This window comes from Frondihabitans sp. GW821-FHT04F02 (genome assembly GCF_059420045.1).
On sequence record NZ_JBWKSZ010000001.1, the window covers coordinates 56412 to 166915 of the forward strand.

Below are 110504 nucleotides of genomic sequence, written 5' to 3' on the forward strand. Positions count from 1 at the left end.
GCGGGCGGCGGCAGTGTCCTCGCCCTGCTGGCGTCGCCGCTGCGGGGCGACCTGTTCCGCGCCGTCATCTCGCACTCGGGCGCCGCTGGAGACCTCTCCGCCGACGCGGCCGAGCCGATCGCCCGGGCCTACGCCGACTCGCTCGGCATCGCGCCGACCCTCGAGGCGTGGAGCACCATCCCCGAAGAGCGCATCACCGCCACCGAGCGCGACTTCAACCACGTCGGAGACACCGTCCTCGAAGCCGACGAACCGCCGGTCTCGGCGGCCGATCTCGTCGCCGGGCTCGCCGACGGCAGCACCTCGGGTCGCACCGGCCTGGCCTGGGCACCGGTGATCGACGGCGAGGTCCTCGCCGGGCCCATGGACGCAGGACTCGCGCAGAACGCCGCCGTGCCTCTGCTGCTCGGCGCCACCCGCAACGAGTTCTCGGCCCCGGGCGGGCGCGTCGACGTCGCCGACGTGCGCCGCGACCTCGAGGCCGCCGGGGTCTCCGACGGGGCGATCCGCGCCTTCGAGGCCGAGGTCGCGCGCGTCGGGTCCGACCGCGCCGAGAGCCAGCTCGTGACGTCGGCGCTGTTCCGCACGGCCGTGCCGCGCATTGCCACCGCCCGCCAGACCGCCGACCCCGCCGCGCGCACCTGGGCCTACGACTTCGCCGGCCGCCGCTTCGAGGCCGACCCCAGCGGCCACTGCTCCGACATCCCCTTCGCCTGGGACCTCCTCGACGCCGAGGGTGTGCCCGTCGTGCTCGGCGACACGCCCTCGCAGGCGCTCGCCGACCGCATGCACGCCGACTGGGTCGGCTTCATCGCCGACGGCACCTCGCCGTGGAGCCCCGCCACCGCCGACCGCCTGCCGACGCGCAGCTACGTCAACGAGGGGCACGTCGACTCCGACGAGGTGTACGCCTTCGAGCAGGGGCTGTTCGCCGCCGCGCGTCGGGCCTGAGGCCCCGCACGCTCGTCCCCGCCCCGGCCCCGCACCACGATCGGGACTCCGCACCACGACTTCTCGCGGTGCCGGGTCCCGATCGTGGTGCCGCCCCGCCCCCTAGGCGCGCGGGTAGCTCACGTACGCGAACGCCGAGCCGTCGGGTGCCCAGCTGTTGACGTTGATGGTGCCCTGGCCGCCGTTGAACGTCTCGACGACTCGGCCGGCCGCCCAGTCGGCGTCCGTGACGAGCACGAGCCGCACCTCCTTGTCGGCGGGGTGCCCCTCGGTGCCGCCCGGGAACGAAATGTACACCGCGTCCTCGCCGACCGGAGCCACGTGCGGAAACCAGTTGACCCGCTCGTCGAACGTGAGCTGCGTGAGCTCCCTGCCGTCGGGGCGGATCCGCGCGATCTGCGCCTGACCGCGCGAGAACTGCTCGGTGTTCAGGTAGATCCACTCCCCGTCGGGGCTGTACTCGGAGCCGTCGGCGGGCCCCGGGTCGGTGGTGACGGCCCGGTCGCCCGATCCGTCGAGCCCGACCTCGTGCACGCGCACGTCGCCCCAGCCGTCGAGGCTCACGCGCACGTAGGCGAGGGTCTGCCCGTCGGGCGAGACCCCGTGCAAGAAGTGCAGGGCATCCGTGTCGAGGGTGACCCGCCGAGCCGGGCCGCCGGCGAGCGGGGCCTGGTAGATGTGGAAGTCGTTCGCCGACACGAACACCGAGTCGTCGACGGGCGAGAGCACGTGGTCGTTGTTGAGGCCGGGCACCCCGGTGATCTCGATGGGCGCAGGAACGGACGACCCGTCGGCGGGCAGCTCGTACAGGCCGCCCTCCGCGTTCACGATCAGCCGGCCGTCGCGTGTCCAGTTCGGTGCCTCGTACAGGGTGTCGGCGCTCTCGTGCACGAGCCGCGACGTTCCGGCCGCGACATCGAACACCCGGATCTCGCAGCGCTGGCCGGGCAGCAGCCGGCGGGGCTCGAGGGCGGCGGGGTCGATGTCGCCGATCACGGCGTCGTGGCCGACCACCGTGTCGTCATCGGTCACAGTGCGACCGCCGCGACGTCGACGGGCTCGAAGTCGAGCTCCTGGAACGCCGCCACCTCGGTCACCCAGCGCGTCTGCACGAAGTTCTGGTGATCGGGGTGCGAGTCGTAGGCGGCGTAGGCGGCCTGGTCGGCGAACCACATCGTGAAGTGCCAAGTCAGGTCGCTCTTGGCGTTCACCTGGCGGGAGATGCCGAAGTCGGTCACCCCGGCGATGGTCGGCAGGATCGACGCGGCGGTGGCGAGGAAGTCCTTCTCCTCGGCGCTGCCGGCCGGGTGGACGAGGGCGAACGAGACGGTGTGCTGGATCATGACGCGCTTTCTGTAGGGGAGGACGAAGTCGAGGCGAGGTACGCGGCGATGGAGGAGGTGACCAGGTCATGGTCCTCCTCGGAGGTGAGTCCCGAGGCGGTGACGGCGCCGACGACTCCGCTGCCACGCAGCCGGATCGGAAAGGATCCGCCGGTCAGCGCGTAGTCGTACGGATCGAGCCAGCCGAACGCGGCGAGGTCGACGCCGTCTAAGCGGGCGGCCACCAGGGCGCTCGACGCCTCGAAGCGCTGCACGACGGCGGCTTTCTTGCGGATCCAGTCCTGCTGGTCGACGGTCGTGCCGGGCAGCGAGGCGCGGAAGAGCACGTGGTCGCCGCGGCGGACGTCGACGGCGACGGCGAGGTCGTCGGCGATCGCTCGCTCGGTGATCAGCGTGCCGAGGCGCCACGCGTCGACGAGGTCGAAGGTGTCGAAGACGAGCTCGTCCTCCTGAAGCTGCAGATGATCGGTCATGGGTGCCTTTCGGGTGGTGGGGCGTCTGTCAGAGGACTTCGAAGGGTGGGGGTCATGGAACACTGAGGACCATGCCCAATCCGCTGCCCACGATGCGCGACGTCGCCGACCACGTCGGCGTGTCGCGCCAGCTCGTGTCGCTCGTGCTCCGCGGTGTGCCCGGCCCGAGCGCCGAGTCGCGTAAGCGCATCCTGGCCGCCGCCGACGAGCTCGGCTACCGTCCGAACGCCTCGGCGCGCCTGCTGCGGCAGAGCCGCACGGGCCTGATCGGCGTGCTGTTCCAGATGCGGAACGCCTTCGAGGTGCGCTTCGTCGAGCGCCTGTTCGTGCGCGCCGCCGAGCAGGGCTTCGGCCTCGTGCTCGGCCCGGAGACCGCGGAGCGCGGCACCGAAGACGTGGTCGCCGAGCTGATGAGCCAGCGCGTCGAGGCGCTCGTCGCCTTCAACCCCGACCCGGCGTCGCCGGCGCTGCAGGACGCCGCGGTGCGCGTGCCGGTCGTCTGGCTGGGTGAGAGCGCACGGCTCGACGGCGTCGACAACGTGCGGGCCGACGAGGAGCGCGGGCTCGAGCTGATCGTGGAGCACCTGGTGTCGCTCGGCCACCGCGACATCGTCTACGCGGGCGGGCTCGGCGGCTTCGTCGGCGAGCAGCGCGCCGCGGCCTACCGGGCGGCGATGGCCGAGGCGGGGCTCTCCGGGCAGGCGGAGGTGCTCCCGGCGGGCTTCGACGAAGAGAGCGGTGCGGCGGCGGCCCGCGAGTTCCTGCGCCGCGAGACTCGGCCGACAGCCCTGGTCTGCTGCAGCGACCACTGCGCTGCGGGAGCGCTGGCGGTCCTGGCTCTGGCCGGCGTGGATGTCCCCGGCGACGTCTCGGTCACGGGTTTCGACGACAGCTATGTCTCGGCGCTCAGCTACCACGACATGACCAGCCTGCGGCAGGACATCGAGGCGACGGTCGAGGCGACCGTGGCCGCGGTCGTGGCTCGGCTCGAGGCGGACGACGCCGCGGAGGTCCTCGCCGGCCCGGTCCGCACTCCGGCGGCGCTGGTCGTCAGGGGCTCGACGGGGCCGGTCTCAGTCACGCGCCCACTTTAGCGCGTGCCAACGCTTGTGCGGCCACTCACTTGGTCGATGCTTGGCTCGTGCTAAAAACGTTGCTACGGTGTGAGCCGCGGCGCCGTCCTGAGCGCCGGCCCCGTTACCGAGAGGTCTTGCATGCTGCCCTCGTCGTTCCCCGACGCCGACGTCTTCGCCCCGGGTCGAGGTGAGCCGGCCCTTCGCTGGGGGGTGATCGGCCCAGGGTGGATCGCCGGCGAGTTCGTCGGGGCCGTGCACCGCCACACGCCGCAGCGCTTCACCGCTGTCGCCTCGCGGTCGGCTGAGCGGGCCGCCGCATTCGCCGCCGCGCACGGCATCAACGCCCCGCTCGACTCGGCTGAGGCTCTCGTCGCCTGCGACGACGTCGACGTCGTCTACATCGCGTCGCCGCAGAGCGAGCACCTCGCGCAGGGCCTTCTGGCGATCATGGCGGGCAAGCACGTGCTGATCGAGAAGCCGCTGGCGACGACGGCCGAAGACGCCGCGCAGCTCGCCGACGCCGCCCGTCGCGCCGGCGTGATGCTGATGGAGGCAATGTGGACGCGCTATCTGCCGCAGACCTCGGTGCTGCAGAGGCTCGTCGCCGACGGCGTGCTCGGCGATCTGCGCTCGGTCGCGGCCGACCACGGCCAGGCGATCCCCGTCGACCCGAACCACCGCCTCTACCGGCCCGAGCTGGGCGGGGGAGCGCTGCTCGATCTCGGCATCTACCCCGTGCAGTTCGCATCGATGCTCCTGGGCATGCCGACGGGCGTCACCGCGGTCGGCGGAATGACGTCGACGGGAGTGGATGCGTACTCGTCGCTCATCCTCACTTACCCGGGCATCGCGCAGGCCACCCTGACGACGTCGATGCTCACCCGCACCCCGACCACTGCGATGGTCGCCGGCTCCGACGCGCGAGTCGAGTTCGACTCGTTTTTCTACACGCCGCAGGCCTTCCGCCTCTCGGGCAACGAGCCGTTCGCGCCCGCCCTCGAGTGGACCGACCCGACGGGCCTCACGCTCTTCGACGCCCTCTCGTACGAGGCGACGGCGCTCGCCCGCTACGTCGGCGAGGGGCGCACCGAGTCGCCGCTGCACACGCTCGACGAGACCGTGGCGATCCTCGCCACGATCGACGACGCGGTGCGCCAGCTCCGAGCCGGGTAGTCGTGTCGGCCCGGCGGCGGGATCCGCGGCTCCACGGCACCGGGCATCCGGAGACGTCGGGCGTCGACATCTCGAGCGTGCGCTTCTGGTCGCAGGGCTTCGACGAGCGCGACGCCGCCTTCGAACAGCTGCGCAGCACAGCTCCGGTGTCGTGGCACCCGCCGCTCGAGACGCCGGGCTACCCGCGGTCGAAGCACGGCGAGGCAGGGTTCTGGGCGGTCACGACCGCGGCCGACATCGTGCGCATCAGCCGCGACCACGAGACCTTCAGCTCGGCGACAGGACAGGTGTCGGTGCGTCCGGAGCCCTTCCGCATCGCCGACAACATGCTCGTGATGGATCCGCCCGACCACTCCGCCTACCGCCGCATCGTGAGCCCGTTCTTCACCCCGCGAGCTGTCGAGCGCCTGCGCGGCCAGATCGACCGGCGGGCCAAGCAGATCGTGGCCCGCGCCGCCGTCCACGACGAGTTCGACTTCGTGCGAGAGGTGTCGTCACAGCTGCCGCTCCTGACGATCGCCGACCTGCTGGGGGTGCCGCCGAGCGAGACGGCGGCGTTCGTGCGGGCCGCCGACACCTACGTCGGGTCATCCCTGGCGCAGGAACTCCCTCCCGGCCTCACCCTCGAGCAGTTCTTCCGCCGCGAGGTCGACTACCTTCGTGCCCTGGTCGCCGCCCTGGCCGCCCATCGCCGGGTGAACCCCGCCGACGACCTCCTGACGGCCCTCGTGTCGGCGGAGGTCGACGACCGTCCCCTCTCCGACGACCAGATCCTGTCGACGGCGCTCCTGCTGGTGGTGGCCGGCGACGACACGACGAAGCAGGCCACGTCTCTCGCCGTGATCGCTCTCGACGAGCACCCCGTCGAGCGCGCGTGGCTGCACGCCGACTTCGCGCCGCGGATCGACGGCGCCCTCGACGAGCTGCTGCGCTACGCCTCCCCGGTCATCTCGTTCGCGCGCACGGCGACGCGTGACGTCCGCCTCGGCGGGGGTGGCGACGATCTCAGCCAGGCGGGCGATGCCGAGGCCGGCGGCGTCACCGTCGCTGCCGGCGACAAGGTAGCGCTGTTCTACTGCTCCGGCAACCGCGACGCCACCGTCTTCGGCGATCCGGGGCGCCTCGACCTCGCCCGCGACGCCCGCCAGCACGTCGCGTTCGGCGGAGGGGGCGTGCACTTCTGTCTCGGCAGCGTCGTGGCCCGCGCACAGCTTGCGGCGGTGCTCCGCGAGGTGCACCAGCGGATGCCTGGGCTCAGCGTCGGGCCGGCGACCTACGCGCCGGGCGAGTTCGTGCACGCCGTCGAGGCGCTGCCCGTGCGCGTCCGCTGAGCGCGGCCGTCGGCGGGCCCCGCCCGCCCCGCCCGCCCCGCCCGCCCCGCCCGCCGACCCGGCGGTGAGGGGTCGCTCGTTGCTCGGGCGGCGGGGGCGCGACGACAACGAGCGACCCCTCACCGGCCGGTTGCGGCGCCAGCGCGGAGGCAGGGCGGCGTGCGGTTGGATGAGTGCATGAGCGACGACGACGAGATGACCTTCACGGCGAGCGGCATGAGCGAAGGTGTCGAGTTGGGTGGGCTGCAGGACCCGACGCGCGTCAGCGTCCACCTGACCGGCTTCACCTACGGGGCCGAGAAGGGCTGGGAGTGGTTCGAAGCCGCGACCGAGCGACACGTCGCGGTGGTCCGGGCCTACGCGAGGATTCTTCGGGAGGCCGGCGGCGACGTGACGCAGAAGCGCGTGCAGCTCGCGGCCAACGCGCTGCACCAGTCCATCGGGGCCTTGCCGATCGGCCACACGGCCTACGCCGGAGTCGGCTTCCCGAGCGCGAGCAACGACGAGGTGGACGACGTCGACATCGCCGACATCGAGGCCATGCCGGCGCCGCCGGTCACGGAGGCTCGCGCGCCGCACCCCTACCTGGCGACGGCGGTGTCGGGCACCCGAATGCAGCGGCTGGAACTGGCCGGCGCCGACGACCTTCCCCTCGAGGTCGAGCTCGTCCTCGCGAAAGACCCGGACGAGTCGGTCCGCGACTCCTTCCTGGGGCGGACGCGCAGTCGCACCGCCCTGGAGCTGATGGAGCGCGACGAGCCGAGCGAGGACGTCCGGCGGCAGTTCCCGGATCAGCCGAACGCGAGTGTCGATCTCAAGCTCGACGCCAAGCTCGGCGAGCTGGCGCCGCGGATCATCGACAGCACGGCCGCGGGCGTGGGTGCGCCCGAGTCGGCACGCGCCTTCGCCCTCGCCGAGTGGAACGAGTTCCGCGACGAGGCTGATCAGATGACGCTGCGCGAGGCGTTCGCCAAGGGCGGCTGGGTCGTCTGACGCGTGCCTCGCCGGCGGGGTCGGTGCCGGCGTGGGTGGCGCAGTTCCTGCGCCCGGGGGTCGCGAGATGGCCCTCGCCGTCGCTTCGCGCCCGCCGACCCGACGCAGAGGGCCATCTCGAGGCCGGACCGGCTGGCGTCAGGAGCCGTCGCGGAAGTCGGACGGCGGCGTCGACGAGTAGGCGATCTCGTCGAACGTCGCCACGCACGTCGGGCCCATCGGCGCCTGCGACATGAAGCCGACCGACACCGGGCCGTCGAAGTCGAGGCGGAAGACGCGGACGAAGTGCCACTGCACGCCGTCGCCCGACGAGTGGAACGCCCACCCCGGGCCGGAACGCGTGACGCGCAGGTAGACGTGGTCGGCGTCGACGAGGGTGGAGTTGCAGTCGTCCGAGTAGAGGTTGGTGACGACGGAGACGACCATCGGCTGCCCCTGCGGAGAGAACTCGAAGCAGAGCTTGGCCCAGTGGTCGGCGTCTCCCCAGATGGCGAGGACGCCTGCGTCGAACGTGGTGCGCGGAGGCTCGACGCGCACGCGGGCGCTGAGCGAGAAGTCCTCGGTCGGGGTGAAGCCGAGGGAGGAGGACGCGTGCTGCTGCGGGCCGCCGAACGCGTCGTTGGTCCAGTCGGTGCCGGCTGCGGCGGTGAGCACGAGCGCGTCCGGGGTCGGCTGCTCGACGCCGGCGGGAGCGCCGCTCCAGTGCAGCGGGGGGAGAGGGGCGATGACGACGGTGTCCATGCGTCCAGCCTAGGCCGCGGGTTCATCGGCGCGCAGGCGTCACGCCGCGACGGTGAGGGGTCGCTCGTTGCTCGAGTGGCGGGGGCGCGACGACAACGAGCGACTCTTCACCGGCCGGGTCGGGGTTGGGCTGAGGCTGCGCCGGGCGCAGGGGCGCCGGGGGCCAAGCGGAGCTGGCCCTGGTGCAGGAGCTCGCGCAGGGTCGGCACCCGGCGGAACCAGGCGGAGAGGCTCCAGGCCAGGTTGGCGGCGAAGTAGGCGAACGCGACGCCGAAGACGACGACGTCGGTGCGATCCTGCGCCGGGTCAGCCAGGTGGAACGCGAACTGTGCGGCCCAGAGCGCGAACAGCACGCCCGATGACCAGAGCGCCGACTTCGCCGAGTCGATGCGTCCGGCGATTCCAGACAGGGTGGCGCCGAGCGGCACGTCGGACGGAAGCCGCCCCGACCTGGCCCACCGGTCGATCTGCTCGACCGACTCGCGGCCGCCCGCCCGCCGCCACGAGAGGAGAGTCGCGACGACCACGACAGCCCCGACGACGACGGCGCCAACCGCGATGACGGCGGGGTGCGGCCACGACAGGTGGACGCCGTAGGCAGCCACCGACGCCCCGATCAGGACGCCCAGCAGCATCGTCAGGGCGGCAAGCCGCACCCGCGCGTCGAGAAGGAGATCGCGCTTCGGCGTCGGCGGCGGGTTCACCGTCTCAGGCTAGGCGCGCGAGCACGCGGAGGCCACCTACCGCCGCTCGACGACGGTGAGGCGGAACTCCGACGAGTCGTTCTCGATGGGCGCCGAGGTCCAGGGGTCTTCGAGGTGGCCGTCGTCGTCGTCATCGAAGCCGCAGAGAGCCGTGCCACTCGGAAGGCGCAGGATCGGGCTCTCGGACCCGTCCGCGTGCACGATGCTGATCGCCGTGACGCGTCCGCGCACCTTCGTCGTGGTCCGCGTGATGTGGTGCGACTCGACGAGCTGCGCGATGTCGCCCGCGCCCTGCGACCGGATGCAGTCGAGCTCGACCCTGTCGCCGCGCTCGTACGCGCGGCCGCAGCACTCGTGCTCCCACCCGCCGATCTCGACAACGCGCTCCATCGCCCCACCCTAGAGCCCCCGCACCAGGGCGGTGAGGAGTCGCTCGTTGCTCGCCGGCGGCACCTGCGCCGACAACGAGCGACCCCTCAGCGGCCGGATGTGAGGGCTTGCTCGTAGACGGACACCACGGCGGCGACGGGCTGGGCGACGCTGGCGCGCGCCGCCGTCATCGCGGCGCTCGCGTCGGCGAGGAGCGCGGGCGTCGTACGCAGACGCCGCACCACGTCTGCCAGCCCGGCCGCGTCGGGCGTCGGCGCCGGGAACCCGCCGCCGCCGGGCACGACCTCGGCCAGGTCGGGGTCGCAGAAGAGCACCGGCAGTCCGGTCGCGATCGCCTCGAGCATCACCATCGGCTGATTGTCGAAGTCGACGGAGCTGGAGACGAGCAGGTGCGCCGAGCGCATGGCGCTCAGGACCTCGGAGTGGGCGACCGCGCCATGGAGCGTGACCGGCGCGCCCACCGCTGCGCGCGCGACTGCACTGCGGGCGACTCCATCGCCGTACACGTCGACGACGACTCCGTCAGGAAAGCCGCGCGCCGCCTCGACCAACACCTCAGGACGCTTCTCGGGCGACAGCCGCCCCACCCAGACGATCCTGAGATCCTGACCGGGGGTGAGCGTCCTTACGACCGGCGTCCCGACCTGAGCCAGTACCGACTCCTCGAGCCCGTTCGACAGGACGGTGATCGGCGTCTCGACGCCCTGATCGACGAGCTTCCGGGCGAAGTGCGCCGACGGCACGATGACGTGGGCGGCGGCACGCGACTGCGCGAGCATCAGCTTCCACATGCGCCGAGCGACGGCGGTGGCGGTGTAGGCGGCGTCGCCCGACACGCGGAGTCCGGCGTGACTGACCTGACGGGCGTGGAGGGCGGCGAGCAGCACCGTCGTGACGGCGGGCACCGGCAGGACGTTGGCCGTGTAGACGTCGATGCGGCCGTGCATGGTGTGGACGACGGGGAGGGCGAGTTCCTGCGCCGCCCGAATCGCACCGAGCGCAGCGAACATCTCGCTGTGCGTATGCACGACCTCGATACCGCGCCGCAGGAACTCCTGACGGAGCCTCTCGCGCACCTGACGCGGCGACCACGCGAAGGGGTAGCCGTCGGGGCGGAACACGCGCGACACCGGCAGGCCGACGACCGCGGGCCCGCCCGACGGGGCGACGGGTGCCGAGTCGACCGCTGCAGCCCCCGGCGCGAGCGGGCAGAACACCGTGACCTCGTGCCCGGCCGACGACAGCGCCTCGGCCAGAGCCTTCACGGCGGTCTGAACGCCCCCGAGAGTCGGCGGGTAGTAGTCGGTGACGAGGGCGATCCGCACAGAACGGAGTCTAGGCACAGCCCGCCTAGGATCGTCACATGGGGGAGAGGGTGCTTGTCACCGGCGCGAGCGGATTCCTGGGCGGGCATGTGGTGCAGGAACTCCGGGCGCACGGCTACGACGTCACAGCCGCCGGCCGGCGTGCGCCCGCGCTGCCCGCCGGCGGGCCGACGTTCGTGGGCGACCTCGACGATCTCGCGACGGCATCGATTCCGTGCGACGTCGTCGTGCACTGCGCCGCCCTGTCGTCGCCGTGGGGCCGTTGGTCGGAGTTCTTCCACGCCAATGTCGTCGGCACCGAGCGCGTCCTGAGCTTCGCGCAGCGGATGGGCGCTCGTCGCATCGTGCACATCTCGTCGCCCGGGATCTACGCCGCACCGCACGACCTCGTGAACCTGCGCGAGAGCGAGGTCGACGCCCGCCACCCGATGAACCACTACATCCGGTCGAAGCTGCAGGCGGAGGCGCTGCTTCAGGATTCCGTCGCGCGATCAGGCGGACCCGAGGTCGTCATCCTGAGACCGCGCGGCATCATCGGCCCGGGCGACCCGAGCCTGGTGCCGCGACTCCTGAGGGTGCACGAGCGCCTGGGCGTGCCGGTGATTCGCGGCGGACGCGGGCTCATCGACCTGACCGCGGTCGAGAACGTCGCGCTCGCGGTGCGGCTCGCCGCCCAGGCGCCGGGAATCGACGGCGAGGTGTTCAACATCACCAACGGCGATCCGCGCCCGTTCATCGAGCTGCTCGACCAGCTGCTCGGGGGCCTCGGCCTGCCGCTGAAGCACCCGGCGCTGCCTGCGCGGGGCGTCTATGCCCTGGCCGGAATCCTCGAGGCCGTCTGCGGCATGCTCCCGGGGCGTCCTGAACCGCCGGTCACGCGCTACACGGTCACGACGATCGCCCACTCGCAGACGCTCGACATCTCGAAGGCGCGCGAGCTGCTCGGGTATGCGCCGGCGGTGACGCTCGACCAGAGCCTAGCGAGCTATGCCAGCGCAGGAGCCGCCCGTGGGTAGCCTCGAGTACTTCGCGTGCGGCGAGACGACGCGCGGCATGCACCAGCTGCTCCGCGGTGCGCCGCGCGAGCGCCGCGTGTTCCCGGCCGGAGCATTCCTCTACACGTCGGGCGACCGCCGCGTGCTCTTCGACACCGGGTACGCGCCCGAGCCGTGGCGCGCCGGCCTCGCGGGCTCGATCTACCGGCGGCTGCTCCCGCCGCGCGTACCCGCGGGCGCGACCATCGGCGAGCAGCTCGATCCGTCGACGGTGACGCACGTCGTGCTCTCGCACCTGCATCCCGACCACGTGGGCGGGATTCAGGCATTCCCCGAAGCGCATGTGATCCTCACCGAAGGACTCCGCGACACGCTCAGGTCGTCGCACAACGGGTTGTCAGAGCTGCGTGCGGGCCTGCTGCGCGGACTCCTGCCCTCCTGGCTCGACGAGAGGGTGACGGTGGTCGGGAGTTCCTGCTTCGAGCCCTGGGCGCAGGAACTCCGCGCCGCCGACCTCTTCGGCGACGGGAGCTACCGCCTCGTCGACCTCCCCGGCCACTCGCGTGGCCACGTCGGGGCTCTCGTAGAAGGCAGGGTGCTGCTTGCGGCCGACGCTGCCTGGGGCCGCGAGATGCTCGGCCAGGAGCGCCGCATCAAGCCGGTGCCGCGAGCCGTCGCCCACTCCTTCGCCATCCAGACCGCCACCGCCCGGTCGCTGCTCGCCGTCGAGCGCACCGGCATCCGTCTGCTGTTCAGCCACGATCGGCACCCGAGCGGCGTCGACCTGCTGGCGCACGCCTGAGAACGAGATCCGAGGGGGATCATGAAGAACTGCACTATCGGCGGGTGGGGGACGTTCCGCCCGACCCAGAGCGTCACGTTCGGCACGCAGACGCGGTATCGGATTCCTGACGACATGTCGCAGCTCGACATGCTCGCGTCGGCGGCGGGGGACGCCATCAGGATGGCCGGCTTCGAGCCCGACGACATCGACTGCGTGATCGCGGCCTGCGCCGCGGGCATCCAGCCGATCCCGTGCACGGCGGCGCTCGTCATGGAGCGTGTCGCGCCGGGCGCCCGCGCCGCGGCGTTCGACGTCAACTCGACCTGCACGAGCTTCATCACGGCTGTCGATATCGCGTCGCGGTACCTGGTGGACGGCGAGTACGAGAGGATCCTGATCGTCTCGGGCGACGTCGGCTCGCGGTTTCTCGACCCGGCGCAGACCGAGAGCTACGAGCTGTTCTCGGACGCCGCCGCGGCCGTCGTGCTGACGCGGTCGGACGACTCGGCCGACGGACCCGGCGTCATCGCGAGCCTCCAGCAGACCTGGCCTGAGCACGCGCACGACACCGAGCTACGTGGCGGCCTCTCGCTGCACCCGGCTCAGGACTACGCCGACGGCGACCCGGCCGACTACGTCTTCACGATGCACGGACGCCGCGCGCTCATGGGGATGCTGACGGTGCTGCCCGGCTTCTTCGAGCGGTTCTTCGTCAAGGCCGGCCTCGGTCTCGACGACATCGACCTCGTCGTGCCGCACCAGGCCAGCGGCGCGATAGGCCTGGCCATGCGCCGCCTCGGGATGCCCGTCGGCTCGTACGTCGACAATGTGACCGAGTACGGGAACATGGTGTCGGCGTCGGTGCCCTACACGCTCGCGCGGTGCCTCGACGAGGGGCGGCTCGGGCGGGGCGATACGGTGCTGCTGTGCGGGACGGCGGCGGGGTTGACGGCGAACGCGCTGGTGCTGCGGTTGTGACGCGCGTGTGGGCCTCGCGTCTCGCGTCCTTAGTTGAGGACTCTGGGGGAGCGCGTCCTTAAGAAAGGACGATTTCGCCCCGCCTTTCCTTGTCAGCGCTGCACAACCCAGCGCCCATCCTCGCGAACACGCAGTCGATCCTTCCCAAAGGCCGCGCCCTCACGGCCGGACGAACAGCAGAAAAGCCCACACGACAGCCGTCCCCGCCCCGACCAACGCCGCCGACACCACGACGGCCGACACCACGGCGAGCACCGACATCGCGCCCGCGAGACCCGCGGCCTGTCGGGCGTCGTCCGGTGGGACGACGTCGGTAGTTCCTGCGCTGAACAGCTCGCGCATGGGGTCGTCGGCGGTCATGGGCGCGGCTGCTTTTTGCGCCAGAAGGGGTGACGAGCGTACTTGGCCGACGCTGGTCGGATGATCTCGTCGCCGTCGCTCACGAGGGCCACCGCGACGCCGTGCCTGGCGGCGAGCTGGAGGAAGAGCGCGCGGGCGGCCTCGGCCCGGCTCCACGAGAAGCTGGCGGAGACGAGGCTGCGGCCGATCGAGTAGTCGGTGGCGCGGTGCAGGAGGTCTTCGTCAGCGTCGAGCTCGTCGCTGCTCGGCGAGCCGGGGCCGTTGAGGGGCGGGTAGGTCTGGGTCAGCTCGGCCAGGAACGCCTGGAGGGCCGGCGTCGTGACGCTGGCGTCGTCGTACGAGCGCCCGTCGTCCGACTCGGACTCCTGCTCCCACCACGCGCCGAAGTCCGCGTCGGTCGTCGCATCGGGGTCGAACGCGAGGATGTCGTAGCTCATCGTGCGCCCTCTCTTCCGGTCGTGGCGTGCTGCCTCCACGCTAGGGGACCGAGCCGAGCGCGGAAGTCCCCGTTCGGGTCGGGCGCGGCGGGCCTCAGTCGAACTCGGCGGGCCTCGGTGTCGTGGCGTGGTCGAGGAAGTCGGCGATGTCGAGCACTTCCTGCATCTCATCCCGGGCCTGGGCTGTCGCGATGGAGGTGAGCGCGCCGTCGGAGTAGTCGACGACGCTCTCGTGCTCGGCATTCGACAGCGCCGCACGCAGATGCATTGCCGTCGTGTAGTCGAGGCGGACATCGAACGAGCGGTGCGGGTCGACCATGCAGAAATCGCCGAGGCGCAGGATCCGCAGCACCCGTGCAGCCCACCGGGCCCGGCGCTCACTCAGCCGCGAGGCGGAGATCTGCCAGTCGTGCCGACCCCACTCGTCGTCTCGAGCGGCGTTCCATTCACCTGTGATGCGCTCGGTGTCGACAGGCGAGACAGCGTCGCCGGCTGCGAAGGCGGTGACGGCTGCGGTCATCTGAGCGACGAGCTCTCGCGGCACGAGCGGGAGGCTCCACTCCACGCGGCGGTTCTGCTCGAGCACCTCGATGAGGCCGGGGGCGTGCGCACGCTGGATGGTGAGAATGTGAGAGGTGTCATCGTCGTGATCGAGCATGCCCGTGATCTGGGCGATGACATCGTCCCGCCCCGGTGCCCCGGCACCCCGCCACCGACCGAATTCGCGCTTCGGTTCCCGCGGGTGACGCGGATCGTTCGTGCGCACGACCGGGATCCGGAGCGCCGTCCACTCGAGTCCCGCGACCGTGATCGCGATCCGGCTGCCGTCGACGGCTTCGAGCTTCATGCCTCGATGATGGCGCATCGCCGGCTGTCCGCGTGGTTCCCTCACCCCGGCAGCTTGCGCTGCGGTGACCGGACGAGGCGGATCGTATCCTGATCGGGCAGCCCCGTCTTCTCTCGTACGTCCGAGATCCTGAGAAGCGGGCGCGCCTCCTAGAGTGGTGCTCCAAGCGGAGGAGCGCACCATGACGACATCGAGACGGCTCGGGGTAGCCGCGACGGTCATCCTGATCGTCGGCATCGCCCTCGCTGCCACCGGTCTCATCGCCAGCGCCCAGGACACTGGCGACGGCGCGAACATCGGCGCCGGCCTGCTGGTTGTCGCGGGTGCCGTGCTCGGGGTGGTCGGCCTGCTCGGTCTTCTCGTCCGGCTCGTCCTCTCGATGCGCCGGCCCGCTTCGCGCTAGGGCGCAGGAACTGCCCCACCGCCGTCCCCTACCCTGAACCCATGCGCCTCCGCCCCGCCCTCCTCGCCCTCGCAGCCGGTGCCCTCCTCGCCCTCGGCCTCACGGCGTGCTCCTCGAGCGCCGTCACGCAGCAGCCGGCCATCGCGAAGACGAAGCAGGTCACGGAGTACCCCGACGGTCGGCGCGGCACCCCCGTCGACTTCACCACCGACCTCGTCTCAGGAACGACGAAGACCGCGGCCGACTACCGGGGCAAGGTGCTCGTCGTGAACTTCTGGTACGCCTCGTGCCCGCCCTGCCGCGCCGAGGCGAAAGACCTTCAGTCGGTCAGTCAGGACACGAAGGCGAAGGCGACCTTCCTGGGCGTCAACGTCCGCGACGAGGTCGACACGATCACGGCCTACGACCGCACGTTCGGCGTCACCTACGACACGACGTCCGACGTCAGCCGCGCGGCCGTCCAGCTCGCCTTCGCCGGAACCCGCGGCCCCAACGCCACGCCCACCACGCTCGTCGTCGATCCGACCGGCCGGGTCAGCGCACGGATCCTCGGTGAGGCCGACCCGTCGACCCTGCGCGCGCTCATCAGGACGGCCGCCGAGTAGTCGTAGCCGACTCGTCATCAGGATCGCCTGCGGCGGCGGACCACTGGGCTCAGCCAAAGCGTTCCACGGATCTAATCTGTGGCACAACGGTGGTACAGTTGGCCATGCCGCCGATCCACTTTTCTCGCTCGTCTGAGAAGCACGGCATTCCTGAGGCCGACCAACGCCACGCGATCGCCAACCCGACCGTCGTCCAACTGGTCGAGCCCGACGTCCTCCTCATCATCGGTCACCCGCACGGGCAGACCGACCGATTGATTGAGATCCTCGTCCGGGCGCTTCCCTCGGGAGACAAGAACGTGTTCCATGCAATGGAGTTGGGGCCGAAGTTCCGGCCATTCCTAGAGGAGACGCAAGCATGATCGACAAGAACAGCGACGAAGACCTGGCCGACCCAACGATCCCGATCCCGACCTGGGAGAGCCGTCCGGGGCCGGTCACTGGTGACGAAGCCAAGGCGCTAGGACGAATGCTGCTCGACGACGCGGTTCCTGCCGACGACGTCATCACGCGCGCTCGCCGAGGCCCCGCCGCCCTTGGTGGATCGGGCGCTCAATCACCCGTCCTGCGCTTCCGGGTCGCAGAAGAAGAGCAGGCGGAGTTGCAAGAGCTAGCGCGAGTGACGCACCTCAATCAGAGCGCGCTCCTTCGCGAGGGGCTCCGCATGGTGCTCGCTCATTATCGCGACCCAGGCCTGGACTCGGGGAGCCCGGCCGTCCGGCTCGAGGCGACCGTCACGGTGCAGCTGTCGACGGCTGAGGTGAACGCGCTTCGCGCAGTCACGCAACGTGCCGACAATCTCGCCTCGTAAGGAGCAGTCGTAGCCGACTTGTTATCAGGACCGCCTGCCCGGCCACCTAGTCTCGGGGCATGGCGAAGCGACGTTTGCTCAGGCTGGGCGTCGGTCTCGCCGTAGCGGCCGCGGTCGTCGGGCTCCTGGTCTACGCCAACACGCGGCCACAGCAGGTGGCGCGGCTCGAGAGCGGGCAGAGGCAGATGCTGGCGGCGGTTCCCGAAGTTCCTGCGGCCGGAACCCGAGGGAGGACCAACCTCGAGATCCACGTGGTCGAGAAGGGTGGCAGGATCCCGGCCGACCTCGTGCCCGCGACTCTCGAGGCCACCGCGACGACGCCGAGCTCCATGGCGATCGGCGTGCGCTGGAGCTACGGCAACTGCGGCGTGCCGAACCGCGAGACCGACGTCTACCTCGACGAGACCCCCACGGAGGTGGTCGTCGACGTCTGGGACGACGTGCGACACGACCCGAGCATCCGCGCCTGCGGCGGGGTCGGCCTCGAGGGGAGCTGGACGCTCCACCTGAAATCGCCGCTCGGCTCGCGGCTCCTGAGGTATCACGAGGTGGTGCCGCCTCCGGCCTGATCTCCGACCCCGCGTCAGCCTCGCACCGCCGCCACGGCCTCGATCTCGACGAGCTGGTCGTCGTAGCCGAGCACCGTGACGCCGAGCAGCGTGCTGGGCACGTCGTGATCGCCGAAGGTCGTCCTGACGACCTCCCACGCGGTCCTGAGATCGGCGCGATCGGACGACGCGACCAGCACCCGCGTGCTGATGACGTCGTCGATCCCCGCGCCGGCCTCGCGGAGCGCGACGACCATGTTCTCCAGGCACTTCGCTGCCTGCCCGGCGAAGTCGCCGACACTCGCGGTCGAGCCGTCTGCGTTCAGCGGGCACGACCCGGCGAGGAAGACGAGCCGCGCGTCGGCCGGCGCGGTCGCGGCATACGCGTACTGCGCGACGCTCGACAGCTCGGCGGATCGGATCAGAGTGACGATCTTCGGCATGGCGCTCCCTTGCGAGGTCGGTGTGATGGGGGTGCAGTGAGGGGCCGTGCTGGTTGGCTCGCGACTCAGCTCGACCGCAGCGAGCGGATCACGGCGCCGGCGGCCACGCGGACGGCGATGACGACCACACCTGTGCACGCGAGCACCACCGCGACGACGACCGTGGTCCCAGCGAGTGACTGCAGCGGCGCGTAGCCGGCCTCGGTCGCGTGCGGCGTCTGGAACGGGACCGTCACGAGCACGACCGCCGCGACGATCAACGCGGCGCCGAGCCAGCTCAAGGCCCTCAGCGCAGGAACTGGCCCCAGCCCGTCATCAGCCCGAGCCTCGCGCGCTCGTGCCCCCTGCGCCTCGTACCCCTGGATCTGCTCCATCGTCGCTCCTTCCTCCCGTGAGAGTAGCGCCCTCGGTGCCGGGCGGGTGGGAGGCGCTCGGCGACCGAGTGGCCGGAGAGGGCCGGCGTGCAGTCCGCGCACGTTCTCAGTGATCCACCTCGCAGGACTGGAACCCTGAGGGCATGACGGAGGCGAACGAGAACACCGCTCCCATCCACAGCGCGCGATCGCTGGTCGTCGACTGGCTCGACCGGCCGAATCTCCGAGCGGCGCGTCTCGCGGACGAGCTGCAGTTCTCGATCGCCTGGTCGGAGCAGTCCCTTCCGCCGGGCGATCAGGAGCTGCAGGCCTCCGCGGCGGCCGGCGAAGGCGGTCTGTCGTGGCTGGGCGGTCCGGCGCTGGGAATCGCCGCCGAGGAGTGGCCCAGATGCCCTGATGGTATTCCGCTCGCCCACGTGGCCACGATCAACCTGTGGGCCGTGGACCAGTGCCTCGGTGTGGAGACACAAGCGGACTGGCCGAACGCGATCGGCGGACTGCCCGATCACGGGGTGCTGCAGGTGTTCCACGACCTGACTCAGACGCACGGCACGGACGCCGACGATCGGGCTAGGGGAGGGTGGAAAGTGCAGTGGATTCCCGACCCCGATTTCAGCGTGCTTGCGAATGGCCCCGCTGATCTCGAACTGCCCAGCGACGCGTGTCAGGCGTTTCACCTCTTCGCAACGTGGTCGATCCCAGCTGAGAGCGCCGCGGCGCGCGAATCGACGAAGGCGTTCACGGCCAACCAGAGGGCCCTGGAGGAATATCAGTGGATGTGGTCATGGCAGCGGACCATGATTCGCGGGAGCAGGCCCCTTCCGATCACTCACCTCTACGGCCACAGTCAGGCGGGCGGCCTCGAGGCGGTCGAGGCGATCCTGCCAGCGTGCCTGCCGCTGACGGAGCCTGGTGACCGGTACCGGCTCGTGCTCGACATCGAGAGCTGGACGACCCTCGAGGGCTGGTTCGGTGACGCGTGTCCGCTCGAGGTGTGGATGCGGCAGTCCGAACTCGATGCCCGTGATTTCGATTCCGCCTGGTGCATCGTTCGCGCGGATTGATGTCGGACTCCCGCTCGCAGCCGGGGCGCATGGATCGGTCCGGTACTGCACCTACGACTTAGTGTCGACATGCCCGATCGGATCGGCGCTGTCCCGGAATGCGGAGCGGGCAGCGGACCAGCTGCTCTCGTCGACTCGCAGAGCCGTCCGAAGGTATGCGGTGCTCATCCGCTGGATGACGGCGACCCGCTGCGGGTTCTCGTCGGTGGTCTCGGCCACTTCGTAGCCGACGATCCCACCGAGGGCGTGCTCAGCGCCGTGGAAAGTGAGGAGGTCGGTGGCGCCGGGGCTGTATGTGTAGGCGTCGGTGAACCAGTCGGGTCCGCGGCTGGACATCCTGGACTGGTCGTGATCGCCGGCGACAACGAGCGTGGGGCTGGTGAGCTCCTGGAACGAGGGTCGCATGAACGGGAAGTTCGCCTGAGCGAACGGATGCAGGTCATCGCCGCCGAGACCGGTTGCTGCGAACAGGATGCCCGCGGTGACGCGGCTGTCGGACATGTCCTCGCCGACGCGGCCGGCGTCGTCGACGATTCGCGCGCCGAGGAGCGACTGCGCTGTCTGCCCGCCCCAGGAGTGTCCGGTGGCGGCGACGCGGCTGCGGTCGATGCGACCGGCAAGCCCGGGGACGGCCGCCTCGAGGGTGTCGAGCTGGTCGAGGGTGCGGGTGAGATCCGCGATCCTCTCTCTCCAGATCGTCGGGAACACCGGGGAGTCGAACCCGAACCCGTTTCGGCGCGAGTCGAGGTGGGTGGGCTGGATCACGACGAACCCCTGCGATGCCCAGAACGCTGTGAGCGGTGCGTAGCCATCGAGGTTCCACCCATTGCCGTGCGAGAACACCACCACAGGGAGGTCTGTCCCGGTAGTCGGCGCCGACACGCGCACCTCCAACGGGACCGGTCGTCCGGGGGCAAACAGCCTGACGGGAGCGACGGAGACTACTGGAGTGCCGGTTCCGATAACGCCGTCCAGCGCATCGACGAGACTCGAGGTCATGGCTATTCCTCTCTACGGGTGCACTCTGCGATACTGCTTATCGGAGCGTCGTTCCGCAACGTTACGGAACAATGCTCCGAAATGCAAGGATGTGCGATCGACATAGGGAGGACGGGTCTATGGCTGAGACTGAGAGCGACCAGTCGCACCCTGCGCAGCCGCAAGTGGGCCGTCCGCGTCGAAGTCAGCAGGCACTTCTCGATGCGGCCGCAGCGGTCTTCGTCATCTCTGGCGTCGACGCGCCGGTGCGGGAGATAGCAGCGAGGGCCGGCGTTGGTGTGGGGACGATCTACCGTCACTTTCCGACGCGTCCGGAACTCGTCGTGGCGGTGTACCGGCACCAGGTCGAGGCGTGTGCCGAGGCCGGTCCACGGCTACTCGCGGAGAGCGCGACGCCCGAGGCGGCCCTGCGGGCATGGGTGGCACTGTTCGTGCAATTCCTCGTCACGAAACACGGCCTCGCCGACGCGCTCCACGGGGACAGCGCCGGTTCGGACGCGCTGCATACCTATTTCGTCAGCCGTCTCGTGCCGGTATGCGGTGACCTCCTCGAGGCAGCGCTCACGTCGGTTGACTTAGCTCCCTCGATCGATGCGTACAACGTGCTCAAAGGCATCGGCAACCTCTGCATCGGTGCCGCAAGCGACGCCCAGTACAAGGCCGGCGCCCTCGTGCAGCTACTCATCTCGGGCGTGCTCAGCCCATCTCGTGCCGCGACTGACATCTAGGGGCTGTCGCCCGGGTCGCGCTTATCGACGACTGGATCGAAACGGGGAGCCAGGCAATAGCGGCACACGGGTTAGTTCGAGAGTGCGGCGCGCAGCTTCTAGCTGTTGCTCCCGTCGACTGCTCGACAATGGGCATGTGCCGATTTCCGGACGCGCACGAATACGACCATCCCGAGAACGTCGCAACCGAGAAGAGCGGCGAATGCCACGTGCGCTGCGACCCACATGAGTCCACCATGCGGTAGCAACTGCGTAGGGTCGAAGCCACCTCGTGCCTCTGATCTGTCAACGGCCCACTCGTCAGCGTGCGACCAGAGAACGAAGAAGAGCAGGAAGGTCGCGTTCAGGGTGGCTGCAGCTGCTCCCAGCGCAATTGTGGTGGCCTTCGACGCTCGGGTCGGAACGGCCGAGGTAGGCGAGGCGATGATCGGCGCAGTCATGGTCACACGATAGGGGCCAGGCAACCTGGGCGGCGTCCGTCGGGAGAACGAAGAGAGTGGGCTCGCCGTGGCCGCCCTCGGGTGGTCTTCATTGGCCCCAGGGTCGCGAATCGCCCGGCCCGGGAGGGTTCATGACGAAGGATTCGGCGTCAGCTCGGTCCAGTGTGTAGGGATGGTTGTACCTGCCGAAGGTCCCGTTCTTGTCATAGGGGTCACGGGGCCGGACGATCGACGACCCACGTATGACAGCCAGGAGCACGTCGCGGTGATACAACTCGACCCCATCACCCGACATCACCATGACGCCTGCCGCTGTCACGTCAGCAACCCTGCTCGTCTTACCGCGGATCTGCACTTCGGAGGTCTTCTCGTTGGCAGCGAAAGGTCGGTACGTGTAAGCGAATCCGGCCCGCACGAGCAAACTGATGAGGAATCCCAGGAGCATTCCCGCTGGGAGGATGATCCACCACGGTGCATAGGGCGGGAGTGGGCCTGATTTGGTTACAAAGCCGCATACGGGGGTAGCGATGATCAGAATAGGCGTCAGCAATTCGAGGCGTTTCGCGTTTGCGGTGCGAAGCGCGTCATCGTCGAAGACGACCCAGTCTTCGGTGTTGACGCCATCGCGTTCCGATTTCATGGTCGGAAGATACCGCCGCAGTGGGAGGACGACTCAATCCTTATCTCGCCGTCGACGAAGAAGGAATCTCACGAATAGGGCAATTGCCAAAGCTGGAAGGACAACGATCAGGAAGAATCTGATCGTTTCCAGGACGTACTGGTTGTAGAGATAGTCGCCAGAGACGGACGCCAGCACCATTGCGACTCGCATGCGGCATTCTACCGCCGCCGAGGCTATGACTCCGAGTTACCGTGTCTCGGCACGGCTGCAGACGACTGCGACTCCCTGTCGTCGAGTCGTCACGCTTTCTTGAGCCACTCGACGAACGTGGGACCGACCGTCTCGACGTCACCGGCCGGGAGCAAAGCTCCGTCGCTGATCGCTCTCCACGTCGCACCCGGTAATGCCAGGGGAAGCCGCAGGGATTTGGTCGGCCGGACCCGTCTCACCATCTCACTCAAAGTCATCGACTCCGGGCCCGCGAGGTTGATGACGTCGCCGTGGCGGTGACCCACGGCGACGTCGGCAATGACCTGCGCGACGCCACTCAACGCAACGGGCTGGATGAGCATTCGTGGAACGAGCGCAACGGGCCCCGCGCCCATACGTTCGAGGGTCTGCTGCGCGAATTCAAACCACTGCGTCGTTCGAACAGTTGTGAGGTCCGCGCTCAATTCGTGCGCCAAATGCTCCTGGGCGGCCTTGCCGGCGAGGTACCCGTATCCCTGAACCTCAGGCAGCTCGCAATTCACGATCGACAAGAGCACGTGCTTAGCACCGACCAGTCGTGTGGCTTCCGAGATGGCGCGCGTGGACTTCGTGAAGAACTCGGTCGCCCTCTTCCGGCTCGTGGTGAACCGTCCGATGGCCTCCACGACGGCATCCGCGCCGTTGAGTCGGGAGGCTGCGTCGTCTCGGAGAACATCGAATCCTGTTGATCGCGACAGCAGCTCGACGGTCGCACCGCGCTCTACCAGTGCCCCCTGAATTGCCCTGCCCGAGATTCCTCCACCGATGACGATCGCTTTCACAGCATGCCTCCACAGTAACCAAAGCTCTACAGACGTAGAGACTCTAAGATTGTAGAGGGTGGGAGACGAGGAGCGATATGACGCGGCTAGACGACATCGGGGACGCCGGGGTGCGTCTGATCGCCCGCGGAGGTATCCGCGCGCTCACGCATCGTGCCGTCGACACAGAGGCAGAACTCCCTCCCGGTTCTACGACCTATTACGCCAAGACCCGCCGCGATCTCACGGCCCTCGTCGTCGACCGGCTCGCCGACTACACGCAGCAGGACCTCGATGGTCTCGTGGTGCCGCCGAGCCTCACGCCGGCGCAAGCGGCCGCAGTGGCCGTCGGCTTCCTCGAGCACCTGTCGTTGCGGGAAGATGCTCAGGCCGCGAGGTTCGCGCTCTTGTTCGAGCTGCGACACGACGATGAAATGCGTGCCGCTCTCACCGAGCAGGCCCCGGTGCGGCAGCTTCTGCTTCAAGCGGCAGAGGGCGTACTGCGAGCGTTGCACGTCCTTGACCCGTCTACTCATGCACGAGATCTCGTCGCCGTCGTCGATGCGCTTCTCATGTACGGCGCGGCGCGAGCAGCGACCTTTGACGCCACACGGATTCTCACTCTCTATCTCTCCGGGCTCCCTCGCCAGGCTCAGGACTTCGAGGGCAGTCGGGTACTTCTTTGACCGACCAAGGTTGGCGTTGGCCCAGAGCGCACACTAGGGGGTCGGCTATCGAGACTCCGAACTATGAGAGGCAAGTAGTACCGGTGTTCCCGGTGTACTGAAGCGCGTCAGAGTCGTCTAGCTTTAGCGGTTGCGGTGGAGCCTTCGAGACCGGTGAGCAGCATCAGGAGGCCTGCCTCGAAGGCTTGTTTGTGTGTTGGGGCAACGGGCTGCTCGACTGCGTCTGGCGAGGCCCCGTCCGCGTCGGGGTCTGCCTGTTGCTCGAGGGCGCTGCCAACAGTGAACCTGCTCGCAGCGAGCATCCCCGTGATTGCATCCTGCTCGGCCACGCCGGCCTCGATGAGGAACGCGAACTTCCGCAGGAGCCGTTCCCGGGAGGCGCCGTCGGGGACGGAGCCAGCGTGGAGGCGTGCCCCGTCGCGATGCGCCAGGAGGGCACCGCGGAAACTCCGGTAGTTCTCCAGGAACCACGACTTCCAGTCGTCGCCGACCTGCGGTAGCGGAAGCTCCTCGTGCCGCTCAAGCGCGGCCGCGGCCATGGCTGCCAGTAATTCCTGCTTGTTCTTGAAGTGCCAATACAGAGACGGCTGCTCTACCCCGAGTCGCCGAGCAACAGCACGGGTACTGACCCCATCCAGGCCCACGTCATCGAGCAGCGCCAACGCTTCCCGGACCACTGCCCCTCTATCGATCTTCGCCATGCTTGACAATCTATCACCGATAGGCGCATGCTTCGGGCACAGCAACTATCACCGATAGATTAATGGGAGCAATGTCATGGTCGCGGAGAAGAAGAAGTCATTGAGGGTCCTCATTGCAGGCGGTGGAGTCGCCGGTCCTGCACTGGCGTTCTGGTTGGCGCGAGCCGGTCATCGGGTCACGGTGGCGGAGCGGTACCCAGCGCTCCGGGCAACAGGAGCGCAGGTCGACCTGCGCGGGCAGGGCATCGAGGCGATCGTCGCGATGGGCCTGTTGGACGAGGTCCGGGCGCATCTCGTCACCGAGCCCGGTGTCGCATTCGTGAACGGAGCCGGACGACAGCTCGGAGCCATCATGGCGAACACCTCCGGTGAGGGAAAGCAGACCTTCACCTCCGAGTTCGAGATCATGCGCGGCGACCTCGTCCGTATCCTCCACGACGCCACGAAAGAGGACGTCGACTATCGCTTCGGGCTGACCGTCGACGGGTTCGACCTGGCACAGGACCAGGTCACCGCCCACTTCTCCAACGGCTCCGAGGAGACCTTCGATCTGCTCGTGGGAGCTGACGGTCAGGGATCCCGAATCCGACGAGCCATCCTTCCTGAGGGAGCGGACGTCTACTGGCGGACCGGTTTGCACATGGCGTATTGGTTCGTGCCTCGAATCGCCTCCGACAGCGACATGCGAGAGACCTACGCCGCGCCGGGTGGCCGGCAGATCATGCGGCGCAGCCACAACGCGGCCGAGACGCAGGCGTACTTCATCGTCCGCGACTCGTCGGCTCAGGCCTCGGCAATCCACCGCGCTCCGATCGCGGACCAGCAACGGCTCTGGAGTGACCGGTTCCGGAATGCCGGTTGGCAGACGCAGCGGTTCACCGACGGTATGGAAGAGGCACCGTTCTTTTACTCGCAGGAAGTGTTGCAGGTCCGCACCGGCACCTGGTCGAAGGGCCGCGTCGTCCTGCTCGGAGATGCCGCGCACTGCGCCTCGCCTTATAGCGGTATGGGCATCTCGGGCGGGCTTGTCGGGGCGTACGTCCTCGCTGGTGAGATCAACGCCACGCCCGACGACCTGGAGGGCGCCCTACGCCGGTATGACTTGACCCTTCGCCCCTTCGTTGATGAGATCCAGGCCGTGGTGAAACCTCGTCTGCTGGCGTTCGGGTTCCCGCGGCGGAGACTTGCTGTCGCTGCGCTCCAGGCGGCGTTCTCCGTGGCCTGCGCCCTCCGCATCCCCGAACGCGTCGCAGCACGAGCTACGACGGATCGAGGTGGCGCGTGGGCTCTTCCCCACTATAAGCAAGCATCGGCTGAATCATCGGCGCAACGGATTTCTGCAGACCGCGCCCGGTAGCTGATCGCCTCTCGTTCTTCGCGTCCCTTCCCGTCCCGGATGTCGTCGGTGCCGTTCGGGAGGCGCGGCGGGCGATGGGCGAGCTGGGCGCGGTCGGGGTTGTGCTCGAGTCGAACGCCCACGGCCAGTACTTGGGCGACCCTGCGCTCGAACCGCTCTGGGCGGAGCTCGACCAACGGCACGCCGTCGTCTTCGTGCATCCGACGTCTCCGGTCGGGTGGGAGAAGACGGCTCTGGGGCGTCCGCGTCCGATGCTGGAGTTCCTGTTCGACAGCACGCGCAGCATCGTCGACCTCGTATTCGCTGGAGTGTTGACGCGGTACCCGAATCTGCGCGTGATCGTGCCGCACTCCGGCGCGACCCTTCCGTTCCTGTCGGACCGTATCGCCCTGTTCCAGCAGCTATTCCGCGCGGCCAGCGATGCAATGCCCTGGTCGGAGGCGATGCGCCGGCTGTGGTTTGACACCGCGGGTACCCCGTTCCCGACCGACATCCCGGTCCTGGAGAAGGTCGCAGGATCCGAGCACATCGTCTACGGCAGCGACTCCTGCTGGACCCCGGCCGCCGGTGTCGACGCGCAGATCGCGACCATCGATGCAGCACCTGCCCCGGAGGGAGCCTCGAGCTGGCGGGAGCTCACCACCCGCAATGCCGGAGCCCTCCTTGGCCGCTGACCGTCATCCGGCCCGGAGCTCCTGTGCAGCGCGCAGGATCCAGGTGCGAAACTCCACGGCGAAGTGCTCGAGGTGCTGCTCGATCACGTCCGGGGCGCAGGTCGCCGGGAGCGTCACCGACAGCCGCGCAGTGAAGCCGTCCTCCTCTTCGTCGAACGCGTTGGCGATGGATCCGACGACAGTGCCGTCGGTGAGGAGCATGTGTGACCGACGACCCGCAGGTTTCCCCGCGGGGAGCTCCTGGTCGACGATGATACTGGCGTCGTAGGGCCGCATGAAGAATGAGCACACCCGGTCGTGCAGGGTCTCGACGATGTTGACGTTCGCACCGGGTTCAGCGTGGATCGAGTAGTGCTCGGGGTTTCCGGCAAGCATGACGTCCTCCCTCGCGAAGGCTCGGGCCAGCCATCTCGTGAACTCGTCGGCGGTGATGCCGTGGGCGCGGAGGGTGGTCGTGCCGGTCGCCTCCTCGCCGGCCGACCGGGACAGGTGATTACGCAGGAACGCGTCGCCGTCGGCGATCTCGTCGGCGAGGAGGTCAAGGATGCGGTCGCGGCCGAGCCTCTCCTTCAACAGGGCGAGTGCTCGGCGGGCGCCGAAGAGTTCGTAGCCGTCGATGGTCGAGTCACTGTCGTCACCCTCGAGACGGACGGTGGGGGTGCTGGATCCTGCGGTCATGGTCTCGGCCTTCACTTCTGGACGGGGAGCTGAAGGTAGGAGGCGTGCTCGCCGCCGGTGTGGATCACGTGCTGGCCGGAGTTCTGGCCGACGTACTCCCGGATGCCCGGCATCAAGGTGCCGAGAAGATTCTTCGAGCTGACGACGAACCGCAGCTGCTCCCCCGGGTGGAAGGCGAGGCCGACCGGTAGCAGGTCGATGTCCAGCTCGACGATCTCGCCCTCGCCGAGCTTTTCGATGCGGTCGAAGGTGTGCGCCGGCACGTCGTCGGTCGCGAGGTGCTCGTCGAGGTGACGGGCGGACGCGCGGAGGCGACCGTCCGAGCCCTTGTACCGCAGGATCGTGGCGCCGTGGTCGGTGAGATCGTGCGCCATCGCCGAGACATTCGGCACCGTGAATGCCTGCAGCGGTGTGCCCCAGCGGTCGAGCTTCTGCACGAGGACGAAGAGATCCATGTCGTCGGATCCGCGGGCCTCGACGAACAGGTGCGCCTTCGGGTAGCCGACCAGGGTCGTCTCCTCGTCGAACCAGGTCAGGAACGACACTGCGGACGGGTTGGAGTCGACCGCGTAGACCGCCTCGACCGCATCGGAGGAAGCGACGGCCGAGAGCGTGCGGGTGCGGCCGTCGAGGTAGAACCTCGTCGAGCTGACGTCGGCCGGCGGGAAGGACTCGGCCGGGACATTGACGCGGTCGCCGCCCTCGAGGTCGAGCACCGAGTACCGGACCGTCGGGGTCGTCTCCCACCCGTTGTGGATGCCCTTGAGGTAGTGGTCGAAGAAGCGGCGCAGGTCGTCGACGTTCTGCGCGTCGTAGTAGTCGGGCCACTCCTGGGAGTTGTGGATCCGCAGCCACTTATCCGCCGACGCCATGCGGCGCCAGGCACGAAACGTGCCCGCCGTGTGGAGGGTGTTCGAGTAGCTGGCGACCACGTAGGCCGGCACGGTGATCTTCTCGAAATCGGGGATCTTGTTCTCCCACAAGTCGTCCATCAGCGGGTGGGCCTCGACCTCCGAGAGAATGTCCTCCTTCCTGTTCGTGCCGAAGAAGCTGCCGTCCTGCAGCTGCTGCGCGAACCCGGTGTCGGGCATGCCGCCGCGCATCACGAGGTCGCGGTACACGTCGCTGACGCCCTCCCACGGGTTAATCGCGACGAGGTGCGGAGGCTGCTCGGCGGCAGTGAACCACTGCGACACGGCGAGGTACGAGGTGCCGCTCATGCCGACCTTGCCGTCGCACCACTCCTGCTCGGCCAGCCACTCGATCACGTCGTAGCAGTCGCGCCCCTCCTGGCGATCCCACAGCACGCTGTCGCCCTCAGAATCGACGACGCCGCGAACGTCGACGTTCGCGATCGCGTAGCCGCGCGCGCACCAATACGCAGGATCCGGCGCCTCGAACTTCTCCAGCCCAGAGACCTCGCTGTTGGCGATCCCCACCAAGCCGAAGACGCCCATCACGCTGACCGAGGTGCCCTGCGCCTTCCCATACGGGCTCCACGCCACGATCACCGGGAACGGCCCCTCGCCGGTGGGCCGAAAGACGTCGAGGTGCAGGGTGGTGCCGTCTCGCAACTGGACGGCGGTGTCCTTCTCGAAGACGACGTCGACCGGCAGCGGCTTGAACTGCGGTGCGATCCGGAAGCCGGCCTCGAGCGTCCGCGTGCCGGGCTCGAAGGGGGTCAGAATCCCGGTCCGGGGTGCGGGCAGCGGGGTGGACGGGACGTACATCCTCTGGTCGGTCATCAGGGCTCCTTCTTCTGGCGAGGCCGTCGTCGGACTCGTGCCGTGGAGAGCGTAAGACCAATTGCCGCAAAACTCAACAGTTGTTGAGATCAGCGGCTGGGGCGCCTATCCTGATGCCATGGCCATCTCGGCAACAGACCCCTCTGCATTGCGCGTCGGCCGTCGGCGCGGCCCGGTCAGCAGTCGTGACGACGTGTTGGCCGCGGCGCGGGCACGCTTCGCCCGAGACGGCTACACGGCGACGACGATCCGTGTCATCGCGACCGACGCAGGCGTCGACCCCTCGCAGGTCATGCAGTTCTTCGGCTCGAAAGATGACCTGTTCGCCGCCGTCATGGCGATCCCCGCCTCGGCGCTCACCCGCTTCGACACGGCGTTCGAAGCGCCCGAGGAGCACATCGGAGAGCACGTGGTCCGTGCCTACCTCGAAGCGTGGGAGGGTGCAGCTGCAGAATCGGAACCGCTCATGGCGATGCTTCGGGGCGCCGTCGTCAACGAGAACGCCAGCAGGCAGCTCCGCGACTTCATCCAGTCCCGCCTCGCCCACGGCATGAAGGGACGAGGGGACGACGCGCTCCTCCGCGCAGGCTTGGCCGCATCCATGTTGATCGGCGTCATACTGAGCCGCCGCATAATCGGCGTGCCCGCCCTCGTCCGAGCCGACACCGACACGCTCGTGCATACCGTCGGACCCGCGATCCAAGCCATCCTCGGACACGCGACACTCAAATGACGCCCGACCGCTTCGAGATGCCCATCGGGCATTCTCAACGCTCTTGAGGGCTGCGAGCCGGTTCCTGTCCACACGACCCAAGCCTTGGGAGAGTGGGGAGTTTCGGCCAGTCGCTCCCGTAAGCCCGTGAGACGTCTCGACAATCTATAGTTTTTCAAGACCCTGTGAGGCCACTTGAAAAACGAAGCGGCGTGTTCTGACGCTCGTTTCATCTCGATCCGCAGGCAAGGTGGATCGAGGGCGCCCGGATGCCAAAGCTAAGAGCGAACCGGTGGTTGCAGTTGTCCGCCCTTCACGGTTTATCTCAGCGTGTGGCAAATGTAGATTTCGGTGTTCCTTGGTCCTGAATGTCGACGATGTAATCTGTCGTGTGCCCATCGTTCGTCTTGCGCGGTTCGGTTCACCGCCCGATCTGGTCGAGTTCGGCGAGATCGCCCGGAGTCAGTGTCAAAGCGGCTCCCGCGACGTTCTCGCGTAGGTGTGCGACGGAGGAAGTGCCCGGAATCAGGAGGATGTTCGGCGACCGCTGAAGCAGCCAGGCCAAAGCGACGGCCATTGGAGTGGCGCCGACCCGTGTCGCGACAGTCGAGAGGGCCTCGGATTGAAGGGGGCTGAAGCCTCCGAGGGGGAAGAAAGGCACATAGGCGATGCCCTCGGCCGCGAGTTGGTCGATAAGGTCGTCATCTCCACGGACGGCGAGGTTGAACATGTTTTGAACGCTGACGATCGGCGCGATGGTTTGGACCTCGGCAACCTGCTCCGTGGTGGCGTTACTGATGCCGAGGTGTCGGATGAGCCCCTCCTGCTGTAGTTCCACCAGCGTCTCGAACGCCTGGCCCACTGATTCGGCCACTGGCCCCTGGGCATTGCCGACTCGCAAAATTCACGAGGTCGAGGGTGTCAACTCCGATCGCAGAGAGGTTCTCCCTGACTTGCTGCCGCAACTGTTCGGGTTCGCGGGCCGTGGGCCAGCCGCCCTGGGCGTCGCGGTTCGCGCCGACCTTGGTGACGATGTGGAGGGACTCGCTGTAGGGGTGGAGGGCTTCACGGATGATGTCGTTGGTGACACGTGGCCCGTAGGCGTCGCTGGTGTCGATGTGCGTGATGCCGAGCTGAACAGCTTCGCGAAGGACTGCATGGGCCGCACTTCGGTCGGCCGGGGGTCCCATGACCCAGGGGCCGGCGAGTTGCATGGCTCCGTAGCCGAACCGGGTGACTTCGAGGTTGCCGAGCTGCCAGGTGCCGCCGGGGAGCGTGGGGGCTGCTGTCGTCATGGTGGTGCCTTTCGGTGGAACGGGGTGGTGCCATGTGGCTCCGTGATTCATTCTTGGGAAGTAGCTTCCGCTTGGGAAGTACGCACCTTCAGGTGCCTTGATACCGCTAGGGAATGAGGAGTCGCGATGCCCACGATGACGGCAGCAGAGAGACGAGCCGAGAGCAAGGCGAAGTACAATGTTTTCCGGGCGGTGTGCCCGAGTCAGAAGCTTCTCGACCGGATCTCCGACAAATGGGTCACCCTTATTCTGACGGCATTGGGAAGCGGGCCGGAGTGCGCAGGGGAACCTGCACCCATGCGTTATTCCGAGCTAGCCCGAACACTCGCAGGGGTGAGTCCGAAGATGCTCACGCAGACCCTGCGCTCTCTCGAGAACGACGGCCTCTTGATTCGGACAGCCGAGCCGACTGTGCCGGTGACCGTCACCTACGAACTGACCGATCTCGGCCTCTCTCTGCAGGACGCCATTCGCGGCCTTAAACGATGGGCAGAGGAACACATGGACGAGGTCATCTCGAAGCGTGAAGCACACATCGCGAAGTGATCAAGCCTGGATGTGAACGTCGTTTCAAAGACGGGTCTTTTTCTGGGCCGGTCGAACTGGCCACATCTTTCCAGAATCCAGGACACTAGCCGGACTCCCATTAACAGGTCGGTCGGGAACTCAGGTCACGAGCAAGATTGCGACACCCAGCTTCCCCAAGGGGACGAGGCGTTTGTTGCCACGGCCTGCCAGGGCGACGTTGGTGACCGCATCACTAAGGTTCCATTTGGGGTCGAAAAGTCCGATCGGCACACGCATGTCCGTGGCGGGTTCGCCGTCGTTCTTCCATCGGACGATGATGACGACCCGCCGCCCGTCTGGATGGTGGAGCACGCGCGCCAGAACTCCGGGGCTCGTCGCGATGGGCGGTGGTCCTCCGAGTGTGTTGTGGGCGCTGAGGTCGAATTGCCGGCCGGAGGTGACGGCGAGCCGGGCTGCGTATTCGTCGTCGTCGTATCCGGCCCGTGCTTCGGGGTCATCCCAAGCGGTGCTCGGTGCCGCCTGGGTGCCACGGATCCGATAGGCGGAGATTCGGTCGGCGGGATCCCACTTGATTTTCGTGTCGGCGATCGTGGTGAAAGCAGACAGGTCGGGGACGGCCCGCAACGTGACTAGGAGTTCCTTCAGGGCATGGCCGAGCGGGGTGATTGTCCCGTCGTTGTCGATGGGAGCGTGTTCCCAGTTTTCCCGGTTGACGAGCATGTACAGGTTGAAACCGTGGTAGCCGAACGCCAGCGCTGACGTCCACCAGGCGATCATTTCCGTCACGGTGGGGTCGGGGTAGTCGACTGGTTCTCCGGGTGAGCGCCAAATTCCGGCTTGCATTTCCGGTGCCCAGCGAAGCGGCGTGCTCGTGGTTCTAACCTGGGCGGCTGCCAGGGCGAGGCCGGTGAGATCCTGCTCGTCCAAGGGTGGAATGAAGTAGTGGTCTTCGCCGACGACGGTGTCGGTGAGTGTCTCGGCAATTGTGGAACCATCTTGTGGCCAGCCCCGGACAGGGTGAGTGTTCAGGTTGATGCTCCCGGCCAGGTGTCCCGCCCCGGCACGCTCGAACGTCGCTTTGAGCCATTCCAGGTACTCGTCGACGTAGCGTCGTTGCCACTGGGCCCAGGTGATTTCCACCGGTGATGGTGCCGATGGTCCTGTGGTTCGGGGCTGCGGTGGGATGGCGTCGGGACCGGCGAACTCGCGCCAGGAGACTAGAGCGTCGGGGTGGTGGTCGAACCCGTACATGGTGTCTTGGAACCCGAGGGAGGGTTCGTTGTCGTATTGCGTGGCGACGATGGGGCCATTGGCGCCGGTGAACTCAGCGAGGTCCGACCAGACGTTGTGGATCCAGTCGCTGACGTGTTTGCGGTACGTGACGCTGGCATAGCTCGGCATGGGGTGCTTGAAAGGCGGGTTGTACCCGGACACGGGTTGACCCTGCCAGTCGAGGGCGATGATGCTGTCGTTCTCTAGAAGCCAGTCGGGGAACCCTCCACCGGGTTCTTCCGCGCAGATCCACGGGCCCGGTTTCAGGATGACCCGCAGGCCGATGTCACGGCACAGGCCGAGGAACCGGTGCACGTTTAGTTCGGGCCCGTGAACACCGGTCAGGTTGAACGAGCCCGGTGTCGGTTCGAGTCGTCGCCAGGAGAGATAGGTGGCGATGGTGCTGATGCCGATCTCTTTGACGGCGCGGAGTGCTGGTTCCCATGTGTCGGGGTTCATTCGCCAGAACTGTACTTCGCCGCTGACGGGCAACTCCCCGTCGAGGAACAGTGGGTGGCGGGTCATCCTTTGACGCCTCCGGCGAGGGCTCCGCCAAGGAGCCATTTCTGGATGAAGATGAACAGCACCAGGGACGGGATCAGAATGAGGACGCTCATGGCGGAGACGTCATTCATGTGGACCTGGAATGCAGAGCTGAGCTGGGATAGGCCCACGGGGAGGGTGCGTTTGTCGTCGGAACTGGTGAACGTCAGGGCGTAGATGAACTCTTCCCAGGCACCGATGAAGAGAAAGATCCCGGTGGCGATGACTCCTGGCCGTGCTGCCGGGAGGACGACGCTGAACAGGGACCGGAACCAACCGGCCCCGTCGATGCGGGCCGCTTCGTCAAGTTCTCGGGGGATCTCGTCGAACGAGGTCTTCATCAGCCACACCCCGAGAGGCGCCGACGCGGCAACCCCTGCAAGGACCAAAGCGGGCAGTGTGTCGTACAGGCCGATGTGGGAAATGAGCCAGAAGAGCGGGATGATCAGCAACACGCTGGGGAACATTTGGGTCATGATCAGTCCGATGAGCATGAACCGCTTGCCGCGAATGTCGAAACGGGACAGGGCGTACCCGCCGAGGATGCCGATGAGCAACCCGATGCCGACGGTGGCGACGGAGACAATGGCGGAGTTCAGGAACCAGAACCCGACGGCACCTCGAGAGAGGACGTATCCGTAGCTTTCCAGGGTGGGGTTTTGGGGGATGAGTGTCGGCGGGCTGCGGAAGATCTCCGTGTTGTTCTTGAACGACGACGACACCGTCCAGAGGACCGGGATGGCGGCGAAAAGTCCGATGATGACAGCGATGACTCGTGCGACGATCGTGCCTGGACGGACGGGAACCCGACGTCGCCGTGTCGTCGTGCTGGTCGACGTTGCGGTGGCGATGGTCGCGGATTGCGGGTTCGCCGGCTGCTGGAGGGTGGTGGTCATTTTAGGGCGTCTTTTCCAAGTGAACGGACGTAGATGAGTGATCCGGCGGCGACAATGACGAACAGGAAGACGGACAGGGCGGACGCGTAGCCGAAGTTGAAGTTCTGGAATGCGTTCTTGTAGACGAAGGTGGTGAGAATGTCACTGGCTCCGTCGGGGCCGCCTTGCGTCATCACGTAGATGAGTCCGAAGTTGTTAAAGGTCCAGATCAAGGACATCAGTGTGCTGAGGAGGATGATTGGGCGCAGCAACGGCAGCGTGATGAAGATGATGGTCTGTGCGGAGCGTGCACCGTCGACTTTCGCCGCTTCGTACACCTCGTCCGGGATGGATGCCATGCCGCTGAGCAGCATGACCATGATGAACGGGAATCCGCGCCAGATGTTTGTCGCCATCACGGCGCCGAGTGCGGTGTGCGGGTCACTGAGCCATGCGTGCTGCAGAGAACCCAGACCGATGTTCTTGAGGACATCGTTGATGAGACCCAATTGGGGTTGGTACAGCGACCGCCACGACATGGCTCCCACGATGATGGGTGTCGCCCAAGGGAGGACATAAAGGGAGCGGAGCCACGTCCAGGCCCGGCCTTGGAGGCTCTCCCGGACGAGTATCGCGGCAGCGAAGGCGATGACGAACTGCAAGATCACCGAACCGAATGTCCAAATCGCGCTCTGAAGGAGAACGGGAGCGAGAGCTTTATCTCCGCCGATCTCGAGGTAGTTCGAGATTCCGGTGAACGTCCAGCCGGTGTGTCTGCTCGGGTTGACGTCGAAGAACGATTCGATGACGACGAACACGATGGGGAACCCGATGACGACGGCGGAGGCGATCGTGATGGGGGCGAGCATGATGGCGGGCACGAACCGGTCGGGCCGCCGGCGGGGCCGGCGCACCTTTGCGGGCGCGCCGGCTAGGCGGAGAGAGGTGTCAGCCATTGAGGGAGTCATCCGATTTCTGTACGGCGTCCTTCAGGGCCTTGGCGGGAGTCTCCGCCCCGGACAGCGCGGCGTTGACGGCGTTGCCGAGGGCGGTGTCCACGTCAGCGGCACGGGCGACGGTCGGTCGCGACTGCGAAGCGTCGATGATCTTTCCGAAGGTCACGATGTTCGCGTCGTCTTTGAAGGGAGCCTGCTGATAGAGGGAATTTTTCGAGGGGACGAAGCCGAGGGTTTCGGCCCAGTCGGTCTGCACCTTGTCGGAGCCGAACCATTTCAGGAAGGCGACGGCTTCCTTCTGGTGGGAGCTGTTCTTCAGGACCGCGAGGTCGAGTCCGCCGAGCACGGAGGCGCTTTCCGTATCACTGGGCAGCGGCGCGACGCCCCACTGCGAGTCTTTCAGGCCCGAGTCTTTGAGGATGGATGTCATGTACGGCCCGGAGGTGAACATGGCGAGGTTGCCGTTGGTGAAGGGCCCGCGGACGTCATCTTCTGTGGCTGAGGCCATACCGGGCGGCATACCGTTCTTCTGCAGGTCGCTCCACAAGGTCAGCGCTCGGACGGCGTTTGCGGAATCGAAGGTCGCCTTCGTGCCGGAGGAGTTCAGGACTTCGGCTCCGGACTGCCACAGCCACGGGTAGAACTCGTACGCTCCCCAGCCGCCGAAGAGGCCGACCCCGTACTTGCCCCCGCCGGTGAGTTTCTGGGCATCATCTTTCAGTTCCTCCCAGGTGGTGGGAGGGGCGCTGATGCCCGCTGCGGTGAGCATGTCTTTGCGGTAGAACATCGCCAAGGTAGAGACGTCCTGGGGGAGGCCGTAGACGTGACCGTTCTTCGTGGCGGCCTCGAGAGTGTTGGCGAAGTAGTCAGACTTCGTCCCGAGCGCATCATCGACGGGGGCGAGGAAACCGGATGCGGCGTACTGGGACACCTTCGGGGGTTCGAGGCGAACGATGTCGGGGCCTTTCCCGGCGCTGATCTGTGTGACGAGCTTGTCGTAGTAGGACGAGTCGTTGTCGCGGACCACGTTGATGGTCACGTTCGTGTGTTCTGACTCGTACTCCTTGACGAGTTTTTTCAGCTCCGTTGACTCGGAGTCGGAGAACTGGTTCTGGAAGGTGAGTGTCACCTTCCCTCCGGCGCTGGAGGATCCGCTGGCGCAGCCGGTCAGGGCGAGGCCGACGAGGGCGGTGACGGTCAGGGTGGTGAGGAGCTTCTTCATCGAAGTTCGTTCTTTCTTTCTCGGGATGGTGGTGCGGTGAGTGGGGTGCTTCAGGCGGTGAGGGGGGCGACGGCTGTTTGGATGTGATGGGCTGTGATGGTGTCGGAGTAGAACTGCGCGGAGTCTTTGGGGGTCCGGGCTTGGGTCCCGAAGTCGACGAAGACGAGGCCGAAGCGTTTGTCGTACCCCTCGGCCCATTCGTAGTTGTCAAGGAATGACCACGCGAAGTAGCCGGCGACGTCGACTCCCAGGGCGGCGGCGGCGTCGATGGCTTCCAGATACCCAGCGAGGTAGGAGATGCGCTCTGGGTCGTGGACGTGGCCGTCGGGGGTGACGTAGTCATTGAAGGAGGCGCCGTTCTCCGTGATGTACACCGGAAGGGAGGTATATCTCTGCTGCACGAGCTGCAGCACCCGTGTGAGGGCGGTGGGGGTGATGGACCACCCGAACGAGGTGTGGTTCGTACCGGTGGGTGTCTCGGCTGCTCGGGCGGGACCGCCCGAGGGATCGGTGGTGACGGCAACCTGCTGGTAGTGGTTCACCCCGACGAAGTCGAGAGGTGCGGCGATGATCTCCAGATCCCCGTCCATGACGACGTCCGCGAGACCATAGGGATCGAGGAGTTGGTGGACGCGCTCCGGATAGCGGCCCTGGAAGACCGGAGCGAGAAAGAGGTCGTGATTGACCGTGTCGACGCGGGCGACGGCCTCGATGTCAGCAGCGTTCGATGCATCGGCGGGCACCAGATCGGCCACGATGTTCGTCACTCCGATGCGTGTGCTTTTGTCTTGAGCGCGGAGGGCCTCGGTTGCGAGGCCGTGGGCCAGGTTCAGGTGGTGCGCTGCGGAGACAGAGGAGGTGAAGTTCTTCCGTCCCGGCGCATGGACGCCGAGGCCATAGCCGAGGAATGACGCGCACCAGGGTTCGTTGATCGTGATCCAGTCGTCGACGAGATCCCCGAGCGCTTCGGCAACCCCCTGGGTGTATTCGGCAAACAGGTAGGCAGTGTCGCGATTCGTCCACCCGCCTGCGTCTTCCAGCTCCTGGGGGAGGTCCCAGTGATACAGGGTGACGAACGGGCGGATGTGGCGCTCGTGCAGCCCCTCGAGAAGGTCCCGGTACCAGGCGATCGCTTCGGAACTCAAGGCGCCGCGGCCACCGGGTTGCAGACGGGGCCAGGACAGAGACAGCCGATAGGCCGGGATGTTCATTTCCGCCATGAGGTCCAAATCCGAGGACCAGCGGTTCCGATGGTCGCAGGCGACGTCGCCGGTGTCGCCGTGTCGCGTCTGGCCAGGCGTGTGGCCGAAGGTGTCCCAGATGCTCGGCGTGCGGCCGTCGGCGGCCGGTGCGCCTTCAATCTGGAACGCGGATGTCGCCACACCCCAAACAAACTGATCAGGAAGGTGGGGCAGGTGAATGGGCGTCATTGTCGGATCTCGCATCCGTGAAAGGTGTGGGGGACGGGTTGGTGCAGGACAGCATGACACACTTACTAACAGCACGGTAAGTCTTTTTTTCCGGCTACACTCGTGGAATCCGAGGGAGTCCACGATGCCCGCACAAAAAACCTGGCCAGCATCACCGTCCTCCGGCGCTGCCAAGGCCACACGTCCGCAGAAACGATCCGGCCAGAAGCGGGCCGATATCCTCCAGGCCGCCATGGCGGTGTTCGGCGAACACGGTTATGCCAACGGATCGCTGAGTGACATCGCCGAACGGGTCGGGATGACCCACGCCGGTGTCCTTCACCACTTCGGATCCAAGGAGCAGCTCCTCATCGCCCTCCTGGAGTATCGCGACGACGCGGACGTCGCCGAACTCGAGGGACATCACGCTCCCCGAGGAGCAGCGCTCCTCGATCACCTCGTCGATACGACGGCGACCAACGAGCAGCGACCGGGAATCATCCAGGCCTACACCGTGCTGCTCGGGGAATCCGTGACCGACAGTCATCCGGGCAAGTCGTTTTTCGCCGGCCGGTACATCGGCCTGCGCGACATGATCAGCTCAGCGGTCGCCGACGCGACCCACCTCGAGGGCGACGACCCTCGCGTCAGCCAGGCCGCCTCAGCGATCATCGCGACCATGGATGGTCTCCAGACGCAATGGCTACTCAACGGAGACGCGGTCGACATGAGAGCCTCGGTGCGGATGACGATCGACGCCATCACGACCCACCTCCGCGGCGCCTGACCTCAACCTCCCGACGCCCCGCCGCGGGCATCGTTATCGTTTTGTTACTCAGTTACTAACCAGTAAGTAATTACGCTTGCGTCAATCCCGCGGATCACGGCGGGCTCAATGAGGAGCAAAATGAAACCACGGACCCTGATCGCGCTTACAGCGATCGCTGCGCTGGCAGGCGGGGGCCTGACAAGCGCCGGACTTGCCTCGAGCCGGGCGGTCGCAGCCGATTCCGGCACTTCCGTCGCGGTCACCTCGACATCCCTGGCAGGTGACCGTCTCACGTCGAAGACCGCGCTGTCGTTCGCATCCCTCGGGACGGCCGTTCCGGACGTTCGAGTCGACGCGAGCCGGCAGTTCCAAGCCATCGACGGATTCGGCGCCACGTTCAACGAAGCCGGATGGGACACGCTGAACAAGTCCAGCGTCAGCGCATCCCAACGCACCGCCGTGATGAACCAGCTCTTCAACCCGTCCTCCGGCGCCGGATTCTCCATCGCTCGGACGCCGATCGGCTCCGACGACTTCTCTCTATCGCACTACTCCTACGACGAAACTGCGAACGACTTCTCGCTCGCCAACTTCTCCACGGCCCACGACCAGCAGTATTTGATCCCGTACATCAAGGCGGCCCAGACGGCCGCCGGTGGCTCGTTCCGACTGATGGCCTCACCCTGGACAGCCCCGTCGTGGCTGAAGAACAACAAGTCCCTCCTCGGCCAGCCCGGAGACCCGACAGTGGTCACCCCCGCAACCGATGCCCGCTTCTACCAGGCCTACGCCGACTACTTCAAGGCCTTCATCGCCGCCTACAAGCAGCAGGGCATCGACGTCACCGACGTGTCCGTGCAGAACGAACCGGAAAACCCGGCCTCGTTCGAGGCGACCACCTGGACCGACACGCAGATGGCTCAGTTCGTCGGCAGCTACCTCGGCCCCGACCTCACGGGCACCGGTACCAAAATTCGCGTCTACGAGCACAATCAAGACCACTGGTACTACCCCGCGAACGTGCTCAACGACGCCACCGTGAAGCCCTACGCCTCTGGCGCGGACTTCCACCCCTACGAGTGCGACTTCGGGCAAAATTATTGCGACGACGCGAACCTTGACCTCTTCAATCAGGCGGCCCCCGGCTACTCCACGTGGATGAGCGAGCACACCGACCTCGGTCAGGCCGAACCGACCAACTACATCCGTGACGAGAAGTGGTCCAAGGAGATCGTCAAGCAGATGAACCACGGGGAGGGCGCGTACATCTACTGGAACATGGTCCTGGACCAGAACGGTGGTCCCGTCACTCCACTTTCGGCTCCTCAGGAGCCGCTGGTGGAAGTTGACACCAGCGCCAGCCCGGCGACCGTGTCGTACATGCCGAAGTTCTATGAGCTCGCGCAGTTCTCCAAGTTCGTCAAGCCCGGCGCGCACCGCATCGGCGCTGAAGGGAGCCTCGCCGGAGACGACGTCGCCCAGACCGCGTTCGAGAACCCCGACGGCGCCCGAGTCCTGGTCGCCGTCAACAGTGGCCCGGCCACGTCCATGGTGGTCGGTGACGGGACCAACGGTTTCACCGCCAGCGTCGCCGCCCACTCGACAACGACCTTCACCTGGTCGGCACCAAAGGACAGCTACTCCGTAAACACCGGTTCGGCTTCGGCCTACACGGACATCGCGGGGGAGCACTTCACCAGTGATAGTTCCGTAACGGGAGGCACGAACGTCACGACGACCTCCGCTATCGCCAACACCGCTGACGACACTCTGTACCAGAGCACTCGTGACGGAGCCGCCGCCTACTCGCTGCCGCTTCCGAACGGTCGATACCGGGTTCAACTGCTACTGAGCGACAACACGTCCACAGCCTCCGGGCAACGCGTGTTCAACGTGACGGCCGAGGGGACCACGCGGCTGTCCAACGTGGACCCGTACGCCCTGGCCGGTGGGGGGAAGAAAGCGACCAGCAAGTCCATCTACCTCAATGTCACCGACGGGACCCTTAACCTCGCAACCGTCGCTGTCGCTGGCACCCCCACGGTCGCGGGCATCCGGGTGATACCGCTTCCCACGACCGGCCTCCAGCACGCATCGACCGTGACCGCCGGGCTTGCCTCCGGCTTCACGGCCGACACCGGCGTGCTTCCCGGAACTATTTTTGCCCAGGACTACAACGACGGCGGATCTGGAGTCGGGTACTCGATCGCGAATCCGCAGGCCTCCAGTGTCGCCACCGGCTACCGCTCTGACGGTACGAACATCGTCGCCACGACCGACACCACGTACGGCGGTGGGCAGAATGTCAGCGGCCTGTCGACGGGCGACAAGTTCAACTACACCGTCGACGCCGTCGCTGGCGGCAACTTCGACATCCAAGCGCGCCTCAAGTCGTCCGTGGCCACGGCTAAATACCAAGTGCTCCTGGATGGCCAGCCTCTCGGGACGGTTTCCGTCCCGAACACGAACGGTGCGTGGGCCAATGTCCCGCTCTACGGAGTCACCATTCCCGACGGTGTCCACACGCTCACCCTCGTTGTCACGACGGCTGGTTACGACTTCCGATATCTCACGGTATCCAAAGTCAACGCCATCGCGTCCGGCGCTGTCGTCGAGGCGGAAGATTTCGGAGCAGGCGGGGAAGGAGTCGGGTACCACGACACCACGGCTGGCAACAGCAACACCACGTACGCCGGCAACCCCCTCGTGGGCTACTACCGCGGCGGAGACGTTGACCTGGAGCCGGCGTCGGTAGAGACGTCACAACTGGACAACTTCGACGTGGGCAGCACTGCTGACGGCGAGTGGCTTCGGTACGACATCTACGCCGCCACCGCCGGGAACTACGACATCAGCGCACGGGTTGCGTCCGGGTACACGTCAGGAAAGATCGCCTACGCGATCGACTCCACGTCGAACATCGTCAGCCCGGCCACCCTGGGGGTTCCGAACACCGGTGGCTTCCAGACGTGGCTTTCGGAAACGCAACAGGTCCCCGTTCCACAGGGCACTCACGCGCTGTACGTCCTGGTCCAACAGGGCGGGTTCAACTTCGACCGGCTTACGATCACCCCGGCGGGTCAGGGGTGGGCCAAAACGGTCGGGTTCGGCAGTTCGTATGCTGCAGGACCGGGAGTGGCCCCGACCACCAATATCAACGCGCGTGGCTTCATCAAGAACGGTGTGGATGGGACGGTCATCGCCTGCCAGCGTTCGAGGTGGAACCAGGTGAACTACCTTGCGGACCGGTTCGGCCAGAGAGACGAGTTCTATGACGCATCCTGCCCCGGCGACATCAGCGGCAGCATCGCGAACGCGACGAACGCTGATGGAACCACCAGCTCCGTCGGGGACGAGATCGCCGAAGCCTCGGCCGGGTACCGATCCACCGCACCCGGCGCCGGAGCCCTCGGAACCGGGACGACGACCGTGACAGTCACCATCGGAGGCAACGACGTCTACGCGTCATCAGACGGCAGCTTCAGAGGTTCCGTCGTCGGGCAGATGTACGCCTGCTACCAGAAGGCCTGCTTGGACGCATCCGGAAACCCGGCGGCAACGAACTCTGACGGGACGAAGGGCCTCCGAGCAGCGGACATCACTCTCGCGGCCCTGACAACGAACTTTCGACCTATGGTGGACCAGATTCGGGCCGCGGCACCCAACGCCCGCATCCGATTCATCAGCTACCCGTCCGTTTTTGGGACCGGCACCAACGTGTCGTGCTCCGGAGGCACCGGCACCACCGCCTGGTCCTACACCGCCGCGGAAACTCAGTACCTTCAAGGGCTGCTCAACAAGCTCAGCGACACCGAGCAGACGGCACTGGACAACATCGCAGCGGCAGAGAACCTGCCGACGACGCAACTCAAACTCGTAGACATCCGCTCGGACTCCGAAGACCACGGCGTCTGTGAACCGCTGAATCAGCGGTGGATCTCGCAGCCGACGGGGGACACGGCGTCAGCTCCGATCCACCCGAACCTGTCGATGTTCGCCATCGAGGCAAAGGACGTCAGCACGTCGTTCTAATACCAAACCCCGTGATGGCGCCGGCCCAGTTGGCCGGTGCCATCACTGCGTTGGTAGTTCCGTTTACCGGATCGGTCAGGTAGGTCTTCACGAACGGACGCGTGACACGTGGTGGCGCGCCGCCCGTGCCCGGTGGACGCGCATGCCGGCCATGGTCGTCGCCCGCTGGCTATGTCAACCTAAATCGGACCCACCGGGGCAATCCAAGCCGGACCCACCGAAAGGTTCCCTGACGCTCGGGCGGAGGCCGGACCCCTGTAGGGGCTCCATGCTCTTGAGGTGCGTGGTCGACGCAGATGCACGCAGTCGAGTTTCGGGAGCCCCGAAGACGCAGTAATGTGCGAGAAAAAACTTGGGGGAACCATGGCTGATGACCACAACTTCCTGACGGAACGCGTTGGCTTCCGAGGCGGGAGAACTGGACCCCGGTGGGTCCTTGTCTCGATCGTCCTGCTCATTCTTGGGGTCTTTTTGCTGATTGGTCATCAGAACGTTGTAGGAGTCGTTGTGGGAATCGTGCTCGTGCTTGCCGCGCCCACTGTGTTCTGGGTCTTCACGACCCCAGGCCGGATCGGTCACTGAGCCGAAAAAACTTGTCGCCCTGGCATTGTCCCGGCTCGGTCAGACCCATTCCGAAGCAGAATTCGCCTTGTTGTTCCGGGTGTGCGCCAGTCGGTAGGAGTCGGTGCCTGTCTCGATGATGGTTCCGTTGAAGGTCAGCCGGTCGACGATCGCCGCGCAGAGGCGTGGATCGGTGAAGGTTTTCGTCCAGCCGGAGAACGACTCGTTTGAGGCGATCGCGATGGAGTTGTTCTCTTCTCGTTCGGTAAGGACTTGGAAGAGCAGCTCGGCGCCCCGGCGGTCGAGTTCCATGTAGCCGAGTTCGTCGATCATGAGTATTCGTATCGATCTGCGTGGTCATTACGCCCAACCTCGTAGTTAGCCGGCTTGGTGGGGCACGAACTCAGGTGTCAGACAGCCGATGGCTAGACGATCGGTGTAGCCGAGCTCGGTGTGCCCTGGCTGCGCTTGCGCTCGCTCGGGAGGGGCAGTGTGTTCATTCCTCGGCGTTTGGACTGCGATCCGGAATCATTGCGTCATGGCTGAATCGTTTCCTGCCGTCTTCAACCCCATCGCCTCCGAGATCCGGCTTGTGCACGCGCGGCTCAATCGGGCTGACGAGCACTTGCGGATGTTCCAAGAAACGTGGGACGAGTACCTAAGCACGCGGCCTCACAAGCTCCAGCACACCCCTGAAAGTGATGGGACTTTGACGGTGCGGCTGCACCGAACGAGCCCGCTCCCCGTCGAGTTGTCGGTGACCTTCGGGGAGCTGCTCTACGAGCTGCGCGCAGCACTTGACAACTGCCTCTACGCGATCGCGGTGCTCGTCTCGGGAGAGAACCCACCACCCAGCGCGGGGAGGCTGGAATGGCCGATCCGCGAAACGCCGGCAGAGTGGAAAAGCCAGGCCGGTAGGTACCGCGACCTGCCGCCGGTGATTAGGGAGGCGCTCGAGAAGGTGCAGCCCTACCAGGCCCAGCTACCGGGGTGGAACAGCCTGGCGATCCTGCACGAGCTCGCGCGGGTGGACCGGCACCGATCCATGCACGGTCTGGGGCTGTACCTCTCTCAACTGCGCATGAAGGCCGACCTTCGCTACATCGAAGTCCTCGATCAGGGGCGGCCAGGCATCATTGGTGATGGTGACCCGATCGTGAGCCTGCACCTAGCTGAAGGTTTCATCCTTGCTCCCGACAATTTCGATCTGAGGGTCGAGTTCGATGTCGACGTGACGAACGTGACAGAGAGCGTCGGCCCCTCGGGACAGCCCGGCCGCCCTTGGGGCTCGCTCGACAAGCGCCTGCGCACCCTTGTCCTGGTGACGCGGCAGTACACGACGGAACTCCTTGAAATCGCCGCGGATCACGTTCTTGGACAAACGCCATAGGCCGTATCAGCCAGTAGAGAACCCCACTTGGGAAGGCACCGAGGGCGGCCAGCGGTAACACCGCCTTGTCGTTACACACACGCCGCGCACCACTCACCGGATACGGCCGGATGTGGATCGGGGGGCGTCCGATAACCGATCGGCCATCGAGACTCGGCCGCGAAGTTCGTCGATCTCTCGAAGCCTCAGCTTGGATGGGCCGTTCAGGTGCCCTGCGGCTCGACGAGGGTCTCGGAGCCGATGACTTCCAGCAAGGCGAGGTTCTCAGCGTCTCGGGAGCCCGCTGGTGCGGTGTAGAGCACGAGGTGTTGGTCCCATTCGGTGATGGCGAGGGAATCGCAGTTGACGGTGATCGGCCCGGCCGGTGTGCGGCGGAAGGTCTTCTGCAGGGGCGGTGGCGTTTGGACGTCGTGTCGCTCCCAGAGTCGTCCGAACTCTGCGCTGCCGGCGTGGAGGTCGTCGATGAGTTCGCGGACGCTCGGGTCTGATGGGTAGACGGCCTGGGCACTGCGGAGTTGAGTCACGACACCCTCCCGGAATGCGACCTCGTCGGAGATGCCGTAGATCTCCTCTGACGGTTGCCCATCGTGGAGGAATGTCTTCCTCGCGAGGTTGCGATCGCGAGGCGCGAGCTGGGCGAAGTCTTCCATGAGAGCTGCCGCCAGGTCGTTCCAGGCGAGCACCTCGAAGGTGGCCGAGAGGACGATCCCGGCGGTGTGGGGGAGCCGTTCGAGCAGGGTCAGGATGCTCGGACGTACGTCCCGACTGTGCAGTCCCGTCGGAGTGGGGGCGGTGCCGGCCAGCCGGTGCAGGTGGTCGGACTCCTCGGGGGTGAGACGCAGTGCGCCCGCGATGCCTGCGAGGACGACGTCTGAGGGCCGAGGCGCACGGCCCTGTTCGAGTCGGGCGTAGTACTCGGTCGAGACGTGGGCGAGGACGGCGACCTCCTCACGCCGAAGACCTGGAGTCCTCCGCCGAGACCCGGACGAGAGGCCGACGTCTTCGGGGCGGAGACGCTCGCGGCGACTCCGGAGAAAAGCTGCGAGCTCACCCTTGTCCATGCCGCCATTCTCCGCCCGGTCAGGCCGCGGACCCTCGTACCGTTTGTGCCTGGATGCGGATTCCCGAGGCGAAGACGCTCATCACATGACGAACAACAACGAGAACACGCCGGTCGGCCTGCTGACCGGGAAGGTCATCTTCATCACCGGAGCCAGCCGCGGCATCGGCGCCGCAGCGGGCCGTCTCTTCGCTCGCGAGGGGGCATCCGTAGTGCTGGCAGCCCGCAGCACGGGGGCGCTCGATGCCCTCGTCGACGAGATCCGCACCCAGGGCGGCACGGCTGACGCCGTCGCGATGGACCTGGCCGACAAAGCCAGCATCCGCGCTGCCATCGATCGCGTCGAGGAACTCCATGGGCGCCTTGACGGGGCATTCAACAACGGCGGCGTGAATCAGCAGGAGACCGGTCCGCTCGACACCACGTCTGACGACGACATCGACGAGCAATTCGCCGTCAACTTCCGCGCACACTGGGTCGCGATGGTCGCCGAAGCAACTCTCATGCGGAAGTCCGGCGGCGGCGCGATCGTGAACACCTCCAGCATCGGCAGTCGACGTGCCGTGCCGCCCCTGCCGGCGTACGGGGCCATGAAGCGGGCACTGAACAGCATCACGGAGACCGCCGCGGTCACCTGGGCTGCCGAAGGCATTCGGGTGAACGGCCTGATGCCCGGTGGAACCGCGACCGAGATGATGGACGAATGGGAGAAGAGGACCCCGGGGATCATCGAGGCGAACAACGCAGCTAGCCCCATCGGCCGCATGGCAACCGCTCTCGAAGTCGCGGAGGTCGCGGGGTTCTTTCTCAGTGATCGCGCCTCGGCGGTGACGGGCGCCATCGTGCCCGTCGACGGCGGCGCTGGCGCCTGAGACAGGGACGCGCACCTGTCAGATGCAGCCCGCGGCCGAGGCCTTCCGCCACCATCATCGCCAGCGCGACGAACGACGCCGGGTACACCAGTGCAGCGCCGGACGAGGACCCGCTCCGCTCGATGGTGAGGGCTGCAGGCCCTCTCGGCTCGCGAACGGCCCCGATCGATGACGTTGCTGACGCATTCGAGTTCTTCACCGGGGCGCTCGCTCGGTGGGTAAGTGGTCGTCAGCCTTTCGTTAGCGCTGGTCAGAACTCGTGTCATCACCCGGCCATGAGATCGTCGGCGAGCTACGAGTCCACCATGTGTCAGACAGCCGATGGTCCTGAGAGACCTGGCGGGGAGACTCAGTGTTCGTCGAGCAGCACCTCGACTCCGTCCGTGCCGCGTAACGTTCTACCCGGTTCTGGCGCTACCTGTGCGGGTGGCGTCTGCGCACGGCGATGATCGTGAAGCTCATCGCAGCCAGAACGACGGTGACCCCGATTGCCGTGACGGTGATGGCGTCGGGGTGGATGACCGACTGTCCCCGCAACGCCTGCCACAGGGCGATCGCGGTGACGGCGGCGTACGTCGCTCCGGCCACGACGACGGTGCGGAGCCGATCGGCCTCACCGAGCACCCGGGGGAGCGCGATCGCGAGGATCGGCAGCACCTGTAGTGCGTGCATGCCGATGAAGTGCGACACGCGGAGATCTCCGTGGGCGGTGTTCCAGCCGAGGAAGAAGATGCCGCCGGTCGCGTCGTCACCGCCCACGGAGTGGGAGCCGTAGGTCGACGATGTCGGGTCGGCCAGCTGGGCCGCGGTGGGGATCACCATGAGGAAGCCCACGGACAGGCCGACCAGGGCGATGATCAGTCCGAGCCTCAGGGACCACGCCAGCGCCCTGTCCTCGATCCGGGAGAACATGGCCAGGAAGGCTCCGATGACCAGTGTCGCGCAGTACATGAGGGTGACCCCACCGGCCATGAGCTGGTAGAAGAGCTGGTTCGTCGGAGTCGAGACGTTGAAGTGGCTTCCCACGCCGCGAACCACTTGGATCGAGATGACGACGATCTCCAGGAGGGACGCCGCTGCGCCGATGGTTCCGGCCCACCGACCGATCCGACGCAGGACAGGCCGCTGCACCATCGAGAGCATCCACGCAAGGGTGATCGCGTAGAGCGCGAGGGAGATCGAGAACTTCAGAGGTTTGGCCCAGATCGGGTCGTCTGCCAATGTCCGCGGATCGAGGATCAGCCCGACGAGGCACACCACAGCCCAGAGGCACATCACTGTGGTGAAGGCGACGAGAGGTCGGTGCCATCCGCGTACAGCGGTCCAGAGTGCGCGGGGACGGTCCTGGACGAGGCTCACGGGCGGGTGCCCGCTGCTGTCATCCGCTCGGAGATCGACCAGAGTCTCGCTGCGGTCTCCGGGTTCCGTGCCTGCTTCGACTGGCTGATCACCTCGGCCCCGCCTCGCATGTGCATCATCCGCTGGGGTCCGACGAAGGTGCCGCCGGGGAGGTCGGCTGAGGCGGCGAGCAGCGACGGCAGCGCACCGTCTTCCGGCTCCTGCCCCAAGATCGGGACGAGCCGGTCCCAGAGGTTGGGGCGCTGACCGGCCGGCCGGTCGTAGATGGCTGTCTTGACCAACCCCGGGTGGGCGGCCAGCGCCCGCACTCGAGAGCCCGACGTCTGCAGCCGCCGGTCCAGCTCCGACGTGAACAGCAGGTTGGCGAGCTTGGAGTCCGCGTACGCCCGGCTCGCCTGGTACGGGCGTCGGTGCCAATCGAGGTCGTCGAGGTCGAGACGAGCCATCCGTTCCGCCTGGGACGCGACGGTGACGACGCGGTCGGTGATGTGCGGCAGGAGCAGCGTCGTCAGGAGGAAGTGCCCCAGGTGGTTCGTGCCGAACTGGAGCTCGTGACCGTCGGCCGTCCGCTGGAGGTCCTTCGACTCGACGCCTGCGTTGTTGACGAGGATGGCGATCGGTTCGTCGATCCGGTCTGCGAAGTCGGGCACCGTCTCAAGCCGCGCGAGGTCGAGTGGCAGGACGCGGTGCGTTCCCGGAGTGCCGGGGAGGGTCGCTGCCATGGCTTGCCCCTTCTCCTGATTCCGGACAGCGAGGATGATGCGTGATCCGGACTCAGCCAGGGCGACCGCGGTCGCTCGGCCGATGCCGCTGGTGCCGCCGGTGATGATGACGGTCTCGTTGGTCGGTGCTTGGCCTGCTCTGGTGTCGTCCATGCCCCCAATGTAGACACTGGCCACATTGTTGTCAACGTCTACACTGTTCGGATGGCACAGCAAGCACGCTCCTACCACCACGGGTCGCTGCGTGAAGAGCTCGTCCGCGAGGGGCGCGCGCTCCTGATCGAGGAGGGGCAACAGGCGGTGACGGTGCGAGAGCTCGCGCGCCGCGTGGGCGTCAGCCATGGTGCGCCGCTCCGTCACTTCCGTGACCGGGACGCCGTCCTCGCCGCGATCGCCGCGGACGGTTTCGACGAGCTGCGTCGCTATCTCGAGGCCGCCCGGCAGGTGGGCACCCTCGAGCGCCGGCTCACGGAGTACATCCGCGCTCATGCTCGCTTCGCGCAGCACAACGGCCCCCTGATGCAGCTGATGTTCGCGTCGACCGACGACGGCACGAATGCGGGGCGCGACCCCGAGGCGCAGTCCTCGGCCGAGCGCTTCTTCGCAGTGGGCGCGGAGCTGCTTGGGGAGAGCAGTCCGGAGTCGATGGGCCCGATGCCGTTCCTGGTCGCGGCGACGACAGAAGGCATCAGTGCCTTGGCCGCCACCGGCCGGCTTCCCGAGGATCGCGTGGACGAAGTCGTCGTCGCCGCGGTGCGGGCGCTCCTGCCGCAGATCGAGCAGCAGCTCGGAACGGCCGCCCAGGGACCGGTCACCGCCCCCGACGGGTGAACCGGGACCGACGCGCTCGAGTCGCGGCAGGCTCGGTGCCGCGAACGCGATGAGGGGCCCGGTCGCCCGGGCCCCTCATCCTGTGACATGCGGTACTAGACGCGGCCGAGCATCGCTTCGTTGAGGATGGTGCCGCCGAGCATCCAGCCGCCGTCGGCGACCTCGTCGAGGATGACGAGGGTCGTCGGGCGTGCTCGTTCTCCGTAGACGTCGACGATGGCGTCCGTGACGGCGTCCTGCAGCTTCTTCTTGGACTCAGGCGTGAGGGTGTCCGCGGGGACCTTGAGGTTGGCGAAGGGCATGGTGGTTCCTTTCGGTGGTGGCCCGGACGTTCCGGGGGTCAGAGGGCGGCGTTCGAGGGCAAGAGATCCTCGATGCCGATGCGGCGGTAGAACTCGGCACGGATGCGGTCGGTGACGGCGGACACGACTTCGCTGCCGTCGCGGGACGGGTCGACGTGCGACCGGAACGGGCGCGTCCCCTGGGGCAGACCGACCAGGCGCACGATCTCGTCGGCGACGTCCTGCACGTCGGCCTCGGGCGGCACGATCGCGGCGAGGCGGCGGGTCAGCTGGCGGCGGAGCGTGCCGTACTCGGCGTCGTGGTCGGTCACCCGCGCCTTGTCCGCCGGGGTGGTGGCGTTGGTGAAGTGGTTCGTGCCCGAGGTGAACGCCCCGGGGACGACGATCGAGCTGTCGATGCCGAAGCGGATCGTCTCGGCCGCGTAGCTCTCGGCGAGGGCGTCCATGCCGGCCTTGGCGGCGAAGTACGGGGCGAGGAACGGAGGGTGCCCGCCGCGGGTGGAGGAACTGCCCACCCATACGACGAAGCCCGAGCGCTGGGAGCGCATGTGCGGCAAGACGGCGCGGGCTACCCGGTGGCCGCCGACCACGTTGACGTCGTACAGGTACGCGAACTGTTCAGGCGTGAGAGCCTCAGCGGCACCGAAGGCCATGTGGCCGGCGTTCTGCACGACCGCGTCGATGCGGCCGTACGCCCTGATGACGGTGTCGACCGCAGCGTCCACGGATTCCTGCGACTAGACATCGAGCTCGACGGCGCCGAGCCTCAGCCCCTCACGAGAGGCGAGGTCGGCCAGGGCGTCTCGATGAGCCGAGTTCCTCCCGTCAATGGCGCGCATGCCCGCTGCGACGACGTGGCCTGCGCGTGCCCGCGATTCTGCCGTGAGTCGACCGAATCCTGTCGAGGCGCCGGTGACGAGGATGACCAGTGGCGCCGTCATCAGACCATGCCGCCGTTGACACGGATGGTCTGGCCGTTCACCCAGCGCCCGTCCGGCCCTGCAAGGAACGCCACCACGCCGGCGATGTCCTCCGGGGTGCCGAGGCGCTCGAGCGGCGGGACCTTGGCCAGGGCGTCGATCTGCTCCTGCGTCTTCCCGTCGAGGAAAAGCTCCGTCGCGGTCGGGCCAGGAGCGACGACGTTCACCGTGACGTCCCGGCCACGGAGCTCCTTCGCCAGGATCAGTGCCATGCCCTCGACCGCGCTCTTGCTCGCGACGTAGGCGCCGTAAGTGGGGAACTGCGTTCCGACGACGGATGTTGACATGCCGACGAAGGCACCCCCGGAGCGCAGTCGACGTGCTGCCTGCTGTGCGACGACGAAGGTGCCGCGGACGTTCGTCCTGTGCAGGGCGTCGAGGGCGTCGAGGTCCTGCTCGGCGATGGTCGACAAGCCGAGGCGTCCGGCCGAGTGCACCACGACGTCGACGCCCCCGAAGTCGTTCGCGACCCTGTCGAAGATCGCCGCCACGGCGTGCTCGTCGGCGACGTCGGCCTGCACGGCGACGGCATGGCCGCCGGCGCTCGTGATCTCGTCGAGGGTCGCGGCGGCCGCGGCACCCCCGCTGGCTGATGCGAGGACGATGGTGAACCCGTCACGGGAGAGTCGGGTGGAGATGGCGCGGCCGATGCCGCGGGAGCCACCCGTGACGACGGCGACGCGCTGCGGTTCGTTGCTCATGCTGTGCCTTTCGTTGCTATCGGTCAACAGTTTCGTCGATATGCTCTGACTATCACAGATACGACACGCGATAGCAAGTGGCCTAGGCTGGGGGCCATGATCCGATCCGACGACGACCTCCGGAGCGCGCTGCTCGCGGCGGCCGAGGAACAACTGGTCGCCGCGTCCGATGGCGAGATCGCCACACGAGCGGTCTGTGAGGCTGTCGGTGTGACCCAGCCGGTGCTGTATCGGCTGTTCGGCGACAAGCGGGGACTCCTCGACGCCCTGGCCGAGACGGGCCTGCAGCGCTACGCCGCCCGCAAGGCCGAGCTCGAGGCCACCGACGACCCGGCGGCGGACCTGCGCCGCGGGTGGGGTGACCACCTCGACTTCGCGAGGGAGAACCCCGCCCTCTATCGCCTGATGTTCGCGCCGCGACCCTGGGCGGGCGGTCGCGCAGCGGACGGTGTGAGGGCGCTGCTCGAGCGGACGCTCTCTCGGTGCGCGGCCGCGGGGCTTCTCCGTCTCGAAGTCGACGTCGCATCGGGGATGATCTTGGCGGCCAACGTCGGGCTCGCCCTCGACGAGATGACGACCGTGCGTCCCGCGCGACGGGCGAATGCGGTCGCCGACGCGCTCCGCGACGCCGTCCTCGGTGCCGTCCTCGTCGCGGGTTACCCGCCGGCGTCGTTCGACTCTGCCACAGCCGCCCGGCGGCAGCTCCGTGCGCAGCTCGCCGAGGGAGGGCCCGGCGCCCTCCTCCCCGAAGAGTCCGCGCTCATGAACGTCTGGCTCACGCGCCTCGACCGAGAAAGCGACGGCCCCCGGTGATCTCCACGTTCCTCGTCGAACACGCGCCCCTCGTCCGCATCGGCTTCTGGATCGCCGTCGCGACCGCCACCCTGCTCGCCTGGGGCCTGCACCGGCTCCGGCTCCGGCGTGTCCTCCTCGGCCTCTCGGCTGTCACACTCGCCGCGGTGCTCGTCCTGACCCTGCTGCCCGACGGATCTCGGCCCGGCGGCGTTACCTGCACCGTGCAGTTCAGCGTCCCGTTCCAGGGCATCGACACGCTCGCCAACGTCGCGATGCTGCTGCCGCTCGTGCTCTTCCTCGGGACGGCGACGAACCGGCCGCTCACCGTCCTCACTGGTGCGGTCGCCCTCTCCGCCGTCATCGAAGTCGTACAGGCCCTCGCGCCGGTCCTCGGTCGCCGGTGCGACACGAACGACTGGTTCATGAACACCGTCGGAGCGGTCCTGGGGGCTGTCGTCGCCCTGGTCATCTGCGCGCTCGAGCGGCACCGTAGGGCCACCGCTTCGTTGGGATGAGTTGCTATTCGCCAGCGGTGCACCCGACCAGTGGCCTACATGCCTACTGGCGATCTGGGCGCGATCTGTACGGGCTCATCGGCCACGGTGAGGATGGTGGTCTTTTCTCTCTAGGTGGGGACGCTCGATGTATTTAGGAGCTACGGCGGCGGCTCCATGAAGGTGCCCGATAGAGGATCGACTATTGGACCCGTTTTCGAACAGCTTCGACGCAAGAAAAACCATTTAGGGAGTATCTAGGGGAATCCCTTCGCCCAGGGATGCACGAATGAGCGAGTTGAGCTGTCGCAGATACGCGACCGACTCCTCAGTGGCTGTATTCGCGTCTCTGCTAATTCCACCAGTGTCTTCGACCAGACGTCGTCTCATGCTCGCCAAGACCGCGGCTGCATCATCCATCAGAAAACTGCTTTCGAAGCCGCTGACAATCCCGAGGAGGGCCATCAGGTCCTGACGGCTGAGGGGGCTAGGTGGACGGTCATTTCTCATGGATCAGAGAATCGTCTGTTGGGCACGCCGTCGCAATGAGAAGGGCTCAATGCCGGGCGTCCGGTTGGCGATCGCCTATCGGACGCGCGGGACGGGAGAATCGACGCATGACACCGCCTCCCGCCAACCTGTCCTGGATCGGCTTCACCAAGGAGCAACACGACCTCCTGGAATCGCTGCACTTCATCGGCAACAACGGGTGGGACCGCAACGGGCAGACCGACGAGATGCTGCCCAGCCTCCTCGACCGCGCGGCGGCCGCGGGCCTGTCGCTAGCTCGCATCAAGGAGGCCATGTCGGCCGTGGGCCACACGCGCGACGAGCTGCACCAGCTCGACCGGTGGGAGTCCAAGCGAACCACCGGCCGATTCGGCCGCTGAGCCCCCATCGACCCGGCCCCGTCACCAGTGACGGAGGGTCCTCATACGCTCCCGCCGTGGGTGTTCAGGGATCAGGTGGGGCAGCGGCGAAGATTCTCCGCAAACCCATCCCGTCGCACCCCCTGGCAGTGCCGCCGATCCCCGGCACTTTTGGTGTGTGGCAGGTGCGCCGCGATCGCGCCGCGCCGCTCGGCTACGTGCTGTCTCGACAAGAGCACGGCATCACCGTCTACCACTGCTACGCCCACGGCCGCGACGAGGCCGGAGGCCGCCCGTGGCTCCGCCGCACGGACAGTCTGAACAGCGCCGTAGCGTGGATGATCCAGCACGAGCGGGAGCTGTCGGCGCTTTCACGTCGCCTGAGCCCCGAACCCGAGGAGTGGCCGGTATGACCTGGTTCGTTCGACACCGACCCAAGGACGACACCACGGCTGACGCCGTGGCCGTCGAGGTCGACAGCGCGACGCCGGCCGAGGCCGTCGAGCGCGTGCGCGCGACGCTGCCCTAGGGGCACGTCGTGACCTCCGTCGCCCCGTACTGACATGGGCCGCCGTCGCAGCGACCGGTACACCGCGCCTGAGGAGGTGCGGTACTTCCTCTCACCCGAGGCGATCGGCGGACCCGTGGAGGGTGGGGGACTGCGGCCCGTGCGCGCGTGGGTGCCGGCCAACGACGGAACGCAGCACCGCGTCGACGCGCTGGCCGTGTCGTCGACACCAGACGCGGTGTGCGTCCGGTGGACCGAGGACCGCCACATGTTCCAAGCATGGGTGTGGCGCATGGCCGTGCGCCACCGTGCCAAGCCGGCGGCCGTCGACGCCACCTAAGCGGATCACCGACGTCAGACCCACCGCGTACCGTGGTGGTATCGGCTTCCCCAGTCGACGGAGAGCCGCCGACAGGACCCCCCTCCGGTCGGCGGCACCAGCCCCCGCAGCAGGTTCCCCCCAACCGCGCGGGGGCTTCTCTCTGCCCGCAGACCGTTCTCGAGTACCGGTGCCGGCAGACACGGCCCGCTCCGCGGTCCAGGGGAGTCGCTGCGCTCCCAGGGAACCGCTGTGCGGCGCTCAATGCCCTTCGGGCACGTCTTTTTGCCGTGAAGCCTTCGGCGGCTCGGTCGCTTCGCTCCCTCGTAGCTACCTCCGGGACTCCGTTCAAGTGGCTACGCCACCGGCTCCTCCGAGATTTTCGGCACGCGGTCGCAAGCTCCCTTATTTCGCGCCGAAATTCTCTCCCCTGCCGCCCTTCGGGTTGCACTGCGCCCTCCGGTTGCTTAGGCGGGAAACCGCCTTCACGGCAAAAAAACGAGAGGGAGAGGAAGAACACATGCAGCAGATCACCACCGTCACCACCACCGTTCCGACCGGAGACGACGACGGGCCCTTGCGTGAGCGCCAGTTGGCAATGCGCGATGAGGACTTGGCCGCGCTCGGCCGGGTTCGCTACACGCTCCACAACACGCAAGTCATCACCGGCACCGAGCGCGTGACCTTCGTGGACACCCTCACCCGCGACAGCGAGTGAGCAAGCGCGGGAGGGGACGAACCGTAATCGCCCCCTCCCGCGCCTCCCATCATCACCGACACCAGCCCAGGAGGCACAGACCATGACCACCACCACCAAGACCCGCCGCCCCGCCAAGACCGCCGCCCCCCGCAAGACGATCGAGGAGAAGAAGGCCCAGGCCGCCGCCCTCCACGAGTCGATCGCGACTCAGGTAGAAGCCCTCCGCGACTCCGACCGCTGGACCGCATTTCTCGCGTTCGCGTCCGCGTTCCACGCCTACAGCCTCAACAACGTGTTGTTGATCCTCAGTCAGCGCCCCGACGCCGGGCGCGTCGCGGGGTTCCGCAAGTGGCAGAGCCTCGGCCGTCAGGTCCGCAAGGGAGAAAAGGCCGTGCGGATCTTCGGCTACAGCACCAAGAAGGTGACCGAGGAGGACGAGAACGGCGACGAGGTGAAAAAGTGCATCGCGCGATTCCCCATCCTCTCCGTGTTCGACATCGCCCAAACCGACGTGATCGAGGGGGAGACAGACCGGACGATCGTCGACAACCTCACCGGCGCCGATGACCACGGCATCGTGGACACCCTCAGCGCCTACCTCGACGGCGAGGGCTGGACCGTCGAGCACCAGGACCTCAGCGGTGGCCGCAACGGCTACAGCGACCCCGAGGGCCAGCGAGTCGTTATCGGGAACCACCTCAGCCCCGAGCACGCCGCCAAAACGATGATCCACGAGACGGCCCACGTGCTCATGGGGCACGTCGACGACCTCGCAGAGTACGCCGAGCACCGCGGCCTCATGGAGACCGAGGCCGAGAGCGTCGCCTACGTCGTCGCCGGGCTCGTCGGGTTCGATACCAGCGCCTACAGCGTCGGCTACGTCGCCGGATGGGCAGACGCCGACGTCGAGTTGATCCGCGGCACGGCAGCCCGCGTGCTCGCCACCGCGCACCGGATCGCCGCGATTCTCGACCCCGAGGACGAGGACACCGACGAGGCCGACGCCGCCTGACGGCGACCAGGGGTCTCGGCTAGCGCCGCGGCCCCTCACCCCGGCGGCCGAGCCGCCACCGCAGCCCCACGACCCCGCAGGAGAACCGCCGTGCTCATCACCTACAGCCGCCCCCAGGACCTCGACCCGCAGCAGCTCGACCCCGACGCTCCCGCCGCAGACCTCGACCCCGCCGGGTACGAGTGCGAGGCCGAGACGGTCGACGTGAGCGGCACCCCGTGGAGCTGCACCCGGCGCCGAGCTCACACCGACGACGAGCACCGCGCCGTGTTCGGCCAGCTCGGAGACGGACCCGCCGAAGCCGTCGCGATCGCATGGGCGTACGAGCACGGAGGGGCCGGTTACGGTCCGACCTCCCCCGATCCCGTGCACACCATCACCGTGACCGTGACGTATCCCGAGTCGGCCTCGACCGGCGCCTTTACCGACCGAATTGTGGCCGACGTGCTGTCGAACTTCTGGGAGTGCGACCACGACCACGTGCGCGTGGCCGTCACCAGCTCGACACGCACGCCCTGACCCAGCGGTGCCCGGCCGCCCGCGAGCGGCCGGGCGAGGGGCCGGCCCCTCGCGCACCCCACGGAACTGCGCCCCCGAAGGAGTCGACGCAAGCGCCGGCATTGCGAGGCCCCGTGCCGCGGCCGTATTTTTGGTCCCAAGTTGGTCGGCGGACCCACGTACCGTCATGCCGTGCTCTAGGCAGACCCTCGCGGCCCGCAGTACTTCCCGCCCTCGTTCAAGAGTCTGCCGAGAGACGGGACGGAGATCCGAGGGATGCCAACGGCGTAGGCCCTGGCCGGCGCCGTCGCGAGCTCGTCGACCAGAGTGGACTTCCTAAACCGGGTCGCGTGCAGCTCTCGAGCCGAGGCGAACACTCGCCGGCCGGCTCGCTGCAAGTTGTCAATCACCGATCAAACCAAGCACGAGTCAGTGCACCGGCGGCGTCCCCAAGGTCCGTAGTGTGAGGTAATGCCCACCCCAACGCCGCGCGAGCTCGTCAATGTCCTCGTGGACGTCGACGTCGACGGCATTGTCGCCACGTTCGACCTCGGCGACGCCCTCCCGGCCGAGCCCGTCGCGGAGTGGTTCACGTACGGCATCGCGCTCGTCGACGAGAGCGGCGCCCTTGTCAAGCACTTCGCCGTGCGGTTCTCGCCCACGCAAACCGCGATGTTCATCTTCGACTTCGCCAGCGCCACCCAGGCCAACTACGACGCCTCCCACGTTGACGACGCCGGAGCCTCGGTCGTCGTCCGGTTCCCGGACTCCTCGCTCGGTACCGACACCGTCAAGAGCATCACCGGGTTCGGTACCGTCAACGGAGAGGACGTCTCGGTCGACGTCCCCGTGCAACTCCTCGCCTAGTGCGAGTCGAGGATACCGTCGACCTCGTCTAGTACCGCAGACACGTCAGCGTCGCTCAGCTCGTCCACGAAGAAAATCCGGCCACCAATCTTGTTCAGAGACGCACCGATGATGAGGCCACGATCCCGATCAGCAATCCAGAACCGGTCATGGAAGTCTTGGGAATCTACGACCGAGATCCGCAGATCGGTGCCGCGAGCGTGTAGCTCGGCCTCGACTGCAGCTTGAACGGTCGCATGCGACGACCGCAGGTCCACGATCGCTGTGATCTGTAGCCCTGGGGATAAAGCCGGTTCGATCATGGCGGCAACCGACGCCGCATAAGCCGCTGAGTCGTTCTTGCGGCTAGAGGTGAACAGGTACGGGTCCGTGATGATGAGACTGCTGACTGGTGCAAGCTTCCGAAGCCGGTCGGCCATGCGCCGCTCCGCCGTAGGCGCAGGCGCCTTCGGCGAGATGTCTTCCTCGATCCAGGTCATATTCAGGAACGAGCTGGGACCACGATCCTCGAGCTGAGCTTGCACATCCTCCATGGAGTAATCAGCCCGGCGAAAAAGCATCTTGTACCCAAGCTCCTCCGCGCGGGCACTCACCAACAGTGCGTCCTCATGGGTCAGCGGCGGCACGAACTGGAACGAGTTCCAGTCTCCATCGTGGAGAAACTGGCGATCGTCTCTTGATTCGATCGGATCGGTGCGTGGTGAAGGCGCGCTACCGGTGTCTTCGCCCGGACTCGGATCAGTCATAGGGGAAGCGTACGACGCGGGTTCTCCCCGGGGTGGCACGGGACTCGGGCCGGTGGCACGCTCTGTTCAGAAGTATTCGATTCAACAGGGGAGCCCACGTGGGGAAAGCAAGTCGCATCAAGAGCCAGCGCACCGGGGTGGCGTTGATAACGCACGAGCCGCCTGTGCCGCAAAATTGGCCGGACGGTCACGTGAATGTTGAGCTCACGGGAGACGACGAGGGCGAGTGCATCGTCCTGACAGTGCACGGCGTGCGCCACTACTTGCACTCCACCACTGCCTACGAGCTCAGCAAGAACCTCGACGAGCGCATCGAGGAGTGGGACGCCTACGCCAAGTCACAAGGTGCTCCGGGCGTGCTTGGTGTGGACTGACCGGCAGGACGCCTCGGTCGACGTTCCGGTGCAGCTCACCGAGTGGCCCGGCGCGGCTGGCCAGGCGTCAGCGCCGGCGGTGTGGGTGCTTGCGCACCGTGAGCAGGATCTCGCGCAGCACTTCCACCGCGCGATCGCCGCGGCGCTCCTTCGGTGTCTGCGTGACTGCCGCGACGCACAGGAAGAGCACGACGGCCACCAGCCCGCCGGTGAGCAGGAGGAACGGGGTCAACCAAAGCATGGTGTCTCCTTGACTAGCGGTGGACCTAGAACCCGACCGCTTGAAGGTCGACGGTGTTGCGGTGGTTGAACGGATGAGTTTGCTAAGAGCCCTGCCGGTGTCGACTGTGCAATGAAGGATCTTCTAGGAATCCATCAGTTGCAGAGGCGGTGAGAGATCTTCGCCACGCTTCGCCGGTCCCGCCGGCCTTGCGCTACTGAGTTGGGGCCCCGCCCCGCATCAGCGTCTAGCTCCGAGAGTGCCTGCCCCGGTACTTATCCGGGGGAGGCCCTTGGCCATGTCGGCGTCAGGTCACTCGGCACGGAACCGCCATGACGGCTGTTCCGCTGCACCATGTCGGTGCTTGCATCCAGCGTACGGCACACCACCGACACTCCGGTGCCCGCCAACCGCCTGGCATCATCGATGGATGAGCGAATTACCGGTCGAGCGAGTAACCCTGAACACCTTCGAGCTAAATGGGGCCCCAAGCTTCGCTTCCGTCGAGGTGCGTCGGATCACGATCGCTCCGGACTTTCATGCCGGAGCGCATTGGCACAACGGACCCGTATTTGGGGTTATCGAGTCGGGCTCTGTGTACTTCCAGGTGGGGGCCAACGATCAGTCCGTGCTCCACCGTGGTGACACTTTCTACGAGCCCGGCAACGAGACGATCGCTCGCTTCGACGCAACCAGCGAAGGCGTTACCTTTCTCGCGTGGTTCCCTGTACCCGCCAGCTCAGAGCCGGAGCTGACGATGGGGGCGCTCCCCGACAAGGGGTGACGTCTTGAGACTCGCGGCCGAAGACAACTCTCCCGAAACCAGGTATCGATACGACATACGTCCGTTGACGCTGAGCAGCGGCGGTGACGAGCACTAAGCAGAAACGATCGTTTCTGGAGGTCGTTGCGGTGCGCTTAGCGAACCGCGAGGACTTGAGGCTCTTGATCCGTCAAAACTCATCGTCAAAACCGAAAGCGTCAAAACGCTGGGGTGACCGTTTCTGACGGTTCTCGGCGTCGCGGAAATTACTCCGACTTTAAGGGGGCGCCGGCGGAAGTTGCTTTCCCTCTGGTCTCGGCGCTGTGGTTGCAGTTGTCGCCCCGTCACCGTGCACTTCATCGTGCGGGTTATACGTACATCCCGGACGCGGTCTCGTCTTGAAGCGCGAATCTAGGGAAGGGAGAGCGGTGGTCGTCGGCCTTTCGTGCCGGTCGCGTAGCCTCGCTCCATGGATAACCCAGGGCTCCGCCCTTCGCGAGGCTTACGTGGGTAGACGTCGACCTCCCGTAGGAACTCTTTTGGAGTTTCCGCTACCAGACGGCACCTTCGCCTACGGACGGGCACTTCGTGACGCTTCCGTCGCCTTCTACCTACGACGAAGCTCGGAGGCGGGCACTGTTCCCAGCCCAATGGGCGAGGTGGATTTCGTAGTGGGCGTCTACAACGACGTTCTGACATCCGACTGGGCAAGTCAAGTGGGCAGTGTCGCTCCATTGTCCGGAGAGGACGAGTGGCCGCCGCCCCAGGCGATCTATCACCCAGGCGGCGGCTACTCGGTGTACGACCACGGCCTCATAACCCGGGCCGAGGAGTCGGAACTCGAGGGCCTCGAAGTGGCCGCCGTTTGGAACCGCCAACACCTCACGGACCGCCTTTTAGGACGAGGAGACAAATGGCTTCCCCGCCGAAGTTGGATCCGCGACTGATCGTTCCTTAAATGATTTCCGTGTGAACGGTCCAGCCGCACGCAAGAGGTTCGGCTATCGGTCGCATGCTTTACTGCTCGTGGACGAGCCGCACCCGGGTGACCGTAAAGCCTGCACGATCGAACGCTGCACGCATCGGCGTGTTCGCCGCGTCGGTGGTGCCGACAATGCGCTGCTGTCCGCCATCGTGGTGAACATGGATAATTTCGGCGAGCAGGTCGTGCACGTAGCCGTTCCCCCGATGCTGGGGCAGGACTCCGAGGTAGCTGATGCTCGCGTCGTACGCGGTCCTGGTAGGGATGATGAACCCGACCGTCGTGCCATCGTGCAGCGTCGCGATCTGCCAGGCAGCGCGGTCCCCAGGCAATGAGAGGTAAAACGCTAGGTCGTCATCGGCCAGAGCGTCGATACCCTGACGGGTCACCATGTCGATGGTGTGGGCGTCGAGACTGCCCGCTGCGATGCTCGCAAACATGCCACGGAACGCGTCGTCCGAGGCGGAAGCGAACATGAGGCGCAGGGAACGCTCTGGGCGCGGGTCCGCGTCTGTCCGGGCGAAGCTGACACGCTCGGTGGTCCGGCGGAAGCCGCCGGCACGCGCCGCCCGCTCGCGCCAGCGAAGGGCGTGGACTGCTGCTGGGTCGCTCATCCAGTCGGCGTCGACGTCGACGTTGAACTCAAGCGCCGGCCCAGAGCCGAATGACTCGAGTCCAGCCCGGATGAGAGCAGCACCGACATCCTCCGGGTTGTCGGCGATATCCGCGACGAGGAGGCAATCAAGGGTGGCCGGCCTGTCTGCAGTCGCTTTGCCCCACCAGAGTGCACGACCGACGGGCTGACCGCCTTGCTCCGCGATCCAAGTCCACTCCGGCCGATAGTTGCCCGTTGCCATCTCCTTTCGCAGGCGAGATGAATCGATCCGTGCGACCGGCTCCTCGCCCGGCCACTCGCGGAGGAGAGTGTCATCGTTCGGGCGTGCCGGACGGATGGTGAAGGGGCTATCGGTGGTAGTCATTGCTCTTAGCGTGACTCAATCAGCTCTTGTCCGCCAGGCCCTTCCCTTGCGGGCAATTGATGACCCGTGGTTAGGCCTGCTGGGGGCCGCCTAACGAGCCCGCGAGGGCATATTTCCGGTATCGGACGATGGACAGCCTGAAACTATGACAAACAGCCCGCTCGACGATTCCAGAGAGATCCGAGGGGTGCCAGCCGCCGCCTCGCCTTTCCGTTTACACCCAGTCTGACCTTCGCCACTGCATCAACGGGCTCGGAGCCGTGCTGCTGGTCTTTGGTTCGATCTCAGCTCTAATCGGACATGCGTCCGCAATCCCGGCGATCGCGGCTCCCGGACCCCAACCTGGAAATACTGCTGATGCATGGAAGTGGCTCGGAATTCTTGCGCTCCTCGTCGGCCTTTCGGAACTGCTTGTCCAGCTCTTCATCCGTGCCTACGGCGAGACAGGACGCGGGCGAAAGGGGTTCCTCTTCGCGCATTCAGCAGATGACGAGAACGACGCGCGCTCACAATGGCCTGCGGTCATCTACTCAGGATCAGGCCAAGGCATGCTGGGCACGTTGGGGAGCCGAACGCGAAGCGACTCCAGCTCCTCTGAGTTGTTTTCGAGGGCAACGTCCACAACGAATCCTCCGAAACCATGCGACCCTCTTCCCCGCTGCAGCAAGCGGGCCTGACGTTCCTGTCGACCGCGGCCCATCGGTTCGTGCGTCGAGTAGATCGACCTCACCCTTGGCGCCGAATCCGCCGGCACCGCCGAAGCATTCATCGACTCGGCTACCGGGTAATCCAAGAAGTGGATTTGGGTGACGGTGCCCGCAAGGGCAGCTTGGGTGTTACCCATCACTTCGGCGTAGCGATCAAGTTCGAAATCGATCGACGATGTCTTTGAGAGCGCACCTTCGAGAAAGCCCTCATGGAGGGCTGAGACCTGCCATTCCACTGTGTCGTGGACGGAGATCGATTCGTCGTATTCGTCGAGTTGGAGAAACCCGACCCACACTGAGCGGGTGAGCTTCGAACGATCTGCCACGGAACTGACGCTAGGGCCTGTTCGCCATGACCGAAAGTCCCGCACGGCGTGCCGTTGCAAACGTGCACCAACTCACCGCCGCCACGGGCGTCCCCTGACGTGTGCGCCTATTCAGTTCCCCGGTCAGGCACGGTAAGGGTCCGGCTTGCGGGCAGGGGCGCAGCTGTTAGGGCAGTGGTAGGGGTCCCGTTTCGTTGCCTTGACTCTTGCTCCCGCTAGCCGCGACTGGCATGGTCGTCGGCATGACTTTGCCCGCGGATGCGCATGTCCACAGCGAATACTCCTGGGATGCCGGTTCCGACCCCGCCTCGGTCGGCTCTATGCGTCGAACGTGCGCTCGGGCGGAATGGATTGGCCTTCCTGCGATTGTGTTCACGGAGCACCTCGACTTTGAGGACCGGTGGCTCGTCGGCGAAGGCGACATGGGTTCGCACGCTGGAGTCCTCGTCGACGAAGACAACTATGTTCACCTGCCGACGTTTGATTTGGAGGGATATCTCGACTCCATTGAACGGTGCCGGCATGACTTCCCCGGCGTGCGGATCATGACGGGCGTCGAATTCGGTCAACCACACTTATGGGCTGAGGCCGCCGCCACGATCCTCGGTAGTGGCGAGATTGATCGGGTCAACGGGTCACTGCACATGCTGCCGTTTCGTGGGGAGGACCGAACCGAGCCCGTCACGCTGTACCGCCATGTCCCGCCTGCCGATGTGATGTGGGCCTATCTCGAAGAGATTCCGCGGATGGTTGCAGGATCGGACTTTTTCGAGGTATTTACCCACATTGATTACGCGGCCAGAACCTGGCCAGCAGACGTCGCGGGCCCCTTCAATCCTCGGGAGTTCGAGGAAGGCTTCCGAGCTGCGATGCGGACGATTGCAAGTTCGGGACGTGCGTTGGAGATGAACACCCGTCGGCTGTGGCCATGGATACCGCAGTGGTGGGCGGAGGAGGGCGGGCGAGCGGTGACTTTTGGCAGCGATGCCCACTCGGCAGAAGGGCTCGCTGCCGGCTTTCCCGAGGCCGCCGCGATGCTCGAGTACTTCAATTTCCGACCGGGGCGTCATCCGGAGGACTTCTGGAAGCGCTGACTCTGGCCTATGCGTAACGCACGGTCGCGGTTCCTCCGCGAACGTCATTGCCGACGAACGGTCGACGTCCGGCTAATGAACAGGTCGGCTATCTCTCGCGCAGCCGCGTATACATCCCAGCTAGGACGTCTCGAATTGGGGTTTCCAGCGAGTCCTCAATCAGGATCGGGTGGACCCATCCGCTGGATTGAGCTACCCCGCCACCCAGTCCTCCAGGGATTGCGTTGCCCTCATCGTGCACTTCGAAGGCGAGATGGGTCATCGAGTCGTCAGCCCAGTAGTGAGTATCGATGTCAGTCAGCAATTGCCGCAAGTCATCTTCGGAGCATGCGACGTTCGCGACTCGAAAGACGGCGTAGATCTGGCCGCCGTCGTCGCCCTCGAACACAACCCAGCTTGAATCGGATTCCCTAGCCTCAGCAAGGGTGGGAAACGACTGGTACGCGGCTCCCGTCGAGGAAGCCACGAGTCTTCGCATGGGGCTATGACCCGCTTCATCAGACATGGGCACCATGCTCCTTTATCCGACAACCCTCCGCAGCAATTCACGACGCCTCTGTCCACACGAACGGAAGCCGTTCCTCTCCGCACGGGATGGACGCTAGGGGCAAAGCTTGGTTGAGCCCACTCTTGGCCCGGCTCGAACGGGCAGCCTCCCTCTCGCAAACTCGGCCGGGCCCTCTGGGCGGGTTGCCGGCTAGGGCAAGTCGGAAACACCTTAGTCCGGGCACGGACGGCGTCCGGCGTGAGTTCAGTTGCGCCAAGGTGTCACTACCCTTGAACCCATGCAGGAAGTCGAGCTGGCAACGCCGATGTCGATTCTTCGGGCACCCAACGCTGAGGATGCCGATGCCATCGCCGCCGCGTGCCAGGACGCCGACATACAACGCTGGGTTCCTGTTCCTGTGCCCTACGGACTTCAGGACGCGCTCTCCTTTGTGAGCGAAGTAAGCGACGTCGGCTGGGCCAGCGGGTCCACTTGCACGTGGTCCATCATCTCCTCGGACCACTTCACAGGTGTCGTGAGTTTGGACCGCATAGCGAACGGACAAGCGACTGTCGGCTTTTGGATGGCACCGGAGCACCGACGAAAAGGCATCCTCGCCGACGCGCTGGAAGCCGTGGCCGACTTCGCTTTTGCTCCTACGCCCGATGGTCTGGCGCTGCAGAGGATCGAATGGCATGCCTACGTTGGGAACATCTCATCAGCGCGCGTCGCGAGCAAGGCCGGATTCTTGTTCGAAGGCACCTTGCGACTCGGCGCCCAAGGCCGCCGAGGCCGCGAAGACGATTGGGTCGCCGGACTCCTGTCCTGCGATCCGCGCACGCCGGCCGTATGGTCGATCCTGTAGCGCGTTCCAGCTCAGTTTCGGTTCGACGGCACTTGTAAGGGCATGTGCCGGGCTCTCCGGCGTGCGCGAGGCGAAAGGACCTAGGAAGCAAACGGAGACCGTTCGGCGCGTGCGCCCAGTGTTTTCCGCCAGCACGTCGCCGTTGCCGCAGTCGTTAGACCAAGTGTGGGAAGACGTTGTCGCCCGGCTGCCATACCTCCCAGTTCCTGTCCGTAGTCGGCATGTCGTGAAACATCGCGATCTCCGGGCCCCTCAGCTCCGCTGCCGTCGGAGCGATGCGGATTCGGCCCGTCGCAAACTCGACGGCGAGCCCAATCGCAGGATCCTCGGCCACGGCGGTCACATCGGCGGTCAAGAATGCGCACAGGGCATCCCGATATCCGGGCATCTCACTGGTGAGCGTTCGGCCGTTCGCATCAATCCTCGGCCACACGAAGCACTGCAGTGAGTCATAACCGCCAAAGATGAGCTGGACGTAATCCATCACGAACCAGACGTGTGTCAGCTGCTTCCCAACGAGTCTGTCGAGGTTGCTCTCATTGCCAGCGGCCGCGTGTTTTCTGCCACTAAATCTCATGAATCACCGGTGCTCTACCAAGCTCGAACTGTGAAGGTTCTGGTCCGCCATCGATGGCTGAATCGGCTAGAAGGTCTCGCTCTGTCACAAGCCCGAAAGTGTGGTCAACGCAATTGCCAAGCGCATCTAGCGCTTGGCCGTCCGAGCGGCCGACTTCGCCGACGCGTCCGTGTAGCCGGAGGCGGTCGCGTGCACGGCCACCTGGAGCCGGTGCCCGATGTCGCCCGAGGTCACCTTGTGCGTCCTTGCGGTGGCCCCGGCCAGGGGCTTGCCGTCGCGGTACCAGCGGTAGGCCAGCTTCGCCGTCGTCGGCACGGGCCCCTGGGTGAGGGTCGACACTGTCGTGCCGGCCTTCATCGTGCCCGAGATCGCCGGGTTCAGCGTGATCGTGCCGTAAGCCGTCTTCGCTGTCGGGGCGCTGGTCTGCTGAGCGCTCGTGTACCCGTAGGCGGACCCCTCCAGGGTGACCGAGATGACGTGGCCGCGATCGGCGGCGACGAGCTCGTGCGTCGGGCCGTCAGCCCCCGTCAGGACGTCGGAGCCGCGGTGCCAGACGTAGACGAACGTCGTCACGGGCGTCCAGGCCCCAGGATGAACCGCGAGCGTCGTGCCGACTCGGCCCGCGCCCGTCAGGGTCGGGACGCTCGAGGCCAGCGTCTCGGTCGTGGTGGAGGACTTCTCGTACACCCACGTCCAGTCATGGCCCTTGCCGTCACCCGCGCCGAGGAACACCGAGCCCTGGAACTCGACCATGTCGAGGAAGTACCGGCCTGATTCCGCGATGGTGCCCTCGAAGGTGAGCGTGGTCCCGTCGTAGCTGTAGAAGTGCGTGTAGTAGTCCTGGTAGTCGACGGAGAAGAACAGCTGCCCGTCGACCACGCTCACCGAGGGGATCCAGTACGCCTGCGAGAAGTCCGCGCTGCCCTGACCGGTCTCGACGTCGGTCACCTCGCTGACCTTCGCCCCGTCGAACCGGAAGAGGTGCGAGGTGATGCCGTCGCTGCCCCCGAAGTAGACCGCACCGTCGTACTCGACGCCGCCCTGGGCGTACGGCGAGGCCACGACCCGCGTGAGGATCGTCGGGTCGACACGGTACAGAGCCGCGTTGTAGCCCGAGCCGACGACCCAGACGTAGGAGGTGTCGCCCAGCGTCACGAACCCCGAGAGATTCTTCGTCGTCGAGGCGCCCGCTGCCCGGGTGCCGTCGGCCGCGACCGAATAGAACACGGTCTTCGTCCCGGCGTCGCGGATGAGAGCGAGGTGGTCGCCGGCAACGAACAGGTTCGTGAAGCCGGTGAACGTCTGCACGGACGTGGACGTGGACCCGTCGTACTTCCAGAGGGTCGACTTCTTCGTCGAGGGGTTCCACGACATGAAGTAGAGCCCGCCGTCGAACGACGTCGCCTGGTACGACGTCTCGCTCACGCCGCTGGCCAGCCGCTTCCAGCCGGAGTCGGTCCAGGACTCGACGTCCGAGACCTTCTTGCTGGCGACGTAGCCGATCCCGTAGAGGGTGTCGCCGACGACGGCCTGCGGCACGGTCTGGTTCGGATTGGCGTAGGAGTTGACCTCCTGGGGGTCGGCGATGCTGTTGCGCGATCCGAAGACGGCTTTCGGCGTCAGGAGCGCGCTCCCCGCGCGTCCCGCAGGTGCGGCCGGGGGCGAGGACGCCGGGCGGCCCGCCGCGCGAGTGGGAGCGCCACCCGCGCCGAGCGGCGAGGGGGCGGCCGCCGCTCCGGCGGGAACCGCCGTACGGGCGAGCGGGGTCGCCGCTTCGGCCGATCCGACGCCCGCGAGGGCGAGGCCAGCCGCGGTGGCGACGGCGAGGGCGGTGACGAGCGCCCGGCGGCGCCCCGTGGTGATGCTCATGGCAGTGTCCTTCGACGAGGGGGAGTGAGGTGGGGCGCAGGAACTACCGCGCCACCTTCTTGCCGGCCGACTTCGCGGAGGCGTCGGCGTACCCGGCCGCCGTGGCCTTCACGCCGACGCTCAGCGTGTGGCCCCTGTCGCCCGACGTGATCTTGTATGTCGACTTGGTGGCGCCGGCGAGCGGCTTGCCGTCGCGGTACCAGCGGTAGGTCTGTTTCGCCGACTTAGGCGCCTCGGTCACGGCCGTGACGGTCTTGCCGGCCGTGAGCGAGCCGCTGATGGTCGGCCTGAGTGTGATGGTGCCCGCCTCGACGTCGGCGGTGCCGACGCTGATCTGGTCCGCGGTCGAGCCGAACGCGGTGCCGGTCACGGTGACGGTGATCGGGGCGCCGAGCTCGGCGGCTTTCACCGTGTGGTACGCCTTCGTGGCGCCGGGGACGGCCGCGCCGCCTGAGTACCACTGGTACGACAGCTCGGCGGTGGGGGTCCAGTCGCCGGCGGCCGCGGTCAGTGTGGCGCCGACTTTCGGGGTGCCCGCGACGGTCGGGGTGCTGGAGGTGACCGGGTCACCCTGTCGGGCGTCCTCGTCGTAGACCCACGACGTGAGGCCGATGTCGAGGGCGTCGCCGCCTCCGTCGCCGAGGTCGATCCCCGTTGTGACGAGCTGGCCATTGCCCTCCAGCAGAGAGACGGTCAGGGTCGTCGGGCTGGCGATCTCGCCCACGTTGACGATGTCGGCCGGGTCGCCGTCGAAGTCGTAGAGGTACGTGTGCTTCGTGCTCGGGGAGGACTGGATGTAGAGGTCGCCACGGTAGACGCCGAGGGCGGGAAGGCCTCTCGACTTCGACACGGGGACGCCGGTGTCGACGACGGTCGGAGCGCTCTGGCCATCGAAGCGGTACACGTCGACCGGTGACGCGGCGCTCGAGCCGAGGCCGACGAAGTAGATCCCGTCGTTCCACTCGACGCCGCCCAGCGACATCGGCGTGTTGACGACGCGGGTGGCGGTCGGCGCGGTGCTGGCGGGCACGGCCGCGGTCTTCGCGTCGACGACGCGACTCGGAGCGGAGATCCGGTAGAAGGCGTCGTTCTTCGAGCCGCTGACCCAGGTGTAGAGGTCGTCGCCTAGCGGGGTGAAGGCGTAGGTGGGCTTGTCGAAAACGACCGTGTCGGAGAGCGTGCCGTGATCGAACGTGGCGAGGGTCGTGTGCTTGGTGCCCTGCGTGATGACGAACAGGTTCGAGCCAGCCGCCTCCAGGGCGGCAATCCCGATGATGGCCGAGCCGACGCGCGTGAAGTTCTCCCCGTCGTAGGAGGTGACCTGGGTCGTGTATTTCTCGTGGGCCGTGGAGACCGACGTGATGTAGAGCTTGCCGTCGAAGGAGGTGACGCTCTGGATCTCGCCGTCGAGGTCGGCGGGGACGCGCTTCCAGCCGAAGTCGGTCCACTTCTCGAGGTGGATGAAGTCGTCGTCGGTGACGGGCGCCTTGCCGCCCAGCACGGAAGTCAGGAGCGCGTCGAGGTCGATGCCGATCCCGTAGAGAGTGCCGCCCACGACGGCCGAGCCGATGGTCCAGTCGGGTTCGGCGCTGTCGTTCACGCGCGCAGGGGCAACGCTCCCGAGGGGCGCAGGATTCACGGCCGACGGCGACACCGAGCGGCGCTGCAGGGCTGAGGTGCCGGAATCGGTCGCCGGGCTGAGCGAGCGCACGAGCGCCTCGCGCGCGCTGAGCGAGCCCGCGCTGAGGGGCGAGGCTTTGAGCAACGCGCGGAGCTTCGCGGCCGCGGCGGGGGGCAGCGTGTCGTGGGCCGAGAGGGCGGCGGCGCCCGAGGCGGAGGACGCGAACGAGGCCGGGGCGGCCGAGACCGGGGCCGGCGCCGCGGAGGCCGGAGCGACGAGTCCGAAGGCGAGGCCGGCGGTGGCGACGGCGGCGGCCGTGGTGAGTGCGAGCGCGCGACGACGCGGGCGTGATGCGGTCATGTCTGGTGTTCCCCCGTGCTGAGATGAGTCGCCCGGCGAGGTGATCCACTCTCGGGTCTGGGCACAGCCTAGGTGTCGCCGGTGACACCCGAGAAACACGGCTTACCCCAGTTCAGGTGCGGGTTCTTCGGCTCGGGGTCCGGTGGCGAGGTGCAGGAACTCGCAGGTCGGGGGCGGACTGCGAGTTCCCGCGCGCCTACTTCTTCAGGGCGGTCCGCGCCGGCGAAGTGAACCGCGCGTCGGCATAGGCCGCGCTGACCGCGTGCACGACCACCGTCAGCCGGCGGCCAGTGTCGCCCGAGGTCACCCTGTAGGCGGACTTCGTCGCGCCCGCGAGCGGCTTGCCGTCCCGGTACCAGCGATAGGTCAGCGACGCCGCCTTCGGGGCGAGGCCCCTTGTCAACGCGATGACGGTCGTGCCGGCCCTCATCGTCCCGGCGATCACCGGCTTCAGGGTGATCGTGCCGAGATCGACCTCGCTTGTGATGCTGACGTCGCTGCCCGTCGAGGTGCCAAATGCCGTGCCGGTCACGACGACGTCGAGGCGGTGGCTCAGCTCGGACGCCTTCGGGGTGTGGTACCCCTTCGTCGCGCCGGGGATGGGCTCGCCGTCGAGGTTCCAGGTGTAGCTGAGAGTCGCGGTGGGTGTCCAGCCCGGAGTCGAGACCGAGATCGTCGAGCCGACCTCGACGGCCCCGGTGAGCACCGGGGTGGTCGTGACGATCGGGTCGCCGATGCGGGCGGCCGGGTCGTAAAGCCAGGTGAGGAGGGCCGTGCCGTCGGAGGTCGACGCGAGGATCCGGCCCTCGGCGGCGGAGATCCCGAAGACGGAGTCGTCCGCGTCGCCGATCGCGCCGAGGTCGACGGTCGTCCCGCCGTCGAACGAGAACAGGCGGGACCCGGTGTCGCCGAGGCGCACCTCGACGTAGAGGTCGTCGCCCAGGACGGCCAGGGTCGGCAGGCTGTCGATGTCGGCCGACGGGATGCCGAAGTCGACCTTCGTCGGCGCGGACGTCCCGTCGAAGCGGTAGAGGCCGACCGAGGATCCGTCGTACTTTGCACCCGTGAAGTACACGGCGCCGTGCCACTGGGTGATGCTCCAGAGGTAGGGAGACGTCGCGAGCCTCGTCATTGTGACCGGGCGCCGGTTGGGGACCTGTCCGGCCTCCGGGTCGACACGGTAGATCGCCGAAGTCGAGGTGCCCTGCATCTCGACGAACAGGGTGGCGCCGAGGGCGAAGACGCTGGCGATGGGCTTGTTGAAGTTCGTACCCGTCGTCGGGAACGACGACCCGTCGGACGACCGCGCGTCGATGCCCTCACAGGTGGCCGAGAACTGGAAGAGGCGGTCCGTCGTCGGGACGAGCGTGAGGATGCCAGGGACAGTCCGGTTCTTCGTGAACGTCGCGGCGTCGAGGTCGCCGGCGCCGTCGGCTCCGTCGAGGCGCCAGATCGTCGAGGTGCCCGCGCAGCTCGCTCCGGGGGCGTAGGTCGCGACGTAGACCGCACCCTCGAACTCCGCGACCTGGAGGACGTTGCTCGACGCCAAAGCGGTTACGCGGGACCAGCCTGCCGTCGTCCGCGACTCCAGATACGAGCGGAGCGGGTCGGCCGAGGAGACGCGGACGCGGTAGTCGACGCCGCCGACCGTCACGCCGGACGAGATGTCGGCGCCACCCGACCCGTCGGTCACGACGGCCGGGGCCACGCTGCCGCCGGGAGCGGGCTGGACGGCGGTCGACGCCACGACGCGGGGCTGGACCCGCGGGGTGGCCTGCATCGTCGCGCCCCATCCGGCTCCGGCGGCCAGGGTGCCGGAGGTCGCCGAGCCCGCCGACCTTCCCGCGACCGCCGACGCCGCCGAGGGGGCCTGCGGCAGACCGCCGATCCGGTCGGACGGGAGGCCCTTGGCCGTAGCGGCCGCCGCGGCGGGGGAGAGGGGCGCATAGACGCCGGGGGTGGGCGCCCGGTCCGCGTCGGCGGTCGCCGCGGTGGCCGACAGAGCCGCGACGATGGCGGCGGGCGCGGCGGAGGTCGATGCCTCAGCGGCCGGTGCCGCGACGGCGGGCACGGCCAGCGACGCGAGCCCGAGGGCTGCGCACAGGCCGACCGTGACGAGGGCGACTGCTTGGCGACGTGGACGTGCGGTCATGGCGGTTCCCCCGGGTGCTGAGTGGTAGCTCGGTGCACTGAGGTGGCGCGGTCCGGCCTTCCCGTGCGCGATCGCCGCGGGCGCGCCCAGCCTAAGTGGTCCGTCCGTCGCCGAGAAGCACCCGTTCGGGTGCCTCGCTCAGCGACTGGGCCATCGTCGCAGCGCCGCCGCGAGCGGGGATCGCCGCCGACGCCGTGCGCACGCTCACGCAGCTCCGTACGTTCGACGAGCAAGGGCCTGGTCCTGCTCGCGGCTGTCGCCTTCGACGTCTTCAACAAGCGTCGCGCGGCCAGCTCGATCAAGTAGCACTCGACACACAGCGTCGAGCAGACGGCGGGGCCCGCGGGATCATTCCCGCGGGCCTCCGTCGTCACTACCCGACGGCTCCCCGACTCGGCTCGGCGCCCCAGCGGCTGACGCGAAAATGAGCCCAGGTTCCATCGCGGTACTTCGAATGCTTCAATCGCTGCGATTGGCCGGCTGGTTCGACGACGCGAACGGCATCGTGATCGGCCGAACCTCCGGCGGAAGTCTGGCTGGTCTCACGCAAGAAGAAGCAGGCCGACGCGCGCTGAGTGGTCTCGGGGTCCGGTGATCCTCGACTTCGATACAGGGCACCAGTCACCTCAGATGCCGCTGGTCAACGGCGCACTGGCCGAGATCACGCTTGCTGACGGCTCGGGCACGATCGCGCAGCACCTGATCCCGTGACCGCTGGGTGGAGCCCGGGGAGTGGCCTCTGGTGCGACGACGTTGACTCCGGCAGGGTTGAACGATGAACCCTGTGCCTCCGCTCGCGCTCGTCGTGATCGCCGGACCTCAAGCGTCGGGCAAGAGCACGCTGGCAGCCGCGCTGACCCATGAGCTCAGGCAGGCCGGTGAACGCGTCGCCTTGGTCGAACTCGATCAGATAGCGGCGATGGCTCTGCCCACCCTGCCGGACTGGGACACCGCGCATCGCATCTTCGAGTCCGTCACGGGCCAGTGGCTGCGCTCTTCACTCACGTGCGTCATAGCTGAGGGATCAGGCAGCTACGAAGAAGTCCTCCGAATCATCAGTCAAGCGCCGGCTGGTGCCCCGTCGTCACGGTTGCGCTTACCGCGCCCTTCAGTGTGGCGTTCGAGCGCGCACAGCGAGACCCATCGCGGGGCGTCTCGCGGGAGCGAGTCTTCTTAGAGGGGATCTACCAGCAGTGGCCCGACGAGCTCGCTCGATTCCAGTCGCGCGTGCTCCTGGACACCAACGAACTGGGGCTGCAGCGCAGCGTCGAACTCACCCGGACCGCGATCGCCACCGTCCGACAAGAACACTCCACGACGAATTCACTCCCCAGGTGATCTGAGAGCAGCCGCGTGACCAGAGGGGCGATGGAGGCTCTCCGCGGCGCATCCCGGTCACGTCGCGGAGCCCTGACCAGCCGCGCCAGTGCTCCTGGAGTTCTTCGAACCAGGCGGCGGTCGACGACGGTCATCCCTCCGTCGCCTCGAATGCGTCTTCTGGTCGAGGAATGCGCCGAGATCTTTCCGTAGCTTGGGGGTATGGCGGGTGCTCGATCGCGTGCTCGGGTCGGATCAGGCCGATTATTCTCAACTGCCGCGCTGACGTTCACGGCCGTCACGGTCGCCCTGGTGTGCCTGGGTGCGTTCGCTCACGTCGATCTCTTCTTTCACGGCGCAGCGGGCTGGGACGTCGGAGCGCTCTCGCTGGTGATCGCTGAGGTCGCTGCGTCGGCCCGTGCGTTCCTCTGGCTGCGCTCCAGACTCGACCTGTCCGTTCGCCGGGCTCTTGCTTCGGCAGGAATCCTCGTGACTGTCGGGTCGGGGGCGACGGGTGTCACCGCCTACATCGGCCACAGAGCGACTTACACCGACGTCGCCCATTCCTGTCATGGAGAACCCGGAGTCATGGCTCGCGAGACAGACACGCTCCTTCGCGCGCGTGGGGCCCTCTATGTGCGGCACGGCATCGTCTTGGTCCGGGCTCCGCAGGCCGAGTACAAGCCACCACTGGGGACCAAGCCGGCGGCCAGCGGCTCCTTCCTGTCGGTGTGCAACCCTGACGGTTCCATCACCATCGGGTTTCCCACGTACGGATATGCGACTCCGATCCCCCCGATCACGATCCGCGAGAAGTAGGTCGAGCGGGACGCCCGGGCGACGAGCCGCACCCGGCTCACCCCACCGGCACCGAGAACAGGTTCACCACATTTCCGTCCGGGTCGCGGAACAGCGCCGAGCGGTTGCCCCACGGCATCGTCGTCGGCTCGAGCACGATGTCGTCGAGGTGATCGCGCAGGCGCGCGAACTCGGCATCGGCATCGGCCACGCGGAACTCGATGATCACCGACCTGTTCGACGCAGGAACGGGGGCGGCGTCGCCGAGCATCGCGACGGTGGCCGTGCTGCCTATGGCGAGGGTGGCCGTCGGGGTGCGGATCTCGGCGAAGACGGGGGCGGGGCGGGCGGCCGGAGTTCCTGCGACCCTCTCGTAGAAGGCGGTGAGCCGGTCGACGTCGTGCGTGATGATGCGGATGGAAGCGAAGTCCATGGTGGCCTTTCCGGCGGGCCCCGGTGGCCCGACCTGACCAGTCTCGGAGGCGCCGGCGACAGCGCCCTGTCGGTGTTTAGGAGGCGCCGCCGGGAAAGCACGCCGTTCACGACCCGGCCGCAGTGATGTGGCCGTACACCGCGTCGAGGTCGGCGGCGCTGAACGGACGCCTCGGAGGTCTCTCGCCGGTCGGCTCGGCCGCCGCGATCCGGTCGCCGCGGAACGCCCGCACCCCGTCGCGCAGCCGACACCACCCGACCAGGTACCAGCTTCCCTCGCGCCCCACGTAGCCGAGCGGCTCCACATCGCGCCGCGTGGCGACGCCCCCTTTGTCGCGGTACTCCAGGCGCAGGATCTCGCCGCTCCGAAACGCCTCCACCAGCCCGGCGGGTGCCCCGGTCGGGGCCTCGTCGCGCACGAAGAGCACCCGGGAGGCGAGCTCGCCCGTCACCCCCGTCGTCGTGTCGTCCAAGACGGCGACCACCTTCCGCAGGGCCGAGGCTGCGGCCCCCGAGAACGGGCTCGTGCCCAGCATGCCGAGTGCGACGGTCATCGCCAGGGCCTCGTCGACGGTGAAGCCGAGCGGAGCCAGCGTGTGCGACGCGTCGAGGCAGTAGCCGCCGGTGCGGCCGGGCTCCGCCCAGATCGGCACGCCGGATTGCTGCAGCGCCGAGAGGTCGCGCTCGATCGTGCGGCTGCTCACCTCGAAGCGCTCGGCGAGCCAGCGGGCGCTCCGGGGGCGGGGCGCCACGGCGCGCAGCTCTTCGACGAGGGCGTACAGCCGGTCGGTGCGGTTCACACGTCGACCCTAGTTCGCCGCCGCCGGGCCACCGCCGGGCCGCCACCGGGCTGCCAGCGGGGCGCAGAGCCGGCGCGCGGCGGGCGCCCCGCAGGCGCGGAGCTACGCGTCCAGGAAGACCCGCGCCGGCGGGGTCAGCTCTTCGGCGCGCTCCCAGAACGCGTCCGGCAGCTCGGCGGCGGACGACGCGAGCAGCCCGTCCAAGCGCTCGGGCTTGCTGATGCCGACGACCGTCGTGTGCACGAGCGGATCGCGCAGAGACCACTGCAGCGCCGCGGTGCCGAGGTCGGTCTCGTACTCGTCGCACAGGTCGGCCAGGGCGGCGACGGCAGCGAGGGTCTCGGAAGCCGCGGGCCGGTAGCCGTAGTTCGTGTTGCCGGAGCGGGGTGCGGCGAGGATCCCGCCGCCGTAGACGGCCGCGTTGATGATGCCGAGTCCGGCGTCGGCGCAGTGCTGCAGGAGGGCGGCCGCGCTGCGGTCGACGATCGTGTACCGGTTGTGCACGAGGATCGCCTCGAAGACGCCGAGGTCGATGTAGCGTCGCATCTCGCCGCTGGGCCCGCCGGCCAGCCCGATGTGGCCGATCTCGCCCTCGTCCCGCAGGGCGACCAGCGTCTCGACCGCGCCGCCGGGGGCCGACATGAACTCGAAGGCCTGGTTCTCGGGGTCGTGCAGGTGCACGAGCGGCAGCGTGTCGAGGCCGAGCCGCGCCTTGCTCTCGGCGACGGAGGCGCGCACCCGCTCGCCTGAGTAGTCGCCGTCGATCGAGTCGACCTTCGTCACGACCAGGAAGTCGTCGGGCAACCCGCCGTGCGCCGCCAGCCCCAGGCCGATGCGCGTCTCGCTGTCGCCGCCCGAGTACTGGTTCGACGTGTCGATCGAGCGGATCGGGCTGTCGAGAACGGCCTCGACGAGCTCCACCGCCTGGGCCTCGGGGGTGTCGTAGCCGAACAGCAGCGGCTGGCTGCCGAGAGGGCCTCCGCCGATGGTGACGGCGGTGGTGGTGAGGCCGGTCGAGCCGAGTGTGCGGGTCCAGTCGGGCCTGAGTTCGTGCACGGGGTTCTCCTTCGAAACGTGTCGTGGGGCGAGCTTATCTCGTGCCAACGGGCGGGGGCCCGGATGCAGGAACTGCCCCGCCACCGTCGAGTGGACGGTCGGCGGGGCAGTTCCTGCGCGTGCCCGAAAGGCAGCGACCTACGGGCGGACCATCACTTTGAGCGCCGTGCGGTCGGCCATCTGCTGGTAGCCCGCGGGCACCTCGTCGACGCCGATCGTGACGTCGAAGACCTTGCCGGGCTCGATCGAGCCGTCGAGCACGAGCGGCAGCAGGGTCGGGATGTAGTGGTGGGCCGGGGCCACGCCGCCCGTCATCGTGAGGTTGCGCATGAACTCGCTGCGCCCGAAGGGGAGCGACTGCTCCTGCGGCACGCCCACGCGGCTGATCACGCCGCCGTCGCGGACGACGGCGATCGCGGTCTCGACGGCGGCGCCGAGGCCGACGGCCTCGAGCACGACGTGCGTGCCGTCGCCGTTCGTGATCTCTTTCACTGCGGCGATGCCGTCGTCGCCGCGCTCGGCGACGACGTGGGTCGCGCCGAACTCGCGACCGAGGTCGGTGCGCGCCGTGTGGCGGCCCATCAGGATGATGGTCTCGGCTCCGAGGAGCTTCGCCGACAGGACGGCGCTGAGGCCGACCGCGCCGTCGCCGATCACGGTGACGCTCTGGCCGGGCTGAACGCGGGCCATGACGGCGGCGTGGTACCCCGTCGACATGACGTCCGACAGAGAGAGCAGCGAGGGGATCAGCTTCTCGTCGAATCCGGCCGGCACGACCACGAGGGTGCCGTCGGCGAGCGGCACGCGGACGATCTCGCCCTGCCCGCCGTCGTGCGACGTTCCGCCCCAGGCCTCACCGTGCCTGCAGGAGGTCTCGAGCCCCTCCTGGCAGAAGTCGCAGGTGCCGTCCGAGATGACGAACGGCGCGATGACGAAGTCGCCGACCTTGACGTGCGTGACGTCGTCGCCGACCTGCTCGACGACGCCGACGAACTCGTGACCCATGCGCGAGCCCGTGTCGCTGTCTTTCTTGGACGCGAACGGCCACAGGTCGGAGCCGCAGATGCAGCCGGCCGTGACGCGCACGATCGCATCGGCGGGGTCGACGAGCGTCGGGTCGTCCACGGTCTCGACGCGGACGTCGCCCGCGCCGTACATCAGAGCCGCCTTCATCAGGCGCCCGCGCCGGTCAGGGTGGCCGTGTCGATGACGAAGCGGTAGCGGACGTCGCTCTTCAGCACGCGCTCCCACGCCTCGTTGATCTGGTCGGCGCCGATCAGCTCGGTCTCGGGGACGATGCCGTGCTCGGCGCAGAAGTCGAGCATCTCCTGGGTCTCGCGGATTCCGCCGATGGACGAGCCTGCGAAGGTGCGGCGGTTGCCGAACAGCGTGAAGACCTGGACGCCGAGCGGCTCGGCCGGAGCGCCGACTGCCACGAGGGCGCCGTCGAGCGTGAGGAGGCTGAGGTAGGCGTTGATGTCGATCGACGCCGACACCGTGTTGATGATGAGGTCGAACTCGTTGGCGAGGTTCTCGAAGGTGGCGGGGTCGCTGGTCGCGTAGTAGTGCGAGGCGCCGAGACGGAGGCCGTCCTCCTGCTTCGAGAGGCTCTGCGAGAGCACGGTGACCTCGGCGCCCATGGCGGCGGCGAGCTTGACGGCCATGTGGCCGAGACCGCCGAGGCCGACGACGGCGACCTTCTTGCCGGGGCCCGCGTTCCAGTGACGGAGCGGCGAGTAGGTGGTGATTCCGGCGCACAGCAGCGGGGCGACGGCGGCGTAGTCGAGCGACTCGGGGACGTTCAGCACGAAGTCCTGGTCGACGACGACGTGGGTGGAGTAGCCGCCCTGGGTGACGTTGCCGTCTTTCGGGTCGATGCCGCCGAAGGTCTGGATGTTGCCCTTGAGGCAGTACTGCTCTTCGCCGGCCAGGCAGTTGGCGCACTCGCGGCACGAGTTGACCATGCAGCCGACGCCGACGCGGTCGCCGACGGAGAACTTGGTGACATTGGCGCCGGCCTCGACGACCTCGCCGACGATCTCGTGGCCCACGACCTGCGGGTAGCTGATGGGACCCCACTCGCCGCGGGCGAAGTGGATGTCGGAGTGGCAGATGCCGGCGTAGGCGATCTTGATCAAGACGTCTTCGGCGCCGACGGGACGACGCTCGATGGTGAGGGGGACAAGGGGCTCGGTGGCGGAGGGGGCTCCGAAAGCATTCACTGTAAGCACGCTTCAAGCGTATCCGCGTCACCTGAGGTCTTAGGGGCACTGCCAGGGCACCCTTCGGAGGGAATACCGCGCACCCCTCGCAGGGAATGCGCGCGCGTCAGCCCGTGACGCTGATTCCGACCGAGCTGCCCGTCCAGGTGGCCGTCAACGACGACATGGTGAGCGTCATGCCGTTGGCGGCGAACGAACCCGGAGAGGCACACGTCGACGAGCCGGCGAGGCCGTTCGACGAGTCGGCTCTCGACGTGATCAGGAGGCAGTAGCCGCCCCCGTCGCCTGCTCGCTCGGCCACCCAGACGCGCAAGCCCTGCGCGCTCGTCAGGACGAGGCGGGTGGTCGACGCGGTGAAGTCGGTGTCGCTCCCGGCGTCGGGCGGGAAGGGGTACTTGTCGAGCGTCGTCTGGTCGCCCACAAACAGCGAGTCGGCCTGCGCCTGGGCCGTCGACACGTCGCTCGTGGGCGATGCCGCGGGGGAGTTGAGGGTGTCGTCGTACGTGAGCGTCGAGTCCAGGGCGGGGTCCGATGCACTCGTCGCGGGATCGCCGGCTGCGAGGCGCGACGTCAGAGCCAAGTCGGGTGTCGCCTCGGCGGTGGGGGCTGTCGCCGTGCGGATCCCGAAGCCTGCCGCGCCGCCCACGACGAGCACGCCGGCGAGCAGGGCCGCCGTCGCGGCGATGCGCGACCGCGATCGCGGAGTCGGAGCCGACGTCTCGGCTTCTGCGTGCCCGGGATCCTCCACAGCCTCTATCGCCGACTCGGGCGCAGGAACTGGCCCGGCCTTGACCGGCTTCACGCCGAGGGCCCGCAGAGCGTCGGCGCGCTCCGCCGCCGTCGTGCCCTCGCCGAATGCGATGGCCTCGAGTTCGTGCCGCCGTTCGTCCGCGTTGGTCCCCACGCGTCGATGCTAACCCCGTGCTCGCGCCCGGTCCGGCTCCCCGCCCACGATCAGGACTCCGCACCACGACCGGGCTCGGTTCCGAGTCCCGATCGTGGTGCGGAGCGGCGAGGGACTGGTGCCGAGTCCCGATCGTGGTGCCGCAGGTCAGGGTGCGGCGGGGCTACGCCTTCTGGCGGCGTCGCACCACGATCGCGCCGGCACCCGCGACCAGCAGGGCCAGGGCCACCGCCAGCGTGCCGATGACGTCCGTGCCGGTGTAGGCCAGGGACGGGTCGGCCGCGGCGACGTCGCCGCGGTTCGCGGCGGTGAGCTGGTCGGGGCTGAGGACGCCCGCGGGATCGGTTCCGCTGTCGCCGCCGCCCGTTCCTGCGCCCGGGGTCGTCGTCGCGGGCTCGCACGGGTAGCTGCCCTCGCGGAACGAGAAGCCGTCGGTGTCGTTGTCGTCGGCATAGAACGTCTCGCGCTCGCCGTCGGTCGTGCACGTGGCGGCCGGAGCGATCGCGAAGCCCTCGTTGGCGAGGGCCGGGTCGGCGTTCGACGGGGCGTCGTAGAGCGAGCTCTGAGTGAACGCACCGGAGTCGTCGATCGAGAACAGTGCCGTCTGGCCCTCGCAGGCGTCGTCGCAGACGACCCAGAGCCGGCCGAGGTCGGCGTCGAACTGCACGTCGGCGACGACCGGGAAGGACGTAGCGATCGTGGCGACGCGGTGGAAGCCGCCGTCGCTGAGGAGCGCGTAGGCGTAGACGCTGGCGGTGCCCTCGACTCCGACGAAGAAGAGGCCGTCGCCGTGGCCCGCGTAGTCGGCGGGCTCGTAGGCGGCGTTCGTCGAACCGTCGACGAAGCCGCTCCCGGTCAGGAACGCGTCGGGGATCCAGGTGACGCCCTCGAGGCCCGAGTTCGCGCCGAGGCCGGGGAAGTCGGCCGCGAGGTTCCACTCCTGCTCGGCGTTCAGGACGGTCGCCGGCGACGTGGCGTCGTACTTCAGGACGGCCGGGCGGCTGACCGACGAGACGTCGTTGTCGCGCTCGGACGAGACGTAGATGCCGCCTTCGGAGGAGTCGTCGGCGACCGTCACGCCCTCGGCGTCGACCGTGCCGGTGCCGTCGGCGTAGTGGAGCACCTTGCCGTCGGCCCAGCCGCCGGTGGTGGCCGGCGCCCAGCCGCCGGAGGCGTCGGACACGATCCTGTAGAGCTTGCCGTTGCCGTTCTCGACACCCCACAGGGTGCCGTCCTTCGACGTGCCGGAGGGCTCGTAGTCGAGGCCCGAGAGGTCGCCGGTGTACGTGACCTCGGCGTCGAGCGCCGTCTCGTCGGGGCTGCCGGGCCAGGTCTCGGCGACGGCTGTGCCCTCGAAGCGGTTCGCGGCGCCCTTGGTGGCCTCCGAGGTCTGCTCGAAGTCGCCGGTGCCGTCGGGGTTGCGGCCGTAGGTGGTTCCTGCGTGCGACGTCCAGCTGGACGAGTCGACGAGGGTGCTGCCGTCAGCCAGGAACAGCCGCGCGCTGTCGGCGCCGCCGAGGCCGAAGTCGAAGCCGTCGGGCGTCGAGGCGGTCGTGGTGTCGAGCACGGTGAAGCCGCCTGCGGCCACGGTGGTGCCGGCGGGGATCACGTACGAGTGGGTGTCGTCGCTGTCCTTGAACACGTAGCCCGAGATATCGACGGTCGACGCGCCGATGTTCGTGAGCTCCACCCAGTCGTCGGGCGAGCCGCCGTTCGACTCGACCTCGTTGATGCTGACCGGCGAGGAGCAGTCGTTCGCCTCGCCCTTGGTCGAGACGGTCGTGGTCGTCCAGTCGCCGGTGCCGTCGGGGCAGCGGCCGTAGGTCACCGCGCTGTGGGTGGTCCAGCTGTAGCTGACAGCGAGGGCGCCACCGGTGTCGAACAGGCGGACGGCGTCGTCGGCGCCCAGGCCGAAGTCGAAGCCGTCGTCGGTCGTGGTCTTCTGGTCGATGACGGCGAACGCGCCGGGCTCGACGATCGAGCCCCGGGGCAGCACGTACGAGTGGGTGTCGTCGCTGTCCTTGAAGGTGTAGCCCGAGATGTCGACGGCCTCGGTCGAGGTGTTCGTCACCTCGGCCCAGTCGGTGTCGTCGGCGTTCGACTCGACCTCGTTGAAGGCCAGCCCCGCAGGGGACCCGCCCCCGGGCGTGGGCGTGGCGGTCGGAGTGGGCGTCGGAGTCGGTGTGGGCTCGGGGAACTCGTTGGCGGCGTTCCTGGTCGCCCCGGAGGTCGTCCGGAACGAGCCGTCTGCGGTGCGGCCGTACGTCGTGGTCGCGTGGGCGGTCCAGGTGTGCGCGTCGACGAGCGTCGTGCCGTCTGCGTCGTAGAGGCGGACGGAGTCGGCACCGCCGAGGCCGAAGTCGAAGCCCGTCGTCACGCCGGTGCCGCCGAGCTGATCGACCGTGAAGAACGCACCCGGCGCGATCGTCGTGCCGTCGGGAATCACGTACGAGTCGGTGTCGACGTCGTCTCTGACGACCATGCCCGACATGTCGACGGCCGTCGGCGAGAGGTTGGCGAACTCGATCCAGTCGCCCGGGGTTCCGCCCTGCGACTCGATCTCGTTGATGACGATCCCGGAGTCGGGAGCGGCCTGGGCAGTGGTGGTGGCGACGAGGATGCCGGCGAAGGCGAGCGAGCCGGTGAGCGTGATGGCTCCCAGCTTCACGAGGGGCGGGCGCATGCGTGTCCGTTCAGATCGGTGGGCGGGCCCGGCAAGCCTCGCCGACCGGACGAAACGGTTCGTGGCCGGGCGGTGAACGCGAGGTGGGCTTCGCTCGGGGCGTACGGAAGACCCCCGCTCCGGCGTGGCACGTGAGCCGCGACTGTGCGCGGGTGCCGGAGGCGGGGGTCTCTCGCGATGCGCTACTTGGTGACGCGGATCTTCGCGACGGCGTCATGGCCGGTCTGCACGCCGCTCAGCGTGATCGCCACGTCGCCGAGCTTCACGGGAGCCGTGAGCTTCACCGACACCGAGCCGTCGATCACGTCGAACGTGCCGAGATCGGCCGAGCCGACCGTGACGCTCACCTGGCGGTCGCCGGCGAACTTCGTGCCGGTGATCGTCACCTTCTCCGAGGGGCGCGGACGCGAGTCGCTCGCCGAGGCGCGGCCCTTGTCGCTGAGCGACGCCGTGTCGGTGTCGAGCTTCAGAGCGCGGGCCATGGTGAAGAAGGTGTCGGTCTGATCGGTCAGGCCGACGACGTTCGCCGCTCCCGGGCCGTAGGCCGCGATGCGAACCTGGGTTCCGGTGTGCTGCTGCGATCCGCCGGCCGCAGCGGTGCCGTAGGCGACCTTCATCGTGGTGCCGTCGACCGTCGTCAGCGCGGTGCTGAGGGTCGCCGGGGGCGTCGAGTCGACGATCTGGCTCGTGTGGGCGTGGTCGGCGGTAGCGATGACGAGCGTGTTGCCGTCCTTCTTCGCGAAGGCGAGCGCGGACTGGATGGCCTCATCGAAGTCGATCGTCTCGCCGATCTGGCCGCACGCGTTGGCGGCATGATCCTGCTTGTCGATGGATGCGCCCTCGACCTGCAGGAAGAAGCCCTTGCCGTCCTTCGGCTTGTTCAGGAGCGAGATCGCCTTGCTGGTCAGCGTCTTGAGGCTGAGATCGGAGCCGAGGCGCTCCGGGTTCGGCTGGCAGGTGACGGGGGCGAGGCTGGCTCCGCCGACGGTCGCCGTGCTGGGGGCGAATCGGGTGGGGAAGTTGCCCGGGGTGAAGAGGCCGAGGACGGGGTTCTTCTGGTCGGCCTTCTTGACGGCGGCGAGCTCGGCCCCGGTCGAGACGACGTTGTAGCCGCGCTCCTCGGCCTGGTCGAAGAGGGTCTGGCCCTGGTACTTGCCGGCCTTCGCGGTCTGCGTGAAGCTGGTCGAGCCGCCGCCGAGCGTGAGGTCGGGGCGCGTGCCGATCAGCTGTTCGCTGATCGAGCCGAGGCCGCCGTTGACGAGCGAGTCGTCTCCGCACGAGGTCGAGTCGGGGCCGTAGCAGCTGCGCGCGTCGACGTGGGCGACCTGGACGGCCGGGGTGGCGTCCTGGATCTCGGCGGTGGAGACATCGCCCGTCCGGTAGCCGTTCGCTTTGGCGATCTCGGTGATGGTCGCCTGCGGGGCGCCGTCGATGTCGACGGAGATGGCGCCGTCGTAGGTCTTGGTGCCGGTGGCCCAGCCGCTGCCCGAAGCGGCGGAGTCGGTCACGTAGTCGGGCTTGCCCTTGTCCGGGCCGGAGTTGTAGAGGGAGTAGGTCGTGTACGAGCCGGTCAGCGGCAGCGCGTCGAGGCCGGGGAAGCGACCGGCGGCGCCGTACGCGTAGTTGCGCGCGACGGTGATCTCGGAATCGCCCATGCCGTCGCCGATGAGCAGGATGACGTTCTTCGCCTTGGAGCCCTTGATGGCGGCCTTGACGGCCGCGGTCTGGTCGCCGGCCAGGCGCGTGGCGTCGCCGTTCTGCGACAGAGCGGCCTCAGCGCCGGCGAATGCCGCGCTGGGAAGCAGGACAGCGGCGGCGACGACGCCGGCTACGATCGCGACTCTTCTGTGACGGGTGCTGGCTGTTTTTCGCATTGCAGTCTCCTCGTTGACGCCCCCCGAGCGGGGGACTTCCTCTAGGTTGCCTATGAATCTGCAATGAAATGTGAACGGCCGGTGACCGTTGCGCGAACGGCCCTGGGTGTCGGCGGCTGACGCTACGGTCGGAGCATGCGCACCTTCACCGCAGCCGATCGCCGGGCGCTCCTCGTGCGGCGGCACCACCTCACGGGCGACGCCGCGACTCCCGAGCAGGCGACCCGGTCGGTGCTCGCGCTCCACGCCACCGACCCCGCCTCGGTGTATCTGCAGGTGCTCGCGCGCGCCCGCGACCTGACCATCGCCGACGTCCAGGCCGCCATGTATGACCGCCGCGCGCTCGTCCGCTGGATGGCCATGCGCCGCACGCTCTTCGTCTTCCCCCGCGAGATCGTCCCCGTCGTGCAGGCCGTGGCCAGCACGCCCCTCGCCGTGACGCTCCGCAGGCGCCTCGTGCGCATGCTCGAGCTGAACGGCACCGAGCCGCCGATCACAGGCGATATCGGGGCCTGGGTGTCCGAGGTCGAGCAGGGTGCTCACGCAGGCCTCCTCGCCCGCGGCACGGCCACCGGCGCGCAGCTCAGCACAGACGAGCCGCGGCTCCGCACGGCGATCGTCCCTCGCGTGAAGTCCGACCTCGCTCAGAACGTGACGAGCATCCTCCTGACGCTGATGAGCGCCGAGGGGAGCATCGTCCGCGGCACGGCGGCGGGGGAGTGGACGACCCGCCTGCACCGCTGGGAGCCGCTCGAGCATTGGTGGCCCGACGGGCTGCCGGTCGTCGAGCAGGCCGAGGCGCAGGCGTCGCTCGTCGAGGAGTGGCTGCGCGTGTTCGGTCCGGCACCCGTCTCTGACATCGAGTGGTGGACGGGGTGGACCAAGACCGCCGTGCGGGCCGCCCTCGGGCGCCTGGCGATCGACGAGGTCGACCTCGACGGCGAGCCCGGCGTCGCCCTCGCGGGCGCGGAGCTCGACGTCGAGCCCGCGCCGCCGGCCATCACGCTGCTGCCCGCCCTCGACCCGACGCCGATGGGCTACAAGCAGCGGGGGTGGTTCTTCGGCGTCGACCCCGCCCCGCACTTCGACACCAACGGCAACCTCGGGCCGACCGTGTGGTGGGGTGGCGAGATCGTCGGCGGGTGGGCCGTGGCGGCCGACGGAGAGGTTCGGGTGAAGGTGGTGGCCGATCGGGGCACCGACGTTCCTGCGCTGGCTGCCGCTGCGGGGGCCTCGCTGCAGGAGCGTCTCGGCGGGGCGCTGGTCAAGCCGGTGTTCCGCACCCCGTTCGAACGGGCGCTGACCGCCTAGGCCGTGGCGCTGTCGCCCGCCATGCCGAGGTAGTCGCCGAGGCGCACCAGGAAGTCGTCGGTGGGGCGGTACGCCGGGTTGGCGCTGGCCTTCTCGTACTCGGCCTGCAGCTCGTCGATGACGCCGTCGAGCTCGATGACGGCCAGGGCGTCTTTCTCGCTGTCGTCCAACCCGACGAAGTAGCCGATGGCTCGGTCGATGTCGGCGGGGCCCTGGTACGTGAAGTCGCTCATGCCTGCACGCTACGCCCGCCCCGCCTCCGAATTTCACGGAGAAACCGGCGTCGGGCGGCGGCCTCAGTGCGATCCGAGGCCGCCGCGCCACACATCTCCTTGACTTTTCAGAGGCGGGGTCAGTCGCGCAGGCGCAGGTTCTGCATCCCGCCGTCGACGGCGATCGAGGTGCCGGTGGTCGACGATGCGGCGGGGCTGACGAGGTACGCGACGGCGGCGGCCACCTCGGCGGCCGAGACCAGCCGGCCGTGCGGCTGTCGCGCCTCGAGGGCGGCGCGCTCGGCGGCCGGGTCGTCGGCCGAGTCGAGCAGGCGCCCGACCCAGGGCGTGTCGGCGGTGCCGGGGTTGACGCAGTTCACGCGGATCCCCTCGCGGAGGTGGTCGGCCGCCATGGCGCGCGTCAGCGCCAGCACGGCCCCCTTCGTCGCCGAGTACAGCGCCCGCTGGGGGAGCCCCGCGGTGGCCGCGATCGAGCAGGTGTTCACGATCGACGCGGCCCCGGCGGCGCGCAGGTGGGGGAGCGCGGCACGCGAGACACGGACGAGCCCGACGACGTTGACGTCGTAGACGCGGTGCCACTCCTCGTCGTCGTTCGCCTCGACCGTGCCCTGAGCGCCGATGCCCGCGTTGTTCACGAGGGTGTCGATGCCGCCGAGCTCGGCTGCGATGGCGTCGATCGCCGCGCGCACGGAGGCGTCGTCGCCGATGTCGGCCTGCACGGCGAAGGCATCGGGGTGGCTTCCGTCGGTGGCGCGGTCGATGACGGCCACTCGGGCGCCGCCGGCGAGCAGAGCGTCGACGATCGCGGCCCCGATACCCGAGGCGCCGCCGGTGACGACGGCGCGGAGGCCGTCCAGCTGCCCGGTCATGCGCGGGCCGCCCGAGAAGACGCAGCCGACGACGCGACGGCGCCCGCGGTCGCGCGCCGGAACGTCGACCTCTGGGCACCCAGCCCCTCGATCGCGAGCTCGACGACGTCGCCCTCGCGGAGGTACGGGTGGTCGGGCAGGCCGAGCGCGACGCCCGCCGGGGTGCCCGTGTTGACGAGGTCGCCGGGGCGCAGCACCATGAACTGGCTGAGGTACCAGACGACGTAGGGCACGTCGAAGATGAGGTTGGCGGTCGTGCCGTCCTGGCGCGAGACGCCGTTCACGCTGAGCGTCAGCCGGAGGTTCGACGGGTCGACCTCGTCGGCGGTGACGAGCTCCGGGCCGAGCGGGTTGAATGTCTCGCACGACTTGCCCTTGTCCCACTGTCCGCCGCGCTCGAGCTGGTACTCGCGCTCCGAGACGTCGTGCGACACGACGTAGCCGGCGATGCAGCAACTCGCCTCGTCGGGCGAGTCCAGATACCGCGCCTCGGCCCCGATCACGATGCCGAGCTCGACCTCCCAGTCGGTCTTTGTGCTGGTCGGCGGGATGAGCACGTCGTCGTTCGGACCGACAATCGTCGACGGGTCCTTCATGAAGACGATCGGCTCGTCGGGGATCGCCGCGTTCGTCTCGGCGGCGTGGTCTCGGTAGTTGAGGCCGATGCAGACGATCTTGCCGGGGGCCGCGATCGGCGAGCCGATGCGCTCGGCCGGCGTCGTGGCGGGGAGCGCGCCGAGAGCGTTGCGGACGGCGTCGATCCCACCCGCCGCGAAGAACTCCGGCCCGATGTCTCTCACCCCGAGGGAGTCGAGCACCGACGAGATGTCGAACGTGCCGTCGTCGGTCGCCACGGCGGGTCGCTCCGACCCGAGCGGGCCGGTCCTGAGAAATCGCATTGCGCTCCTAATCGTCGAATTCGGCGCAATTCATCAAGTGTCTGCACCTTTGCATTGCCTAAAGTAGTCCCTCGAGCAGAGAAAATCTCCTCTTGACTCACCAGACATCGGATGTTTAGAGTTGCGGCACATCACGGCACCGCATGCCGTGCCCCACCTCGCGGTGCTCGTCACCGCGGTGTGCCCCCACCTCGTCAAAGGAGTCCAGGTGAGCCGCATCACTTCGCTCGAGAGCCGCGACGTCCGCTTCCCGACGTCGCGCGACCTCGACGGATCCGACGCCATGAACGCCGACCCCGACTACTCGGCCGCGTACGTCGTCATCCACACCGACGACGCCGACGGCCTCAGCGGCTCCGGCTTCGTCTTCACCATCGGCCGCGGCAACGACGTCGAGGTCGCCGCCTACAAGGCGCTCGCCCCGTTCCTCGTCGGCCGCGACGTCGACGCGCTCCTCGCCGACATGGGCGGGGTCTGGCGCGAGCTCGTCCACGACTCGCAGCTCCGCTGGCTCGGCCCGGAGAAGGGCGTGATGCACATGGCGGTCGGCGCCGTCGTCAACGCCCTTTGGGACTTGAAGGCCAAGCGCGCGGGCCTGCCGCTCTGGCAGCTGCTCGCCCGGCTGACCCCCGAGCAGATCGTCGACCTCGTCGACTTCCGCTACCTCTCCGACGCGCTGACCCGCGACGAGGCCCTGGCGATCCTGAACGCCTCGAGAGACGGGCGGCAGGAACGCGAGTCCCTCCTCCTCGAGTCCGGGTACCCCGGGTACACCACGACTCCCGGGTGGCTCGGGTACTCCGACGAGAAGCTCGTCCGCCTCAGCAAGGAGGCCGTCCGCGACGGCTTCACCCAGATCAAGCTGAAGGTCGGTGCGAGCGTCGACGAGGACATCAGACGTCTGGGGCTCGCCCGCGAGGCCGTCGGCCCCGACATCCGCATCGCGATCGACGCGAACCAGCGCTGGGACGTCGACGAGGCCGTCGAGTGGATCGGCGCGCTCGCTCAGTTCGACCTGGCCTGGGTCGAAGAGCCGACCAGCCCCGACGACATCCTCGGCCACGCCGAGATCGCCCGCCGGATCGCCCCCGTGCCGGTGGCCACGGGCGAGCACATCGCCAACCGCGTCGTCTTCAAGCAGCTCCTGCAGGCGAAGGCGCTCTCGTACCTCCAGATCGACGCGACCCGCGTGGCCGGGGTGAACGAGAACGTCGCGATCCTGCTGCTGGCCGCCAAGTTCGGCATCCCGGTCTGCCCGCACGCCGGCGGCGTCGGGCTGTGCGAGGCCGTGCAGCACCTCTCGATGTTCGACTTCGTTGCCGTCTCGGGCTCGCTCGACGACCGCCGGATCGAGTTCGTCGACCACCTGCACGAGCACTTCGCGACGCCGGTCGTGATGCGCGACGGCAACTACGTCGCTCCGACGGCTCCCGGCGCGGGCGCCGACATGCTGCCCGAGTCGGCTCAGGCCTACTCGTATCCGCACGGCTCGGTGTGGCTGGAGATCGGCGAGCCGGTCGCCGTCGCCTCCCGCTGAGCCTTCGATGACGCTGACCTCAACTCGGCAACACCCCTGAACTGAACACAGCACCGACACCCTCACAACGAAGTGGAGCCAGTCATGAAACGCCGCCCTCTCCTCGCCGGAGCCGCCATCGCGATGACATTCGCGCTGGCCGCCTGCTCCGGCTCCACATCCGCCGGCGGGCAGTCCGCCGACGCCCTCACCTGGGGCATGTGGATCTCCGGCAACGCCGACCAGGCCGCCTGGCAGAAGGTCGCCGATGCGGCCGACGCCGACCAGGACGGCCTCAAGGTGACCATCCAGGGCGCCCCGTTCGCCGACTACTGGACCAAGCTCCAGACGCAGCTGTCGTCGTCGAGCGCGCCGTGCATCGTCACGCTGCAGAGCCTCCGCGCCGCCAACTACACCTCGCAGCTCGTCGACCTCGACTCGCTCGTGAAGAAGAACAGCACCGACCTGTCGGAGTTCGACCAGACGGCTCTCACCGGCATGAAGGTCGACGGCAAGCTCTACGCCCTGCCGTACGACACCGGCCCCTTCCTGATGTTCTACAACCGCGACATGTTCAAGGCGGCCGGTGTCGCCGAGCCGAAGCCGGGTTGGACCACCGCCGACTTCGAGGCGGCGGGCGCCGCTCTCAAGGCCAAGGGCAAGACGCTCTTCGCACCGAACGTCGGCGACATTCCGCTCGAGTCGCTGATCCTCGCCTACAACGGCGGCCGCGTCGTCACGAGCGACGGCACCCTCGACCCGACGAACGCCAAGTTCGCGGCCGGCCTCGACTGGATGGCCACCCTCGTGAAGAAGGGCTACTCGACCGAGGCGTCCAGCGACGCGTCCGCCGACGGCAACGCGTTCGTCAACGGCCAGGTCGCCGCGTACACCGACGGCCCGTGGTCGCTGATCACGCAGAAGGAGAAGGCGAAGTTCGACCTCGGCGTCACGACGCTCCCCGTCGGCGACACGACCGAGACGACGTACTCGGCCGGATCCGGCTTCGGCATCTCGAAGGAGTGCAAGTACCCCGACCAGGCCTACAAGGCGATCGTCTCCATGACGAGCGCCAAGGTGCTCGGCGGGCTCGCCGCCGAGGGCCGCGCGTTCCCCGGCCGCACCTCGGTGCAGCAGGACTGGTTCGACAACGCCAAGATCGAGGGCGCCGACGAGACGTTCGCCGTAGCGCTCAAGGGCGCCGTGCCTCTGCCGGGCAACAAGAACAGCGACCAGCTGAGCCAGCTCTTCACGCAGTACGCCATCCAGGCCGTCAACGGCCAGGAGAGCGGCGCGAAGGTGCTGTCGGACATCGCCGGGCAGCTGCCCCAGTAGTGCATCGGGCGGGCCGCACACCGCGGCCCGCCCTTCGAGGTCCGCAACTGCGCCCTTCGAGGTCCGCAACAGGGAGGCACCCACACCCATGACAACGACATCCGTCGCACCTCCGACCACGCCGGCCATCGCGGCCGTCACGGCCGAGGATCCCCGCGAGACCCCCGGAGCTGCACGGGGGAGGAGATCCTGGTGGGGTCTCGCCTTCGCCAGCCCGCACGTGATCGGCCTCGCGGTCTTCACCCTGGTGCCGATCGTGGCTTCGATGGTGATCAGCCTCAACAACTGGCCGCTCCTCGGCGACAAGCAGTTCATCGGCTTCGACAACTACTCGAAGCTGCTGGGCGACCCGATCTTCCGGACGGCCCTTCTCAACACGCTCCTGTTCACGGTGCTGTACATCCCGCTGAACCTGATCGTGTCGCTCGGCCTCGCTGCGTGGCTGACGCCAAAGATCCGCAACCGCCACGTCTTCCGGGTGCTGTTCTTCATTCCGACCGTGACGCCCATCGTCGCCAACGTCGTCGTCTGGCGCATGCTCTACCAGCCCGGCGGGGCCATCGACGCATCGGTGCAGACGCTCTTCGGGTTCCACGCGCCGAACTTCCTGGCCAGCACCAGCTGGGCGATGATCGCCGTCGTCATGATGAGCGTCTGGCAGGGCTTCGGCTACAACATGCTGATCTTCTCGGCCGCCCTCGACTCCGTGCCCGAGAACCTCGTCGAAGCGGCCGAGCTCGACGGCGCGGGCGCCTGGCGCACCTTCTGGAGCGTCAAGTTCCCGATGATCTCGCCGTCGGTGTTCTTCGCCACGATGATGACCCTCATCACGTCGTTCCAGGTCTTCATCCAGCCGTTCATCCTGACGAAGGGCGGGCCGGGTTCGTCGACCCTGACACTCGTCCAGTTCATCTACAACCAGGGCTTCCAGTACCAGCAGCTCGGCCTCGCATCGGCCGGCGCCTGGGTGCTCTTCATCATCATCCTCGGCGTCACCGCCGTGCAGTTCATCGGCCAGAAGAAGTGGGTGCACTATGAGTAGCGGAACGATCGGCCGGGTCCGCCCGGCACCGAAGCGGATCGTGCATCGCTCGACGCGCGACCGGGTCAGGAGCGGCATCGGGTACGCGATCCTGTGCCTGATCGCCTTGGCCTTCATCTCGCCGCTCATCTACATGGTGGCGACCTCGCTCAAGCCGGCCTCCGAGACGTTCACGACTCCGCCGACCCTGTGGGGCTCCGAGCTGCGCTGGCAGAACTACGTCGAGGCGTTCACCTACCTGCCGTTCGCCCGCTTCCTGATCAACGGGATCCTCGTCGCCGCGGCCGGCACCATCATCAACATGGCCGTCTCGGTGCTGAGCGGCTACGCGTTCTCGCGGCTCCGCTGGCGCGGGCGCAACACCGTGTTCATCCTGTTCCTCGCCACGCTGATGATCCCGCAGGATGTCCTGGTCATCCCGATGTACGTCATGATGCAGGGCTTCGGGTGGGTCGACACCTTCCAGGCGCTCATCATCCCGTGGGCGTTCACAGCGCTGGGCGCGTTCCTGCTCAGGCAGTTCTTCCTGACCGTGCCGCAGGAGCTCGACGACGCCGCCCGCGTCGACGGCGCCGGCACGATCCGCACGTTCTTCTTCGTGATGCTGCCGCTGGCCCGCCCCACCCTCGCGGTGCTCGCCGTCTTCTCGTTCATCTCGTACTGGAACTCGTTCCTCTGGCCGCTGATCGTCGTCAACGACGTCAACGCGCACGGCACGATCCCGCTCGGCCTCCAGCAGTTCTTCGGCCAGCAGGGCAGCCAGTGGAACCTCGTCATGGCGGCCAGCGTGATCTCGATGATCCCGACCGTCGCCCTCCTGATCGTCCTCCAGCGCCACCTCGTCAAGGGCATCGTCACCAGCGGCCTCGGCGGCCGCTGACCCCCAATTGGAAAGGCTTCGCATGACCACCACGCTCACACCGACCGACACCGACGTCGACACGGCACCCGAGGGCATCGCGCCCTGGTTCGTCCACGACCGATTCGGCATGTTCGTGCACTGGGGCCTCTACGCCCTGCCCGCCCGCCACGAGTGGGTGATGAACTACGAGAAGATCCCGACTGAGCAGTACGAGAAGTACGCCAAGTACTTCGATCCCGACCTCTACGACCCGCGTGCCTGGGCCCGCGCCGCCAAGGCCGCCGGCATGAAGTACGTGGTCCTGACGACGAAGCACCACGAGGGCTTCTGCCTCTGGGACACCCGTCTCACCGACTACAAGGCCACCAACACCCCGGCCGGCCGCGACCTGGTCCGCGAATTCGTCGACGCCGTCCGCGCCGAGGGCCTCCGCGTCGGCTTCTACCACTCGCTTCTCGACTGGCACCACCCCGACTTCACCATCGACGGCCGCCACCCGCGCCGGGACGACTCGCCCGACGAGATCGCCCGCCTGCAGGAGGGGCGCGACATGGCGAAGTACCGCGAGTACCTCCACGGCCAGGTGCGCGAGCTCCTCACGGACTACGGCCGCATCGACTACCTCTTCTACGACTTCTCGTACGAGGTCGAGCACCACCACCCGGTGTGGGGCGGCAAGGGCAAAGACGACTGGGGATCGCAGGAGCTCCTCGCGCTGACGCGCGAGCTCCAGCCCGGCATCGTGGTCAACGACCGCCTGGCGATCCCCGGCGACATCGTCACGCCCGAGCAGTACCAGCCCTCAGAGCCGATGACGGTTGACGGCGTCGAGGTTCCGTGGGAAGCCTGCCAGACGATCAACGGCAGCTGGGGCTACTTCCGCGACAACCACAACCACAAGGCGCCCGAGCTGATGATCCGCATGCTCATCGACGGCGTCTCCAAGAACGGCAACATGCTGCTGAACGTCGGCCCGACCGCGCGCGGCGAGCTCGACGCCGTCGCCACGCACGCGCTCGACGCCTTCGCCGAGTGGATGCGCCGCCATGACCGCTCGATCCACGGCGCCGGCGCCTCCGCTTTCGAGGCCCCGGTCGACGCCCGCTACACGCAGCGCGGCGACCGCCTCTACCTGCACCTGTTCTCGTGGCCGTTCGAGCACATCCACCTGCCCGGTCTCGCCGGAAAGGTCGAGTACGCGCAGCTCCTGAACGACGCATCCGAGCTGAGCTTCCGCGAGATCGACCCGAGCACGCCTGCCCTGACGACCGGCATGGGCGGCCAGCCCGCCGGGACTCTCACCCTGCAGCTGCCGGTCGTCCGGCCCGATGTGGCGATCCCGGTGGTCGAGATCTTCCTCAGGGAGGGCGCCCGGTGACGGAGCGGATCGCCCTCCACACCCGGCTGAAGCCGGGCCGGGAGCCCGACTACGACCGCATCCACGCGGCGATCCCCGACGCGCTCGATCCGAGACTGCGCGCCGCCGGCGTCACGGCCTGGAGCATCTGGCGGAGCGGCCGCGAGCTGTTCCACCTCGTCGAGGTCGACGACTACCGCGCCATGCGGCTCGCACTCGCCGACGACCCCGTCAACGCCGAGTGGCAGGCCAAGATGGCCGAGCTGCTCGAGGTGGAGGACGACTACACGGGCGACGACTCCGGGATCCCGCTGGTCTGGACTCTGCCCGAGACGGTGCCGATCGAGGTCGGCCAGTGACATCGGTTGCGCCGGCCGTGCTCGGCGTCGGCCGATCGCGGCTCGGCCTCCCACGGCTCGGCCTCGGCGCCGCCGCCCAGGGCAACCTGTTCGCCGAGCTCGACCCCGCCGACGCCCGGGCGGCGGTCGACGCCGCCTGGGACGCCGGAGTGCGGCTCTTCGACACGGCGCCGCACTACGGCCTCGGGCTGTCGGAGCGCCGCTTGGGCGCCGCCCTCGCCGGGCGGCCGCGCGACGAGTACTTCCTGTCGACGAAGGTCGGGAGGCTGCTGCGGCCCTCGCCGTCCACCGCGCACCGGCAGGACGACAGGGGCTTCGCCGTCGCCGCCGATGTGGCCCGGGTCTGGGACGCCACCGACGCCGGGATCCGCACCTCGCTCGCCGAGAGTCTCGAGCGGCTCGGCCACGACCGTGTCGACGCGCTCTACCTCCACGATCCCGAGGAGCACGGGCTCGAGTCGTCGCTTGAGACGGCGCTGCCGGCGATGGCCGCGCTCCGGGCCGAAGGCGTCGTGCGGGCGGTCGGCGTCGGCTCCAAGTCGGTCGATGCCCTCCGGGCGGCCGTCGCGACCGGGCTCGTCGACGTCGTCATGCTCGCCGGCCGGTACACGCTGCTCGAGCAGCCCGCGCTCCGTGATCTCCTGCCGGAGTGCATTGCCGCCGGCGTCGAGGTGGTGGCCGTGGGCGTCTACAACTCCGGCGCGCTGTCGTCGCCGGTGCCGCGCGGCGACCTGCCCTACGAGTACGGCGAGATGCCCGAGGCCGTTCTCGACCGCCTGCGCACCCTCGCCGAGGTCTGCTGGGGCCACGGGGTCGAGCTGCCCGCGGCGGCCCTGCAGTACCCGCTGCGGCACGAGGCCGTGACAAGCGTCGTGATCGGCGCGCGCACGGCTCAGCAGATTGCCGAGAACGTCGCACGCTTCACGACCGAGGTGCCCGACGCGCTCTGGAGCGACCTGCAGGATCACGGCCTCATTCCGTGACGATGATCGATGCGCACCTGCACCTGTGGAGCCTCGCCTCGGGCGACTACGCGTGGAACACTCCCGCTCTCGGGCCCGTCCACGCGTCGTTCGGGCCGGACGACGCGTCGGCCGCTCTCGCTTCGGGCGACGTGACCGGCGCGGTCCTCGTGCAGGCGGCCGACACCGACCGCGACACGCAGGAGCTGCTGCGGGTGGCACGATCCTCCGCCGCGGCCGACGCCTGGGCGCTGGGAGTGGTGGCCTGGGTCCCGCTGGAGTCGCCGGGCGAGGCAGAGCGGCGGCTCGACGGCTGGAGGCTCCTCGGCGAGCCGATCGTCGGCATTCGCCAGCTGATCCACGACGATCCCCGAGACGACGTGCTCGACCGGGCGCCGGTGCGCGAGACGCTCCGGCTGCTCGCGGCGCACCGGCTGCCCCTGGACGTGCCCGACGCCTGGCCGCGCCTGTGGCCGGCGCTGACGCGCCTCGCCGACGCCATGCCGTCGCTCCGGATCGTGGTGGACCACCTGGGCAAGCCGGAGTCGCCTACTCCGTCGTGGCGCGCGGCGGTGGCAGACCTCGCCCGACGGCCGAACGTCTTCGCCAAGATCTCCGGCCTGGGGCAGCACACGCGGGAGGCCGCCGACGTGGCCCTGGAGGCCTTCGGCGCCGACCGCCTGATGTGGGGCGGCGACTGGCCGGTGTCGCTGACGGCCGGGACGTACGCCGACACGGCGGCACGGGGGAGGGCCGTGCTGGCGGCGCTGGCGGCCGACGAGCGCGAGGCGCTCGAGTCGGGCACGGCGTCGCGCGTCTATCACGTCGGCGTGCCCGCCTGACGGCGTGGGGCCGGGCTCGGGCGGTGGCCTCTGACGGTCCGGCCAGTTCCTGCGCCCGGTGGTCGAGGGCGGCCGGACTACTCGAGCGAGCGGCGGAGCCAGTTCTCGACGCCGCTGACGTGCACGGTGACGAGCGCGCGCACGAGGTCGGCGTCGTGGCGGGCCAGGGCGTCGACGATGGCGTGGTGCTCGTCGAGGGTGCGGCTGACGGAGCGCTCTTCGGTGAGGCCGCGCCAGATGCGCGCGCGGACGGTTCGGCTGCTGAGGGCTTCGAGCATGCTCGACAGGTAGGCGTTGCCGGCGGCCTGGATGATCCGGGCGTGGAAGTCGAGGTCGTGCGCCACCAGGTCTTCGACGGTGGTGGTTTCGTCGACCTCGTCGACCAGGGTGCGGAGCTCGTCGATCGCGTCGGCGTCGAGCCTCGTCGCCGCCAGCGCCGCGGCGGCCGGCTCGAGGATGCGCCGCACCTCGAACAGCTCGACGAGGGAGTGGTCCTGGTGCATGTCGACGACGAACGAGACCGCCTCGAGCAGCAGGCCGGGGTCGAGCGTGGTCACGTAGGTGCCGTCGCCGCGGCGGACGTCGAGCACCCGGATGAGCTCGAGCGCCTTGACCGCCTCGCGGAGGGAGCTGCGCGACAGGCCGAGGCTCTCGCTGAGCTCCTTCTCGGGAGGGAGGCGCTGGCCGGGCTTGAGGTCGCCCGCGACGATCATCGCCTGGATCTTCGAGATCGCCTCGTCTGTCACTGCCATGGAGTCACCATACATCCGACCTTTGCTGCGGGGCGGGTGGCGCCGTCCGGCCGTCCGGCCGTCCGGCCGTGCGGGCCCGTGCCGGATGCGCGGGGGCTGAGGCGGTGCTGGCGTGTGGCCCCGCCGTTTCGGTTCGTGCCCGCCGAACCTTCGGCGGGTTCGTGCCGGTTCGGCGGGGCGCGCGGCCCGGTCTGGCGGGGCCGAGCCGTTCCCGCGGGGCCGTGCCGGTCTGGGAGGTGCGGCGCCGGTCCAGGGGGCCCGTGCCGATCGGGCGGGAGTGCGCCGGATGCGCGGGGGCTGAGGCGGTGCTGGCGTGTGGCCCCGCCGTTTCGGCTCGTACCCGCCGAACCTTCGGCGGGTTCGAGCCGGTTTGGCGGTGTGGCCGGGCCGGTCTGGCGGGGCCGAGCCGTTCCCGCGGGGCCGGGCCGGTCTGGCGGGGTTGTGCCGGGTGCGCGGCGGACGGTGTCGCGGCTACGCGTGGCCCCGCCGTTTCGGTTCCTGCCCGCCGAACCTTCGGCGGGTTCGTGCCGGTTCGGCGGGGCGCGCGGTCCGGTTCGCCGGGGCCGAGCCGGTCCCGCGGGGCGTGGCCACCCGGCGCTCAGGCGGAGAGAGGGAGTGCCACGACCGCGGGGCCGACCTCGTCGCGCTCCGGCAGCGTCACCTCGCGGGTCGCGCCGTTCACCTCGAGCGTCACGACCGTGCCGGCCGGCGCATCGACGATCGCGTAGGCGGTGGTACCGTCGGCGGAGGCCGTCCAGCGCGTCCACGGCGACTCCGACGGCGTGGCGACCGACTCGGGCAGCGCGCGCGAGCCGAAGATCGCGTCGCCGTGGGCGGAGTTCCAGGCGCCGAGCTCGGTCAGCACCCGGCGCTGCAGCGGTGTGACCTCACCCGAGGCGGTGAGCCCGATGTTCAGCAGGAGGTTGCCGCCGCGCGAGACGACGTCGACAAAGTACCTGATGGCTCCGGGGCCGTCCAGCGAGTTCGACTCGTCTTCGAGCCGGTTGTGGCCGAACGAGAAGCCGACGCCGCGGTTGTTCTCCCAGGTGCCGTGCTCGGACGAGGCGCCCAGCTCGTACTCCGAGGTGCGGTAGTCCCAGTGCGTCTCGCCCCAGCGGTCGTTGGCCACGCCCTCGGGCCGCGAGGCGTAGAAGCGCCGGAACAGCTCGGCCATGCTCTTCGGCCCGTCGGGCTTCCCGGCGTCGGGCCACTCGATGTCTCCCCAGAGCACCTCGGGGTCGTACTTCTCGATGAGGTCGGCGACGTGGTCGAACGCGTAGTCGGCGTAGTCCTTGCCGACGGGGCGGCTCACCATGATGTCGTCGTCCTTGCCGGTGATGGGCGGCAGGTCGCTGAAGTGCCAGTCGAGGCCGCCCGAGTAGTAGACGCCGAACCGGACACCGGCGCGCTCAGCCGCGTCGTGGAACTCGCCGACCAGGTCGCGCTTCGGCCCGCGGGCCACGGTGTTGCGGCCGTCGGTGCCCGGGGCGTCCCACAGGGTCACGCCGTCGTGGTGCTTGGTCGTCGGCACGAAGTAGCCCGCCCCGGTCTGCTTCACGAGGGCCATGACGGCGTCGGCGTCGAAGTTCTCGGCCTTCCACAGGTCGATGAACTCGTCGTAGTCGGCGCCGCCGAACGCCTCCTGCTGGTGCTGATGGGCCGGGCTGCCCTCGATCCGGACGGTGTTGTAGTACCACTCCGCGTACGGGTTGTGGATGTTCCAGTACTCGGGGTCGATCGTGCCGAGGGCGCCGATCGGCTCAGCCCAGGCCGGGACCGAGTACGGCCCCCAGTGCACGAAGATGCCGAGCTTCGCGTCTTCGAACCAGGCCGGCGTCGGCTTCTCGAAACCGGCGTAGGCGGGCGGGCGGACAGGGTCGGTCTTGAACATCGCCACGGTGCGAGGTCCTTTCGGTGGAGGTCGTACGACCATCCAATCATCCGATGTCTGTACGCGTCAACGGCTCGAAGAATCCCGAAAACGCCGATGGCTGACGAAGACGTCAGACGTCAAGCGCGACGCGCACAGCCTCGACGATCCCCTGATCGGTCACGAAGTGCGTGTCGGCGCCCTCGCCCGAGACTCCGGCCCCGAGCGGGATCCACGCGCCGCCGCGGCGCGGTGCGGCCCGCTTGGCCGACACGTGCACGGCCGTGATCCCCGCGCGCAGGAACTCGGCCACGTCGCCCACCCGCACGCCGCCCCCGGCCATCACCGTCGGCGCGCCCGGCTCCGCCGCCATCCGCCGCAGCACGGCCACGCCGTCGCCCGCCCGGGCCGCGCCTCCGGAGCTCAGGATCCGGTCGATCCCGCGCCCGGCGAGCGAGGCCGCCGCGGCCACCGGGTCGGCGGACTGGTCGATAGCCCGGTGCACGGTGACCTCCACGTCGTCGCGCGCGTGGCGCGCCGCGCGCGCGAGCCGGTCGACCACGTCGAGATCGAGCGCTCCGGCCTCGGTCAGCGCTCCGATCACGACGCCGGCCGCGCCGGACGACACCGCGGCGCGCAGCTCGCGCTCCATCAGCCGCACCTCGTCGTCGTCGAAGACGAAGTCGCCGGGCCGCGACCGGATCAGCACCTGCACCGGCAGCCCGACCTCGACCACGGCCTCGACCAGGCCCTGCGACGGCGTCAGGCCGCCGAGCTCGAGCGCGGAGCAGAGCTCGACGCGGTCGGCGCCGCCGGCGACGGCCGCACGAGCGCCCGCCGGCGTCGAGACGGCGACCTCCAGGGCGGGTCGGGCGGTCTCTCGTGGAGCCCCGGCGCTCATTCGTCGATCCCGTCGAGCGGCTCGGTGGACGCGGGGATGAAGCGCGCCGAGAGGTCGGGCTCGCCGCCGTCGGCGTCGAACGGGAACATCGGCCGGCGGATGCGCCGGTGGCCGAGCCGCACCAGGTCTTGATCGACGCCGCCGGGCGTGAGCGCGAGGATCCAGTCGGCGGCCAGATCGAACAGCTCCGGCTCGAGGTAGCCGATCTTGACGATGACGACCGCAGCGTCGCGAGGCGCCAGGTCGAGGTCGGTGAAGTCGTGCTCGTGGTGGTAGGGCTTTCTCCTGCGGGTCAGGATCGCGAACACCGAGCCGACCCGCACGACGACCTCGGTCTCGGCGTCGCGGTCGCCGTGGCGGATGCTGTGGACGACGCCGGTGAGCGTGACCGGCCCGGCGTGCGCGAAGTCGACCTCGGCGCCCGCGGTGACTGCGACTGTCGCTCCGACGCCGGCCTCGACGGCCGTCGCCACGGCCGCGGCGCCCGGCACCGACGCGTAGATCACGACGGGGGAGTCGTCAGAGCGGAACTCGGGTCGCGCGAGCAGCCGGGTCAGGCCCCAGCTCATGTCGCCCGACCCGCCCGCGGTCGGGTTGTCGCCGGAGTCGCTGATGACGAAGGGGCGGGCGGCCGAGGCCAGCGCCCGGTCGAGCGCGCCGTCGAGGGTGTCGGCGGGGGCGACGAAGGCGAAGCGGTCGCGGGCGGCCCAGAACCCGGCGGCGAGTTCCTGCGCCGCCTGGGCCACCGCTGCCTCGTCGGTGCCCGTGACCATCGCGACGGCCCGGTTGCGCGGCTCGTCGGCCCACGCGTAGCCGACCCAGATCGCGGCGTCGAGCACACCCGGGCGCGCCTCGACCTCGGCCACGCGCGCGTAGACGGAGGCAGCCGGCTCGAGGCGCGTCGACGTCTTCTCGCCCGGCAGCAGCACCGGGATCGGCACCCAGGCCTTGAACGGGCGCGGTCGTCGTGAGGCGAGATGCTCGATGAGATTGCGGACGGCCCGCTCGCGCGTCTCCTCGGCGTCTTCGTGCGGGGCCAGGCGGTAGCAGGTGATCAGGTCGGTCTGGTGGGCGAGCTCGCGAGAGACGTTGCCGTGGAGGTCCATCGACGTCGAGATGATCGGGCGCGCGCCGATGACGGCCCGGATGCGGCGCAGCAGGTCGGCCTCGACGTCGTCGAGCCCCTCGACGCTCATCGCGCCGTGGATGTCGAAGTAGAGGCCGTCGAGTGGCGGCAGCTCGGCGAGCCGGGCGGTGAGCTCGTCGGCGAGACGCTCGTAGTCGGCGCGCGGCACGGCACCGCCGGGGAGGGCCTTGCCGCGCAGGGCGCCGTGCCACTCGGCCGCCTCACGCAGGGGCTGCCCCTCGGCGAGGAAGGCGCACGAGTCGACGACCTCGTGGCCGCGCTGCGCGTGGAAGTCCTCGGCCGTGGTGCGGCCCGGCGAGAACGTCGACGACTCGGTCGCGAGGCCGGCGATGGCGATGACGGGGCGTGAGCTCACGCCTCCGACCCTAGCGGGGGCGCGAGAGGGCTACGCGATCGTGAAGGTCGAGAACGAGTCGGCCGGCAGCAGGGCCTCGAACACCTGGCCGTCGAGGCCGACCTTGTAGGGCAGGGGGTCGCCGAGGTCGTTCTGCACGACGACCACGACGCTGCCGTCGGGGTTCTGGAAGGCCAGCTGGTTCTCGTAGCCCGACCAGCTGAACGCCTCGATGCGCACGGCGCCGGGCTTCACGAACCCGCTGAGGTGCTTCATCAGCCAGTACTCGTGGGTGTACCGGAACGTGCTGGTCGCGGGATCGACGACGACGAGCGAGTTCTGCGCCCAGCCCCAGCGGCTGACGCCGCCCTCGTCGAGCGCGAGGTTCCAGTACGTGTAGGCGCTGGCGCCGTTGCTCAGGAAGTGCTTCATCAGCGACCAGGTGTGGCGGGCGAAGCGCCAGTCGTTGAGGCCGTCGCCGCACTCCTGCTCGGTCTGGTAGACGGCGAGCTCCGGACGGGTGCGGTGGATCTCGGCGATGGCGCCCTTGCCCGCCCACTGGAACCCCGCACCCCTGACCCAGCGCGACGCCTCGGGGTCGGCCAGGACGTCGGTGAGCAGGTGGGTGGCCGCGCGTTCCTGCGTCCCGAAGAAGACGTCGACCCCGAGCTCGGCCATCGCCGGCCCGAGCACGCGGATGAACCGCGTGAGGCCGTCGGGGGTCCACGTGCAGCTCGGGAACACCTGCGCGGAGTTGAACTCGTTCTGCGGCATCACCATCTCGATCGCGATGCCCTCGGCGGCGTAGGCCGTGACGAACCGGGCGAAGTAGCGGGCGTACGCGTCGAGGTACTCCGGCTCGAGGCGGAACATGTCGGTGCCCTCGGCGCCCACCTGCTCGTCGCCGATGCCGTTCTCGACGCCCGAGCCGGGGAACGGCTTCGCGCCGGCGTAGTGGCCCGTCGACTTCATCCAGGTCGGCGGGCTCCACGGCGACGCCCACAGCCGGAGCGCCGGCTGCTCGACCTGAGCGGCCTGGATGAACGGCACGAGCGTCGACCGGTCGTGGTCGATGCTGAAGTCGGCGAGCTCGAGGTCGCCGGGCGTCTCGTCGTACGAGTACCAGTCGGTCGAGAAGTCGTTCGCGCCGATGGGCATGCGGCAGATCGTGAATCGGGCGGAGTCGCTGTCGGCGTCGCCGGAGAACATCTGGCGCAGGATCCCGCCGCGCTCATCGGGGGTCAGCCGCGCGAGGGCGGTCCACCCCAGCTCGTTGAAGCAGACGCCGAAGCCCTCCATCGTCTGGTCGGTGTGCTCCCGGTTCAGGATCACGTTCGGGAAGTCGGTCATCGCCGTGATCACCATCGGCGTCGATGCCGGGGCCGGCTGGGTCTGCCACGGGAGGTCCTGCGTCGTGACGGTCCAGGTGATGTCGGGCATGGGGCTCCTGCGGGTCGTGCTGGCCGCCTGGTGCTGCTCGGGGCCGAGCATTTGCTGTCGTTCGCAACAAACCTACCGGTGTTCGGTGTTCGGCGCGACCGGCACCGCGCCGAGTCCGGTGCGACTCGGAGGCTGGTACCGTCGTCGCAGATCGCACCATCACACCGGGGGAACCATGAACAACGCACGCCCGCGCGCAGCCGCCGCGCTCCTTCTCGCTGCCGTCGTGACCGGGGGCCTCGTCGGCTGCTCGCCGGTCGCCGCGGTCAAGGCCGTCTCGAAGGGGGCGGAGTGCCAGTCGATCAAGCGGCACGTGCAGGCATCCGAGGTCGAGGTGAAGGCGCACACCGCCGACACGAAGACCGATCCCGCAGCCTACGAGACGGCCATGAAGCACCTCAGCGTCGACATCGCCGATGCGGCGAAGTCGGTCGGCGACGCCGAGGTGAAGTCGTCGGCTCAGGATGTCGCAGAGTCGCTCGATGTGCTGGTGACCGACTACACGACGTTCTCCGACAGCGGGTTCACCGAGGGCGCGGCCCAGGTCGTCGCCGACAGCAAAGACGTCAAGACCGCCGACGCCTCCTTCGAGAAGGTGTGCGGCTACCAGCTCTGACCGGCGGATCGGCCGCTTTCGGGGCCGGGCGTGCGACGATAACCGGGTGCTCGTTCTCGCCTGCGTCGTCGTCGCGCTCGTCATCGCCGTAATGATCCGGCGCTGGTGGGCGATGTCGCGGGCGCCGAAGCCGGCGCGGCAGGAGGCTCCGACGGCGGGGGCGGGAGTTCCTGCGCCCGGAGCCGAGGTCGTTCTCGGCGCGCCCAACGCCACCGACGTGGCGGGCGCCGACGCGGCCTGGTCAGAGGCCAGGAGGCTGCGGGCCGCGTTGCTCGATCAGGAGGTTCCGCCGACGATCTCCGCGTGGGAGATCGTGCCGGAGGCCGGCGAGGTCTTCTTCTACGACCTGAAAGCCGTGCACGAGCGCTTCTACGGGCAGGACGCCGGCTACCAGCCGACAGGGAGCTTCCTGCTCGGCAGCCCCGCGTTCATCCTCGCGGGCCTCGTCGTCACGGGCGCGGTCAACGCCTCGCGCCAGCGCGCCGCCCAGGCTCTGGCTGCGACGCAGTGGCGCGACCGCGAGGGCATCCGGGTGCTCGTCACCAACCACCGTCTGCTCTGCCTGGTGCGGGGGCAGTGGCTGAGCTTCCACTACGGCGCGATGACGGCCGTCTACCCCGAGGTCGCCGAGCGCACTCTGGTCTGCGGTTTCGAGAGCATCCCGCCGCTGCGCCTGTCGGGCATCGACGCGCCGATCCTGGCGGTGATGACGCTGTTCATGACGCACGGCGCCGACGCGCTCGCCCAGCACCCGGCGCTGCGCCCCCTCGACTAGCGGCTGCCCGGCTCGGCGCGACACCACAATCGGGACTCCCCACCGCGACCACACCGCCCGACACCACGATCGGGACTGCGCACCACGAGGTTTCGTGGTGCCCAGTCCCGATCGTGGGTTGAAGCGGGGGAGCAGGCGCAGGAACCGCACCCACCCCCGCCGGGCCTACTGCGCGGGGTGCGAGCGCTCGAGCTTCGCGCCCTCCACGTCGACGTCGGGCACGATCCGGTCGAGCCACTTCGGAAACCACCAGGCCGTCTTGCCGAGCAGGTGCATCGCGGCCGGGATCAGCAGCATGCGCACCACGAACGCGTCGAGCAGCACGCCGAACGCCAAGCCGAAGCCGATGGGGCGGATGGTCGACGACTCCGAGAAGATGAAGCCCGAGAACACCGAGATCATGATGATCGCGGCTGCCGTGACAACCGGTCGCCCGGCGGAGAGGCCGCGCTGGACGGCGATCTTCGCGGGTGCCCCGTGGGCGTACGCCTCGCGCATGCCGGAGACCAGGAAGAGCTGGTAGTCCATCGCGAGACCGAACAGCACTCCGACCTCGATGACCGGCAGGAAGCTCAGGATCGGGGCGGGGTCGTGCACGCCGAACAGGGCGCTGGCCCAGCCGAACTGGTACACCGCCGTCAGGGCGCCGAAGGTCGCGAGCAGCGACAGCACGAAGCCGGCGGTCGCGGTCAGCGGCACGAGGATCGACCGGAACACCAGGATCAGGATCAGCAGCGACAGCCCGACGACCAGCACGAGGTAGATCGGCAGCGCGTTGGCGAGCTTCTCCGACACGTCGATGTTGGCGCTGGCGTTGCCGGCGACGCCGAGGGTGATGTCTCCGGCGTCCGACGTGAGCGGCGAGAGGTCGCGCAGCGAGTGCACGAGCGTCTCGGTCGACTCGCTCGACGGGCCGCCCTCGGGGACGACCTGGAACGCCACGACGGTTCCGTCTGACGAGGCGCCGATGGGGGCGACGGCCGCCACGTCGGAGTTCGAGGTCAGGGCCTTCCCGATCGTGATCTCCTGCTTCAGTAGGTCGTCGTCGGTCGCCTTGGCGGGCAGGTCGGCCACGACGACGAGCGGGCTGTTCTGCCCCGCGCCGAACTCGCGCTCGAGGGTCTTGTAGGCCTTGTACTGGCTCGAGTCGGTGGCCTCCGACGAGCCGTCGGGCAGGCCGAGGCGCATCTGCATGGCGGGCAGGGCGATGACGCCGAGGATCACGACGCCGAGCACGAGGGTGGCGACGGCGCGCCAGCTCTTCATCGGCGCGTTCGGCACCCGGGTGGAGGCCGTGTTGCCGATGGCGGCGCGCTCCTTCTTGCGGAGGATGCGCATGCCGACGAGCGACAGCATCGCCGGAGTGAACGAGATCGCGACGAGGATCGCGACGGCGACCGCGACGGCTCCGACCGTGCCCATCAGGCCGAGGAAGGGGATGCCGGTGACGTTCAGAGCCAGGAGGGCGACGATGACGGTCGAGCCGGCGAAGACGACGGCGTTGCCGGAGGTGCCGTTCGCGAGTCCGATCGACTCGTGGACGTCCATGCCCTGCTTCAGCTGCTTTCGATGCCGGTTCAGGATGAACAGCGAGTAGTCGATGCCGACCGCGAGGCCCAGCATGATGCCGAGGACGGTGGTGACCGAGTTGAACTCGACCAGGCCGGAGAAGGCCATGGCGCCGAGAACAGAGGCGGCCAGGCCGACGATGGCGCTGAGCAGCGGCAGCACCGCGCCGATGATGGTCGACAGCATGATCAGCAGGACGATGGCGGCGACGATCACGCCGACGACCTCGCCCGGCCCGACGATGCTCGGCACGCCCTGGGCGATGTCGCTCGTCGGGTAGATGCGGACCCCGTCGACGCCCTTGGCGGACTTGTCGACGATCGAGGTCTTCAGGTCGGGGTCGACCTCGTACGTACCGGTGGTGAACTGGATGGATCCGACGGCGCTTGTTCCGTCTTTCGAGACGAAGCGGATGTTCGACGAGAGGTCGAGCAGCTGCGAGTTGAGCTCGAGCGTGGTGCTCTGGGCCTCGAGCTTCTTCTTGCTGGCGTCGAGCTTCGCCTGGTTCGCGTCGATCGTCTTCTGCTGGCCGTCGAGGATCGCCTGCTGGCCGTCGAGCTGGGCCTTGGCGACGGAGTAGCTGCCACTCGCCTTCGCCGCGGCGACCGCTCCGTCGAGCTGCTTCTGAGCGGCTTCGAGCTGCGGCTTCGCGGCGTCGATCTGATCCTGCGCGTCGGCCAGCTCGGTGCGGCCGTCGGCGATGGCCGTGCGCCCGTCGACGATCTTCTGCTTGCCGTCCTCGAGCTGCGCCTGCGTCGTGAAGGGGCTCGTCGCCGACTTGACGCCCTTCATGTCGGCGACCTCGCCGAGCCACGACTTGATGTCGGACTTCTCGGCCGAGGTGAAGGCCTTGCCCGATGTCGTCTCGAAGACGATGCTGCCGCTGCCGCCCGAGGCCTTCGGGAACTTGTCCGAGAGCTCGTTCTGCACCTGCTCGGTGGCCGTGCCGGGAATGCTGATCGCCGACGAGATAGTGCCCTTGAACAGCGAGAAGCCGACGCCGGCCAGCGCGATGATCACCACCCAGGCGACGATGACGGTCCAGTGGCGGCGGGCGGAGAAGCGCCCGAGACGGTAGAGGAGTCCGGCCATGCTGCTGATCTCGGCTTTCTGCGTTGATGTGGTGGAGGTGTGCGGGTGGGGTGCGCCGGTGAACCCCGGGTGAGACGTCTAGTGGTGGTAGCCCGTGCGGACCGTGTCGATGAGGCGGCCGAGCAGCTCGCTCCACTGTGCTCGCGTGCCGTCGTCGAGGCGCACGTCGGTCATGACGACCCAGTGCTTGGCGATGACGATGACGCCGCCCATCAGCGAGCTCACGAGCAGCTCGGCGTCGAGCGAGTCGGCGCCCGGGTTGCGGCAGGCCACCTCGGGCAGCAGCCGCTCGGCCGCGCGCGCGAAGGCGGCGTCGCTGAGGGCGCGGCCGCGGGAGTCGATCGGGTCGAGGGGGCCCAGGATCCGCCCGATCGACGCGATTGCGGACGGCAGGTCGGCGGTGCGCAGCATCTGCGCCACCTCGTCGAACATGGCGGAGCGGCTGCCGTCGCCGACCGGGGTGGCCCGGGCGACCGCGAGGAAGTCCTCGATGATGACCTCGAGCGCGTCGTCGCAGAGGGTGAGCAGGATCTCGTCGAGCGAGGCGAAGTGGTTGAACACCGTGCGACGGGCGACGTCGGCGCGCTCGGCCAGCTCGTCGACGCTGAACCGCGGGCCGCCCTTCTCGTCGACCAGCTCGCGCGCGGCGGCCAGGATGGCGGCGCGGTGGCGCGCCTTCAGAGCGGCGCGACGGTCGGGTGCCTCGGTGATCACGACATCACACTAGGTGCATCCATGCACTCGGTGCATGCACGCACACGCGATTCGCAGGCATCGGCTTCGAGCAACGCGCTCGTCCATAGCGTTCCCTTACGTTCTCTTGGCGGTTCCTGTGGAGGCTGAGGGCGGGCCGGCAGGGCGCCTTCCTAGCGTGAGCGAGTCCGACCGTCAGGACCCCCGACCACAGGAGCCCGCATGTTCTTCACCTACCTCCGCCGAGAGCTCGGCAACCGCAAGAAGCAGAGCATCATCATCGCGATGGGCATGGCCCTGGCCATCGCGCTCGTCATCATCGTCAACGGCGTCTCGGCCGGGGTGAAGAGCGCGCAGTCGACGGCGCTCTCGTCGGTCTACGGCGTCGGCACCGACATCACTGTGACGAAGACCGCCACGGCCGGGGGCGCGGGAGCGGGCGGCCAGCAGTTCGCCTTCGGCTCCGGCGACTCCGCCAGCGGCTCGTCGAGCAGCAAGACCAAGCTGTCGCAGTCGACCCTGCAGCTCGCGATGGGCACGTCGAGCCTCAAGGAGTCGTCGCTCGCCACGGTCGAGGCCGTAGAGGGAGTGAAGGCGGCCACCGCGACCCTGAGCCTCACGAACAGCTCGTTCTCGGGCTCGATCGGAGCGGCGCCGTCGAGCGGCGGCACGAGCGGCTCCGGCACCACCGGCGAGGCTCCGGCCACCGGAAGCGGCACGGACTCGAGCAGCAGCACGAGCACCGGCACGGGCCCCAGCAGCTTCAGCGTCGACTCGTTCACCGTCACCGGCATCTCGACGACCGACACGAGCGTGGGGCCGATGTCGGCGACGGCGCTCGACTCCGGCCGCTACCTGAAGGCGAGCGACGACGGCACGAAGAACGTCGTGCTCGACAGCTCCTACGCGACCACCGAGAAGAAGGCCGTCGGCGACACCCTCACCATCGGCGGAAAGAAGTTCACCGTCGTCGGGATCGTCTCGTCGTCGTCGTCGAGCTCGGCCACCGCCTCTGACACGTACATCCCGCTCGACACCGCGCAGTCGCTCGCCGACCTCGACGGCAAGGTCACCGACATCTCCGTCTCGGCCGACTCGGCCTCCGACGTCACGAGCATCCAGACCGCCATCGAGAAGGCCCTCCCCAGCGCGACGGTCTCGACCGAGGCCGATCTGGCCTCGAGCATCTCGGGCTCGCTCTCGACCGTCTCGAACCTGGTGTCGAACCTCGGCAAGTGGCTGTCGCTGATCGTCCTGGCCGCCGCCTTCGCCATCGCCGTGCTGTTCACGGTCTCCGGCGTCAGCCGCCGCACCCGCGAGTTCGGCACTCTCAAGGCGATCGGCTGGTCGAACGGCCGGATCGTGCGCCAGGTCGCCGGGGAGTCGGTGGTCAACGGCCTCATCGGCGGGGCCATCGGCGCCGCGGTCGGCATCGCCGGGATCATCATCGTCAACGTCATCGCCCCGACCCTGTCGACCGCCGCCGCGGCGTCGACCTCCGGCCCCGGCGCCGGCGGCCCCGGGGGAGCGTCCACCGCGAGCACGACGACCGACATCGCGCTCCAGATCCCGCTGACGGCGGGCATCATCCTCATCGCGGCAGGCTTGGCAGTGCTCGGCGGACTCCTCGCCGGCGCCTTCGGCGGATGGCGGGCCTCGCGCCTGCGACCGGCCGAGGCGCTGCGGAGCGTCGCGTGAGACGCACGTCGCGCCGGGCCGGGCCCGCTCCGGCCGAGGGCCGCGGGAGCGTCTCGCCCAGCCCGACCACGATGGCCCGCCCCGCCTTCGCACCCCGATTCGCCGCACCCCAGGAGACCTCATGACCACGACCATCCCGACCCCGCTCGCCACGACCACCGGCGGCCCCGACGCCGCGTTCACGCTCACCGGCGTGACGAAGACGTACCGGCAGAAGAAGCGCACCGTCGAGGCGCTGCGCGGCGTCGACCTGGTGATCCCGCGCGGGCAGCTCGTCGCCGTGCAGGGCCCGACCGGCGGCGGCAAGTCGACGCTGCTGCAGATGCTGGGCGCGCTCGACCGGCCGACCTCGGGCTCGGTGAAGCTGGGGGCGCAGGAACTCGCGACGGCCTCCGACGGGGCCCTCGCCCGGGCGCGCGCCACCGAGATCGGATTCGTCTTCCAGGGGTTCAACCTGATCCCGACGCTGTCGGCGGCCGAGAACGTCGAGACCGCGTTCGCCGACAGCTCCCTGCCGCGAGACGAGCGCCGCACCCGGGTGGCCGCCGCGCTCGAGTCGGTGGGCCTGGCGGAGCGGGCCGAGCACCTGCCGTCGGAGCTCTCCGGCGGCCAGCAGCAGCGTGTCGCGATCGCCCGAGCCCTCGTGAAGAAGCCGCGCGTGCTCCTCGCCGACGAGCCGACGGGAGCCCTCGACGAGGTGACCCGCGACGAGATCATGGCGCTGCTGGAGGGGGTGTGGCGGGAGCGCGGCCTGACGCTGGTGATCGTGACGCACGACTCGGCGGTGGCTCGCCGGGCCGAGCGCCGCCTCTACATCAAGGCCGGCCAGGTCTCCGAGCGCTAGACGCCGGCGGTCGGGCGAGCGAAGCGATGCCCCTTCGGCACGAGGCGGACATCGGCCTTCGATCGCGCGAAGCGCGCCCCCCACTCCGTGTGGCAGACGCGGAGATCCTCAGAAGATCTGCCCGACGGGCTCGCGCTTCTCGGCCTGGAAGCGGTCTTCCGCGCGGCCGAGCGCCCAGTACGCCGAGAGCGACAGGTCGGCCCGGTCGAGGCCCCAGCCGTCGGTGAGCACCCGGCGCACCTGCTTGATGGCCGTGCGCTCGCCGTGGACGAGCGCCTGCACCACGCCCTCGGGCCGCGCGAGCTCCTCGGCGGCGGCGACGAGCAGGCTGCCGGGGGCGGCTCCGGCGCGGTGCAGCCAGCGGAGCTCGACGCCGGCCGGCGCCGTGAGCGGCAGCTGATCGGCGGCCGACTCGACCTCGAGCAGCGCGACGCCGCGGGCGTCGGTGCCGAGCGCTTCGATGGCCGCGGCGAGGGCGGGCAGCGCGGCGTCGTCTCCGACGAGCAGATGGAAGACCGCGGGGTCGGCCGACGGCGCATAGCCGCCGCCGGGCCCTGACAGCGCGAGCAGGTCGCCCGGCTGGGCCGCAGCGGCCCACGGCCCTGCGAGGCCCTCGACGCCGTGCACCACGAAGTCGACGGCGATGGTCTTCGCGGCCTCGTCGACCGAGCGGACCGTGTAGGTGCGGCGCACCGGGACGTCCTCCGGCGCGAGGGTCTCGCGCAGCGCGTCGAGGTCGTACGGCGGCACGAGCCCGAGGTGTGGCTTCGCCAGCAGCAGCTTGACGTACTTGTCGGTCGCGGCGAGGCGCTCGGGGTCGGCCCCGGCGAGGAACGCGTCGAACGCGTCGCCGCCGAGGTGGACGCGCACCAGGTGGGGCGTGAGCCGCTCCACGCGGTCGACGACGAAGACGGACTGGGGGCGGGCGGGGCGATCTCCGGGCATCCAGCCATTCTGCCCGGGGACGACGCGTCGAACCGCCCCGTTCGGGGGATCCATAGAGTGCACTCTCTGCAGATACTGTGAATTCACCAAGACTTTTGTGGTCCAGGGGGACCCCACGATGCAGGAGACGCTGTGACCATCTCGCCCGCCCGCCCGCCACTCCGATTCCAGACGCCGCAGGGGTGGCCGCAGCCGCCCGCCGACTGGGTCGTCCGCAACCAGGGCTGGCAGCCGCCCGCGGGCTGGACCCCGCCGACCAGCGGACAGTACCCGCTCGCCCCGGCTCCGCAGGGCTGGCGGTTCTGGGCTCCGAACGGCGCCGCCTGGGACGACTACCGTCAGCCCTTCGCCAAGCACGCGCACCGTGCCATCCTGGTCGGCGGCATCATGCTGGGTGTCGCGATCGCGATCACCCTCGCCGGCATGCTGGGCGAGTTCGGCCGCTCGTACTACCTCCTCTACGGAACCCTGATCTTCGGCGCGATCCGCCTGATCACCGGTCTGGCGGCGCTCCGCAAGGTCGACCCCGCGGCCCGCGCCGCCATCGGCCCCGACTCGATCGAGGTGCGCCGTCAGCTCGACTCCGAGGGCTACCGCGCCTACCTCGACCGGACGGCTCGCGAGCGTGCCGAGACAGGTGCCCCGGCGCAGACGTTCGACGAGTTCGGCTTCGGCCGCGACGCGCAGCCGTGGGACGGAGCCGCAGTTCCTGCGCCCCAGCTGCCCGAGGGTGCACCGTCGCCGACCATGGCCCTCTGGGCGTCCGCCGCACCCGCCGCCTCCGCCGCCG

Annotated in this window: 111 protein-coding genes and 2 pseudogenes (2 of these 113 cut by a window edge); 53 read left to right on the forward strand and 60 right to left on the reverse strand. The window is 68.3% G+C overall.

The genetic code is table 11. The features are described from left to right. Positions 1 to 951: the 3' portion of a carboxylesterase/lipase family protein gene (locus AC07TY_RS00260; RefSeq protein WP_494783968.1), read on the forward strand. The gene continues 570 nt to the left of window position 1, outside the view; only the last 951 of its 1521 coding nucleotides appear in the window; the start codon falls outside the window, past its left edge; it ends in the stop codon at positions 949 to 951. A 102-nt stretch (positions 952 to 1053) separates the two neighbouring features. Here AC07TY_RS00260 and AC07TY_RS00265 read toward each other — a convergent pair whose 3' ends face one another. The 3 genes from AC07TY_RS00265 to AC07TY_RS00275 are packed head-to-tail and all read right to left on the reverse strand — an operon-like array spanning position 1054 to position 2767. Beyond that, positions 1054 to 1983, reverse strand: coding sequence for a TolB family protein (locus AC07TY_RS00265; protein ID WP_494783969.1), 930 nt, complete (start codon positions 1981 to 1983; stop codon positions 1054 to 1056). Further along, positions 1980 to 2294: a Dabb family protein gene (locus tag AC07TY_RS00270; RefSeq protein WP_494783970.1), complete on the reverse strand. Its 315-nt coding sequence runs from the start codon at positions 2292 to 2294 to the stop codon at positions 1980 to 1982. The genes AC07TY_RS00265 and AC07TY_RS00270 overlap by 4 nt, the downstream gene beginning before the upstream one ends. Further along, positions 2291 to 2767, reverse strand: coding sequence for a heme-degrading domain-containing protein (locus AC07TY_RS00275; protein WP_494783971.1), 477 nt, complete (start codon positions 2765 to 2767; stop codon positions 2291 to 2293). Before AC07TY_RS00275 ends, AC07TY_RS00270 begins: the two co-directional genes overlap by 4 nt. Positions 2768 to 2838: 71 nt before the next feature. Between AC07TY_RS00275 and AC07TY_RS00280 the strand changes: the two genes are divergently transcribed. The 4 genes from AC07TY_RS00280 (at position 2839) to AC07TY_RS00295 (ending at position 7340) form a co-directional block, all read left to right on the forward strand. Next, positions 2839 to 3861, forward strand: a complete 1023-nt coding sequence (locus AC07TY_RS00280; protein WP_494783972.1) for a LacI family DNA-binding transcriptional regulator — start codon at positions 2839 to 2841, stop codon at positions 3859 to 3861. Positions 3862 to 3981: 120 nt separating this feature from the next. Then, positions 3982 to 5016, forward strand: a complete 1035-nt coding sequence (locus tag AC07TY_RS00285; RefSeq protein ID WP_494783973.1) for a Gfo/Idh/MocA family protein — start codon at positions 3982 to 3984, stop codon at positions 5014 to 5016. Positions 5017 to 5018: 2 nt separating this feature from the next. After that, positions 5019 to 6347: a cytochrome P450 family protein gene (locus tag AC07TY_RS00290; RefSeq protein ID WP_494783974.1), complete on the forward strand. Its 1329-nt coding sequence runs from the start codon at positions 5019 to 5021 to the stop codon at positions 6345 to 6347. Positions 6348 to 6524: 177 nt separating this feature from the next. Further along, positions 6525 to 7340, forward strand: a complete 816-nt coding sequence (locus AC07TY_RS00295) for a hypothetical protein (RefSeq protein ID WP_494783975.1) — start codon at positions 6525 to 6527, stop codon at positions 7338 to 7340. 138 nt (positions 7341 to 7478) lie between these two features. Here AC07TY_RS00295 and AC07TY_RS00300 read toward each other — a convergent pair whose 3' ends face one another. The 4 genes from AC07TY_RS00300 to AC07TY_RS00315 form a co-directional block, all read right to left on the reverse strand. Next, positions 7479 to 8081, reverse strand: a complete 603-nt coding sequence (locus tag AC07TY_RS00300) for a DUF1349 domain-containing protein (RefSeq protein WP_494783976.1) — start codon at positions 8079 to 8081, stop codon at positions 7479 to 7481. A gap of 107 nt (positions 8082 to 8188) precedes the next feature. Next, complete coding sequence (locus tag AC07TY_RS00305) at positions 8189 to 8785, reverse strand: hypothetical protein (protein ID WP_494783977.1); 597 nt, start codon at positions 8783 to 8785, stop codon at positions 8189 to 8191. A gap of 36 nt (positions 8786 to 8821) precedes the next feature. Next, positions 8822 to 9175, reverse strand: a complete 354-nt coding sequence (locus AC07TY_RS00310; RefSeq protein WP_494783978.1) for a DUF6578 domain-containing protein — start codon at positions 9173 to 9175, stop codon at positions 8822 to 8824. 86 nt (positions 9176 to 9261) lie between these two features. Further along, positions 9262 to 10500 (reverse strand): glycosyltransferase, encoded by a 1239-nt coding sequence (locus AC07TY_RS00315; RefSeq protein ID WP_494783979.1) that lies wholly within the window; start codon positions 10498 to 10500, stop codon positions 9262 to 9264. 38 nt (positions 10501 to 10538) lie between these two features. On the opposite strand from AC07TY_RS00315, the gene AC07TY_RS00320 reads away from it, so the two are divergent. Genes AC07TY_RS00320 through AC07TY_RS00330 form a run of 3 tightly spaced genes read left to right on the forward strand, consistent with a single transcriptional unit; the run spans position 10539 to position 13257 of the window. Next, entirely contained in the window at positions 10539 to 11516 is a 978-nt protein-coding gene (locus AC07TY_RS00320) for an NAD-dependent epimerase/dehydratase family protein (protein ID WP_494783980.1), read from the forward strand. Next, entirely contained in the window at positions 11509 to 12297 is a 789-nt protein-coding gene (locus AC07TY_RS00325; protein ID WP_494783981.1) for an MBL fold metallo-hydrolase, read from the forward strand. Before AC07TY_RS00320 ends, AC07TY_RS00325 begins: the two co-directional genes overlap by 8 nt. 21 nt (positions 12298 to 12318) lie before the next feature. After that, positions 12319 to 13257, forward strand: coding sequence for a 3-oxoacyl-[acyl-carrier-protein] synthase III C-terminal domain-containing protein (locus AC07TY_RS00330; protein WP_494783982.1), 939 nt, complete (start codon positions 12319 to 12321; stop codon positions 13255 to 13257). A gap of 159 nt (positions 13258 to 13416) precedes the next feature. On the opposite strand, the gene AC07TY_RS00335 is transcribed toward AC07TY_RS00330, so the two are convergent. From AC07TY_RS00335 to AC07TY_RS00345, 3 genes are all read right to left on the reverse strand, one after another. Then, complete coding sequence (locus AC07TY_RS00335) at positions 13417 to 13617, reverse strand: hypothetical protein (RefSeq protein ID WP_488626622.1); 201 nt, start codon at positions 13615 to 13617, stop codon at positions 13417 to 13419. After that, positions 13614 to 14054, reverse strand: coding sequence for a hypothetical protein (locus AC07TY_RS00340; RefSeq protein WP_494783983.1), 441 nt, complete (start codon positions 14052 to 14054; stop codon positions 13614 to 13616). Before AC07TY_RS00340 ends, AC07TY_RS00335 begins: the two co-directional genes overlap by 4 nt. Positions 14055 to 14148: 94 nt before the next feature. Continuing rightward, positions 14149 to 14901: a hypothetical protein gene (locus AC07TY_RS00345; protein WP_494783984.1), complete on the reverse strand. Its 753-nt coding sequence runs from the start codon at positions 14899 to 14901 to the stop codon at positions 14149 to 14151. Between the two features lie 181 nt (positions 14902 to 15082). Here AC07TY_RS00345 and AC07TY_RS00350 point away from each other — a divergent pair, with 181 nt between their 5' ends. The 5 genes from AC07TY_RS00350 (at position 15083) to AC07TY_RS00370 (ending at position 17289) form a co-directional block, all read left to right on the forward strand. Further along, positions 15083 to 15304 carry a hypothetical protein gene (locus AC07TY_RS00350; protein WP_494783985.1) on the forward strand — a complete coding sequence of 74 codons (222 nt, stop codon included), beginning with the start codon at positions 15083 to 15085 and terminating at the stop codon, positions 15302 to 15304. A 41-nt stretch (positions 15305 to 15345) separates the two neighbouring features. Beyond that, on the forward strand, positions 15346 to 15909 hold the full coding sequence (locus AC07TY_RS00355) for a TlpA family protein disulfide reductase (protein ID WP_494783986.1): 564 nt from the start codon (positions 15346 to 15348) through the stop codon (positions 15907 to 15909). A gap of 104 nt (positions 15910 to 16013) precedes the next feature. Then, the gene (locus AC07TY_RS00360; protein ID WP_148061144.1) at positions 16014 to 16271 is read left to right on the forward strand and encodes a hypothetical protein; all 258 of its coding nucleotides are present in this window, start codon (positions 16014 to 16016) and stop codon (positions 16269 to 16271) included. Beyond that, complete coding sequence (locus AC07TY_RS00365; protein ID WP_123505061.1) at positions 16268 to 16720, forward strand: ribbon-helix-helix domain-containing protein; 453 nt, start codon at positions 16268 to 16270, stop codon at positions 16718 to 16720. Before AC07TY_RS00360 ends, AC07TY_RS00365 begins: the two co-directional genes overlap by 4 nt. A 59-nt stretch (positions 16721 to 16779) precedes the next feature. Beyond that, positions 16780 to 17289 carry a hypothetical protein gene (locus AC07TY_RS00370; protein ID WP_488626615.1) on the forward strand — a complete coding sequence of 170 codons (510 nt, stop codon included), beginning with the start codon at positions 16780 to 16782 and terminating at the stop codon, positions 17287 to 17289. 14 nt (positions 17290 to 17303) lie between these two features. On the opposite strand, the gene AC07TY_RS00375 is transcribed toward AC07TY_RS00370, so the two are convergent. Further along, positions 17304 to 17711 (reverse strand): RidA family protein, encoded by a 408-nt coding sequence (locus tag AC07TY_RS00375; protein WP_123505059.1) that lies wholly within the window; start codon positions 17709 to 17711, stop codon positions 17304 to 17306. 65 nt (positions 17712 to 17776) lie between these two features. Next, the gene (locus AC07TY_RS00380; protein ID WP_148061142.1) at positions 17777 to 18085 is read right to left on the reverse strand and encodes a hypothetical protein; all 309 of its coding nucleotides are present in this window, start codon (positions 18083 to 18085) and stop codon (positions 17777 to 17779) included. Positions 18086 to 18228: 143 nt separating this feature from the next. Here AC07TY_RS00380 and AC07TY_RS00385 point away from each other — a divergent pair, with 143 nt between their 5' ends. Beyond that, the gene (locus AC07TY_RS00385; protein ID WP_494783987.1) at positions 18229 to 19149 is read left to right on the forward strand and encodes a DUF1963 domain-containing protein; all 921 of its coding nucleotides are present in this window, start codon (positions 18229 to 18231) and stop codon (positions 19147 to 19149) included. 51 nt (positions 19150 to 19200) lie between these two features. Here the strand turns inward: AC07TY_RS00385 and AC07TY_RS00390 are convergent, their stop codons facing one another. Then, the gene (locus AC07TY_RS00390) at positions 19201 to 20148 is read right to left on the reverse strand and encodes an alpha/beta hydrolase family protein (protein WP_494783988.1); all 948 of its coding nucleotides are present in this window, start codon (positions 20146 to 20148) and stop codon (positions 19201 to 19203) included. 119 nt (positions 20149 to 20267) lie between these two features. Between AC07TY_RS00390 and AC07TY_RS00395 the strand changes: the two genes are divergently transcribed. Further along, positions 20268 to 20876, forward strand: coding sequence for a TetR/AcrR family transcriptional regulator (locus tag AC07TY_RS00395; RefSeq protein WP_494783989.1), 609 nt, complete (start codon positions 20268 to 20270; stop codon positions 20874 to 20876). 528 nt (positions 20877 to 21404) lie between these two features. Here AC07TY_RS00395 and AC07TY_RS00400 read toward each other — a convergent pair. Together AC07TY_RS00400 and AC07TY_RS00405 are read right to left on the reverse strand one after the other, a co-directional pair. Further along, positions 21405 to 21956, reverse strand: coding sequence for a hypothetical protein (locus AC07TY_RS00400; protein ID WP_494783990.1), 552 nt, complete (start codon positions 21954 to 21956; stop codon positions 21405 to 21407). Between the two features lie 281 nt (positions 21957 to 22237). Then, entirely contained in the window at positions 22238 to 22969 is a 732-nt protein-coding gene (locus tag AC07TY_RS00405; RefSeq protein ID WP_123505053.1) for an SDR family oxidoreductase, read from the reverse strand. 110 nt (positions 22970 to 23079) lie between these two features. On the opposite strand from AC07TY_RS00405, the gene AC07TY_RS00410 reads away from it, so the two are divergent. Further along, entirely contained in the window at positions 23080 to 23634 is a 555-nt protein-coding gene (locus AC07TY_RS00410; RefSeq protein WP_488626611.1) for a TetR/AcrR family transcriptional regulator, read from the forward strand. Between the two features lie 107 nt (positions 23635 to 23741). Here AC07TY_RS00410 and AC07TY_RS00415 read toward each other — a convergent pair whose 3' ends face one another. Continuing rightward, entirely contained in the window at positions 23742 to 24335 is a 594-nt protein-coding gene (locus AC07TY_RS00415) for a TetR/AcrR family transcriptional regulator C-terminal domain-containing protein (protein WP_123505051.1), read from the reverse strand. A gap of 76 nt (positions 24336 to 24411) precedes the next feature. Here AC07TY_RS00415 and AC07TY_RS00420 point away from each other — a divergent pair, with 76 nt between their 5' ends. Together AC07TY_RS00420 and AC07TY_RS00425 are read left to right on the forward strand one after the other, a co-directional pair. Continuing rightward, on the forward strand, positions 24412 to 25692 hold the full coding sequence (locus tag AC07TY_RS00420) for an FAD-dependent monooxygenase (protein WP_494783991.1): 1281 nt from the start codon (positions 24412 to 24414) through the stop codon (positions 25690 to 25692). Next, a complete protein-coding gene (locus AC07TY_RS00425; protein ID WP_494784539.1) occupies positions 25656 to 26366 on the forward strand; it encodes an amidohydrolase family protein in 711 nt (236 codons plus the stop codon). The genes AC07TY_RS00420 and AC07TY_RS00425 overlap by 37 nt, the downstream gene beginning before the upstream one ends. Positions 26367 to 26369: 3 nt before the next feature. On the opposite strand, the gene AC07TY_RS00430 is transcribed toward AC07TY_RS00425, so the two are convergent. Next, on the reverse strand, positions 26370 to 27044 hold the full coding sequence (locus AC07TY_RS00430; RefSeq protein WP_494783992.1) for a hypothetical protein: 675 nt from the start codon (positions 27042 to 27044) through the stop codon (positions 26370 to 26372). An 11-nt stretch (positions 27045 to 27055) separates the two neighbouring features. Then, positions 27056 to 28789 (reverse strand): CocE/NonD family hydrolase, encoded by a 1734-nt coding sequence (locus AC07TY_RS00435; RefSeq protein WP_494783993.1) that lies wholly within the window; start codon positions 28787 to 28789, stop codon positions 27056 to 27058. A gap of 118 nt (positions 28790 to 28907) precedes the next feature. Here AC07TY_RS00435 and AC07TY_RS00440 point away from each other — a divergent pair, with 118 nt between their 5' ends. Beyond that, complete coding sequence (locus AC07TY_RS00440; protein ID WP_494783994.1) at positions 28908 to 29522, forward strand: TetR/AcrR family transcriptional regulator; 615 nt, start codon at positions 28908 to 28910, stop codon at positions 29520 to 29522. 400 nt (positions 29523 to 29922) lie between these two features. Here the strand turns inward: AC07TY_RS00440 and AC07TY_RS00445 are convergent. Further along, a pseudogene (locus tag AC07TY_RS00445) lies at positions 29923 to 30796 on the reverse strand (oxidoreductase). Between the two features lie 126 nt (positions 30797 to 30922). Between AC07TY_RS00445 and AC07TY_RS00450 the strand changes: the two are divergent. Beyond that, positions 30923 to 31342 (forward strand): winged helix-turn-helix transcriptional regulator, encoded by a 420-nt coding sequence (locus tag AC07TY_RS00450; RefSeq protein WP_494783995.1) that lies wholly within the window; start codon positions 30923 to 30925, stop codon positions 31340 to 31342. Between the two features lie 120 nt (positions 31343 to 31462). Here the strand turns inward: AC07TY_RS00450 and AC07TY_RS00455 are convergent, their stop codons facing one another. Genes AC07TY_RS00455 through AC07TY_RS00475 form a run of 5 tightly spaced genes read right to left on the reverse strand, consistent with a single transcriptional unit; the run spans position 31463 to position 37622 of the window. Then, positions 31463 to 33121 (reverse strand): beta-galactosidase, encoded by a 1659-nt coding sequence (locus tag AC07TY_RS00455; protein WP_494783996.1) that lies wholly within the window; start codon positions 33119 to 33121, stop codon positions 31463 to 31465. Next, the gene (locus AC07TY_RS00460) at positions 33118 to 34035 is read right to left on the reverse strand and encodes a carbohydrate ABC transporter permease (RefSeq protein WP_494783997.1); all 918 of its coding nucleotides are present in this window, start codon (positions 34033 to 34035) and stop codon (positions 33118 to 33120) included. The genes AC07TY_RS00455 and AC07TY_RS00460 overlap by 4 nt, the downstream gene beginning before the upstream one ends. Then, on the reverse strand, positions 34032 to 34970 hold the full coding sequence (locus tag AC07TY_RS00465; RefSeq protein WP_494783998.1) for a carbohydrate ABC transporter permease: 939 nt from the start codon (positions 34968 to 34970) through the stop codon (positions 34032 to 34034). The genes AC07TY_RS00460 and AC07TY_RS00465 overlap by 4 nt, the downstream gene beginning before the upstream one ends. Next, positions 34963 to 36192, reverse strand: a complete 1230-nt coding sequence (locus AC07TY_RS00470) for an ABC transporter substrate-binding protein (RefSeq protein ID WP_494783999.1) — start codon at positions 36190 to 36192, stop codon at positions 34963 to 34965. The genes AC07TY_RS00465 and AC07TY_RS00470 overlap by 8 nt, the downstream gene beginning before the upstream one ends. Positions 36193 to 36242: 50 nt before the next feature. Next, complete coding sequence (locus tag AC07TY_RS00475; RefSeq protein WP_494784000.1) at positions 36243 to 37622, reverse strand: GH1 family beta-glucosidase; 1380 nt, start codon at positions 37620 to 37622, stop codon at positions 36243 to 36245. 124 nt (positions 37623 to 37746) lie between these two features. Here AC07TY_RS00475 and AC07TY_RS00480 point away from each other — a divergent pair, with 124 nt between their 5' ends. Both AC07TY_RS00480 and AC07TY_RS00485 read left to right on the forward strand, forming a co-directional pair. Continuing rightward, positions 37747 to 38388 (forward strand): TetR/AcrR family transcriptional regulator, encoded by a 642-nt coding sequence (locus AC07TY_RS00480; RefSeq protein WP_494784001.1) that lies wholly within the window; start codon positions 37747 to 37749, stop codon positions 38386 to 38388. A 120-nt stretch (positions 38389 to 38508) separates the two neighbouring features. Further along, on the forward strand, positions 38509 to 42402 hold the full coding sequence (locus AC07TY_RS00485; protein WP_494784002.1) for a carbohydrate-binding protein: 3894 nt from the start codon (positions 38509 to 38511) through the stop codon (positions 42400 to 42402). A gap of 621 nt (positions 42403 to 43023) precedes the next feature. Here AC07TY_RS00485 and AC07TY_RS00490 read toward each other — a convergent pair. Beyond that, positions 43024 to 43308: pseudogene (locus AC07TY_RS00490) on the reverse strand (ATP-binding protein); the annotation flags it as partial. Positions 43309 to 43501: 193 nt separating this feature from the next. Between AC07TY_RS00490 and AC07TY_RS00495 the strand changes: the two are divergent. Further along, positions 43502 to 44353: a hypothetical protein gene (locus tag AC07TY_RS00495; RefSeq protein WP_494784003.1), complete on the forward strand. Its 852-nt coding sequence runs from the start codon at positions 43502 to 43504 to the stop codon at positions 44351 to 44353. 203 nt (positions 44354 to 44556) lie between these two features. Here the strand turns inward: AC07TY_RS00495 and AC07TY_RS00500 are convergent, their stop codons facing one another. Beyond that, complete coding sequence (locus AC07TY_RS00500) at positions 44557 to 45414, reverse strand: helix-turn-helix transcriptional regulator (RefSeq protein ID WP_494784004.1); 858 nt, start codon at positions 45412 to 45414, stop codon at positions 44557 to 44559. Positions 45415 to 45499: 85 nt separating this feature from the next. Between AC07TY_RS00500 and AC07TY_RS00505 the strand changes: the two genes are divergently transcribed. Beyond that, positions 45500 to 46285: an SDR family NAD(P)-dependent oxidoreductase gene (locus AC07TY_RS00505; RefSeq protein WP_494784005.1), complete on the forward strand. Its 786-nt coding sequence runs from the start codon at positions 45500 to 45502 to the stop codon at positions 46283 to 46285. Positions 46286 to 46699: 414 nt separating this feature from the next. Here the strand turns inward: AC07TY_RS00505 and AC07TY_RS00510 are convergent, their stop codons facing one another. After that, positions 46700 to 47560 carry a hypothetical protein gene (locus tag AC07TY_RS00510; protein ID WP_494784006.1) on the reverse strand — a complete coding sequence of 287 codons (861 nt, stop codon included), beginning with the start codon at positions 47558 to 47560 and terminating at the stop codon, positions 46700 to 46702. A gap of 80 nt (positions 47561 to 47640) precedes the next feature. Continuing rightward, a complete protein-coding gene (locus AC07TY_RS00515) occupies positions 47641 to 48519 on the reverse strand; it encodes an SDR family NAD(P)-dependent oxidoreductase (RefSeq protein ID WP_056261575.1) in 879 nt (292 codons plus the stop codon). A 51-nt stretch (positions 48520 to 48570) separates the two neighbouring features. On the opposite strand from AC07TY_RS00515, the gene AC07TY_RS00520 reads away from it, so the two are divergent. After that, positions 48571 to 49197 (forward strand): TetR/AcrR family transcriptional regulator, encoded by a 627-nt coding sequence (locus AC07TY_RS00520; protein ID WP_056261578.1) that lies wholly within the window; start codon positions 48571 to 48573, stop codon positions 49195 to 49197. A gap of 95 nt (positions 49198 to 49292) precedes the next feature. On the opposite strand, the gene AC07TY_RS00525 is transcribed toward AC07TY_RS00520, so the two are convergent. From AC07TY_RS00525 to AC07TY_RS00540, 4 genes are read right to left on the reverse strand one after another with little or no spacing between them, the layout of a single operon-like run. After that, positions 49293 to 49499, reverse strand: coding sequence for a tautomerase family protein (locus AC07TY_RS00525; protein ID WP_043594869.1), 207 nt, complete (start codon positions 49497 to 49499; stop codon positions 49293 to 49295). Positions 49500 to 49537: 38 nt separating this feature from the next. Then, positions 49538 to 50224: an SDR family NAD(P)-dependent oxidoreductase gene (locus AC07TY_RS00530; RefSeq protein ID WP_494784007.1), complete on the reverse strand. Its 687-nt coding sequence runs from the start codon at positions 50222 to 50224 to the stop codon at positions 49538 to 49540. A gap of 12 nt (positions 50225 to 50236) precedes the next feature. Then, complete coding sequence (locus AC07TY_RS00535) at positions 50237 to 50440, reverse strand: hypothetical protein (RefSeq protein WP_494784008.1); 204 nt, start codon at positions 50438 to 50440, stop codon at positions 50237 to 50239. Further along, a complete protein-coding gene (locus AC07TY_RS00540; RefSeq protein WP_494784009.1) occupies positions 50440 to 51180 on the reverse strand; it encodes an SDR family oxidoreductase in 741 nt (246 codons plus the stop codon). Before AC07TY_RS00540 ends, AC07TY_RS00535 begins: the two co-directional genes overlap by 1 nt. Positions 51181 to 51276: 96 nt before the next feature. Between AC07TY_RS00540 and AC07TY_RS00545 the strand changes: the two genes are divergently transcribed. The 9 genes from AC07TY_RS00545 to AC07TY_RS00585 all read left to right on the forward strand — a co-directional run bounded on the left by AC07TY_RS00545 (position 51277) and on the right by AC07TY_RS00585 (position 57242). Beyond that, positions 51277 to 51993 carry a TetR/AcrR family transcriptional regulator gene (locus AC07TY_RS00545; RefSeq protein WP_494784010.1) on the forward strand — a complete coding sequence of 239 codons (717 nt, stop codon included), beginning with the start codon at positions 51277 to 51279 and terminating at the stop codon, positions 51991 to 51993. Beyond that, entirely contained in the window at positions 51990 to 52490 is a 501-nt protein-coding gene (locus tag AC07TY_RS00550; RefSeq protein ID WP_494784011.1) for a VanZ family protein, read from the forward strand. The genes AC07TY_RS00545 and AC07TY_RS00550 overlap by 4 nt, the downstream gene beginning before the upstream one ends. A gap of 596 nt (positions 52491 to 53086) precedes the next feature. Further along, complete coding sequence (locus AC07TY_RS00555) at positions 53087 to 53359, forward strand: hypothetical protein (protein WP_494784012.1); 273 nt, start codon at positions 53087 to 53089, stop codon at positions 53357 to 53359. A 128-nt stretch (positions 53360 to 53487) separates the two neighbouring features. Continuing rightward, positions 53488 to 53751, forward strand: a complete 264-nt coding sequence (locus tag AC07TY_RS00560) for a hypothetical protein (protein ID WP_494784013.1) — start codon at positions 53488 to 53490, stop codon at positions 53749 to 53751. A gap of 150 nt (positions 53752 to 53901) precedes the next feature. Continuing rightward, positions 53902 to 54186, forward strand: a complete 285-nt coding sequence (locus AC07TY_RS00565; RefSeq protein ID WP_494784014.1) for a hypothetical protein — start codon at positions 53902 to 53904, stop codon at positions 54184 to 54186. A 499-nt stretch (positions 54187 to 54685) separates the two neighbouring features. Then, positions 54686 to 54883, forward strand: a complete 198-nt coding sequence (locus tag AC07TY_RS00570; protein ID WP_494784015.1) for a hypothetical protein — start codon at positions 54686 to 54688, stop codon at positions 54881 to 54883. Between the two features lie 82 nt (positions 54884 to 54965). Beyond that, the gene (locus AC07TY_RS00575; protein WP_494784016.1) at positions 54966 to 55877 is read left to right on the forward strand and encodes an ArdC-like ssDNA-binding domain-containing protein; all 912 of its coding nucleotides are present in this window, start codon (positions 54966 to 54968) and stop codon (positions 55875 to 55877) included. A gap of 90 nt (positions 55878 to 55967) precedes the next feature. After that, positions 55968 to 56396 carry a hypothetical protein gene (locus tag AC07TY_RS00580; RefSeq protein WP_494784017.1) on the forward strand — a complete coding sequence of 143 codons (429 nt, stop codon included), beginning with the start codon at positions 55968 to 55970 and terminating at the stop codon, positions 56394 to 56396. 450 nt (positions 56397 to 56846) lie between these two features. Further along, on the forward strand, positions 56847 to 57242 hold the full coding sequence (locus tag AC07TY_RS00585) for a hypothetical protein (protein WP_494784018.1): 396 nt from the start codon (positions 56847 to 56849) through the stop codon (positions 57240 to 57242). Here AC07TY_RS00585 and AC07TY_RS00590 read toward each other — a convergent pair. Then, positions 57239 to 57988 (reverse strand): hypothetical protein, encoded by a 750-nt coding sequence (locus tag AC07TY_RS00590; RefSeq protein WP_494784019.1) that lies wholly within the window; start codon positions 57986 to 57988, stop codon positions 57239 to 57241. The genes AC07TY_RS00585 and AC07TY_RS00590 overlap by 4 nt on opposite strands. Positions 57989 to 58179: 191 nt before the next feature. On the opposite strand from AC07TY_RS00590, the gene AC07TY_RS00595 reads away from it, so the two are divergent. Then, entirely contained in the window at positions 58180 to 58362 is a 183-nt protein-coding gene (locus tag AC07TY_RS00595) for a hypothetical protein (RefSeq protein ID WP_494784020.1), read from the forward strand. A gap of 67 nt (positions 58363 to 58429) precedes the next feature. Here the strand turns inward: AC07TY_RS00595 and AC07TY_RS00600 are convergent, their stop codons facing one another. Beyond that, entirely contained in the window at positions 58430 to 58603 is a 174-nt protein-coding gene (locus AC07TY_RS00600) for a hypothetical protein (protein ID WP_494784021.1), read from the reverse strand. Between the two features lie 409 nt (positions 58604 to 59012). On the opposite strand from AC07TY_RS00600, the gene AC07TY_RS00605 reads away from it, so the two are divergent. Further along, positions 59013 to 59366, forward strand: a complete 354-nt coding sequence (locus tag AC07TY_RS00605) for a cupin domain-containing protein (RefSeq protein ID WP_494784022.1) — start codon at positions 59013 to 59015, stop codon at positions 59364 to 59366. A 996-nt stretch (positions 59367 to 60362) separates the two neighbouring features. On the opposite strand, the gene AC07TY_RS00610 is transcribed toward AC07TY_RS00605, so the two are convergent. After that, complete coding sequence (locus AC07TY_RS00610; RefSeq protein ID WP_494784023.1) at positions 60363 to 61307, reverse strand: GNAT family N-acetyltransferase; 945 nt, start codon at positions 61305 to 61307, stop codon at positions 60363 to 60365. A 526-nt stretch (positions 61308 to 61833) separates the two neighbouring features. Continuing rightward, positions 61834 to 62340, reverse strand: a complete 507-nt coding sequence (locus tag AC07TY_RS00615) for a hypothetical protein (protein WP_494784024.1) — start codon at positions 62338 to 62340, stop codon at positions 61834 to 61836. A gap of 230 nt (positions 62341 to 62570) precedes the next feature. Between AC07TY_RS00615 and AC07TY_RS00620 the strand changes: the two genes are divergently transcribed. Continuing rightward, positions 62571 to 63434 (forward strand): PHP domain-containing protein, encoded by an 864-nt coding sequence (locus tag AC07TY_RS00620; protein ID WP_494784025.1) that lies wholly within the window; start codon positions 62571 to 62573, stop codon positions 63432 to 63434. Positions 63435 to 63522: 88 nt separating this feature from the next. Here the strand turns inward: AC07TY_RS00620 and AC07TY_RS00625 are convergent, their stop codons facing one another. Beyond that, positions 63523 to 63939, reverse strand: a complete 417-nt coding sequence (locus AC07TY_RS00625; protein ID WP_494784026.1) for a hypothetical protein — start codon at positions 63937 to 63939, stop codon at positions 63523 to 63525. 280 nt (positions 63940 to 64219) lie between these two features. On the opposite strand from AC07TY_RS00625, the gene AC07TY_RS00630 reads away from it, so the two are divergent. Next, positions 64220 to 64786 (forward strand): GNAT family N-acetyltransferase, encoded by a 567-nt coding sequence (locus AC07TY_RS00630; RefSeq protein WP_494784027.1) that lies wholly within the window; start codon positions 64220 to 64222, stop codon positions 64784 to 64786. A 154-nt stretch (positions 64787 to 64940) separates the two neighbouring features. Here AC07TY_RS00630 and AC07TY_RS00635 read toward each other — a convergent pair whose 3' ends face one another. The 4 genes from AC07TY_RS00635 to AC07TY_RS00650 form a co-directional block, all read right to left on the reverse strand. Continuing rightward, complete coding sequence (locus AC07TY_RS00635; RefSeq protein WP_494784028.1) at positions 64941 to 65363, reverse strand: hypothetical protein; 423 nt, start codon at positions 65361 to 65363, stop codon at positions 64941 to 64943. A 126-nt stretch (positions 65364 to 65489) separates the two neighbouring features. Further along, on the reverse strand, positions 65490 to 67232 hold the full coding sequence (locus tag AC07TY_RS00640) for a hypothetical protein (RefSeq protein WP_494784029.1): 1743 nt from the start codon (positions 67230 to 67232) through the stop codon (positions 65490 to 65492). Positions 67233 to 67275: 43 nt separating this feature from the next. Further along, entirely contained in the window at positions 67276 to 69213 is a 1938-nt protein-coding gene (locus AC07TY_RS00645) for a hypothetical protein (RefSeq protein WP_494784030.1), read from the reverse strand. A 196-nt stretch (positions 69214 to 69409) separates the two neighbouring features. Next, positions 69410 to 71365 (reverse strand): hypothetical protein, encoded by a 1956-nt coding sequence (locus AC07TY_RS00650; protein WP_494784031.1) that lies wholly within the window; start codon positions 71363 to 71365, stop codon positions 69410 to 69412. Positions 71366 to 72904: 1539 nt separating this feature from the next. Between AC07TY_RS00650 and AC07TY_RS00655 the strand changes: the two genes are divergently transcribed. Next, a complete protein-coding gene (locus tag AC07TY_RS00655) occupies positions 72905 to 73501 on the forward strand; it encodes a hypothetical protein (protein WP_494784032.1) in 597 nt (198 codons plus the stop codon). Positions 73502 to 73538: 37 nt separating this feature from the next. Here AC07TY_RS00655 and AC07TY_RS00660 read toward each other — a convergent pair whose 3' ends face one another. The 8 genes from AC07TY_RS00660 to phoA all read right to left on the reverse strand — a co-directional run bounded on the left by AC07TY_RS00660 (position 73539) and on the right by phoA (position 83451). Beyond that, the gene (locus tag AC07TY_RS00660; RefSeq protein WP_494784033.1) at positions 73539 to 73913 is read right to left on the reverse strand and encodes a VOC family protein; all 375 of its coding nucleotides are present in this window, start codon (positions 73911 to 73913) and stop codon (positions 73539 to 73541) included. Positions 73914 to 74019: 106 nt separating this feature from the next. Continuing rightward, a complete protein-coding gene (locus tag AC07TY_RS00665) occupies positions 74020 to 74712 on the reverse strand; it encodes a helix-turn-helix transcriptional regulator (RefSeq protein WP_494784034.1) in 693 nt (230 codons plus the stop codon). Between the two features lie 102 nt (positions 74713 to 74814). After that, the gene (locus AC07TY_RS00670) at positions 74815 to 75768 is read right to left on the reverse strand and encodes an aldo/keto reductase (protein WP_494784035.1); all 954 of its coding nucleotides are present in this window, start codon (positions 75766 to 75768) and stop codon (positions 74815 to 74817) included. Between the two features lie 138 nt (positions 75769 to 75906). After that, positions 75907 to 76941: a zinc-binding dehydrogenase gene (locus tag AC07TY_RS00675; RefSeq protein ID WP_494784036.1), complete on the reverse strand. Its 1035-nt coding sequence runs from the start codon at positions 76939 to 76941 to the stop codon at positions 75907 to 75909. Further along, entirely contained in the window at positions 76941 to 77999 is a 1059-nt protein-coding gene (locus tag AC07TY_RS00680; protein WP_123505038.1) for an NAD(P)-dependent alcohol dehydrogenase, read from the reverse strand. The genes AC07TY_RS00675 and AC07TY_RS00680 overlap by 1 nt, the downstream gene beginning before the upstream one ends. Before the next feature lie 97 nt (positions 78000 to 78096). Further along, a complete protein-coding gene (locus AC07TY_RS00685; protein WP_494784037.1) occupies positions 78097 to 78894 on the reverse strand; it encodes a hypothetical protein in 798 nt (265 codons plus the stop codon). A 163-nt stretch (positions 78895 to 79057) separates the two neighbouring features. Beyond that, positions 79058 to 81577, reverse strand: a complete 2520-nt coding sequence (locus AC07TY_RS00690) for a lamin tail domain-containing protein (protein WP_494784038.1) — start codon at positions 81575 to 81577, stop codon at positions 79058 to 79060. Positions 81578 to 81759: 182 nt separating this feature from the next. After that, on the reverse strand, positions 81760 to 83451 hold the full coding sequence (phoA, locus tag AC07TY_RS00695; protein WP_494784039.1) for an alkaline phosphatase: 1692 nt from the start codon (positions 83449 to 83451) through the stop codon (positions 81760 to 81762). Between the two features lie 135 nt (positions 83452 to 83586). On the opposite strand from phoA, the gene AC07TY_RS00700 reads away from it, so the two are divergent. Then, complete coding sequence (locus AC07TY_RS00700; RefSeq protein WP_494784040.1) at positions 83587 to 84762, forward strand: winged helix DNA-binding domain-containing protein; 1176 nt, start codon at positions 83587 to 83589, stop codon at positions 84760 to 84762. On the opposite strand, the gene AC07TY_RS00705 is transcribed toward AC07TY_RS00700, so the two are convergent. The 3 genes from AC07TY_RS00705 to AC07TY_RS00715 all read right to left on the reverse strand — a co-directional run bounded on the left by AC07TY_RS00705 (position 84759) and on the right by AC07TY_RS00715 (position 86763). Next, positions 84759 to 84995 (reverse strand): hypothetical protein, encoded by a 237-nt coding sequence (locus AC07TY_RS00705; RefSeq protein WP_494784041.1) that lies wholly within the window; start codon positions 84993 to 84995, stop codon positions 84759 to 84761. The genes AC07TY_RS00700 and AC07TY_RS00705 overlap by 4 nt on opposite strands. Before the next feature lie 119 nt (positions 84996 to 85114). Further along, on the reverse strand, positions 85115 to 85864 hold the full coding sequence (locus AC07TY_RS00710) for an SDR family NAD(P)-dependent oxidoreductase (RefSeq protein WP_123505031.1): 750 nt from the start codon (positions 85862 to 85864) through the stop codon (positions 85115 to 85117). Next, positions 85861 to 86763, reverse strand: a complete 903-nt coding sequence (locus tag AC07TY_RS00715) for a fumarylacetoacetate hydrolase family protein (protein WP_494784042.1) — start codon at positions 86761 to 86763, stop codon at positions 85861 to 85863. Before AC07TY_RS00715 ends, AC07TY_RS00710 begins: the two co-directional genes overlap by 4 nt. A 208-nt stretch (positions 86764 to 86971) precedes the next feature. Here AC07TY_RS00715 and AC07TY_RS00720 point away from each other — a divergent pair, with 208 nt between their 5' ends. From AC07TY_RS00720 to AC07TY_RS00755, 8 genes are all read left to right on the forward strand, one after another. After that, positions 86972 to 88300, forward strand: coding sequence for an enolase C-terminal domain-like protein (locus tag AC07TY_RS00720; protein WP_494784043.1), 1329 nt, complete (start codon positions 86972 to 86974; stop codon positions 88298 to 88300). A gap of 84 nt (positions 88301 to 88384) precedes the next feature. Continuing rightward, a complete protein-coding gene (locus AC07TY_RS00725) occupies positions 88385 to 89614 on the forward strand; it encodes an ABC transporter substrate-binding protein (RefSeq protein ID WP_488626590.1) in 1230 nt (409 codons plus the stop codon). An 88-nt stretch (positions 89615 to 89702) separates the two neighbouring features. Beyond that, positions 89703 to 90656: a carbohydrate ABC transporter permease gene (locus tag AC07TY_RS00730; RefSeq protein ID WP_123505028.1), complete on the forward strand. Its 954-nt coding sequence runs from the start codon at positions 89703 to 89705 to the stop codon at positions 90654 to 90656. Further along, entirely contained in the window at positions 90649 to 91536 is an 888-nt protein-coding gene (locus tag AC07TY_RS00735) for a carbohydrate ABC transporter permease (protein ID WP_494784044.1), read from the forward strand. The genes AC07TY_RS00730 and AC07TY_RS00735 overlap by 8 nt, the downstream gene beginning before the upstream one ends. A gap of 22 nt (positions 91537 to 91558) precedes the next feature. After that, entirely contained in the window at positions 91559 to 92896 is a 1338-nt protein-coding gene (locus AC07TY_RS00740) for an alpha-L-fucosidase (RefSeq protein ID WP_123505026.1), read from the forward strand. Next, entirely contained in the window at positions 92893 to 93234 is a 342-nt protein-coding gene (locus AC07TY_RS00745) for an L-rhamnose mutarotase (RefSeq protein ID WP_494784045.1), read from the forward strand. Before AC07TY_RS00740 ends, AC07TY_RS00745 begins: the two co-directional genes overlap by 4 nt. Beyond that, positions 93231 to 94217 carry an aldo/keto reductase gene (locus AC07TY_RS00750; protein ID WP_494784046.1) on the forward strand — a complete coding sequence of 329 codons (987 nt, stop codon included), beginning with the start codon at positions 93231 to 93233 and terminating at the stop codon, positions 94215 to 94217. The genes AC07TY_RS00745 and AC07TY_RS00750 overlap by 4 nt, the downstream gene beginning before the upstream one ends. 2 nt (positions 94218 to 94219) lie before the next feature. Next, a complete protein-coding gene (locus tag AC07TY_RS00755) occupies positions 94220 to 95038 on the forward strand; it encodes an amidohydrolase family protein (protein ID WP_494784540.1) in 819 nt (272 codons plus the stop codon). Positions 95039 to 95115: 77 nt separating this feature from the next. On the opposite strand, the gene AC07TY_RS00760 is transcribed toward AC07TY_RS00755, so the two are convergent. The 5 genes from AC07TY_RS00760 to AC07TY_RS00780 all read right to left on the reverse strand — a co-directional run bounded on the left by AC07TY_RS00760 (position 95116) and on the right by AC07TY_RS00780 (position 101482). Further along, complete coding sequence (locus tag AC07TY_RS00760; protein WP_123505022.1) at positions 95116 to 95790, reverse strand: FadR/GntR family transcriptional regulator; 675 nt, start codon at positions 95788 to 95790, stop codon at positions 95116 to 95118. 598 nt (positions 95791 to 96388) lie between these two features. Next, on the reverse strand, positions 96389 to 97681 hold the full coding sequence (locus AC07TY_RS00765) for an alpha-L-fucosidase (RefSeq protein WP_494784541.1): 1293 nt from the start codon (positions 97679 to 97681) through the stop codon (positions 96389 to 96391). A 112-nt stretch (positions 97682 to 97793) separates the two neighbouring features. Next, positions 97794 to 98561 (reverse strand): copper homeostasis protein CutC, encoded by a 768-nt coding sequence (locus AC07TY_RS00770; RefSeq protein WP_494784047.1) that lies wholly within the window; start codon positions 98559 to 98561, stop codon positions 97794 to 97796. Next, positions 98558 to 100063, reverse strand: coding sequence for a M81 family metallopeptidase (locus AC07TY_RS00775; RefSeq protein ID WP_494784048.1), 1506 nt, complete (start codon positions 100061 to 100063; stop codon positions 98558 to 98560). The genes AC07TY_RS00770 and AC07TY_RS00775 overlap by 4 nt, the downstream gene beginning before the upstream one ends. Before the next feature lie 30 nt (positions 100064 to 100093). Then, the gene (locus AC07TY_RS00780) at positions 100094 to 101482 is read right to left on the reverse strand and encodes a glycoside hydrolase family 30 protein (RefSeq protein ID WP_494784049.1); all 1389 of its coding nucleotides are present in this window, start codon (positions 101480 to 101482) and stop codon (positions 100094 to 100096) included. 175 nt (positions 101483 to 101657) lie between these two features. On the opposite strand from AC07TY_RS00780, the gene AC07TY_RS00785 reads away from it, so the two are divergent. Both AC07TY_RS00785 and AC07TY_RS00790 read left to right on the forward strand, forming a co-directional pair. After that, on the forward strand, positions 101658 to 102098 hold the full coding sequence (locus tag AC07TY_RS00785) for a hypothetical protein (protein WP_494784050.1): 441 nt from the start codon (positions 101658 to 101660) through the stop codon (positions 102096 to 102098). Between the two features lie 46 nt (positions 102099 to 102144). Further along, complete coding sequence (locus AC07TY_RS00790; protein WP_123505017.1) at positions 102145 to 102873, forward strand: hypothetical protein; 729 nt, start codon at positions 102145 to 102147, stop codon at positions 102871 to 102873. Positions 102874 to 103038: 165 nt separating this feature from the next. Here the strand turns inward: AC07TY_RS00790 and AC07TY_RS00795 are convergent, their stop codons facing one another. Beyond that, positions 103039 to 105534 carry an MMPL family transporter gene (locus AC07TY_RS00795; protein ID WP_494784051.1) on the reverse strand — a complete coding sequence of 832 codons (2496 nt, stop codon included), beginning with the start codon at positions 105532 to 105534 and terminating at the stop codon, positions 103039 to 103041. A gap of 78 nt (positions 105535 to 105612) precedes the next feature. Then, positions 105613 to 106248, reverse strand: coding sequence for a TetR/AcrR family transcriptional regulator (locus AC07TY_RS00800; RefSeq protein ID WP_494784052.1), 636 nt, complete (start codon positions 106246 to 106248; stop codon positions 105613 to 105615). A 201-nt stretch (positions 106249 to 106449) separates the two neighbouring features. On the opposite strand from AC07TY_RS00800, the gene AC07TY_RS00805 reads away from it, so the two are divergent. Both AC07TY_RS00805 and AC07TY_RS00810 read left to right on the forward strand, forming a co-directional pair. Beyond that, complete coding sequence (locus tag AC07TY_RS00805) at positions 106450 to 107925, forward strand: ABC transporter permease (protein WP_494784053.1); 1476 nt, start codon at positions 106450 to 106452, stop codon at positions 107923 to 107925. Between the two features lie 121 nt (positions 107926 to 108046). Next, positions 108047 to 108769, forward strand: a complete 723-nt coding sequence (locus tag AC07TY_RS00810; protein WP_494784054.1) for an ABC transporter ATP-binding protein — start codon at positions 108047 to 108049, stop codon at positions 108767 to 108769. Between the two features lie 108 nt (positions 108770 to 108877). Here AC07TY_RS00810 and AC07TY_RS00815 read toward each other — a convergent pair whose 3' ends face one another. Further along, the gene (locus tag AC07TY_RS00815; RefSeq protein ID WP_494784055.1) at positions 108878 to 109714 is read right to left on the reverse strand and encodes a siderophore-interacting protein; all 837 of its coding nucleotides are present in this window, start codon (positions 109712 to 109714) and stop codon (positions 108878 to 108880) included. Positions 109715 to 109846: 132 nt separating this feature from the next. Between AC07TY_RS00815 and AC07TY_RS00820 the strand changes: the two genes are divergently transcribed. After that, positions 109847 to 110504 carry the 5' portion of a hypothetical protein gene (locus tag AC07TY_RS00820; RefSeq protein WP_494784056.1) on the forward strand. It continues 443 nt past the right edge of the window, so 658 of the gene's 1101 nt are visible here — the first part of the coding sequence; its start codon is at positions 109847 to 109849; the stop codon falls past the right edge of the window.

What these genes read in the sequence shown, in the direction of transcription:
- AC07TY_RS00340 (WP_494783983.1), bottom strand. Translation starts at nt 14,054, where the DNA reads ATGAGCTACGACATCCTCGCGTTCGACCCCGATGCGACGACCGACGCG.
- AC07TY_RS00600 (WP_494784021.1), bottom strand. Translation starts at nt 58,603, where the DNA reads ATGCTTTGGTTGACCCCGTTCCTCCTGCTCACCGGCGGGCTGGTGGCC.
- AC07TY_RS00690 (WP_494784038.1), bottom strand. Translation starts at nt 81,577, where the DNA reads ATGCGCCCGCCCCTCGTGAAGCTGGGAGCCATCACGCTCACCGGCTCG.
- AC07TY_RS00525 (WP_043594869.1), bottom strand. Translation starts at nt 49,499, where the DNA reads ATGCCCTTCGCCAACCTCAAGGTCCCCGCGGACACCCTCACGCCTGAG.
- AC07TY_RS00675 (WP_494784036.1), bottom strand. Translation starts at nt 76,941, where the DNA reads ATGAAGGCGGCTCTGATGTACGGCGCGGGCGACGTCCGCGTCGAGACC.
- AC07TY_RS00435 (WP_494783993.1), bottom strand. Translation starts at nt 28,789, where the DNA reads ATGACCGACCAGAGGATGTACGTCCCGTCCACCCCGCTGCCCGCACCC.
- AC07TY_RS00725 (WP_488626590.1), top strand. Translation starts at nt 88,385, where the DNA reads ATGAAACGCCGCCCTCTCCTCGCCGGAGCCGCCATCGCGATGACATTC.
- AC07TY_RS00555 (WP_494784012.1), top strand. Translation starts at nt 53,087, where the DNA reads ATGACACCGCCTCCCGCCAACCTGTCCTGGATCGGCTTCACCAAGGAG.
- AC07TY_RS00505 (WP_494784005.1), top strand. Translation starts at nt 45,500, where the DNA reads ATGACGAACAACAACGAGAACACGCCGGTCGGCCTGCTGACCGGGAAG.
- AC07TY_RS00420 (WP_494783991.1), top strand. Translation starts at nt 24,412, where the DNA reads ATGGTCGCGGAGAAGAAGAAGTCATTGAGGGTCCTCATTGCAGGCGGT.
- phoA (WP_494784039.1), bottom strand. Translation starts at nt 83,451, where the DNA reads ATGCGAAAAACAGCCAGCACCCGTCACAGAAGAGTCGCGATCGTAGCC.
- AC07TY_RS00375 (WP_123505059.1), bottom strand. Translation starts at nt 17,711, where the DNA reads ATGCCGAAGATCGTCACTCTGATCCGATCCGCCGAGCTGTCGAGCGTC.
- AC07TY_RS00515 (WP_056261575.1), bottom strand. Translation starts at nt 48,519, where the DNA reads ATGGACGACACCAGAGCAGGCCAAGCACCGACCAACGAGACCGTCATC.
- AC07TY_RS00655 (WP_494784032.1), top strand. Translation starts at nt 72,905, where the DNA reads ATGGCGGGTGCTCGATCGCGTGCTCGGGTCGGATCAGGCCGATTATTC.
- AC07TY_RS00715 (WP_494784042.1), bottom strand. Translation starts at nt 86,763, where the DNA reads ATGCGATTTCTCAGGACCGGCCCGCTCGGGTCGGAGCGACCCGCCGTG.
- AC07TY_RS00520 (WP_056261578.1), top strand. Translation starts at nt 48,571, where the DNA reads ATGGCACAGCAAGCACGCTCCTACCACCACGGGTCGCTGCGTGAAGAG.
- AC07TY_RS00765 (WP_494784541.1), bottom strand. Translation starts at nt 97,681, where the DNA reads ATGTTCAAGACCGACCCTGTCCGCCCGCCCGCCTACGCCGGTTTCGAG.
- AC07TY_RS00755 (WP_494784540.1), top strand. Translation starts at nt 94,220, where the DNA reads ATGATCGATGCGCACCTGCACCTGTGGAGCCTCGCCTCGGGCGACTAC.
- AC07TY_RS00735 (WP_494784044.1), top strand. Translation starts at nt 90,649, where the DNA reads ATGAGTAGCGGAACGATCGGCCGGGTCCGCCCGGCACCGAAGCGGATC.
- AC07TY_RS00365 (WP_123505061.1), top strand. Translation starts at nt 16,268, where the DNA reads ATGATCGACAAGAACAGCGACGAAGACCTGGCCGACCCAACGATCCCG.
- AC07TY_RS00320 (WP_494783980.1), top strand. Translation starts at nt 10,539, where the DNA reads ATGGGGGAGAGGGTGCTTGTCACCGGCGCGAGCGGATTCCTGGGCGGG.
- AC07TY_RS00625 (WP_494784026.1), bottom strand. Translation starts at nt 63,939, where the DNA reads ATGTCTGATGAAGCGGGTCATAGCCCCATGCGAAGACTCGTGGCTTCC.
- AC07TY_RS00780 (WP_494784049.1), bottom strand. Translation starts at nt 101,482, where the DNA reads ATGCCCGACATCACCTGGACCGTCACGACGCAGGACCTCCCGTGGCAG.
- AC07TY_RS00485 (WP_494784002.1), top strand. Translation starts at nt 38,509, where the DNA reads ATGAAACCACGGACCCTGATCGCGCTTACAGCGATCGCTGCGCTGGCA.
- AC07TY_RS00620 (WP_494784025.1), top strand. Translation starts at nt 62,571, where the DNA reads ATGGTCGTCGGCATGACTTTGCCCGCGGATGCGCATGTCCACAGCGAA.
- AC07TY_RS00415 (WP_123505051.1), bottom strand. Translation starts at nt 24,335, where the DNA reads ATGGCGAAGATCGATAGAGGGGCAGTGGTCCGGGAAGCGTTGGCGCTG.
- AC07TY_RS00400 (WP_494783990.1), bottom strand. Translation starts at nt 21,956, where the DNA reads ATGAAATCGGAACGCGATGGCGTCAACACCGAAGACTGGGTCGTCTTC.
- AC07TY_RS00710 (WP_123505031.1), bottom strand. Translation starts at nt 85,864, where the DNA reads ATGACCGGGCAGCTGGACGGCCTCCGCGCCGTCGTCACCGGCGGCGCC.
- AC07TY_RS00760 (WP_123505022.1), bottom strand. Translation starts at nt 95,790, where the DNA reads ATGGCAGTGACAGACGAGGCGATCTCGAAGATCCAGGCGATGATCGTC.
- AC07TY_RS00300 (WP_494783976.1), bottom strand. Translation starts at nt 8,081, where the DNA reads ATGGACACCGTCGTCATCGCCCCTCTCCCCCCGCTGCACTGGAGCGGC.
- AC07TY_RS00540 (WP_494784009.1), bottom strand. Translation starts at nt 51,180, where the DNA reads ATGAGCAACGAACCGCAGCGCGTCGCCGTCGTCACGGGTGGCTCCCGC.
- AC07TY_RS00585 (WP_494784018.1), top strand. Translation starts at nt 56,847, where the DNA reads ATGCCCACCCCAACGCCGCGCGAGCTCGTCAATGTCCTCGTGGACGTC.
- AC07TY_RS00545 (WP_494784010.1), top strand. Translation starts at nt 51,277, where the DNA reads ATGATCCGATCCGACGACGACCTCCGGAGCGCGCTGCTCGCGGCGGCC.
- AC07TY_RS00770 (WP_494784047.1), bottom strand. Translation starts at nt 98,561, where the DNA reads ATGAGCGCCGGGGCTCCACGAGAGACCGCCCGACCCGCCCTGGAGGTC.
- AC07TY_RS00740 (WP_123505026.1), top strand. Translation starts at nt 91,559, where the DNA reads ATGACCACCACGCTCACACCGACCGACACCGACGTCGACACGGCACCC.
- AC07TY_RS00310 (WP_494783978.1), bottom strand. Translation starts at nt 9,175, where the DNA reads ATGGAGCGCGTTGTCGAGATCGGCGGGTGGGAGCACGAGTGCTGCGGC.
- AC07TY_RS00370 (WP_488626615.1), top strand. Translation starts at nt 16,780, where the DNA reads ATGGCGAAGCGACGTTTGCTCAGGCTGGGCGTCGGTCTCGCCGTAGCG.
- AC07TY_RS00535 (WP_494784008.1), bottom strand. Translation starts at nt 50,440, where the DNA reads ATGACGGCGCCACTGGTCATCCTCGTCACCGGCGCCTCGACAGGATTC.
- AC07TY_RS00470 (WP_494783999.1), bottom strand. Translation starts at nt 36,192, where the DNA reads ATGAAGAAGCTCCTCACCACCCTGACCGTCACCGCCCTCGTCGGCCTC.
- AC07TY_RS00385 (WP_494783987.1), top strand. Translation starts at nt 18,229, where the DNA reads ATGACGGAGGCGAACGAGAACACCGCTCCCATCCACAGCGCGCGATCG.
- AC07TY_RS00475 (WP_494784000.1), bottom strand. Translation starts at nt 37,622, where the DNA reads ATGACGCCCATTCACCTGCCCCACCTTCCTGATCAGTTTGTTTGGGGT.
- AC07TY_RS00575 (WP_494784016.1), top strand. Translation starts at nt 54,966, where the DNA reads ATGACCACCACCACCAAGACCCGCCGCCCCGCCAAGACCGCCGCCCCC.
- AC07TY_RS00610 (WP_494784023.1), bottom strand. Translation starts at nt 61,307, where the DNA reads ATGACTACCACCGATAGCCCCTTCACCATCCGTCCGGCACGCCCGAAC.
- AC07TY_RS00640 (WP_494784029.1), bottom strand. Translation starts at nt 67,232, where the DNA reads ATGAGCATCACCACGGGGCGCCGCCGGGCGCTCGTCACCGCCCTCGCC.
- AC07TY_RS00480 (WP_494784001.1), top strand. Translation starts at nt 37,747, where the DNA reads ATGCCCGCACAAAAAACCTGGCCAGCATCACCGTCCTCCGGCGCTGCC.
- AC07TY_RS00700 (WP_494784040.1), top strand. Translation starts at nt 83,587, where the DNA reads ATGCGCACCTTCACCGCAGCCGATCGCCGGGCGCTCCTCGTGCGGCGG.
- AC07TY_RS00345 (WP_494783984.1), bottom strand. Translation starts at nt 14,901, where the DNA reads ATGAAGCTCGAAGCCGTCGACGGCAGCCGGATCGCGATCACGGTCGCG.
- AC07TY_RS00270 (WP_494783970.1), bottom strand. Translation starts at nt 2,294, where the DNA reads ATGATCCAGCACACCGTCTCGTTCGCCCTCGTCCACCCGGCCGGCAGC.
- AC07TY_RS00355 (WP_494783986.1), top strand. Translation starts at nt 15,346, where the DNA reads ATGCGCCTCCGCCCCGCCCTCCTCGCCCTCGCAGCCGGTGCCCTCCTC.
- AC07TY_RS00810 (WP_494784054.1), top strand. Translation starts at nt 108,047, where the DNA reads ATGACCACGACCATCCCGACCCCGCTCGCCACGACCACCGGCGGCCCC.
- AC07TY_RS00510 (WP_494784006.1), bottom strand. Translation starts at nt 47,560, where the DNA reads ATGTGCCTCTGGGCTGTGGTGTGCCTCGTCGGGCTGATCCTCGATCCG.
- AC07TY_RS00350 (WP_494783985.1), top strand. Translation starts at nt 15,083, where the DNA reads ATGACGACATCGAGACGGCTCGGGGTAGCCGCGACGGTCATCCTGATC.
- AC07TY_RS00380 (WP_148061142.1), bottom strand. Translation starts at nt 18,085, where the DNA reads ATGGAGCAGATCCAGGGGTACGAGGCGCAGGGGGCACGAGCGCGCGAG.
- AC07TY_RS00330 (WP_494783982.1), top strand. Translation starts at nt 12,319, where the DNA reads ATGAAGAACTGCACTATCGGCGGGTGGGGGACGTTCCGCCCGACCCAG.
- AC07TY_RS00635 (WP_494784028.1), bottom strand. Translation starts at nt 65,363, where the DNA reads ATGAGATTTAGTGGCAGAAAACACGCGGCCGCTGGCAATGAGAGCAAC.
- AC07TY_RS00660 (WP_494784033.1), bottom strand. Translation starts at nt 73,913, where the DNA reads ATGGACTTCGCTTCCATCCGCATCATCACGCACGACGTCGACCGGCTC.
- AC07TY_RS00795 (WP_494784051.1), bottom strand. Translation starts at nt 105,534, where the DNA reads ATGGCCGGACTCCTCTACCGTCTCGGGCGCTTCTCCGCCCGCCGCCAC.
- AC07TY_RS00440 (WP_494783994.1), top strand. Translation starts at nt 28,908, where the DNA reads ATGGCCATCTCGGCAACAGACCCCTCTGCATTGCGCGTCGGCCGTCGG.
- AC07TY_RS00495 (WP_494784003.1), top strand. Translation starts at nt 43,502, where the DNA reads ATGGCTGAATCGTTTCCTGCCGTCTTCAACCCCATCGCCTCCGAGATC.
- AC07TY_RS00815 (WP_494784055.1), bottom strand. Translation starts at nt 109,714, where the DNA reads ATGCCCGGAGATCGCCCCGCCCGCCCCCAGTCCGTCTTCGTCGTCGAC.
- AC07TY_RS00390 (WP_494783988.1), bottom strand. Translation starts at nt 20,148, where the DNA reads ATGACCTCGAGTCTCGTCGATGCGCTGGACGGCGTTATCGGAACCGGC.
- AC07TY_RS00565 (WP_494784014.1), top strand. Translation starts at nt 53,902, where the DNA reads ATGGGCCGCCGTCGCAGCGACCGGTACACCGCGCCTGAGGAGGTGCGG.
- AC07TY_RS00395 (WP_494783989.1), top strand. Translation starts at nt 20,268, where the DNA reads ATGGCTGAGACTGAGAGCGACCAGTCGCACCCTGCGCAGCCGCAAGTG.
- AC07TY_RS00275 (WP_494783971.1), bottom strand. Translation starts at nt 2,767, where the DNA reads ATGACCGATCATCTGCAGCTTCAGGAGGACGAGCTCGTCTTCGACACC.
- AC07TY_RS00460 (WP_494783997.1), bottom strand. Translation starts at nt 34,035, where the DNA reads ATGACCACCACCCTCCAGCAGCCGGCGAACCCGCAATCCGCGACCATC.
- AC07TY_RS00295 (WP_494783975.1), top strand. Translation starts at nt 6,525, where the DNA reads ATGAGCGACGACGACGAGATGACCTTCACGGCGAGCGGCATGAGCGAA.
- AC07TY_RS00705 (WP_494784041.1), bottom strand. Translation starts at nt 84,995, where the DNA reads ATGAGCGACTTCACGTACCAGGGCCCCGCCGACATCGACCGAGCCATC.
- AC07TY_RS00645 (WP_494784030.1), bottom strand. Translation starts at nt 69,213, where the DNA reads ATGACCGCATCACGCCCGCGTCGTCGCGCGCTCGCACTCACCACGGCC.
- AC07TY_RS00280 (WP_494783972.1), top strand. Translation starts at nt 2,839, where the DNA reads ATGCCCAATCCGCTGCCCACGATGCGCGACGTCGCCGACCACGTCGGC.
- AC07TY_RS00785 (WP_494784050.1), top strand. Translation starts at nt 101,658, where the DNA reads ATGAACAACGCACGCCCGCGCGCAGCCGCCGCGCTCCTTCTCGCTGCC.
- AC07TY_RS00650 (WP_494784031.1), bottom strand. Translation starts at nt 71,365, where the DNA reads ATGACCGCACGTCCACGTCGCCAAGCAGTCGCCCTCGTCACGGTCGGC.
- AC07TY_RS00450 (WP_494783995.1), top strand. Translation starts at nt 30,923, where the DNA reads ATGCCCACGATGACGGCAGCAGAGAGACGAGCCGAGAGCAAGGCGAAG.
- AC07TY_RS00605 (WP_494784022.1), top strand. Translation starts at nt 59,013, where the DNA reads ATGAGCGAATTACCGGTCGAGCGAGTAACCCTGAACACCTTCGAGCTA.
- AC07TY_RS00730 (WP_123505028.1), top strand. Translation starts at nt 89,703, where the DNA reads ATGACAACGACATCCGTCGCACCTCCGACCACGCCGGCCATCGCGGCC.
- AC07TY_RS00500 (WP_494784004.1), bottom strand. Translation starts at nt 45,414, where the DNA reads ATGGACAAGGGTGAGCTCGCAGCTTTTCTCCGGAGTCGCCGCGAGCGT.
- AC07TY_RS00285 (WP_494783973.1), top strand. Translation starts at nt 3,982, where the DNA reads ATGCTGCCCTCGTCGTTCCCCGACGCCGACGTCTTCGCCCCGGGTCGA.
- AC07TY_RS00335 (WP_488626622.1), bottom strand. Translation starts at nt 13,617, where the DNA reads ATGACCGCCGACGACCCCATGCGCGAGCTGTTCAGCGCAGGAACTACC.
- AC07TY_RS00430 (WP_494783992.1), bottom strand. Translation starts at nt 27,044, where the DNA reads ATGACCGCAGGATCCAGCACCCCCACCGTCCGTCTCGAGGGTGACGAC.
- AC07TY_RS00630 (WP_494784027.1), top strand. Translation starts at nt 64,220, where the DNA reads ATGCAGGAAGTCGAGCTGGCAACGCCGATGTCGATTCTTCGGGCACCC.
- AC07TY_RS00360 (WP_148061144.1), top strand. Translation starts at nt 16,014, where the DNA reads ATGCCGCCGATCCACTTTTCTCGCTCGTCTGAGAAGCACGGCATTCCT.
- AC07TY_RS00455 (WP_494783996.1), bottom strand. Translation starts at nt 33,121, where the DNA reads ATGACCCGCCACCCACTGTTCCTCGACGGGGAGTTGCCCGTCAGCGGC.
- AC07TY_RS00590 (WP_494784019.1), bottom strand. Translation starts at nt 57,988, where the DNA reads ATGACTGATCCGAGTCCGGGCGAAGACACCGGTAGCGCGCCTTCACCA.
- AC07TY_RS00465 (WP_494783998.1), bottom strand. Translation starts at nt 34,970, where the DNA reads ATGGCTGACACCTCTCTCCGCCTAGCCGGCGCGCCCGCAAAGGTGCGC.
- AC07TY_RS00570 (WP_494784015.1), top strand. Translation starts at nt 54,686, where the DNA reads ATGCAGCAGATCACCACCGTCACCACCACCGTTCCGACCGGAGACGAC.
- AC07TY_RS00805 (WP_494784053.1), top strand. Translation starts at nt 106,450, where the DNA reads ATGTTCTTCACCTACCTCCGCCGAGAGCTCGGCAACCGCAAGAAGCAG.